The 111,650-nt window shown below is 67.6% G+C and carries 105 protein-coding genes and 1 riboswitch (3 of these 106 running past the window's edge); of the genes, 55 read left to right on the top strand and 50 right to left on the bottom strand.

Annotated elements, in window-relative coordinates:
• From ADE01S_RS10350 to ADE01S_RS10320, 7 genes are all read left to right on the top strand, one after another.
• On the top strand, positions 1-442 hold the final stretch of the coding sequence (locus tag ADE01S_RS10350; protein WP_062681601.1) for an ABC transporter ATP-binding protein. Its footprint begins 569 nt before the window's first position; only the last 442 of its 1,011 coding nucleotides appear in the window; its start codon lies beyond the left edge, outside the window; its stop codon occupies positions 440-442.
• Positions 439-1,458 carry an ABC transporter ATP-binding protein gene (locus ADE01S_RS10345; protein ID WP_082775755.1) on the top strand — a complete coding sequence of 340 codons (1,020 nt, stop codon included), beginning with the start codon at positions 439-441 and terminating at the stop codon, positions 1,456-1,458. The genes ADE01S_RS10350 and ADE01S_RS10345 overlap by 4 nt, the downstream gene beginning before the upstream one ends.
• A 53-nt stretch (positions 1,459-1,511) precedes the next feature.
• Entirely contained in the window at positions 1,512-2,711 is a 1,200-nt protein-coding gene (locus tag ADE01S_RS10340; protein WP_062681600.1) for a M20 aminoacylase family protein, read from the top strand.
• A 315-nt stretch (positions 2,712-3,026) separates the two neighbouring features.
• The gene (locus ADE01S_RS10335; RefSeq protein ID WP_062681599.1) at positions 3,027-3,950 is read left to right on the top strand and encodes a TauD/TfdA dioxygenase family protein; all 924 of its coding nucleotides are present in this window, start codon (positions 3,027-3,029) and stop codon (positions 3,948-3,950) included.
• A gap of 50 nt (positions 3,951-4,000) precedes the next feature.
• Positions 4,001-5,044: an ABC transporter substrate-binding protein gene (locus ADE01S_RS10330; protein ID WP_062681598.1), complete on the top strand. Its 1,044-nt coding sequence runs from the start codon at positions 4,001-4,003 to the stop codon at positions 5,042-5,044.
• A 1-nt stretch (position 5,045) separates the two neighbouring features.
• On the top strand, positions 5,046-5,876 hold the full coding sequence (locus tag ADE01S_RS10325) for an ABC transporter ATP-binding protein (protein ID WP_062681597.1): 831 nt from the start codon (positions 5,046-5,048) through the stop codon (positions 5,874-5,876).
• 9 nt (positions 5,877-5,885) lie between these two features.
• Entirely contained in the window at positions 5,886-6,770 is an 885-nt protein-coding gene (locus ADE01S_RS10320; protein WP_062681596.1) for an ABC transporter permease, read from the top strand.
• Positions 6,771-6,881: 111 nt separating this feature from the next.
• Here ADE01S_RS10320 and ADE01S_RS10315 read toward each other — a convergent pair whose 3' ends face one another.
• The 5 genes from ADE01S_RS10315 to rpmH form a co-directional block, all read right to left on the bottom strand.
• The gene (locus tag ADE01S_RS10315; protein ID WP_062681595.1) at positions 6,882-8,327 is read right to left on the bottom strand and encodes a catalase; all 1,446 of its coding nucleotides are present in this window, start codon (positions 8,325-8,327) and stop codon (positions 6,882-6,884) included.
• 263 nt (positions 8,328-8,590) lie between these two features.
• Positions 8,591-10,270, bottom strand: coding sequence for a membrane protein insertase YidC (yidC, locus tag ADE01S_RS10310; protein WP_062681594.1), 1,680 nt, complete (start codon positions 10,268-10,270; stop codon positions 8,591-8,593).
• A 48-nt stretch (positions 10,271-10,318) separates the two neighbouring features.
• Positions 10,319-10,612 (bottom strand): membrane protein insertion efficiency factor YidD, encoded by a 294-nt coding sequence (yidD, locus tag ADE01S_RS31220; RefSeq protein WP_075873191.1) that lies wholly within the window; start codon positions 10,610-10,612, stop codon positions 10,319-10,321.
• Positions 10,609-10,980 (bottom strand): ribonuclease P protein component, encoded by a 372-nt coding sequence (locus ADE01S_RS10305; protein WP_062681593.1) that lies wholly within the window; start codon positions 10,978-10,980, stop codon positions 10,609-10,611. The genes yidD and ADE01S_RS10305 overlap by 4 nt, the downstream gene beginning before the upstream one ends.
• A gap of 49 nt (positions 10,981-11,029) precedes the next feature.
• Positions 11,030-11,164, bottom strand: coding sequence for a 50S ribosomal protein L34 (rpmH, locus tag ADE01S_RS31215; protein ID WP_006228069.1), 135 nt, complete (start codon positions 11,162-11,164; stop codon positions 11,030-11,032).
• Between the two features lie 428 nt (positions 11,165-11,592).
• Here rpmH and dnaA point away from each other — a divergent pair, with 428 nt between their 5' ends.
• The 7 genes from dnaA (at position 11,593) to ADE01S_RS10270 (ending at position 21,075) form a co-directional block, all read left to right on the top strand.
• Positions 11,593-13,056: a chromosomal replication initiator protein DnaA gene (gene dnaA, locus ADE01S_RS10300; protein ID WP_062681592.1), complete on the top strand. Its 1,464-nt coding sequence runs from the start codon at positions 11,593-11,595 to the stop codon at positions 13,054-13,056.
• A 2-nt stretch (positions 13,057-13,058) separates the two neighbouring features.
• Complete coding sequence (dnaN, locus tag ADE01S_RS10295) at positions 13,059-14,168, top strand: DNA polymerase III subunit beta (protein WP_054455945.1); 1,110 nt, start codon at positions 13,059-13,061, stop codon at positions 14,166-14,168.
• Between the two features lie 97 nt (positions 14,169-14,265).
• On the top strand, positions 14,266-16,713 hold the full coding sequence (gyrB, locus tag ADE01S_RS10290; protein ID WP_062681591.1) for a DNA topoisomerase (ATP-hydrolyzing) subunit B: 2,448 nt from the start codon (positions 14,266-14,268) through the stop codon (positions 16,711-16,713).
• Positions 16,714-16,935: 222 nt separating this feature from the next.
• A complete protein-coding gene (locus tag ADE01S_RS10285; RefSeq protein ID WP_082775754.1) occupies positions 16,936-17,787 on the top strand; it encodes an ABC transporter substrate-binding protein in 852 nt (283 codons plus the stop codon).
• Between the two features lie 21 nt (positions 17,788-17,808).
• Positions 17,809-19,317 carry an amino acid ABC transporter permease/ATP-binding protein gene (locus ADE01S_RS10280; protein WP_062681590.1) on the top strand — a complete coding sequence of 503 codons (1,509 nt, stop codon included), beginning with the start codon at positions 17,809-17,811 and terminating at the stop codon, positions 19,315-19,317.
• Complete coding sequence (locus ADE01S_RS10275) at positions 19,301-20,650, top strand: amidase (protein ID WP_087881324.1); 1,350 nt, start codon at positions 19,301-19,303, stop codon at positions 20,648-20,650. The genes ADE01S_RS10280 and ADE01S_RS10275 overlap by 17 nt, the downstream gene beginning before the upstream one ends.
• A gap of 29 nt (positions 20,651-20,679) precedes the next feature.
• Positions 20,680-21,075 carry an ectoine synthase gene (locus tag ADE01S_RS10270; RefSeq protein WP_062681589.1) on the top strand — a complete coding sequence of 132 codons (396 nt, stop codon included), beginning with the start codon at positions 20,680-20,682 and terminating at the stop codon, positions 21,073-21,075.
• A 44-nt stretch (positions 21,076-21,119) separates the two neighbouring features.
• On the opposite strand, the gene ADE01S_RS10265 is transcribed toward ADE01S_RS10270, so the two are convergent.
• The 3 genes from ADE01S_RS10265 to ADE01S_RS10255 all read right to left on the bottom strand — a co-directional run bounded on the left by ADE01S_RS10265 (position 21,120) and on the right by ADE01S_RS10255 (position 23,814).
• Positions 21,120-21,794, bottom strand: a complete 675-nt coding sequence (locus ADE01S_RS10265; protein WP_062681588.1) for a GntR family transcriptional regulator — start codon at positions 21,792-21,794, stop codon at positions 21,120-21,122.
• A gap of 156 nt (positions 21,795-21,950) precedes the next feature.
• Complete coding sequence (locus ADE01S_RS10260) at positions 21,951-22,796, bottom strand: urea carboxylase-associated family protein (protein ID WP_062681587.1); 846 nt, start codon at positions 22,794-22,796, stop codon at positions 21,951-21,953.
• 94 nt (positions 22,797-22,890) lie between these two features.
• Positions 22,891-23,814 (bottom strand): LysR family transcriptional regulator, encoded by a 924-nt coding sequence (locus ADE01S_RS10255; RefSeq protein WP_062681586.1) that lies wholly within the window; start codon positions 23,812-23,814, stop codon positions 22,891-22,893.
• Positions 23,815-23,977: 163 nt separating this feature from the next.
• On the opposite strand from ADE01S_RS10255, the gene ADE01S_RS10250 reads away from it, so the two are divergent.
• Together ADE01S_RS10250 and ADE01S_RS10245 are read left to right on the top strand one after the other, a co-directional pair.
• Positions 23,978-24,460: a VOC family protein gene (locus tag ADE01S_RS10250; RefSeq protein WP_062681585.1), complete on the top strand. Its 483-nt coding sequence runs from the start codon at positions 23,978-23,980 to the stop codon at positions 24,458-24,460.
• A gap of 18 nt (positions 24,461-24,478) precedes the next feature.
• The gene (locus ADE01S_RS10245; protein WP_062681584.1) at positions 24,479-25,147 is read left to right on the top strand and encodes a flavin reductase family protein; all 669 of its coding nucleotides are present in this window, start codon (positions 24,479-24,481) and stop codon (positions 25,145-25,147) included.
• Between the two features lie 59 nt (positions 25,148-25,206).
• Here ADE01S_RS10245 and ADE01S_RS10240 read toward each other — a convergent pair whose 3' ends face one another.
• Genes ADE01S_RS10240 through ilvD form a run of 3 tightly spaced genes read right to left on the bottom strand, consistent with a single transcriptional unit; the run spans position 25,207 to position 29,696 of the window.
• Positions 25,207-26,577 (bottom strand): FAD-dependent oxidoreductase, encoded by a 1,371-nt coding sequence (locus ADE01S_RS10240; protein ID WP_062681583.1) that lies wholly within the window; start codon positions 26,575-26,577, stop codon positions 25,207-25,209.
• Between the two features lie 49 nt (positions 26,578-26,626).
• Positions 26,627-27,949 (bottom strand): MFS transporter, encoded by a 1,323-nt coding sequence (locus ADE01S_RS10235; protein ID WP_198317986.1) that lies wholly within the window; start codon positions 27,947-27,949, stop codon positions 26,627-26,629.
• A gap of 37 nt (positions 27,950-27,986) precedes the next feature.
• Positions 27,987-29,696, bottom strand: a complete 1,710-nt coding sequence (gene ilvD / locus ADE01S_RS10230; RefSeq protein WP_062681581.1) for a dihydroxy-acid dehydratase — start codon at positions 29,694-29,696, stop codon at positions 27,987-27,989.
• 229 nt (positions 29,697-29,925) lie between these two features.
• Here ilvD and ADE01S_RS10225 point away from each other — a divergent pair, with 229 nt between their 5' ends.
• Positions 29,926-30,633 carry a FadR/GntR family transcriptional regulator gene (locus tag ADE01S_RS10225; protein ID WP_075873192.1) on the top strand — a complete coding sequence of 236 codons (708 nt, stop codon included), beginning with the start codon at positions 29,926-29,928 and terminating at the stop codon, positions 30,631-30,633.
• A gap of 24 nt (positions 30,634-30,657) precedes the next feature.
• On the opposite strand, the gene ADE01S_RS10220 is transcribed toward ADE01S_RS10225, so the two are convergent.
• Complete coding sequence (locus ADE01S_RS10220; RefSeq protein ID WP_082775753.1) at positions 30,658-31,590, bottom strand: LysR substrate-binding domain-containing protein; 933 nt, start codon at positions 31,588-31,590, stop codon at positions 30,658-30,660.
• 171 nt (positions 31,591-31,761) lie between these two features.
• Between ADE01S_RS10220 and ADE01S_RS10215 the strand changes: the two genes are divergently transcribed.
• From ADE01S_RS10215 to ADE01S_RS10190, 6 genes are all read left to right on the top strand, one after another.
• Positions 31,762-32,673, top strand: coding sequence for an amino acid ABC transporter substrate-binding protein (locus ADE01S_RS10215; protein WP_062681579.1), 912 nt, complete (start codon positions 31,762-31,764; stop codon positions 32,671-32,673).
• 96 nt (positions 32,674-32,769) lie between these two features.
• Complete coding sequence (locus ADE01S_RS10210) at positions 32,770-33,522, top strand: amino acid ABC transporter permease (RefSeq protein ID WP_062681578.1); 753 nt, start codon at positions 32,770-32,772, stop codon at positions 33,520-33,522.
• A 4-nt stretch (positions 33,523-33,526) separates the two neighbouring features.
• On the top strand, positions 33,527-34,216 hold the full coding sequence (locus ADE01S_RS10205; protein ID WP_062681577.1) for an amino acid ABC transporter permease: 690 nt from the start codon (positions 33,527-33,529) through the stop codon (positions 34,214-34,216).
• A 66-nt stretch (positions 34,217-34,282) separates the two neighbouring features.
• Positions 34,283-35,017 carry an amino acid ABC transporter ATP-binding protein gene (locus tag ADE01S_RS10200; protein ID WP_062681576.1) on the top strand — a complete coding sequence of 245 codons (735 nt, stop codon included), beginning with the start codon at positions 34,283-34,285 and terminating at the stop codon, positions 35,015-35,017.
• Between the two features lie 5 nt (positions 35,018-35,022).
• Positions 35,023-36,078, top strand: coding sequence for a threonine aldolase family protein (locus ADE01S_RS10195; RefSeq protein WP_062681575.1), 1,056 nt, complete (start codon positions 35,023-35,025; stop codon positions 36,076-36,078).
• A 41-nt stretch (positions 36,079-36,119) separates the two neighbouring features.
• Positions 36,120-37,025, top strand: a complete 906-nt coding sequence (locus tag ADE01S_RS10190; RefSeq protein WP_062681574.1) for an EamA family transporter — start codon at positions 36,120-36,122, stop codon at positions 37,023-37,025.
• Positions 37,026-37,110: 85 nt separating this feature from the next.
• On the opposite strand, the gene ADE01S_RS10185 is transcribed toward ADE01S_RS10190, so the two are convergent.
• Entirely contained in the window at positions 37,111-37,407 is a 297-nt protein-coding gene (locus ADE01S_RS10185; RefSeq protein WP_062681573.1) for an acylphosphatase, read from the bottom strand.
• A 161-nt stretch (positions 37,408-37,568) separates the two neighbouring features.
• On the opposite strand from ADE01S_RS10185, the gene ADE01S_RS10180 reads away from it, so the two are divergent.
• From ADE01S_RS10180 to ADE01S_RS10160, 5 genes are all read left to right on the top strand, one after another.
• On the top strand, positions 37,569-38,465 hold the full coding sequence (locus ADE01S_RS10180; RefSeq protein WP_062681572.1) for a phytanoyl-CoA dioxygenase family protein: 897 nt from the start codon (positions 37,569-37,571) through the stop codon (positions 38,463-38,465).
• A 204-nt stretch (positions 38,466-38,669) separates the two neighbouring features.
• Positions 38,670-39,833 (top strand): alpha-hydroxy acid oxidase, encoded by a 1,164-nt coding sequence (locus ADE01S_RS10175; protein ID WP_062681571.1) that lies wholly within the window; start codon positions 38,670-38,672, stop codon positions 39,831-39,833.
• 97 nt (positions 39,834-39,930) lie between these two features.
• Entirely contained in the window at positions 39,931-41,004 is a 1,074-nt protein-coding gene (locus tag ADE01S_RS10170; protein WP_062681570.1) for an extracellular solute-binding protein, read from the top strand.
• Between the two features lie 67 nt (positions 41,005-41,071).
• Positions 41,072-42,007: a 2-hydroxyacid dehydrogenase gene (locus ADE01S_RS10165; RefSeq protein ID WP_062681569.1), complete on the top strand. Its 936-nt coding sequence runs from the start codon at positions 41,072-41,074 to the stop codon at positions 42,005-42,007.
• Between the two features lie 79 nt (positions 42,008-42,086).
• Positions 42,087-42,920 carry an AraC family transcriptional regulator gene (locus ADE01S_RS10160; RefSeq protein WP_062681568.1) on the top strand — a complete coding sequence of 278 codons (834 nt, stop codon included), beginning with the start codon at positions 42,087-42,089 and terminating at the stop codon, positions 42,918-42,920.
• Between the two features lie 8 nt (positions 42,921-42,928).
• Here ADE01S_RS10160 and ADE01S_RS10155 read toward each other — a convergent pair whose 3' ends face one another.
• Positions 42,929-43,825 carry a LysR family transcriptional regulator gene (locus ADE01S_RS10155; protein ID WP_228468367.1) on the bottom strand — a complete coding sequence of 299 codons (897 nt, stop codon included), beginning with the start codon at positions 43,823-43,825 and terminating at the stop codon, positions 42,929-42,931.
• Between the two features lie 195 nt (positions 43,826-44,020).
• Between ADE01S_RS10155 and ADE01S_RS10150 the strand changes: the two genes are divergently transcribed.
• The 3 genes from ADE01S_RS10150 (at position 44,021) to ADE01S_RS10140 (ending at position 48,870) form a co-directional block, all read left to right on the top strand.
• Positions 44,021-45,001 (top strand): Bug family tripartite tricarboxylate transporter substrate binding protein, encoded by a 981-nt coding sequence (locus tag ADE01S_RS10150; RefSeq protein ID WP_062681567.1) that lies wholly within the window; start codon positions 44,021-44,023, stop codon positions 44,999-45,001.
• An 82-nt stretch (positions 45,002-45,083) separates the two neighbouring features.
• On the top strand, positions 45,084-47,141 hold the full coding sequence (locus tag ADE01S_RS10145) for a hydantoinase/oxoprolinase family protein (protein WP_062681566.1): 2,058 nt from the start codon (positions 45,084-45,086) through the stop codon (positions 47,139-47,141).
• Positions 47,134-48,870 (top strand): hydantoinase B/oxoprolinase family protein, encoded by a 1,737-nt coding sequence (locus ADE01S_RS10140; RefSeq protein ID WP_062681565.1) that lies wholly within the window; start codon positions 47,134-47,136, stop codon positions 48,868-48,870. The genes ADE01S_RS10145 and ADE01S_RS10140 overlap by 8 nt, the downstream gene beginning before the upstream one ends.
• On the opposite strand, the gene ADE01S_RS10135 is transcribed toward ADE01S_RS10140, so the two are convergent.
• Complete coding sequence (locus tag ADE01S_RS10135) at positions 48,857-49,660, bottom strand: GntR family transcriptional regulator (RefSeq protein WP_062681564.1); 804 nt, start codon at positions 49,658-49,660, stop codon at positions 48,857-48,859. The genes ADE01S_RS10140 and ADE01S_RS10135 overlap by 14 nt on opposite strands.
• Positions 49,661-49,900: 240 nt before the next feature.
• Between ADE01S_RS10135 and ADE01S_RS10130 the strand changes: the two genes are divergently transcribed.
• Genes ADE01S_RS10130 through ADE01S_RS10090 form a run of 9 tightly spaced genes read left to right on the top strand, consistent with a single transcriptional unit; the run spans position 49,901 to position 58,145 of the window.
• Positions 49,901-50,929, top strand: a complete 1,029-nt coding sequence (locus tag ADE01S_RS10130) for an ABC transporter substrate-binding protein (RefSeq protein WP_062681563.1) — start codon at positions 49,901-49,903, stop codon at positions 50,927-50,929.
• Between the two features lie 48 nt (positions 50,930-50,977).
• The gene (locus ADE01S_RS10125) at positions 50,978-52,030 is read left to right on the top strand and encodes an ABC transporter ATP-binding protein (protein ID WP_062681562.1); all 1,053 of its coding nucleotides are present in this window, start codon (positions 50,978-50,980) and stop codon (positions 52,028-52,030) included.
• Positions 52,027-52,893 carry an ABC transporter permease gene (locus tag ADE01S_RS10120; RefSeq protein WP_062681561.1) on the top strand — a complete coding sequence of 289 codons (867 nt, stop codon included), beginning with the start codon at positions 52,027-52,029 and terminating at the stop codon, positions 52,891-52,893. Before ADE01S_RS10125 ends, ADE01S_RS10120 begins: the two co-directional genes overlap by 4 nt.
• 1 nt (position 52,894) lies before the next feature.
• Positions 52,895-53,695 carry an ABC transporter permease gene (locus ADE01S_RS10115; protein ID WP_062681560.1) on the top strand — a complete coding sequence of 267 codons (801 nt, stop codon included), beginning with the start codon at positions 52,895-52,897 and terminating at the stop codon, positions 53,693-53,695.
• Positions 53,695-54,852: an NAD(P)/FAD-dependent oxidoreductase gene (locus ADE01S_RS10110; RefSeq protein WP_062681559.1), complete on the top strand. Its 1,158-nt coding sequence runs from the start codon at positions 53,695-53,697 to the stop codon at positions 54,850-54,852. The genes ADE01S_RS10115 and ADE01S_RS10110 overlap by 1 nt, the downstream gene beginning before the upstream one ends.
• A complete protein-coding gene (locus ADE01S_RS10105) occupies positions 54,836-55,144 on the top strand; it encodes a (2Fe-2S)-binding protein (RefSeq protein ID WP_062681558.1) in 309 nt (102 codons plus the stop codon). The genes ADE01S_RS10110 and ADE01S_RS10105 overlap by 17 nt, the downstream gene beginning before the upstream one ends.
• Positions 55,141-56,583, top strand: coding sequence for an FAD/NAD(P)-dependent oxidoreductase (locus tag ADE01S_RS10100; protein WP_062681557.1), 1,443 nt, complete (start codon positions 55,141-55,143; stop codon positions 56,581-56,583). The genes ADE01S_RS10105 and ADE01S_RS10100 overlap by 4 nt, the downstream gene beginning before the upstream one ends.
• A 15-nt stretch (positions 56,584-56,598) precedes the next feature.
• Positions 56,599-57,762, top strand: coding sequence for an NAD(P)/FAD-dependent oxidoreductase (locus ADE01S_RS10095; protein WP_062681556.1), 1,164 nt, complete (start codon positions 56,599-56,601; stop codon positions 57,760-57,762).
• The gene (locus ADE01S_RS10090; RefSeq protein WP_062681555.1) at positions 57,759-58,145 is read left to right on the top strand and encodes a RidA family protein; all 387 of its coding nucleotides are present in this window, start codon (positions 57,759-57,761) and stop codon (positions 58,143-58,145) included. Before ADE01S_RS10095 ends, ADE01S_RS10090 begins: the two co-directional genes overlap by 4 nt.
• Here the strand turns inward: ADE01S_RS10090 and ADE01S_RS10085 are convergent.
• The 5 genes from ADE01S_RS10085 to ADE01S_RS10065 all read right to left on the bottom strand — a co-directional run bounded on the left by ADE01S_RS10085 (position 58,120) and on the right by ADE01S_RS10065 (position 64,196).
• Positions 58,120-59,400: an amidohydrolase family protein gene (locus ADE01S_RS10085; protein ID WP_062681554.1), complete on the bottom strand. Its 1,281-nt coding sequence runs from the start codon at positions 59,398-59,400 to the stop codon at positions 58,120-58,122. The two genes, ADE01S_RS10090 and ADE01S_RS10085, sit on opposite strands and share 26 nt — an antisense overlap.
• Positions 59,401-59,568: 168 nt before the next feature.
• Positions 59,569-60,519 carry an ABC transporter permease gene (locus ADE01S_RS10080; RefSeq protein WP_062681553.1) on the bottom strand — a complete coding sequence of 317 codons (951 nt, stop codon included), beginning with the start codon at positions 60,517-60,519 and terminating at the stop codon, positions 59,569-59,571.
• Between the two features lie 10 nt (positions 60,520-60,529).
• Positions 60,530-61,603, bottom strand: a complete 1,074-nt coding sequence (locus ADE01S_RS10075; protein ID WP_062681552.1) for an ABC transporter permease — start codon at positions 61,601-61,603, stop codon at positions 60,530-60,532.
• 38 nt (positions 61,604-61,641) lie between these two features.
• On the bottom strand, positions 61,642-63,171 hold the full coding sequence (locus ADE01S_RS10070) for an ABC transporter ATP-binding protein (RefSeq protein WP_062681551.1): 1,530 nt from the start codon (positions 63,169-63,171) through the stop codon (positions 61,642-61,644).
• Positions 63,168-64,196: a BMP family protein gene (locus ADE01S_RS10065; RefSeq protein WP_062681550.1), complete on the bottom strand. Its 1,029-nt coding sequence runs from the start codon at positions 64,194-64,196 to the stop codon at positions 63,168-63,170. The genes ADE01S_RS10070 and ADE01S_RS10065 overlap by 4 nt, the downstream gene beginning before the upstream one ends.
• Positions 64,197-64,642: 446 nt before the next feature.
• Here ADE01S_RS10065 and ADE01S_RS10060 point away from each other — a divergent pair, with 446 nt between their 5' ends.
• The 6 genes from ADE01S_RS10060 (at position 64,643) to ADE01S_RS10035 (ending at position 69,134) form a co-directional block, all read left to right on the top strand.
• On the top strand, positions 64,643-65,572 hold the full coding sequence (locus tag ADE01S_RS10060; protein ID WP_062681622.1) for a DedA family protein/thiosulfate sulfurtransferase GlpE: 930 nt from the start codon (positions 64,643-64,645) through the stop codon (positions 65,570-65,572).
• Between the two features lie 51 nt (positions 65,573-65,623).
• The gene (gene panE, locus ADE01S_RS10055; protein ID WP_062681549.1) at positions 65,624-66,550 is read left to right on the top strand and encodes a 2-dehydropantoate 2-reductase; all 927 of its coding nucleotides are present in this window, start codon (positions 65,624-65,626) and stop codon (positions 66,548-66,550) included.
• Positions 66,551-66,806: 256 nt separating this feature from the next.
• Positions 66,807-67,418: an NAD(P)-dependent oxidoreductase gene (locus ADE01S_RS10050; protein ID WP_062681548.1), complete on the top strand. Its 612-nt coding sequence runs from the start codon at positions 66,807-66,809 to the stop codon at positions 67,416-67,418.
• Positions 67,419-67,555: 137 nt separating this feature from the next.
• A complete protein-coding gene (locus ADE01S_RS10045) occupies positions 67,556-68,014 on the top strand; it encodes a nuclear transport factor 2 family protein (RefSeq protein ID WP_082775752.1) in 459 nt (152 codons plus the stop codon).
• Between the two features lie 3 nt (positions 68,015-68,017).
• Positions 68,018-68,587: a flavin reductase family protein gene (locus tag ADE01S_RS10040; RefSeq protein WP_062681546.1), complete on the top strand. Its 570-nt coding sequence runs from the start codon at positions 68,018-68,020 to the stop codon at positions 68,585-68,587.
• A gap of 4 nt (positions 68,588-68,591) precedes the next feature.
• Positions 68,592-69,134, top strand: coding sequence for a nucleoside 2-deoxyribosyltransferase (locus ADE01S_RS10035; protein ID WP_062681545.1), 543 nt, complete (start codon positions 68,592-68,594; stop codon positions 69,132-69,134).
• Here the strand turns inward: ADE01S_RS10035 and ADE01S_RS10030 are convergent.
• The gene (locus ADE01S_RS10030) at positions 69,131-69,802 is read right to left on the bottom strand and encodes a TetR/AcrR family transcriptional regulator (protein WP_062681544.1); all 672 of its coding nucleotides are present in this window, start codon (positions 69,800-69,802) and stop codon (positions 69,131-69,133) included. The genes ADE01S_RS10035 and ADE01S_RS10030 overlap by 4 nt on opposite strands.
• A 152-nt stretch (positions 69,803-69,954) precedes the next feature.
• Between ADE01S_RS10030 and ADE01S_RS10025 the strand changes: the two genes are divergently transcribed.
• Complete coding sequence (locus ADE01S_RS10025; RefSeq protein WP_062681543.1) at positions 69,955-71,154, top strand: arabinose transporter; 1,200 nt, start codon at positions 69,955-69,957, stop codon at positions 71,152-71,154.
• Between the two features lie 43 nt (positions 71,155-71,197).
• Here ADE01S_RS10025 and ribB read toward each other — a convergent pair whose 3' ends face one another.
• Entirely contained in the window at positions 71,198-71,917 is a 720-nt protein-coding gene (gene ribB, locus ADE01S_RS10020) for a 3,4-dihydroxy-2-butanone-4-phosphate synthase (RefSeq protein WP_062681542.1), read from the bottom strand.
• A gap of 114 nt (positions 71,918-72,031) precedes the next feature.
• A riboswitch (FMN riboswitch) is annotated at positions 72,032-72,186 on the bottom strand.
• Between the two features lie 112 nt (positions 72,187-72,298).
• Positions 72,299-72,817 carry an SET domain-containing protein gene (locus tag ADE01S_RS10015; protein WP_062681541.1) on the bottom strand — a complete coding sequence of 173 codons (519 nt, stop codon included), beginning with the start codon at positions 72,815-72,817 and terminating at the stop codon, positions 72,299-72,301.
• A gap of 105 nt (positions 72,818-72,922) precedes the next feature.
• Here ADE01S_RS10015 and ADE01S_RS10010 point away from each other — a divergent pair, with 105 nt between their 5' ends.
• Positions 72,923-73,843: a bestrophin family protein gene (locus ADE01S_RS10010; RefSeq protein WP_062681621.1), complete on the top strand. Its 921-nt coding sequence runs from the start codon at positions 72,923-72,925 to the stop codon at positions 73,841-73,843.
• A 7-nt stretch (positions 73,844-73,850) separates the two neighbouring features.
• On the opposite strand, the gene ADE01S_RS10005 is transcribed toward ADE01S_RS10010, so the two are convergent.
• Entirely contained in the window at positions 73,851-74,321 is a 471-nt protein-coding gene (locus tag ADE01S_RS10005) for an Lrp/AsnC family transcriptional regulator (RefSeq protein WP_062681540.1), read from the bottom strand.
• 93 nt (positions 74,322-74,414) lie between these two features.
• On the opposite strand from ADE01S_RS10005, the gene ilvB reads away from it, so the two are divergent.
• A complete protein-coding gene (ilvB, locus tag ADE01S_RS10000) occupies positions 74,415-76,241 on the top strand; it encodes a biosynthetic-type acetolactate synthase large subunit (RefSeq protein ID WP_087881325.1) in 1,827 nt (608 codons plus the stop codon).
• 183 nt (positions 76,242-76,424) lie between these two features.
• Here the strand turns inward: ilvB and ADE01S_RS09995 are convergent, their stop codons facing one another.
• The 5 genes from ADE01S_RS09995 to ADE01S_RS09975 form a co-directional block, all read right to left on the bottom strand.
• A complete protein-coding gene (locus ADE01S_RS09995) occupies positions 76,425-77,204 on the bottom strand; it encodes an SDR family oxidoreductase (RefSeq protein WP_087881326.1) in 780 nt (259 codons plus the stop codon).
• Between the two features lie 167 nt (positions 77,205-77,371).
• On the bottom strand, positions 77,372-78,229 hold the full coding sequence (locus tag ADE01S_RS09990) for an ABC transporter permease (RefSeq protein WP_062681537.1): 858 nt from the start codon (positions 78,227-78,229) through the stop codon (positions 77,372-77,374).
• 3 nt (positions 78,230-78,232) lie between these two features.
• Positions 78,233-79,003 carry an ABC transporter ATP-binding protein gene (locus ADE01S_RS09985; protein WP_062681536.1) on the bottom strand — a complete coding sequence of 257 codons (771 nt, stop codon included), beginning with the start codon at positions 79,001-79,003 and terminating at the stop codon, positions 78,233-78,235.
• On the bottom strand, positions 79,003-80,061 hold the full coding sequence (locus tag ADE01S_RS09980; RefSeq protein ID WP_062681535.1) for an ABC transporter substrate-binding protein: 1,059 nt from the start codon (positions 80,059-80,061) through the stop codon (positions 79,003-79,005). Before ADE01S_RS09980 ends, ADE01S_RS09985 begins: the two co-directional genes overlap by 1 nt.
• 290 nt (positions 80,062-80,351) lie before the next feature.
• Entirely contained in the window at positions 80,352-82,958 is a 2,607-nt protein-coding gene (locus ADE01S_RS09975) for a DNA topoisomerase III (RefSeq protein ID WP_062681534.1), read from the bottom strand.
• A 62-nt stretch (positions 82,959-83,020) separates the two neighbouring features.
• Here ADE01S_RS09975 and ADE01S_RS09970 point away from each other — a divergent pair, with 62 nt between their 5' ends.
• A complete protein-coding gene (locus ADE01S_RS09970; RefSeq protein WP_062681533.1) occupies positions 83,021-85,645 on the top strand; it encodes a GDYXXLXY domain-containing protein in 2,625 nt (874 codons plus the stop codon).
• Positions 85,646-85,673: 28 nt separating this feature from the next.
• On the opposite strand, the gene gluQRS is transcribed toward ADE01S_RS09970, so the two are convergent.
• The 4 genes from gluQRS to ADE01S_RS09950 form a co-directional block, all read right to left on the bottom strand.
• Entirely contained in the window at positions 85,674-86,549 is an 876-nt protein-coding gene (gene gluQRS / locus ADE01S_RS09965) for a tRNA glutamyl-Q(34) synthetase GluQRS (RefSeq protein ID WP_062681532.1), read from the bottom strand.
• A 66-nt stretch (positions 86,550-86,615) separates the two neighbouring features.
• Positions 86,616-87,074, bottom strand: a complete 459-nt coding sequence (locus tag ADE01S_RS09960; protein WP_062681531.1) for a Smg family protein — start codon at positions 87,072-87,074, stop codon at positions 86,616-86,618.
• Between the two features lie 254 nt (positions 87,075-87,328).
• Positions 87,329-89,353 carry a TRAP transporter permease gene (locus tag ADE01S_RS09955; protein WP_062681530.1) on the bottom strand — a complete coding sequence of 675 codons (2,025 nt, stop codon included), beginning with the start codon at positions 89,351-89,353 and terminating at the stop codon, positions 87,329-87,331.
• A gap of 209 nt (positions 89,354-89,562) precedes the next feature.
• Positions 89,563-90,525 (bottom strand): TAXI family TRAP transporter solute-binding subunit, encoded by a 963-nt coding sequence (locus ADE01S_RS09950; RefSeq protein WP_062681529.1) that lies wholly within the window; start codon positions 90,523-90,525, stop codon positions 89,563-89,565.
• A gap of 256 nt (positions 90,526-90,781) precedes the next feature.
• Here ADE01S_RS09950 and ADE01S_RS09945 point away from each other — a divergent pair, with 256 nt between their 5' ends.
• Positions 90,782-91,921, top strand: a complete 1,140-nt coding sequence (locus ADE01S_RS09945) for a DSD1 family PLP-dependent enzyme (RefSeq protein ID WP_062681528.1) — start codon at positions 90,782-90,784, stop codon at positions 91,919-91,921.
• A 94-nt stretch (positions 91,922-92,015) separates the two neighbouring features.
• Here ADE01S_RS09945 and ADE01S_RS09940 read toward each other — a convergent pair whose 3' ends face one another.
• Entirely contained in the window at positions 92,016-92,144 is a 129-nt protein-coding gene (locus ADE01S_RS09940; RefSeq protein WP_062681527.1) for an entericidin A/B family lipoprotein, read from the bottom strand.
• A 57-nt stretch (positions 92,145-92,201) separates the two neighbouring features.
• Positions 92,202-92,387 carry a CsbD family protein gene (locus ADE01S_RS09935; RefSeq protein ID WP_062681526.1) on the bottom strand — a complete coding sequence of 62 codons (186 nt, stop codon included), beginning with the start codon at positions 92,385-92,387 and terminating at the stop codon, positions 92,202-92,204.
• 278 nt (positions 92,388-92,665) lie between these two features.
• On the opposite strand from ADE01S_RS09935, the gene ADE01S_RS09930 reads away from it, so the two are divergent.
• Positions 92,666-92,938, top strand: a complete 273-nt coding sequence (locus tag ADE01S_RS09930) for a hypothetical protein (RefSeq protein ID WP_062681525.1) — start codon at positions 92,666-92,668, stop codon at positions 92,936-92,938.
• 58 nt (positions 92,939-92,996) lie between these two features.
• Here the strand turns inward: ADE01S_RS09930 and ADE01S_RS09925 are convergent, their stop codons facing one another.
• On the bottom strand, positions 92,997-93,962 hold the full coding sequence (locus ADE01S_RS09925; RefSeq protein ID WP_062681524.1) for a Bug family tripartite tricarboxylate transporter substrate binding protein: 966 nt from the start codon (positions 93,960-93,962) through the stop codon (positions 92,997-92,999).
• A 212-nt stretch (positions 93,963-94,174) separates the two neighbouring features.
• Between ADE01S_RS09925 and ADE01S_RS09920 the strand changes: the two genes are divergently transcribed.
• Entirely contained in the window at positions 94,175-95,368 is a 1,194-nt protein-coding gene (locus ADE01S_RS09920) for an acetylornithine transaminase (protein WP_062681523.1), read from the top strand.
• Between the two features lie 97 nt (positions 95,369-95,465).
• On the opposite strand, the gene ADE01S_RS09915 is transcribed toward ADE01S_RS09920, so the two are convergent.
• From ADE01S_RS09915 to ADE01S_RS09855, 13 genes are all read right to left on the bottom strand, one after another.
• Positions 95,466-97,088 carry an AMP-binding protein gene (locus ADE01S_RS09915; RefSeq protein WP_062681522.1) on the bottom strand — a complete coding sequence of 541 codons (1,623 nt, stop codon included), beginning with the start codon at positions 97,086-97,088 and terminating at the stop codon, positions 95,466-95,468.
• Positions 97,085-98,155, bottom strand: coding sequence for a phosphotransferase (locus ADE01S_RS09910; RefSeq protein ID WP_062681521.1), 1,071 nt, complete (start codon positions 98,153-98,155; stop codon positions 97,085-97,087). Before ADE01S_RS09910 ends, ADE01S_RS09915 begins: the two co-directional genes overlap by 4 nt.
• On the bottom strand, positions 98,152-99,378 hold the full coding sequence (locus ADE01S_RS09905) for an acyl-CoA dehydrogenase family protein (RefSeq protein ID WP_062681520.1): 1,227 nt from the start codon (positions 99,376-99,378) through the stop codon (positions 98,152-98,154). Before ADE01S_RS09905 ends, ADE01S_RS09910 begins: the two co-directional genes overlap by 4 nt.
• A gap of 48 nt (positions 99,379-99,426) precedes the next feature.
• Entirely contained in the window at positions 99,427-100,188 is a 762-nt protein-coding gene (locus tag ADE01S_RS09900; protein ID WP_062681519.1) for an SDR family NAD(P)-dependent oxidoreductase, read from the bottom strand.
• Entirely contained in the window at positions 100,173-100,556 is a 384-nt protein-coding gene (locus ADE01S_RS09895) for an AtuA-related protein (RefSeq protein WP_062681518.1), read from the bottom strand. The genes ADE01S_RS09900 and ADE01S_RS09895 overlap by 16 nt, the downstream gene beginning before the upstream one ends.
• A gap of 9 nt (positions 100,557-100,565) precedes the next feature.
• Positions 100,566-101,924 (bottom strand): acyclic terpene utilization AtuA family protein, encoded by a 1,359-nt coding sequence (locus tag ADE01S_RS09890; protein ID WP_062681517.1) that lies wholly within the window; start codon positions 101,922-101,924, stop codon positions 100,566-100,568.
• A 29-nt stretch (positions 101,925-101,953) separates the two neighbouring features.
• Entirely contained in the window at positions 101,954-102,928 is a 975-nt protein-coding gene (locus ADE01S_RS09885; protein ID WP_062681516.1) for a Bug family tripartite tricarboxylate transporter substrate binding protein, read from the bottom strand.
• A gap of 24 nt (positions 102,929-102,952) precedes the next feature.
• Positions 102,953-105,085 carry an acetate--CoA ligase family protein gene (locus tag ADE01S_RS09880; RefSeq protein WP_062681515.1) on the bottom strand — a complete coding sequence of 711 codons (2,133 nt, stop codon included), beginning with the start codon at positions 105,083-105,085 and terminating at the stop codon, positions 102,953-102,955.
• Positions 105,086-105,108: 23 nt separating this feature from the next.
• Complete coding sequence (locus ADE01S_RS09875; protein WP_062681514.1) at positions 105,109-106,092, bottom strand: tripartite tricarboxylate transporter substrate binding protein; 984 nt, start codon at positions 106,090-106,092, stop codon at positions 105,109-105,111.
• 75 nt (positions 106,093-106,167) lie between these two features.
• Positions 106,168-106,509, bottom strand: coding sequence for a Zn-ribbon domain-containing OB-fold protein (locus ADE01S_RS09870; RefSeq protein WP_062681513.1), 342 nt, complete (start codon positions 106,507-106,509; stop codon positions 106,168-106,170).
• Positions 106,506-107,678 carry a thiolase family protein gene (locus tag ADE01S_RS09865; RefSeq protein WP_062681512.1) on the bottom strand — a complete coding sequence of 391 codons (1,173 nt, stop codon included), beginning with the start codon at positions 107,676-107,678 and terminating at the stop codon, positions 106,506-106,508. Before ADE01S_RS09865 ends, ADE01S_RS09870 begins: the two co-directional genes overlap by 4 nt.
• The gene (locus tag ADE01S_RS09860) at positions 107,671-108,441 is read right to left on the bottom strand and encodes an IclR family transcriptional regulator (RefSeq protein WP_062681511.1); all 771 of its coding nucleotides are present in this window, start codon (positions 108,439-108,441) and stop codon (positions 107,671-107,673) included. The genes ADE01S_RS09865 and ADE01S_RS09860 overlap by 8 nt, the downstream gene beginning before the upstream one ends.
• A 162-nt stretch (positions 108,442-108,603) precedes the next feature.
• Positions 108,604-109,164, bottom strand: coding sequence for an Imm42 family immunity protein (locus ADE01S_RS09855; RefSeq protein WP_131828700.1), 561 nt, complete (start codon positions 109,162-109,164; stop codon positions 108,604-108,606).
• A gap of 339 nt (positions 109,165-109,503) precedes the next feature.
• On the opposite strand from ADE01S_RS09855, the gene ADE01S_RS09850 reads away from it, so the two are divergent.
• Both ADE01S_RS09850 and ADE01S_RS09845 read left to right on the top strand, forming a co-directional pair.
• Positions 109,504-110,439 (top strand): Bug family tripartite tricarboxylate transporter substrate binding protein, encoded by a 936-nt coding sequence (locus tag ADE01S_RS09850; protein WP_242663354.1) that lies wholly within the window; start codon positions 109,504-109,506, stop codon positions 110,437-110,439.
• Between the two features lie 22 nt (positions 110,440-110,461).
• Positions 110,462-111,650, top strand: the 5' portion of a protein-coding gene (locus ADE01S_RS09845; RefSeq protein ID WP_062681509.1) for a M24 family metallopeptidase. 2 nt of this gene lie beyond the right edge of the window; only the first 1,189 of its 1,191 coding nucleotides appear in the window; its start codon is at positions 110,462-110,464; the stop codon is cut by the window's right edge — 1 of its three bases falls inside, at position 111,650.
• Positions 111,645-111,650, bottom strand: the end of a protein-coding gene (locus ADE01S_RS09840; protein ID WP_062681508.1) for a LysR family transcriptional regulator. Its footprint extends 960 nt past the window's final position; 6 of the gene's 966 nt are visible here — the last part of the coding sequence; its start codon lies off the right edge, out of view — the gene reads right to left on this strand; the stop codon is at positions 111,645-111,647. The two genes, ADE01S_RS09845 and ADE01S_RS09840, sit on opposite strands and share 8 nt — an antisense overlap.

Here is a 111,650-nt window from a genome sequence, read left to right as displayed (position 1 = left end):
GGACGAACCGACCACGGCACTGGACGTGACGATCCAGGGGCAGATCCTGTTCGAGGTGCAGAAGCTGTGCCGCGAGACCGGCACCGGCCTCATCTGGATTACGCATGACCTCGCGGTGGTGGCGGGCCTGGCGGACCGCGTGTCGGTCATGTACGCCGGCCGCGTGGTCGAAACCGGCACCACCGAGGCGGTGATCAGCCATCCCATGCATCCCTACACGCATGGCCTGATTGCTTCCATTCCCACGCCGGAGTCCCGCGGCAGGCCGTTGGTGCCGATACCCGGCATGACGCCATCGCTGCTCAACCTGCCGCAAGGCTGTGCGTTCCGGGGGCGCTGCCCGCGCGCGACCGACGCCTGTCTGGCCGAGCCGCAACCGGTGGAAGTCCGCCCGGCGCAATGGGTGCGCTGCTGGCATGCAGGAGGCCCGGACATCAAATGAGCGCTGAGGAACGCGACGCTACCCCCCCTATCCTGTCGCTGCGGCAGGTCGAGCTGCGCTTCGTGCAGCACGTGGACCTGGCCGGCCGCATCGCCAACCTGCTGGGCGCCGGCCTGAAGACGCAGGTCGTGCACGCGGTGGCCGGCGTGGACCTGGACGTGATGCCGGGCGAAGTGATCGGCATCGTGGGCGAATCGGGCTGTGGAAAATCCACGTTGGGCCGCATCGTGTCGGGAATCCTGCCGCCGACGGCGGGCGACGTGCATTACCGCGGCAAGCCCGTGCGGGAGCTGGCCGGGCCGGAGCGCCGCGCCTATGAGCTGGGCGTGCAGATGATCTTCCAGGATCCCTATGCCTCGCTGAATCCGCGCATGCGGGTGCGGGAAATCATCGGCGAGGCGCCGGTGGCGCATGGCCTGGTGCGGTCCCGCGACAAGGCGGAGTACGTCGCCGGGCTGATGCGCCAAGTGGGCCTGGATGCGAGTTTTTCACAGCGTTATCCCCATCAATTCTCGGGCGGGCAGAGGCAACGCATCGGAATTGCGCGGGCCCTGGCGCTCAGGCCTTCGGTCATCGTCTGCGACGAAGCCGTCGCCGCGCTGGACGTGTCGATCCAGGCTCAGGTGCTGAACCTGTTCGAACAATTGCGCGCGGACCTGGACCTGACTTATCTTTTCATCAGCCACAATCTCAGCGTGGTCAGCCACATTTCAGACCGCGTGGCTATCATGTACCTGGGACGCGTGGTGGAACTGGCGCCCACCGATACCGTTTTCCGGCACGCCAATCATCCGTACACCCAGGCCTTGCTGAAAGAGCTGCCGACCCTGCATCCCGGACGGCGCACGTACCAGCCGATCAAGGGCGAGTTGCCTTCGCCGCTGGATCCGCCGACGGGCTGCGCGTTCCATCCGCGTTGTCCCCATGCCATGCCGCGCTGCAAGGCGGAGCGGCCATTGCTGAAGGAAGTCGCCCCGGGGCAGCTCAGCGCCTGCCATTTGAACGATGCGGCCTAGGACCAGGCCAAGAAAAAGCCGCCTATATCCACTCTTACCGTTTATCCACAGCCATGAAAACCATAGACGAAATCGAACGCGCGCACGGCGACCTGACCGCGCTGCGCCGTGACATCCACGCGCATCCCGAGCTGGCGTTCCAGGAAACCCGCACCTCCACGCTGGTGGCCGAGCGCTTGCGCGGCTGGGGGCTGGAAGTCCACACGGGGCTGGGGAAAACCGGCGTGGTGGGCGTGCTGCGCGCAGGCAGCGGCAAGAAGACGATCGGCCTGCGCGCCGACATGGATGCCCTGCCGATGCCGGAGCACAACCGCTTCGCGCACAAATCCACCATCGCAGGGCGCATGCACGGCTGCGGCCATGATGGGCACACGACCATGCTGCTGGGCGCGGCGCAGTACCTGTCCACGCACCCGGATTTCGACGGCACCGTCGTCTTCATCTTCCAGCCGGCCGAGGAAGGCGGCAATGCCGGCGCGCGCGCGATGATGCAGGACGGCCTGTTCGACCGCTTCCCCTGCGACGCGGTGTTCGGCATCCACAACATGCCCGGCATGCCGGTCAACCAGTTCGGATTCCGCGCCGGCCCGACCATGGCCTCCAGCAACCGCTGGGACATCGTCATCAAAGGGGTGGGCGGCCATGCGGCGCAGCCGCACGCGTCGGTGGATCCCATCATCGTGGCGGCCGACATGGTGCATGCCTTGCAGACGGTGATCTCGCGCAGCAAGAACCCGCTGGACCAGGCGGTACTGTCGATTACGCAGATCCACGCGGGCGACGCCTACAACGTGATTCCCGGCGAAGCCGTGCTGCGCGGCACCGTGCGCACGTATTCGGTGGAGGCGCTGGACAAGATCGAGGCCGATATGCGGCGCATCGCCACGACCTTGCCGCAGGTCTACGGCGGCACCGGCGAACTGGACTTCGTGCGGGCCTATCCCCCGCTGGTGAATTGGGAGAAGGAAACCGCGTTTGCCGCCCAGGTCGCCGAAGACGCCTTCGGCGCCGAGCACGTGCTGCGGGATATGCCCCCTTTCATGGGCGCCGAGGACTTTTCCTTCTTCCTGGAAGCCATACCCGGCACCTATCTGTTCCTGGGCAACGGGGATGGCGGACACCGCCTGGAGAGCTATCACGGCATGGGGCCATGCCAGCTCCACAACCCGAACTACGACTTCAACGACGCCCTGCTGCCGGTAGGCGCCACGTACTGGGTAAAACTGGTCCAGGCTTTCATGCCCAAGCCCTGACGCACGCAAGTCATTGATTTCAAAGGCGTGATTCCCACGGGGGACGCGCTTTTTTCATGCCCGTGCCAGGTTATGCACCGCCTATCCACTGGCTTTCCACCGGCTATCCACCGGGATATCCCCTGGCTATCCACCGCTTATCCCTGGCTTGTCACTAGGCTTGCCCCCAGGGTTATCCACAGGCCGGGTACGTCGCTTTATGACGCAAGGGCTTGAACAAACGCCGAATAATTCGTTTGTCCTGGGGTAGCGGGTTTTCATAATGGATCGCTCCAACGTCGGCCTGGCCGGCGGCATACGCGCAAGGAGCGCTCCATGTCCCACACCAACGCGCTGCGCCGGTCCGCGGCGCATGCGGCACCGCGATACGCGGTCGTTCCCGCCCCGCAGGACTTTCTGATCCGTCCCCTGGACGGCGCGATGGGGGCGGAGATCGTCGGCATCGACCTGTCGCGCGAACTCGACGCGGCCGATTTCTCCCGGGTGCACCAGGCGCATCTCGACCATCACCTGCTGGTGTTCCGCGACCAGCGCATCACACCGCAGCAGCATATCGATTTCAGCCGTCGTTTCGGCCGCTTGATGATCCACGTGCTGCACCAGTTCCATCTGCCGGGGCATCCGGAGATCCTCGTCGTGTCCAACATCGTGGAGGATGGCAAGCTGGTGGGATTGGGCGATGCGGGCAAGTACTGGCATTCGGACATCTCGTACAAGGAATTGCCTAGCCTGGGTTCGCTGCTGCACGCGCAGGAGCTGCCGGCGCAAGGCGGCGACACGCTCTTCGCCAATATGCATCGCGCATACGACACGCTGCCCGCCGCGTTGCGCGACGCCATCGACGGCAGGCGCGCCGTGCATTCCTACCTGGCCAAGTACGGGCAGTTGCAGAAGGAAGGCGCCTGGCGTCCCAACCTGAGCGCGCAGCAGGTGGCGCAGGTGCAGGAGGTGGTGCATCCGGTGGTGCGCACGCATCCGGAATCCGGCCGCCGCGCGCTGTTCGTCAGTGAAGGCTTCACGACGCGCATCGAAGGCCTGCCCGAAGACGAAAGCCGCCAGATCCTGGACGAACTGTTCGCCCACAGCGTCCGGCCCGAGCATCTCTATCGCCATCAATGGCAAGCCCGCGATCTGGTGTTCTGGGACAACCGCTCGTTGATCCACCTGGCCGCCGGCACGCCGGACCATCTGCGCCGCAAGCTGTACCGCACCACCATCGAAGGCGACGCGCCGTTTTGACGTTCCGGCCGCCGCATTTCCGCGCAAACCATTTATCCACAGGGTCCGCCATGGGTTTTTCCTCCGCTTTACGTGATCGCTTGATCCAGGCCGCCACCGGCGCGGGCCTGGCGCTGATTCTGGCCGTGCTGGCCCTGGCTTCGCCCACGCCGGCGATGGCCGAAGGCCGCATCCGCATCGCCGAGCAGTACGGCATCGTGTACCTGCTCTTGAACGTGGCGCGCGACCAGCAACTGATCGAAAAGCACGGCAAGGCCGAAGGTGTGGATATCTCGGTCGAGTGGGCCAAGCTGTCCGGCGGCTCGGCGGTGAACGATGCGCTGCTGTCGGGAGCCGTGGATATCGCGGGGGCGGGCGTGGGGCCGCTGCTCACGATCTGGGACCGCACGCGCGGGAAGCAGAACGTGAAGGGCGTGGCCTCGCTGGGCAACTTTCCCTACTACCTGGTCAGCAACAATCCCAACGTGAAGACGATCGCGGACTTCACGGACAAGGACCGCATCGCGGTGCCCGCCGTGGGCGTGTCGGTGCAATCGCGCGTGCTGCAGCTGGCGTCGGCGAAGCTGTGGGGCGATGCGCAGTTCGACAAGCTGGACAAGATCTCCGTCGCGCTGCCGCATCCGGACGCGGCAGCGGCCATCATCGCGGGCGGCACGGAAATCACCGGGCACTTCGGCAATCCTCCCTTCCAGGAACAGGAACTGGCGGAAAATCCCAAGGCACGGATCGTGCTCAATTCCTACGATGTGCTGGGCGGGCCCAGTTCGTCCACGGTGCTGTTCGCCACCGAGAAATTCCGCAAAGAGAATCCCAAGACCTACAAGGCGTTCCAGGCCGCGCTGAAGGAAGCGGCCCAGTTCGCCGCCGCCCATCCCGACCAGGCCGCGGACACCTACCTGCGCGTCACCGGCGCCAAGCTCGACCGCGACTTCCTGATCAAGGTGATCAGGAACCCCGACGTGCAGTTCAAGCTGGAACCGCAGAATACCTACGCGCTGGCCGAGTTCATGCACAAGGTGGGCGCCATCAAGAATGCGCCGGCAAGCTGGCGCGACTACTTCTTCGACGATCCCGTCACGGCGCAAGGCAGCTGAGATGGCAAGGAGCGCCCCAGCCCCTGTGGATAACGTCGGAAAGGCCCCGCCTTTGCTGGCTGTGGATAAGGTGTCGATCGAATACAAGACGCGCGATCGGCGGGTGCGCGCCACGCATCGGGCAAGTTTCGAGGTGCACGAAGCGGAACGTTCCATCCTGCTCGGCGCGTCCGGCTGCGGCAAATCCACGCTGCTCAAGGCGATCGCGGGCTTTATCGAACCCACCGAGGGGCGCATCGAGATCGACGGAAACCCCGTGCGCGGCCCCGGGCCCGACCGCATCGTGGTGTTCCAGGAATTCGACCAGTTGCCGCCGTGGAAGACGCTGCGCCAGAACGTGGCCTTTCCCCTGCTGGCCTCGCGCAAGCTGGGCCGGCGCGAGGCCGACGAACGCGCGATGCACTATCTGGACAAGGTGGGGCTGTCCGCGTTCGCCGACGCCTATCCGCATACGCTGTCCGGCGGCATGAAGCAGCGCGTGGCCATCGCCCGCGCCCTGGCCATGCAGCCGCGCGTGTTGCTGATGGACGAGCCCTTCGCCGCGCTCGACGCGCTGACGCGCCGGCGCATGCAGGAAGAACTGATGGCGCTGTGGGAAGAAGTGCGCTTCACGCTGCTGTTCGTCACGCACTCCATCGAGGAAGCCCTGGTGCTGGGCAGCCGGGTGTTGCTGTTGTCGCCGCACCCAGGACGCGTGCGGGCCGAATTGAACGCGCATGCCTTCGGCCTGCACAGCCAGGGTTCCGCGGCCTTCCAGTCGGCCGCCAGGCGCATCCACGATCTATTGTTCGAGCCGGTCCCGCAAGCGCGCGAGGAACTGGCCGCAGCCTGAGGGAGCACGATGAGCAATGCCCATGCGGGGCCGGTTGCGGTCCCGGTTCGACCCGAGATCGAATACGCGCTGCCGCCCTTGCCCGCGCAGGCGGCGGAAGCGCCCCTGCCCTGGCATGAACGCCTGTGGCAGCACGCCAGCCTGCGCAAGCTGATCATCCTGGCGCTGCTGGCAGGCCTTTGGGAACTGGCGGCGCGCTATACCGACAATGACCTGCTGTTGCCCGGCGCCGTGCAGACGGCGCAGGCTTTCGTCCAGGGCATCGCCAGCGGCGAACTGCCGGCGCGCGCATGGCAATCGCTGCGCGTGCTGGTGCAGGGCTACGCCGCCGGCGTGGCGCTGGCATTCGTGCTGACGACGCTGGCCGTGTCGACGCGCTTCGGGCGCGACCTGCTGTCGACGCTCACCGCCATGTTCAACCCGTTGCCCGCCATCGCGCTGCTGCCGCTCGCGCTGCTGTGGTTCGGCCTGGGCGAAGGCAGCCTGGTGTTCGTGCTGATCCATTCCGTGCTGTGGGCGCTGGCGTTGAACATGTATGCGGGCTTCCTGGGCGTGTCGGAGACCCTGCGCATGGCGGGGCGCAACTACGGCCTCGGGGGCCTGCGCTACGTCCTGCAGATCCTGGTGCCGGCGGCGCTGCCCGCCATCCTGGCCGGGCTGCGGATAGGCTGGGCGTTCGCCTGGCGCACCCTGATCGCGGCGGAGCTGGTGTTCGGCGCCTCCAGCGGCAAGGGCGGCCTGGGCTGGTACATCTTCCAGAACCGCAACGAGTTATACACAGACCGCGTGTTCGCGGGGCTGGCCGCCGTGGTGATCATCGGCCTGCTTGTGGAAAACCTGGGGTTCGATACGGTGGAGCGCCTGACGGTCAGGCGCTGGGGCATGCAGCGTTGACGCCGGAGGCGGCCGCCTAGCGCGGCGCGAGTCGCGGATCGCATCCTGAGGCGTCGCGAACAAAAAAAGGCGGCCCCGTTTCGGGCCGCCCCTTAGGCGCAGGCAGGAGGATTACAGCGTTAGCCCCAGCGCCTTGGCCACGCCGGCCGCGTAGGCCGGATCCGCCTTCCGGAAGTGCTCCAGCTGGCGGCGCTGGATTTCCTCGGGCACGCCCGCCATGTGGCGGCCGATGTTGCCGAACAGCAGCTCCTGCTGGGCCGGCGTCATCAGGCGGAACAAGGCGCCCGGCTGCGAGTAGTAGTCCTCGTCCACCCGATGGTTCCAGCGATCGGCGGCCTGGCCGTCCAGCGCCAGCGGCGGCTCGGCCGCGGACGGGGTTTCCTTCCATTCGCCGAAACTGTTGGGCTCGTAGTTCAGGGTGGCCCCGGCATTGCCGTCGACGCGCCCGGCGCCGTCGCGGTGGTAGCTGTGGAACGGGCAGCGCGGCGCGTTCACCGGGATCTGGTGGTGGTTGATGCCCAGGCGGTAGCGGTGCGTATCGCCATAGGAGAACAAGCGGCCCTGGAGCATCTTGTCCGGCGAGAAACCGATGCCGGGGACCACGTTGGCCGGCGTGAACGCGGCCTGCTCCACTTCGGCGAAGTAGTTTTCCGGGTTCTTGTTCAGCTCCAGCACCCCGACCTCGATCAGGGGGTAGTCGCCGTGCGGCCAGACCTTGGTCAGGTCGAAGGGGTTGATGTGGTAGGTGGCGGCTTCGGCCTCGGGCATGATCTGCACCTTCAGCGTCCACTTCGGGAAGTTGCCCTGTTCGATGTTGTTGAACAGGTCGCGCTGCGAGTTTTCACGGTCGTGCGCGACGATTTGCGCCGCTTCCTCGTCGGTCAGACAGGCGATGCCCTGCTGCGACTTGAAGTGGAATTTCACGTAGAAGCGTTCGCCGTCCTTGTTGATGAAGCTGAACGTGTGCGAGCCGAAGCCGTGCTGCTGGCGCAAGTTCGCCGGGATGCCGCGATCGCTCATCAAGGTGGTGACCTGGTGCAGCGACTCGGGGTTGAGCGACCAGAAGTCCCAGGCGGCGGTGGCGCTGCGCAGGTTGGACTTGGGTTCGCGTTTCTGCGTGTGGATGAAATCCGGGAATTTCAGCGGGTCGCGGATGAAGAAGACGGGCGTGTTGTTGCCCACCAGATCCCAGTTGCCCTCGTCGGTGTAGAACTTGATGGCGAAGCCGCGCACGTCCCGTTCGGTGTCCGCCGCGCCGCGCTCGCCGGCCACGGTGGAGAAACGCAGGAACAGAGGGGTCTGCTTGCCTACCTGGGAAAAAATGCTGGCGCGGGTATAGCGCGAGATGTCATGGGTGACGGTGAAGGTGCCGTAGGCGCCCGAACCCTTCGCGTGCACCACGCGTTCGGGGATGCGTTCACGGTCGAAATGGGCCAGCTTTTCGATCAGCCAGAAGTCCTGCAACAGCGCCGGTCCGCGAGGACCCGCCGTCAGTGTGTTGTTGTTGTCTGCCACGGGCGCGCCTGAGGCGGTGGTCAGATGCTTTTTGTCGTTCATAGCACACTCCCTGTGTCGTTCCTGGAATGCGGGGCCTTCGGGGCCCGCGCCCAATCCTCGATCGCCCGGCATTGCCGGCCAGGCGCATCGCCAAGACATCATAGGTGGCTTGCTTTACATTGTGAAGTTGATTGATCTATAAAACTTGATTAAGAATAACTATCGGATACGTTGGACGCGTCAAGGGCCGGAAGCCGCCGGCGGCAGGGCGCGCGCATAAAAAAACCGGCCCATCGGGGCCGGTTCTTTTTTGCGGCGGGGAATCAGCGATTCGCCGCGGCTTCGGTCTTGCGCTGCATGGCCCGGGTGATGGACCACTGCTGGGCGATCGACAGGGTGTTGTTCACGCACCAGTACAGCACCAGGCCGGCTGGGAAGAAGAACATCATCCCGCCGAAGACCAGCGGCATGATCATCATGACCTTGGCCTGGACGGGGTCCGGGGGCGTCGGGTTCAGTTTGATCTGCAGGAACATGGTGGCCATCATGATGGCGGGCAGAATGAAGAACGGATCGCGGATCGACAGGTCATGCACCCACAGGATCCACGGCGCGCCGCGCATTTCCACGCTGGCCAGCAGCACCCAGTACAGCGAGATGAACACGGGGATCTGCACCACCATCGGCAGGCAGCCGCCCAGCGGGTTGATCTTCTCGGTCCGGTACATCTCCATCATGGCGGCGTTGAGCTTCTGCTTGTCGTCGCCGTACTTTTCCTTCAGGGCCTGCAGGCGCGGGGCAACCTGCTTCATGCGGGCCATGGAGCGGTAGCTGGCGGCGGCCAGGGGATAGAACACGGCCTTGATGAGCACGGTCAGCGCAACAATGGTCCAGCCCCAGTTGCCCAGCAGCGAATGCAGCCACGTCATCAGCTTGAACAGCGGCTTGGCGATGATGGTCAGCCAGCCGTAGTCGACGACCAGTTCCAGGCCCGGGGCGAGCGCCGCCATGGCCTTCTGGTCCTGCGGGCCGACCCACAGGTGCGAGTCGACGCGCGCGGCGGCGGCGGGAGCGACCTCGCCGACGGCTTCGATGCTGCGGGCGGCGTACAGGTTCTTCTGCACTTCCAGCAGCTCGTTGTTGCGCGGCTTGCCCTGCGGGGGCACCCAGGCGGTGGCGAAATAGTGCTGCACCACGGCGATCCAGCCGTTGTCCGCCTGCTTGATGTAGTTGGCCTTCTTCTTCTCGATGTCGCTGAAGGTGATCTTCTGGAACTTGTCCTGTTCCGAGTAGACGGCGAAACCGGTGAACGTGTGATAGAAGCTGGACGTGTCGGCCGGATCGTTGCCGTCGCGCTCAAGCTGCAGGTACAGCGCGGGCGTCACGGGGGCGGCGCCGACGTTGGCCAGGTCGTGGCGCACGTCGATGTCGTAGCGGCCGCGATGCAGGGTGAACGTCTTGGTGACCTTCATGCCGCCCGACTCGCTTTCGAACGCCACCACCAGGTCGTCGCCGGTCATCTGGCGATCCGAGGAGACGAAGCGGAAAGGCGTCTGGTGCGTGGGGAAGCTCTGGCCGTTGGGCGCGCCGACCACGCCGGTCTGCACCACGTAGTTCAGGCCGGCGGAGCGGTCCAGCAGCACCGTGGGCTTGTCCGGCTGGCCGGTCGCCGGGTACTTCAGCAGCTCGGCGCGCACCAGCTGGGCGCCCATCGTGTCGAACGTCAGGCGCAGCACGTCGGTCGTGATGACGATTTCTTCCGAGCGCGCGGCGGCGGGCGCGGCGGCGCCAGGCACGGCGGACGGCGTGGCCGTCACGGGAGCCGGGGAGTTGGGCACCGAGGGCGTCGCGTTGTTCGCGGCGGCCTGCGGTTCACTCGTGCTGGCCGTGGGCGTGGGGCCCCCGAACAGCGACGGCTTGCCGTTATGGATTTGCCAGTTGTTCCATAGGAGCAACAGCGAGAAGGAAAAAATCATCCAGAGGACGGTTCGTCGGATATCCATGGTGCCTACTGAAGTGAATACGGGCCAGCAAAGCCCGCCAGTTTAGCGTCAATCATGCTCGATGCGGTGGCTGTGGGAACAGCACTGGGTGCCATTGGTTCCCTTGGCCGGCGGAACCGGATCCAACCCGCCGGGCGACCACGGGTGGCAGCGCCCGATACGCCGGACCGCGAGCCAGAAGCCGCGCCAGGCGCCGTGGCGTTCGATCGCTTCGATCGCATACGCCGAGCAGGTAGGGGTAAAGCGGCATTGCCTGCCGATCCAGGGACTCAGAAAGAATCTGTAGAACCGGATCGGGGCAATGAGTAATGCAGCCCCCAGCTTTCGGCTACGCCCGCTCATCGCGCGATACGTCCAAAGTGAGCGTCCACTTCGGCCCTGACGCCGCGTTTGAGCGCGGTGAGCGTGGCGGGCGCGACCTTGCTATGCAGACGCACGACGTAATCCTTGGCCGGGAGGTCCAGGCGCCGGTGACGGAACGCTTCGCGGATGACCCGCTTGATGGCGTTGCGCGTGCTGGCGTGGGCGGCGAACCGCTTGGCGATCACCAGGCCCAGGCGGGCACAGGCGTCCTGGCCGGGGGGCAGATCATTGGGAGCGGCGCTCACAATGAAGAACGCCCCTCGGGCAAGACGCCGGCCTTTGAGGGCGGCGGCAAACTCGGAGGGGCGATGCAGCCGCGCCTCCGGGGGAAGCGTGGCGCGCGGCATGGACTGCGGGTCGGGCGTCAGGTCTCCGGGAAAACCGGAAGACAAGGACTTAGACGGCCAGACGCTTGCGGCCCTTGGCGCGGCGGGCGCTCAGGATGGCGCGGCCAGCGCGGGTTTTCATGCGCACGCGAAAGCCATGGGTGCGCTTGCGACGAGTAACGGAAGGTTGGTAGGTACGTTTCATGGACGATCCACAAAAAGAACAAAAGTCAGAAGGGACCTGCCCGGAGGGTTCCTGGTCGCGTATTCAGGTAGCGGGTATCTGGCGGGCATTTTTGCAACAGAGGCAAGAAACGACTCGCAGACGGGGCTCTGACCGGGAAAAACCCAGGCGACCGATAGAAGCTAGAACCGGGCGGTTGCCCTATGACAGTTGCGTGTAGCAGTTGCCATATCGCTGTGCCGATACAGGTGAAAACACCGTTATCAGGCGAGCGCGGCCGAGCTCTCTGTGAAACCTTCTGACAGACAGAATTCGGAAAAGCCCACCATTTCAGCAAGTTTTCCCTGTCTTGTCAAACAGTTAAGCTTGCGGCGCGCGGACACTTATGCCCTACCCTGTGGATAACCCCAGCCCAGGCAAGGTAGAATCGAGGTTTGAATAAGAGCGACATGAAAGAATTCTGGCAGACCTGCGTCAGTCGTCTTGAGCAGGAACTCCCCCCCCAACAAATCAGCGCGTGGATACGACCGCTGGTCCCGCTTGCGTATGACGAGACGCAGGCGGTGCTGCGCGTTGCCGCGCCCAACCGCTTCAAGCTGGATTGGGTGCGCAAGAACTTTTCCCACCAGATCGAAGCGTTGGCCGCGGAGTGGTTCGAGCGTCCGGTGCAGGTCCTGTTCGAGTTGCCTTCGCAGGGAACCGCGCCGCGCATGCCGGTTGCGCCCGTGCGCGCCGCGCAACCCGCGCAAACGTACCCGTCCGGCGGTTCCCCCTCAGGCGGCGCGCCACCGCCCGGACCCGCGGTAGCGCCGGCTCAGCCCGCTGCCGTGCCGGCGACGACGGTGGCCGCGCAAGCGGTGAACGCGGATGCCGCGAACATCGTGTACGAGCGTTCGCGCCTGAACACCGATCTCACGTTCGAGAATTTCGTTACCGGTAAGGCGAACCAGCTGGCGCGCGCCGCCGCGCTGCAGGTGGCCGAGAATCCGGGCACGTCCTACAACCCGCTGTTCCTGTACGGCGGCGTGGGCCTGGGCAAGACCCACCTGATCCACGCCATCGGCAACGCCATGGTGGCGGCGGGCACGGGGGTGCGCGTGCGCTACGTGCATGCCGACCAGTACGTGTCCGACGTGGTCAAGGCCTACCAGCGCAAGGCGTTCGACGATTTCAAGCGTTACTACCACTCGCTCGATCTGCTGCTGATCGACGATATCCAGTTCTTCTCCGGCAAGAACCGGACGCAGGAAGAGTTCTTCTATGCGTTCGAGGCGATGGTGGCCCAGCGCAAGCAGATCATCATCACCAGCGATACCTATCCGAAGGAACTGTCCGGCATCGACAGCCGGCTGATCTCGCGTTTCGATTCCGGCCTGACGGTCGCCATCGAGCCGCCGGAACTGGAGATGCGCGTGGCGATCCTGCTGCGCAAGGCGGAATCCGAAGGCGTGCCCATGCCCGAGGAAGTCGCGTTCTTCATCGCCAAGCATCTGCGCAGCAACGTGCGCGAGCTGGAGGGCGCGCTGCGCAAGGTCCTGGCCTACGCGCGCTTCCACGGCCGCGACGTGCTGACGGTGGATGTCTGCAAGGAAGCCCTGAAGGATCTGCTGTCCGTGTCCAACGGGCAGATCACCGTGGAGAACATCCAGAAAACGGTGGCGGACTTCTACAAGATCAAGGTGGCCGACATGTACTCGAAACGCCGGCCCGCCAATATCGCCTTGCCGCGTCAGGTCGCGATGTACCTGGCGAAGGAGCTGACCCAGAAAAGCCTGCCGGAAATCGGCGATCTGTTCGGTGGCCGTGATCACACCACCGTACTGCATGCCGTACGCAAGATTTCCGACGCCCGCGCCAAGCAAGCGGAGCTCAACCATACCCTGCACGTGTTGGAACAAACTCTAAAAGGATGAACATGCAACTCGTACAAACCACACGCGATGCATTGCTGAAACCGCTGTCGACTGTGGCGGGCATCGTCGAAAGACGCCATACCCTGCCCATCCTGGCGAACATCCTGATGCGCAAGGAAGGCAACAAGGTTGCCTTCATTGCGACCGACCTCGAAGTACAGATCACCACCCATGCCGACTTCGGCGTGGGCCAGGACAACGAGTCCACCACCGTCGCGGCGCGCAAGCTGCTGGACATCCTGAAGGCGCTGCCGGACACGGGCGACGTGCGCCTGGCGCTGGCCAGCAACAAGCTGTCGGTGCAGTCGGCCAAGAGCCGCTTCGCATTGCAGACGCTGGCCGCCAGCGAATTCCCCACCGTGGCCCAGCCCGAGCAGTGGGACGTATCGCTGACCATGCCGCAGCGCACGCTGCGCCACCTGTTCAACATGGTGCACTTCGCCATGGCTCAACAGGACATCCGCTATTACCTGAACGGCATGCTGCTGGTGTTCGAGCCGGGCCGCGTGCGAGCGGTCGCCACCGACGGCCACCGCCTGGCGCACTGCTCCACCGAGGCCGACGGCATCAGCGAACGCCACGAAGTGATCGTGCCGCGCAAGACTGTGCTGGAAATGCAGCGCCTGCTGGAAGACTCCGACGAGCCCGTCTCCATCGACGTGGCGCCGGGCCAGATCCGCTTCCGCTTCGGCGACGTGGAGCTGGTGTCCAAGCTGGTCGAAGGCAAGTTCCCCGATTTCACCCGCGTGATCCCGACCAACTACACGCGCCACTTCCTGGTCGGCCGCGAAGCGCTCCAGGGCAGCCTGCAGCGCGCCGCCATCCTGACCACCGACAAGTTCAAGGGCGTGCGCCTGCAACTGGCGCAGAACCAGATGAAGATCTCGTCCTCTAACGCCGAACAGGAAGAGGCGCAGGAAGAAATCGACATCGATTACGGCCATGAAGCGCTGGACGTCGGCTTCAACGTCGGCTACCTGCTCGACGTGCTGTCGAACGTCAAGGTCGACAACATCCAGTGGTCGGTCATGCCCGATGCCAACGCGTCGGCGCTCATCACCCTGCCCGAAGACGACCAGTTCAAGTACGTCGTCATGCCCATGCGGATTTGATCCGCGCGCCTATCGTGGGTTTGTGCCGCTTGCGGGCCTGAGGGCTCGCGGGCGGTCCGGCCGCCAGGCCGTTCTTTAAAGCGTTATCGATACAGACATGTCAGATCAGCAGAACACCACTCCCGAGAACAGCGGCTACGGCGCTGACTCGATCAAGATGCTCAAGGGGCTGGAGGCCGTGCGCAAGCGCCCCGGCATGTACATCGGCGACACGTCCGACGGTACCGGCTTGCACCACATGGTGTTCGAAGTCGTCGACAATGCCATCGACGAAGCCCTGGCCGGCTATTGCGACGACATCGTCGTCACGATCCACACCGACAATTCGATTTCCGTCACCGACAACGGCCGCGGGATTCCCACCGACATCCACAAGGACGACGAATTCCACCGCAGCGCGGCCGAAATCGTCATGACTGAGCTGCATGCCGGCGGCAAGTTCGACCAGAACTCCTACAAGGTGTCCGGCGGCCTGCACGGCGTGGGCGTGTCTTGCGTGAACGCGCTGTCGGAATGGCTGCGGCTGACCATCCGCCGCAACGGCCAGGTGCACCAGATGGAGTTTCGCCAGGGCGAGCGCGTCGCGCCCCTGGCCGTGACCGGCACGACCGACAAGCGCGGCACCGAAGTGCGCTTCCTGGCCGACCCGATCATCTTCACCAACATCGAGTACCACTACGAGATCCTCTCGAAGCGCCTGCGCGAACTGTCGTTCCTGAACAATGGCGTGAAGATCCGCCTGATCGACCAGCGCCAGGGCAAGGAAGAGAACTTCGCGTTCTCGGGCGGCGTGAAGGGCTTCGTCGAATACATCAACCGCAGCAAGACCGTGCTGCACCCGAACGTGTTCTCGGTGTCTACCGAGTCCTCGGCGGGCGGCGTGCCGGTCGGCGTGGAAGTGGCGATGCAGTGGAACGACAGCTACAGCGAAAGCGTGCTGTGCTTCACCAACAACATCCCGCAGCGCGACGGCGGCTCGCACCTGACCGGCCTGCGCGCGGCGATGACCCGCATCATCAACAAGTACATCACCGACAACGAGCTGGCCAAGAAGGCCAAGGTCGAGACGTCCGGCGACGACATGCGCGAAGGCCTGGCCTGCGTGCTGTCGGTGAAGGTGCCCGAGCCCAAGTTCAGCAGCCAGACCAAGGACAAGCTGGTCTCCAGCGAAGTGCGCCCGGCGGTGGAAGAAGCCGTGGCCCGCACCCTGGAAACCTGGCTGCTGGAACATCCGAACGACGCCAAGGCGCTGTGCGGCAAGATCGTCGAAGCCGCCCGCGCGCGCGAAGCCGCGCGCAAGGCGCGCGAGATGACGCGTCGCAAGAGCGTGCTGGAAGGCGCCGGCCTGCCCGGCAAACTCGCCGACTGCCAGGAGAAGGATCCGGCGCTGTGCGAGCTGTACATCGTCGAGGGCGACTCCGCAGGCGGCTCGGCCAAGCAGGGCCGCGACCGCAAGTTCCAGGCCATCCTGCCGCTGCGCGGCAAGGTGCTGAACGTCGAGAAGGCGCGCTTCGACCGCCTGATCGCCAGCGAACAGATCGCCACGCTGATCACGGCGCTGGGCACCAGCATCGGCCCCGATTTCAACGTGGACAAGCTGCGCTACCACCGCCTCATCATCATGACCGACGCGGACGTGGACGGCGCGCACATCCGCACCCTGCTGCTGACGCTGCTGTACCGCCAGATGCCCGAGCTGGTGCAGCGCGGCTACGTCTACATCGCCCAGCCGCCGCTGTACAAAGTGAAGGTCGGCCGTGAAGAGCGCTACCTGAAGGACGACCAGGAAGAAGCGCAGTTCATGCTGTCGCTGGCGCTGAAGGAAGCCGAGATCATTTCGGGCGGCAACATCATCCGCGGCGACGAGCTGAACGAACTGGCCCGCCAGTACGTGGCCGCCGATGCCGTCATCGCCCGCCTGTCGCGCGTATTCGACACGGCTGCCCTGTCGGCCATGGCCGAAGGCGTGGAGATCAACCTGGAAACGGCCGAATCCACCGCCGACTCCGCCCGCCGCCTGGCCGACGCCATGCGCGACCCGGTCAGTGGCAACGGCGTGGAAGTGGTGGCGCAGTTCGACGAAGCCACCGAGCGTCACCGCCTGTCGGTGCAGCGCATGCACCACGGCAACGTGCGCGTGAGCCTCATCGACGCGGACTTCGTGAACGGCTCGGACTACGCCATCCTGTCCAAGGCCGCGAAGAGTTTCTCCGGCAAGGTGGGCCCGCGCTCGCTGGTCGCCCGCGGCGAAGGCGAAAAGCGCAAGGAACAAACCGTGTCCGACTTCCGCGAAGCCATGCAGTGGCTGCGCAGCGAAGCCGATCGCGGCATTTCCAAGCAGCGCTACAAGGGCCTGGGCGAAATGAACCCGGACCAGCTGTGGGAAACCACGATGGACCCGAAGGTGCGCCGCCTGCTGCGCGTGCAGATCGAGGACGCCATCGCGGCCGACGAAGTCTTCACCACGCTGATGGGCGACGACGTGGAACCGCGCCGCAACTTCATCGAAACGCACGCGCTGTCGGCGGGGAATATCGACGCGTAAGCGCCGTTTCGCCGCCCCTCCGCGCACAAGGCCGGCCCCGTTTTGGGGCCGGCCTTTTTCTTTGCCGCGCCCCAATCCGCTAGGGAAAGTACCCATATCCGCTGCTTCCCCATTGCCGCAGAATCGCAAAAATTGTTCAACAATTCTGGTGCGGGAAATGCCTCCCGGCGTTGCGCAGGTCCAGTCTTGCCGCGGGTTCCAGGGCGTTCAATAGGGGAAATCATGTCCACTACGATTCTGGCGGCATCGCGGCGCGGGGCCGCGCGCGCACTGGCCGCTTTCATGTTGTGCGCAGCCTCTTCGCTGGTCCACGCTGCCTCCACCATCAAGGCCGACAGCCTGACGGTGGGCTCGGATCTCACCTATCCGCCCTATGCCTACCTGGAATCCGGCAAGCCCGCCGGCTTCGACGCGGACTTCTCCCGGTTGCTGGCCTCCAAGCTGTCGCTGAAGCCGGTGTTCGTCGACACGCGCTTTCCCGACCTGATCCTGGGCATGCGCGCGCATCGCTTCGACGCGGTGGCGTCCGCCCTGTACGTGACGCCGGAGCGCACCAAGCTGATCGACTTCATTCCCTACCTCAAGACCGGCGCCTCGCTGGTGGTGCTGTCCGCCAGTTCGTACGCGCCGGCCGGCCCGGAGGCCCTGTGCGGCAAACGGGTGGCCTCGATCAAGGGCGCGTCCTGGACGCCGAAGCTGCAGAAGGTATCGCGCGAGACCTGCCAAGCCAAGGGACAGGGCGAAATCAAGGTGCTGGAGTTCCCGACTTCCCCCGAGGCGATGATGGCGCTGCGCTCGCAAGCGGCCGACGCGATGATCGAGGATGCCGCGGTGGTGCACGGCATGCTGGCGCAGTCGAAGGACGGCCTGAAGGTGAGCTCCACCGCCCTGCTCTATCCCATCGTGATCGGGCTGGGGATCAACAAGGAGTCCAAGGACCTCCAGGGAGCGTTGAACGGCGCGCTGCAGCGCGCCCGCGAGAGCGGCGAATACCAGGCGCTGCTGGCCCGCTACGGACTGGAGGAGCCGACCGCGGCCGAAATCCAGGCCGCCTTGACCGGCCCGGCCCGCTAACGCCGAGACGGAAGCAGCAACATGCATTTCGATTGGGATTACGCCGTCAGCCTGCTGTGGGACACCGACTTCTGGAAGGCGTGCTGGGTGGTGGTGAAGCTGAGCACGGCGACGTGGGTGGTAGGCGTGGCGGCGGGCTTCCTGCTGGCGCTGGGAAAGCAGGCGAAGAATCCCGTCGTGAGCCGGCTGGCGGGGCTGTACATCTGGTTCTTCCGCAGCCTGCCCCTGCTGGTGCTGCTGGTGTTCATCTATAACCTGCCGCAGGTCTTTCCCGCGGCGGGCGCCCTGCTGTCCGACCCGTTCTATGCCGGCCTGACCGCGCTGGTCGTGAGCGAAACCGCCTTCATCGCCGAGATACATCGCGGCGGCATCCTCGGCGTGCCGCGCGGGCAGGTCGAGGCCGGACGCGCGCTGGGCATCCGCTATGCCGGCATCCAGCGGATGATCGTGATCCCGCAGGCGCTGCGCATCGCGCTGCCGGCGCTCAGCAACGAGTTCATCACGATCGCCAAGCTGACGTCGCTGGTATCGGTGATTTCGCTGGCCGAGATCCTGCTGGTGGGGCAGCGGCTGTACACGCAGAACTTCCTGGTCTTCGAGACCATGTTGGCGGTGGCGCTGTACTACGTGCTGATCGTGACGCTGTTCGACAAGCTGCTGGGCTGGCTGGAGTCGCACATGAACATCCTGCGGCGCGCGCCGAAGCCGCTGGCGTTGGACGAACAGGTGCGGCGCGAGCTGCGGGAGGGAGAGTCCCGGCCCGCGCGCACGGCCGTCGACGATGCGCCCGCGCTCGAAGTGAGGCAGGCGCGCAAGTCCTTCGGCGACCATGAGGTGCTCAAGGGCATCGACCTGATCGTGCAGACCGGCGAAGTCATCAGCATCATCGGCCCGTCCGGCTCGGGCAAGACGTCCCTGATACGGACCCTGAACGGCCTGGAAACGCTGGACGGCGGCGAGGTGCTGCTGCATGGCAAGCCGTTCCTGGGATCGCCGGGCGCGGGCGCGCAGAACGGTCCAGGCGAGCGCATCCTCGACATCGGCATGGTGTTCCAGAGCTTCAACCTGTTCCCGCACAAGACGGTGCTGCAGAACGTCATGCTGGCGCCGGCCTACCACCGGCGCGGCAGCGGCGATGCGCCGCGGCGCGAAGCGCTGGTGCTGCTCAACAAGGTCGGCATGCTGGACCACGCGCACAAGTATCCGCACCAGCTCTCAGGCGGCCAGCAGCAGCGGGTGGCGATCGCCCGCGCCCTGGCGATGCGGCCGTCCATCATGCTGTTCGACGAACCCACGTCGGCGCTGGATCCGGAACTGGTGGCCGAGGTGCTGAAGGTGGTCGAAACGCTGGCGCGCGAGGGCATGACGATGTTGATCGTGACGCACGAGATGGGCTTCGCGTTCAAGGTGTCGGACCGGGTGGTGTTCATGGAGGCCGGCCGCGTGCTGCTCGACGCGCCGCCGGCCGAGGTGTTGGGCAGCGCGGATCCGCGCGTGAAGGATTTCCTGAGCCATGTCCATGTCTCCTGACGAGTTCGGCCTGTCGTCGAAGGCGGTATCGGCGTGCCTGGATCGGATCGAAGCGGAACCCGCCGCCGCCGCGCTGGCGCTGCTGGCGCGCCGCGATGAGGGCGCGCTCGCCGAGGCGCGCGCACGCGACGCGTTGCGGCGGTTGGCGCCCGGCAGGGAGCCGCTGGCCGGCATGGTGCTGGGGGTGAAAGCCTGTTTCGACGTGCGCGGATGGACGACGCACGCGGGGTCGCGTGTGCTGGCCGATGCGCCGGCCGCGGCCGAGGATGCGCCGCTAGTGCGCGCTTTGCGGCAAGCGGGCGCCGTGCTGCTGGCGCAGAACAACATGACCGAGTTCGCCTATGGCGCCCTGGGCTTGAACGCCACTTACGGCACGCCCCTGTCTCCCCGCATGGCCGACACGCCGCGCGTGGCCGGCGGATCCACCAGCGGCGGCGCCGTCGCGGTGGCGCTGGGCATGGCGGACCTCGCGCTGGCGTCGGATACCAGCGGCTCCGCGCGCATTCCGGCGGCCTTCTGCGGCGTCGCGGGGTTCAAGCCCTCGCGACGCCGCTATCACGACGCGGGCATGATGTATCTGTCGCCGAGCTTCGACGTGCCGGGCGTCATCGCCACCGATGCCGCGCAATGCCTGCGTGTGGATAAGGCGCTGGTGCCCGGGGAGGCTCGCGCCGCGGCGCCCGCCGCTTGCGGCGCGGCGCCTCTGGCGAGCCGGATTTTCGTGGTGCCTGATCATGTCGAGGACCAGCTGGACGCCGAGGTGCGGCGCGCATTCTCGGCGTGGCTGGAGCGACTGATGGATGCGGGCGCGGTGCTGCGCCGCGTGGCGATGCCCTGCGTGGCACAGGCCGGCGCCGTGGCGCGCGACGGCGGCATCATCGCGGCCGAGGCCTACATGCTGCACGCGACGCGCCTGGCGGCCGACGCGGACCGCTACGACCCGCGCGTGGGGCCACGCATGCTGCTGGGCGCGCAAGTGCCGGCGCATACCTACCTTTCCGCGCAGCGCAGGCTCGCGGAACTGGGCCGGGAATACGACGCGCTGATGGCGGGCGCCGATGCGGTGCTGACGCCCACGGTGCCCATGCTGCCGCCGCCGGTGGCCCTGCTGGAAGACAAGGACAGGTATCTGCGCGAAAACGCCCGGGCATTCAGCCTGGCGGAGTTCGCGAACCGCCTGGACCTGCCCAGCATTTCGCTGCCGGGCGATCCCGCCGACCGCAAGGCGGTGGGTCTGATGGCGACCGGGCTGCGCGGCGGCGACCGGGCCTTGCTGCTTGCCGCCACGCGCATCGAAGAAGCGCTGGGATCGGCGACGCGCCGCCGGAATTGATTTCTCCACTCCCTTGCGGATCTGCATCCATGATAGTTATCCACAGCGACGAATTGACCGACACCGAACGCCACGCCCGGGGACCGGGCTGGGAAAGCAAGCGCATCATCGTCAAGCGCGACGGCATCGGCTACTCCGTGCACGAAACCCGCGTCTTCGAAGGCGCCGAACTGCACCTGCACTACAAGCATCACTACGAAGCGAACTACTGCATGGAAGGCGAGGGAGAAGTCGAGGACGTGGCGACCGGCACGGTGTATCCCATCACGCCGGGCACCCTGTACGCGCTGGACAAGAACGACCAGCACGTGCTGCGCGCCCTGAAGGGGGATCTGCGGCTGGTATGCGTGTTCAATCCGCCCTTGAGCGGGCAGGAAACCCATCGCGAGGACGGCAGCTACGCGGAGCCGGAAGCGCGCGCGTAGGCGCGCAACGAAGGTAGCCGGGCACGCGCCCGGCCGGCCTTATCTTATTTTCCCTGTTGCTTCAGGCGCGTCAGGACGGCCATCAGCGTGCGTTCCGAATCGTCCAGGTAGTCCGTCAGCGCTTGCGCGGCCAGGTCGCGGCGGCCTTCCACGAGCAGGCCGTGGATATGCCGCTCGCGTTCGATCCAGTCCGGCGTCTGGATGCGGCTTTCATCGACTTCGGACGCGAATACCAGGCGCAGCTGCGCGCACAGCGTAAGGAAGAACTCATCGAGCAGCCGGCTGCCCAGTTGCGCGACGATATGCTGGTGAACCTGCAGGCTCAGCGTGCCGACGTTGCGCCATTGTCTTTTCGACAGCGCGCGCTCGGCCGCGTTGATGGCGGTGTGCATCTTGTCGAGCAAGGCCGGCTGCAACGGCAGCCCGCCGGCGATGGCCTGCAGTTCCAGCGCGCGGCGCGCGGCGTAGATCTCGCGCAGGTCCTTGCGCTCCATGCGGCGCACCACCACGCCCTTGTGGCGGATGAACGTGGCCAGCCCTTCGCGGCCGAGTTGGTGCAGGACCTCGCGGATGGTGTTGCGCGAAGCGCCGTAGTCCGCCGCCAGGTCGACCTCGACCAGTTGCGTGCCGGGCGGCAGCTTCCCCTCCATGATGTCATCGCGCAGCTGGTGGCTGATGCGTTCGGCGATCGAGATTCCGCTGTCGCGTTCGGCGGGCATGATGGCAAGGCTCCTGTAGAAAAGCGCCGCGGTTTGGCCACGGCGCTCGTTTATTCCGCTGCGCCGCCCCGAGGTGAAACGGCCCCCTTCGGGGGGGGGGGCTGCAAGCCGAGGGCGCGGCGTGTGGGGGGGCAATTCTCTCGCTTTTTTTCCCTTTTACTTCCACTCGACCTTTTCAGGGTGCAGTCCGTGGACGCCCTTATACGGTGAAACCTCGGGCGGTGTCCAGCCTTGCAGCAGCGCGGGATCCAGCGCATAGACCTCCACGCCCAGCGGACGGCAGACGTCGATGGGATCGCGCGCCTCGGGGCCCCACATGGGCACGGACAGGTCGCCGCCCGGGCAGGTGGAAAGCGCGCACAGCAGGTCCATTTCGGCGAAGAACTCCAGGTAGTCGCCCGGCTTGGCGGGGCAGGCTTTCATGAAGTACTTGTCGTCGTCGTTCAGGCCGGTGACCTGGAACACGTTGAGCACGTCGTGCACGTCGAATTCGGTGAGGCCGTGGGGCGCCACCGCGCGGGTCAGGTTGGAGTGGCAGTGGAAGTGGAAATCCTCGCCGCTGAGCAGCTTGTTCACGTAGGGGTCGCAACGCGTGCCGAGCAGATCGTGGACGCGGCCGCCGTCGCTGTCGATGCCGTAGCCGGCGAGCGTGTCGTCGGTGATGGTGGCCATGGGCCGCAGGTACGGCAGCGTGGACCAGAGGCGGTCGTGCGTGCTGACGTGCGCCTGTTGCAGCTGGCGCGTGCGCGAGGCCCACATACGTTCGCGCGGATTGTGCAGGTTCCACATGTTGAAGTCCGCGACCTGGGGGCCTTCCAGGGTCACGATGCGGAACACGTGGCCGGCGGGGACCTTCCAGGCGAAGCCGCTGCGGATGGGAACGACGTGGGATTCGACGAGCTTGCGTTGCGTCGGGTCGGCGACGAGCGTGCGGTAGAAGTCCCGGTCCACATTCAATACCGAACCCTTGCCTACCTGGTACGCCGCGGGGTAATTCGACATGGTCTGCCTCCTGATCCGATCCTGGATTTCATGCCAGGATTGTTGAACAATCACGAGGCAGTATACAGGAGCCGGGCGGGGCGGAACGCCATTTTTAAAGGGGTTGCGCGGCGGCTTCGGAAGCGCCGCAAACCTGCTTGATCGTTTGGCGCAGCCAGCGGTGCGCGAGGTCGCTGTCCAGGCGCGGCGGCCAGGCCTGCACGACGGTGACCGGGGTCACGGGCACGGGAACCGGGAACGCGCGCAGCTTCAGGCCCAGCCGCTCCACGCCGGGGATGAGATCCCGCGGCATGGACGGCAGGATCAGGTCGGAATCGGCGAGCGCGAAGATGGCGGCATGGAACGTGGGCGTGATGAGCGAGACGTGCCGCGCCAGGCCCAGCGCGGCCAGCGCCGCGTCGATGGGACCCTGCGCGCGGCCGCGCCGCGACACGCTGATATGGTCGTAGGCCGCGAAGCGCCGCGGCGTGATGTCTTCGTCGAAGATGGGATGTCCGGCACGCGCCAGCCCGCAGAAGGTGGTGGTGAACAGGCTCTGCACCTTGATGTCGGCGCCGAACTTCTGCGACGAGCCGATGTAGAGATCGACCTTGCCGTCCAGGGCATCGCCATCGTCTTCGCCCTCCGATACGAAGCGCAGCACGGCGCGCGGCGCATGGCGGCGCAGGTGCTCGCGCAGGCGGCCGCCGTAGCCGCCCACGAAGACGTCGTTGGCGCGCAGCGTGAACACGCGATCGAGGGTGGCCAGGTCGATGTCCTGGCTGAATTCGGTGAACACGGCTTGCGCCTGTTCCACCACGTTCTTCACCCGGGCGTGCAGGTCCAGCGCCCGCGGCGTGGGCGCAAGCCCGCGCCCCGACCGCACCAGGACGGGGTCCCCCACCGCGCGCCGGATGCGGGCCAGGCTGCGGCTCACGGCGGGCGTGCTGAGGTTGAGCCGGCGGGCGGCGCCCGCGACGCTGCCTTCCTGAATCAGCACGTCCAGAGTCAGCAGCAGATTGAGGTCTAGCGATTTCATGCGGCCTAGCATAGCGCGGGGGCGCGGGCGGCCCCGGCCCGGGAGTTGCCTGCCGCGCAATTCTGGATTGCGCCCGGCGGCATTCCCCGGCGCCCGGACGCGGGCCACCATGCAGGCTTCGGCGGCGCGTGGGCGCCTGCCGGACGAGAATCGAGGAGAAAAAATGGCACTGGATGTTCTGGAGCTGCATCATCACGCGGTGCGCATGCCGCTGGACAAAGTCGCGGCCATGGGCGCGTTCTACGGGAACGTGCTGGGGCTGGACACCGACAAGGGGCGCTGGGAGATTCCCGGCATCGCCGGATACTTCCTGGACATGGGCAACGATTGCCAGATCCACCTGCTGGGCAGCGATGGTCCTTCGCCCTATTCGCAGGGCCCGGGCCGAGATCCTGTGGAAAACCACGTGGCGCTGGCCGTGCGCGATATCGCGGAGGCCGAAGCCGAGCTGCGGCGCCTGGGCGTGGAACACTGGAAGCTGGACAACGTGGCGGCGCCCGAACTGATGCAGCTGTTCCTGCGCGACCCGGTGGGCAACCTGATCGAGCTGCACCAGATCGGCCGCTGCCGCTGCAAGCGCAGCGACCGCGCGTTCGCCGACGCCAAGGCCGCCGAGGGGGCCGCGCCCACGCGGGCGCAGGATTGAAGCGGCGGGAGACTGGCCATGTTCATCGACCTGAATGACCTGCAGGGTCCGGCCCGCTACAAGCTGCTGACCGCTGCGGTCGTGCCGCGGCCCATTGCCTGGATCGTGTCGCGCGACGACCAGGGCGCGACGAACGTGGCGCCCTTTTCGTTCTTCAACGTGATGTCCGGCGACCCGCCGCTGATCTGCGTGGGCATCGGCGTGCGCGGCGACGCGCCCAAGGACACGGCGCGCAATATCGCCGAACGCGGCGAATTCACGGTAAGCCTGGTGTCGGCGCCGCTGGCCGCCCGCATGAACGTGACGGCGGTGGACTTTCCGGCCGGCGTGGATGAGTCGCTGGAGGCCGGACTGGTCCTGTCGCCGTCCCGGCGTATCGGCGTGCCGTGGGTGGCGCAGTCGCCGGTGGCATTCGAATGCCGCGTGCATGAACTCATACGCATCGATCGCCGCAGCCTGGTGGTGGCCGGCGTGGTGGCCATGCACGTGCGCGACGACGTGGTGGCCGACCGCGACAATCTGTACCTGGACGGCCCCGCCATGGATCTGCTCGCCCGACTGCACAACCCGGGCTGGTACTGCCGTCCGCAGGCGGCCTTCCAGATGCCCCAGTTGACGCTGGCGCAATGGGAGGCGCTGAAGCTGTCGGGCGAGGCCGACAGCTATCTGGAGCAGGATCTCGCGTGAGCGGGAACGCGCGTGTCCGCGCGCCGCTGGCGGCGGCGAAGAACGGCTCGTGGGCAAAGCTACAGCGCGCTGCCCAATTTCCGCATGGCCGCGCGAACTTCTTCGCCCGGGATGTCCCGGAATTGGCGGTCGGTGTCGAGGGATAGCACCGCGGCGACTGCGGCGGCGCGGCCGTATTCGAAGCACTGGGCGGTGACGCGGGCCGAAGCCAGCGCTTCGTGCTCGGCGCTGAGGCAGCGGCCGGCGACGATGATGTTTTCGCCGCGCTCCGGGACCAGCGCGAGATACGGGACTTCGTAGTAATCGTCCAGCAGCCAGTGGAGCTTCGGCCTTTCGCCCGCATGCAGTTCGATCGGCCACGGCACTTTGCAAATGCCGTCGTCCCGCTTGCGGCAGGACAGCACGTCGTCGTTGGTGAGTGTCTCCACGCCCACGATGCTGCGCGTCTGGCGCACGCCGACCTGCGTGCCGGTATTCATGACATAGCTGGCTTCGCATCCTGGAACGTTCTCCGCCAGGAAGGCGGCGTACTCGCGCACCTGGCGGCGGCCGGCGACTTCGGCTTCGGTAAAGTCTTCCGGATCGATAACGTTGAGCATGCGGCCGTCGCGCGCCGTCAGGCGGGTTGCGTTGACCAGCAGTTCACCCGGCCGGGTGGTCGGGAAGATCCAGATCTTCTTGCGCGGCAGGTCGTAGCGCTTGTCCGCGTCGGCCCGCGTGATGGCGTCGCTCACCTTCGGCGGATTGATGGTGTCCTCGCCCCAATACGCCAGAAAGCGCGGGACATCAACCTGGCCCAGCCTGAAGAACATGGTTGGATTCTGGATCCGGCCGTGATCGCCGAAGACGTAGCGGTAGCCCACGCGCGCGATCACGGCGGCATCGCCGGAGGCATCGATGATGCGTTTGGCCAGCACGACGGAACGTCCCGCCGCCGATTCGATGACCACGCCGGTGCACGCGCCATGCTGCACGATAACGCCGCTTACGCTGGTATGGAACAACGTCTTGGCGCCGCTTTCCTCGACCAAATCGTCGGCGGTTTCGCTCCACATCAACGGATCGTGCGTGACGGTCCAGGTCTTGCCATAGCGTTGCGGTCCCGTGACGCCGTTGCGGCGGGCCAGCGCGGCTCGAAAGCGTTCGGTAAATCCCTGCACGACCTGTTGCGGTGCGGGGTGGAGATCGCTCGCCAGGTACATGCCGCAAATGGTGCCGGACATACCGGCCACCGCCGCGCCGCCGAAGAAGCCGTATCGCTCGATCACCAGGGTGCGCTTGCCGTGCTCGGACGCCGTGGTGGCGGCAGCCACGCCGGCCGCGCCGCCGCCGACGACCAGCACATCCACCTCGGCCAGGACGGGCAGGTCCGGCACGGTGTCGTAGCGGCTTTCCAGGCGCCACGCCGGAAACTCATTGCTGTTGTCCATGCTGTCTCCTTCAAATGCGCGAGCCGCCGGAGCCGGCGGCGATGTCGCGTTAATCGATTTCTTTATGCACCGTTTCGGGTCCGAGCGCGAGGGCGATCAGCGTGAGGATTCCCATGGCTCCCATGTAGACGACAATGGGCCACCAGTGCTGATAATAGGTGTAGAGCGCGGTGGCGATGAAGGGGGCCAGCCCGCCCGCCAGCAAGGATCCCAGTTCGCGCGAGAAGGCGAAGCCCGCGAGGCGGAATTCGGTGTCGAAAAGTTCGGCGTACCACGCCGCCTGCGGAGAGAGCATGGCGGGGTAGGCTATGCCCAGGCCCACGGCGAATCCCAGGGCGACGGCCCAGAAGGCTTGCACGTCCAACAGCATGAAGAACGGCGCAAGCCAGAGCATCGAGAAAATGACGCCGGCCAGGTAGACCTTCTTGCGGCCGACACGATCGGACAGCGCGCCGTAGAAGGGGATGGTGACCAGCTGGATGGCCGACGCGATGATCACGGCCCACAAGGCCATCGACTTTTCCATTTTCAGCGTCGTCACCATGTACGACACGCAGAACACGGGATACAGGTAGGCAAAGCCGTTTTCGCCCATGCGCGAGCCGATGACGATGAAGAAGCTGCGCGGGTGGTGTTTGATGGCCGAGAGCAGGCCGATCTTCTTGAGTTGCTGGGACTGCTGTGCTTTTTCGAAGGCGGGAGGCTCTTCGATGTTGCGGCGGATCAGGTAGCCGACCAGTACGCACGCCGCGCCGAGCAGGAAGGGAATGCGCCACCCCCATGCCATGAATTGCTCTTCGCTGAGTACGTTCAGGAAGAAGAAGAACACGGCGTTGGCCAGCAGGGTCGCCGCGGCAAAGCCCAGAGGCGCCCACGCGCCCGCGGCCCCGCGCTTGCCTTTCTGGGCGTGCTCCACCGAGAGCACGACCGCGCCCGCATATTCTCCGCCGGCGCCGAAACCCTGGAGCAAACGCATGAGGACGAGCAGGATGGGCGCCCAGACGCCGATGCTGTCGTAACCCGGGAGCAGGCCGATGGCCGTGGTGGCGCCGCCCATCAGGAACAGCGTCAATACCAACACGGTCTTTCTGCCGACCTTGTCGCCCAGATAGCCGAGGAAAAGCCCGCCCAGCGGACGCGCGAGAAAGCCGACGGCATAGGTGGCGAAGGCGGCCAAGGTGCCGACCAGAGGATCGCTGTTCGGAAAGAAAACCTTGTTCAGTACGATGGCGGCCGCGGTGCCGTAGATGATGAAGTCATACCATTCCAATACCGTTCCGATGAACGCCGCCAGACCCGCTTTTCTGGACTTCTGTGCCTCTGTCTGTGTGGACATGATGGGCTGTCTCCGTGTGTCGTTGTTCTGATGCATCCTGCGACGGGCGCCCGGGGAACGGGCGCCCCCCGGATCAGGGGATGTGTGCGTGGATCTTGCGCTTGCCCAATACCGCGCCCTGTTCGATGGGCTGCACCAATTGGGCGTATTGAAGAAGATAGGTACTGCTGCCGCCGCCCAGTTCCAGGTCTCGCGGGCGCCATTCCTTCAGGCGGCGCTGGATCTCGGCCTGCGGCACATCCATCTCGATACGGCGGTCGACGAAATCGATGTGGATGGTTTCGCCCTGCCGGACCACGGCCAGCGGGCCGCCGGCGGCGGATTCGGGCATCAACTGGCCAACGATGATGCCCCGGTTCAAGCCGGACAGTTCACCGTCGGTGACCACCGCCACGTGCTCGGCGATGCCGGCCCCATTCAAGGCCGCCACGAAGCTGCATGCGAACACCGTGCCCGGGCCGCCGCTGGGACCCATGTTGCGCAGGACGATCACGTCGCCCTTGTTGATCTTGCCTTCGCCCAGGGCGGCAATGGCTTCATCCTCGCCTTCGTAGATGTTGGCGGGACCGGAGAACTCGGCGCGCTCACCCGGAACGGCGGACAGCTTCACGATGGCGCCGTTGGGCGCCAGATTGCCGCGCAGGATGCCTACGCCGGGCCGATGGCTGACCGGATCGGCCAGTGTCCGGATGATCTTGCCGTCCTTGACGCGCGCGTCGCGGATGTTCTCGCCGACGGTCTGGCGCGTGACGGTCAGGGCGTCGAGGTACAGATGCTCGCTCAGTTGATTCATGACGGCGGGGGTTCCGCCGGCCGCCTCAAGATCTTCCGTGCGGAAGGGGCCGTTGGGACGCACGGCGGTGAGCAGCTTGATGACCTTGCCGTACTCCTCGTACAGCTTGATCACGTCCAGCGGCAGTTCGGCTTCGGTGGCGATGGCCGCGATGTGGCGCACGGTGTTGACGGAGCCGCCGACCGCAAGCACCATCATCACGGCATTGCGTATGGCCTCCTCGGTAATGATCTTTCGCGCCGAGACGCCGTGGCGGGTCAGCTCGACGATCTGGCGTCCCGCCTGTTGCGCGTATTCGTTGAGGCGTCGGCCGCCGGCCCAGATGGGCGAATTGCCCGGCAGGGTCATGCCGATCGCCTCGGCCACGATATGCATGGAATTGGCGGTTCCCAGGCCGGCACAGACGCCGGGCGACTGGATGGCCACGTCCGTCATGTCGGTAAGGTCTTGCAGCGTGATGGTGCGAGTTGCCAGCGCGCCGATCTGTTCGTAGACGTCGTCGATGTCGAAGAACTGGTCCTCGAATTTTTCGTTCGAGCACTTGCCGCCGATCTGGTAGCCGCAGGTGAGCAGCAGCGTCGGCACGTCCAGGCGCGCGGCCGCCATCAGGTGCGCGGGCGTGGTCTTGTCGCACGAGGACAGGCAGATCATGCCGTCCAGCACCGCGCCTTCCATCATGCACTCCACCTCATTGACCATCAGGTCGCGCGTCGGCATGAGATAGCGCGCCTTCTTGCCTGCGCTGGTGACGAAGTCGCTGGGGGCAACCGTGCGCACTTCGAAGGCCAGGCCGCCGGCATCCCGGATCGCCTGCTGAACCAGGGCGCTGATGCCGTCCAGGTGCACGTAGCAGCACGAGAGTTTGTTCGAGGTGTTGATGACCGCGATCTTCGGCTTTTCCATGTCTTCTTCACGGATTCCCATGCTGCGCCACTGGCTGCGCCGCACCGCCCAACGGGTGGAGCCGGGTTCGAAATTGCTTCTGTACATCGCTGCTGTCTCCTGGTTTCGCGGTCCGCGCGCGTCGATCGCGAGCGGCTTGGCGCTGACTAACTGGTATGCTATCCGATTAAAGTGGTAGGACAACTTACCAATTTATCCAAATTTTCCCCAATTGATGGGCGCGGAGATGTGATGTATGGGAAAGTGGACGGACCATTTGGTTGAAGAATGGTAAAGTCCAACGTCTCTCTTTTCGGATGTCCGGCACTGAATCCACATGAGCAAGCCCCGTTTTTCAATGCTCCCCATCAAGCGGACAGACATCTTTCAGGAGGTCTGCCAGCAGCTTGAGAATCTCCTGAACAGCGGCCAGTTCCAGATTGGCGACAAGCTGCCTTCGGAGCGCGAGCTATCGGAGAGTTTTTCGGTCAGTCGTTCTTCGATCCGCCAGGCGCTCAAGGTCCTGGAGGCCGCGGGGCGCATCGAGACGCGGGTCGGCAGCGGCACCTACTTCGTCGAGAAGCAGGCCGTTGCCAGCAGCGGCGACAACCTGAACGCGCTGCTGGCGCTGGGCGTCTCCAAGGAGTTCATGCAGCAGTTGATCGCGGCTCGCACCGCGATCGAGCGGGCGATCTTCGAGGCCTATGCCATCAAGGCCAACAAAAGCGGGATCCGCGCGCTGAAAGAGCTGATCGACGAGAATGCCCTGGACAAGACGGCCAGCGGCGAATTCGAAGAGAACGCCGGCCTGGACATGAGCTTCGAGGCCAAGGTCGCCGAGCTCGCCGGCAACCCCATTCTCTCCGCCATGCAGCGGCAGATCCATCAGCTTTGGATACAGGCCTGGCGCGTGTATGGCTTCGTGCCGGAAAGCCGCCACACCCTGCACCAGGAACACTGCGCGATCATCGAGGCGCTGGCCTCGAAGAACACGCCGCGCGTGATCGACCTGGTGGTCCAGCACGTGGACAAGGAAGTCGAGTAAAGCGGCTTGACGCCGTCGGCGATGTCAGCGCGCCGGCCGGGCCTTCAGATCGCCCATTTCTTCCTGCATGAGCTGGTGGGCGTAGCGCGAGAACACGCTGACCAGGCGGGTGCGCGTGTGGTACGGGGGATAGAGCAAGGCCACCGTGACCGGCACCGCCGGGCTGAAGGGGCGCACCTCCACACCGTTGGCCTCGAATTCCTCGCGGGCGGCCAGCGGGTTGATGAGGGCCACGCCCAGCCCCGCGCCGACGAGCGCGCAGATGGACGAGCCCAGTCCGGCCTCGGCCACGATCTGCCGTTCGACCTTGGCCGTCTTGAAGACGTTGTCGATTTTCTCGCGCAGCGGCGTGCCGCTGGTGAAGGCGACGAACGGTTCGCCGGCGAAGTCGGCGGGCTTGAGCTTCTTCAGCCGGGCCAGCCGGTGCCCCTTGGGCACCACGGCCACGCAGCTCATCGAGAGCACGGGCTCGACCTGGATGCCGGGGGAGTCCCCCGACAGCATCGCCAGGCCCGTGTCGCAGAATCCCGAACTGATCCAGTTGTGCACCGTGCTGGCATTGCCGGAATGGATGGACACCATGACGTCCGGGTATTCGGTCTTGAAGGCGGCGACGATGCGGGCCAGCAGCCCGCCGGCCAGCCGCGGCATGGCGGCCACGCTCAGGCGGCTGGCGCTGAATGAGCGGATGCTGGCCGCCGCGGACTCCAGGCCGGCCAGGCCGATGAAGGTTTTCTCCACTTCCTGAAAGAAGCGCGAGCCATCCTGCGTGGGGGTCAGGCGGCTGCCGTTGCGATCGAACAAGGGGAACTGGGTGATGGCTTCCAATTGCGCGATTAAGCGGCTAACGTGCGGCTGCGAGGTATGCACGCGCCGCGCGGCGGCGGTCATCGAGCCGGTCATCATGACGGCCCGGAAGGCCTCGATGTGTCGCAAGCCCATGCGTGGAATGGCCATGTCAAATCCGTATAGAGGAATACTCGATTGGAACTGGATAAAACCATACTGCTAGTTGATACTTTTCGCCAGCCGCGGGGCTCATCGCGGAGCGCGGCGGTTTCCAGCAGGCCTGAAGCCGCCGATCGTAAATATAAGCACGCGCCGCTCGAACGGCGCCAAGGGAATCAGATGAAAGCACTTGCTGCGATCTCCGTCGCCGCGGCCCTGCTCGGCAGCGCCGCATCCGCCCACGCCGAAGGCCCGAGCCGCCTGGACAAGATCAAGGAAACCGGCGTGATCACGCTGGGCCACCCCGAGACCTCGGTGCCCTTCGCCTACCTCGACGGCAACCAGAAGCCGATCGGCTATACGGTGGAGATCTGCCAGGAAGTCGCCCAGTACGTGAAGGCCGCGCTGAAGCTGCCCAAGCTGGAGGTGCGCTACAACCCGACCACGTCGGCCACGCGCATCCCGCTGCTGGCCAACGGCACGATCGACCTGGAATGCGGCAACACCACCAACAATATCGAGCGCCACAAGCTGGTGTCGTTCGCGCCCACCACCTTCGTGGCCCAGGTGGTGCTGGTGGCGCGCAAGGACGGCGGCGTGGACCCGAACAACCTGGAGTCCTTCCGCGGCAAGTCCATCGCGGCCCAGGCGGGCGGGCAGACCTTCCGCCTGATCTCGCAGCTGAACGCCAAGGGCAACCTGGGCATTACCATGGCGCCCACCAAGGACACGGCCGAAACCATCCTGATGGTGGAATCGGGCCGCGCCGCGGGCTCGGCCAATGACGACGGCATTGCCTACGGCGCGGTGGCGTCGTCGAAGAATCCGGATGCGTTCGTGATCGGCACGAAGGGCCTGGAAATGGCGCCCTACGGCATCATGGAGCCCAAGGACGACCCGGCCTTCAAGAAGGTGGTGGACGACGCCGTGCGGGACCTGATCAAGACGGGCAAGGTGGCCGCGATCTACGACAAGTACTTCAATTCGCCGATCCCGCCCAAGCAGATCAACCTGAAGTACCCGATGAGCGACGCCCTGAAGCGCGCGCTGGCCAATCCCACCGATTCCGGCGACCCCAAGGCATACGAGTAAGCAGGCGGTCCGCGGGAGGCGAGCCTTCCCGCGGCCCCTGCCGGGGCATGGATGCCGCTCGCCGGACGCGGACGGCATCGCCATCGAAGGATAGGCATGAACTACAACTGGAGTTGGGACGTCTTCCTGGAGATGTCGCCGGACGGCGTGCATACGTTCCTGGAGACGATTCTGATCGGCGTGGGCTGGACCCTCGCGCTGGCCTTGACGGCGTGGGTCTTCGCGCTGCTGCTGGGGTCCTGCCTGGGCGTGATGCGCACCGCGCAGTCCCGCCTGATGAACGCGGTCGGCGCGACCTACGTGGAGCTGTTCCGCAACGTGCCGCTGCTGGTGCAGATGTTCCTGTGGTACTTCGTGCTGCCCGAGCTGCTGCCGCATGCCTGGGGCCTGGCGATGAAGCAGATGCCGCAGCCCTGGGGCCAGTTCGTGCCCGCCGTCCTGTGCCTGGGGTTCTATGGTTCGGCGCGCGTGGCCGAGCAGCTGCGCGCGGGCATACAGTCGCTGCCGCGCGGCCAGTTCCAGGCGGGCACCGCGCTGGGCCTGACCGAGGCGCAGGTCTACCGCTACGTGATCCTGCCCGAGGCCTTCCGCATCGTGCTGCCGCCGCTCACCTCGGAGTTCATGGGCACCGTCAAATACTCCTCGGTGGCGCTGACCATCGGCCTGCTTGAGCTGACCGGCCAGGCGCGTTCCATGGCGGAGTTCAGCTTCCATATCTTCGAGGCGTTTTCCGCGGCCACCGTCATCTACCTGATCCTCAACGGCATCGTCGTCCTGGGCATGCGCACGATCGAGCGCCGTTCGGCGGTGCCCGGCCTGATCGGCGCCGCGGGCAAGGGCGGGCGCTAGCATCATGGGCAAATTCGATTTCGACGTCATCGGCAGCGCCCTGCCCTATCTGTTCCAGACGGGCATGACGTTCACCTTGACGCTGACCGCGCTGGCGGCCGTGATGGGGCTGGCGCTGGGCACGATGCTGGCGATGATGCGCCTGTCGCGGTTCAGGATATTGTCGGTGCCGGCGGGCATCTACGTGAACGTGATGCGTTCGATCCCGCTGCTGCTGGTGATCTTCTGGTTCTACTTCCTGATGCCGTACATCGCCGCCTGGATCGTGGGCTCGCCCACGCCGCTGCGGGTGGGCGCGTTCAATTCGGCGGTGATCACCTTCACCCTGTTCGAGGCCGCGTACTTCTGCGAGATCATGCGCGCGGGGATCCAGTCGATCGCGCGCGGCCAGGTGTCGGCCAGCATGGCGCTGGGGCTGACCTCCTGGCAGGGCATGCGCTACGTGGTGCTGCCGCAGGCGTTTCGCAACATGGTGCCGGCGCTGCTTACGCGCGTCATCATCCTGTTCCAGGATACGTCGCTGGTGTACGTGCTGTCGCTGACCGACTTCCTGGGCGCGGCGGCCAAGATCGGCCAGCGCGACGGCCGCCTGGTGGAGCTCTACCTGTTCGTGGCGGTGGTGTACTTCATCATCTGCTTCACCGCGTCCCGCCTGGTCAAGCGGCTGGAAAAGCGCACGCGCGTGCTGCGCTAAACCTCCGCATCCGTCTTCCACAAGTTATCCACAGGTTCAACGATGCAAGATATCCCCAAGCCTCCGATGATCGAGATCAGGCAGGTCAGCAAATGGTACGGCGCCTTCCAGGTGCTGGACGATTGCTCGACCACCGTCGGCCGCGGCGAGGTCGTGGTGGTCTGCGGGCCGTCCGGTTCCGGCAAGTCCACGCTGATCAAGACCGTGAACGCGCTGGAGCCCTTCCAGAAGGGCGACATCGTGGTCAACGGCATTTCGGTGGGCGATCCGCGCACCAACCTGCCCAAGCTGCGCGCCGTGGCCGGCATGGTGTTCCAGCATTTCGAGCTGTTCCCGCACCTGTCCGTGACCGAGAACCTGTGCCTGGGCCAGGTCAAGGTGCTCAAGCGCGGCCAGGACGAGGCGCGCCAGCGCGCGCTGGCGCTGCTGGACCGCGTGGGCCTGTCCGCGCACAAGGACAAGCATCCCGGGGAACTGTCGGGCGGCCAGCAGCAGCGCGTGGCGATCGCGCGCGCCTTGTCGATGGACCCGGTGGTGATGCTGTTCGACGAACCGACGTCGGCCCTGGACCCCGAGATGGTCAATGAGGTGCTGGACGTGATGACCGACCTGGCGGGCGACGGCATGACGATGATGGTGGTCACCCATGAAATGGGATTCGCCCGCCGCGTCGCCGACCGCGTGATCTTCATGGACGGCGGCAAGATCGTGGAGGACTGCGAGAAAGAGCAGTTCTTCGGCAACGTAGAAGAGCGTGCGCCGCGCACGCGCCAGTTCCTTTCCAAAATCCTGCAGCACTGATAGCCATGACCCAGCGTACCCCCGCCACCCGGCGCCCGCCCGTCGACCTGCGCAGCGACACCGTTACCCACCCCACCGAGGCGATGTACGAGCGCATGCGGTCCGCGCCGATCGGCGACGACGGCCTGGACGGCGATCCCACCGTGCGCGAGCTGGAGGCGCACGTGGCCGCCAGCCTGGGCAAGGACGCCGGGCTGTTCGTGCCCAGCTGCACTATGGCCAATCTGTTGGCCGTGCTGGCGCAGACGCAGCGCAACGAACAGGTCGTGCTGGAATCGACGGCTCATATGTACACCTCGGAACGCGGCGCCGCCACCTTCACGGGGCTGTTCTACCTGGGCGTGCCCGGCGCCGAGGGCGCGATGGACCTGGGGCGCCTGGAAGAGGCGCTGCATGCCGGCGGGCACCGGCTGAAGACCTCGCTGGTGGGGATGGAAACCTCGCACAACAACGCGGGCGGCTCGGTCCTGCCCCTGGACCACATGCAGGCGGTCCACGGCATGGCGAACGCGGCCGGCGCGGCGGTCCACCTGGACGGCGCCCGCCTGTTCAACGCCGCCGTGGCGCTGGGCGTGGCGCCGGGAGACATCGCCCGCCATGCCGATACGGTGTCGCTGTGCCTGTCCAAGGGCCTGAGCGCGCCCGTGGGCGCGGTGCTGGCCGGCGCCCGACCGGTCATGGACAAGGCGCGGGGGCTGCGCCGCATGCTGGGCGGCACCCAGCGCCAGTCGGGCATCATGGCGGCGGCCGGCCTGGAAGGCGTGCGGACGATGGGCGGCCGGCTGGCCGAGGACCACGCCCGCGCGCGTCGGCTGAGCGACGGCGTGAACCGCCTGGCGCCGGCCCTGTCCGCGACCGTGCCCCAAACCAATATCGTGCAGGTGGAGACGGCCGGCACCGGCATGGACAATGCGCGGTGGGTCGCGGCGCTGCAGGCGGCCGGCCTGCTGGTCCGCCCCTGGGGCCGCACGCGGCTGCGCTGCGTGACCCACCGCCACATCGGCGACGAGGACATCGACGCGGCCGTGCGGGCTTTCGAAACGGTGCTGAACGCCCGCTGATCTGCTCCGTTCCGGGCATCCGCCCGGTGCGATAATGCCGCATGTCCACGACCCACCTTTCCCGAAAAGACTATCTCTGCGCGCTGGCGGTCGTGGTCATCTGGGGCTCCAACTTCGTCGTCATGAAGGTCGGCATGCGGGGGCTTTCGCCCATGATGCTCGGCGCCCTGCGGTTCGCGCTGGCGGCCTTCCCCCTGATCCTCTTCGTGCGACCGCCCAAGGTGCCCTGGCGCTGGGTCGCCGCCTATGGCCTGGTGCAAGGCCTGGGCCAGTTCGGGCTGCTCTTCACCGCGCTGAAATTTGGCATGCCGGCCGGCATGGCTTCGCTGGTCATCCAGACCCAGGCGTTCTTCACGCTGCTGCTGGCCGCGCCCATGCTGCATGAACGTGCGCAGCGGCATCACTGGATCGGCCTGGGCGTCGCCGCGCTGGGGCTGGCGGTCATCGCCGGCGGCCGCGGCGACGGGCCGGGCCAGATGACGATGCTGGGTTTCGCGCTGACGCTGGGCGCGGCGTTCATGTGGGCGGTGTCCAACATCATCGTGCGCCAGGCCAGCCGCAAGGCGCCCGGCTACGACCCGTTCGCGTTCATCGCCTGGAGCAGCGCCGCGCCGGTGCTGCCCTTCCTGCTGCTGGCCGTGCTCATCGACGGCTGGGAGCCGGTGGTCGGCATGGTGGCCGGCATGGGTTGGGGCGAAGCGCTGTCGGTGCTCTACCTGGCCGGGTTCGCGACATTGCTGGCCTACACCCTGTGGACGCAGTTGCTCACGCGCCACGCCGCGGCCAAGGTCGCGCCGTTTTCGCTGCTGGTGCCGGTGGTGGGCCTGTGGGCCGCCTCCATGGCGTTCGGCGAAAGCCTGCGGCCGCTGCAATGGCTGGGAGCGGCGGGCGTGCTGGCCGGGCTGATCCTCAACCAATTGGGCGGGCGCTGGCTGCGCACCCGCTGAGCCTTACGGCGGATGCTCCTTCCGCCGTTTCCGCCTTTTTTCCGCCTATCGGATTAAGTCTTGCCGGCGCGCGAGGCGGGCGCGCTTACAGCTGCTCGAAGCGGATGTAACGCTTATCCGTGTACTCCCTGCGCGTGGTGACTTCCCGCACGTCGGCGCCGGGCGGGCCTCGCCGCAGCCATTCCAGCATGTGGTCGACCTGGTCGGGCGTGCCCTGCACCAGGGCCTCGACCGTGCCGTCCGGCAAGTTCTGCACCCAGCCCCGCGCGCCCAGCAGATGGGCGCGGCGGACCGTGGCGTGGCGGTAGCCCACGCCCTGCACGACGCCGCTGACGGTGACGTGGACGGTTTCGATGTGAGGGTCGGTTTTGGGGTCTTGCATGCGGTTTCCTTCGGATGATGCGCCGCCCTTGGCGATATGCGTAGGCGGTATTGGCTACGGCGGATGGTCTATAGGCCCGATGGGCATCGAAGCGATACGTTAGAGCTCATGTCAAAACGTGCCAACGGGAACACCCGCTACCAGAGCTTGGAGAAGCCATTATGGAAGAGACCAGTTTGTTGTCGGAAGCAGAGACAGCGCGCTACAGGGAACAAGGGTATCTGGCCCTGAAGGACATCTGCCCGCAAGACGAAGTGGGCTACATCCGCAGGACCCTGATGGATCTGTTCACGAACAAGACCGGCTACAACGAAGGCGCCCAGTACGACTTCGTCAGCCGTGACGATCCGTCCAAGCCCGCCAAGTTTCCCAGTTTGCACGATCCGCGCCATTATGCCCCCGGGCTCCTGAAGACCGCCTATCACGAGCGCACCCTGGAGCTGGCCCGCCAGCTGCTGGGCGAGGATGCCGCTCTCTACGGCGAGCATGCCCTGCTCAAGCCCGGTCCCCACGGCCCCGAGACGCCCTGGCACCAGGACGAGGCGTTCCGCTCGCCGGACTTCATCTACAACGAGCTGAGCATCTGGCTGGCGCTGCAGCCGGCCACGACGGAAAACGGCTGCATGCAGTTCATCCCGGGCTCGAATAAGTGGGACGTGCTGGAGCACCGGTCGCCGGGCGGGGACAAGAGCCTGCATCCGCTGGAATGCTGCGGCGATTTCCCGCGCGAGCAGGCGGTGCCCGAACCGCTGGATCCGGGCGGCATCACCGTGCACGACGCCCGGACCCTGCATTTCACGGGCCCGAACACCTCGCAGGCGCCGCGCCTGGCCTACATCCTGATCTACAACACGCCGCCGGTCTACAAGCCGGGCCGCCGCGAGTTCCCGTGGCTGGAAGGCCGCTGGACCGATAGCCAGACGCGCAAGAAGGAATGGCACAAGCGCGGCGGGCTGGCCGTGGACGTGATGCGCCGCTTGCCGGCCGCGCGGCTGACCAGCCCGCGCTGGGTGGCGTGGGCCACCATCCGGGCCGTCTCGAAGGTCTGGCCGCGATAGGGGGCGCGGGGGCCGGAAGAGCTCCCGCGACAGGGGGGCGACCGAGGCCGGCAAGCGACGCTTGCCGGCCTCGGCGCGTATACTGGGCGGCGCCGCGGGGTTCGTGAGCCCGGCGGCGCCGCCCGGGCCGCCCGCAGCCGGCGGCCCGGGTATCTAAAAATAAAGCGTCGCAGCTGGCGCCCCTCACCACTCCATAGACACTCCATGACCGCTAACCTTTCTACGATCACCTGCATCGAAGATTTGCGCGCCGTCGCGCAGAAACGCGTGCCGCGCATGTTCTACGACTATGCGGATTCCGGCGCCTGGACCGAAGGCACGTATCGCGCCAATGAAAGCGACTTCCAGAAGATCAAGCTGCGCCAGCGCGTGGCGGTGAACATGGAAGGCCGGTCACTGCGCACCACGCTGGTGGGCCAGGATGTGATCATGCCGCTGGCGATTTCGCCCACGGGCCTGACCGGTATGCAGCATGCCGACGGGGAAATCCTGGCGGCCAAGGCGGCGGCGGATTTCGGCGTGCCCTTCACGCTGTCCACCATGAGCATCTGCTCGCTCGAAGACGTGGCGGCGGCGACCCGCCGGCCGTTCTGGTTCCAGCTCTATGTAATGCGCGACCGCGAATTCGTGGGCAACCTCATCGACCGGGCCAAGGCCGCCGGCTGCTCGGCGCTGGTGCTCACGCTGGACCTGCAGATCCTGGGCCAGCGCCACAAGGACATCAAGAACGGCCTGTCGACGCCGCCCAAGCCCACCCTGCGCAACCTCATCAACCTGGCGACCAAGCCGCGCTGGTGCATGGGCATGCTGGGCACCAAGCGCCGCACCTTCGGCAATATCGTCGGGCACGCCAAGGGCGTGAGCGACCTGTCGTCGCTGTCCTCCTGGACGGCCGAGCAGTTCGATCCGCGCCTGAGCTGGGATGACGTCCAGTGGATCAAGCAGCGCTGGGGCGGCAAGCTGATCATCAAGGGCATCCTCGACGTCGAGGACGCGCAGCTGGCCGCCGACAGCGGCGCCGATGCGCTCATCGTCAGCAACCACGGCGGGCGCCAGCTGGACGGCGCCATGTCGTCCATCGCCGCCCTGCCGGCGATCGCCGACGCCGTAGGCTCGAAGATCGAGGTCTGGATGGATGGCGGCATCCGTTCGGGCCAGGACATCCTCAAGGCCGTGGCGCTGGGCGCGCGCGGCACCATGATCGGGCGCGCCTTCCTGTACGGCCTGGGCGCCTACGGCCAGGCCGGCGTGACCCGCGCGCTGGAGATCCTGTACAAGGAAATGGACACGACCATGGCGCTGTGCGGCCGGCGTTCGATCCAGCCCGGCGACCGCAGCATCCTGTTGCCGGGAACCTACCCGACCTGAATCGGCCGGGGCCGATGAGCAAGCCTGGACGTTCGATGCGTGTCCGGGCTTTTTTTTGGTTCTTCGCGCCTGGAGCGGCTCAAACGCTGGAGTCACCATGACGGACAAGAAACAGGGCGCCGCGTGCCGGCGGGCCACGGGGAGGCGGTTGCTGGCGGCGGCGATTGCCGCGCTGCTGTCGACGGGCGCCCTGGCGCAGCAGAAGACGCTGTACGTCGGCATGAACGGCGGCGACATGGAACGGGCGTTCGCGCAGCACGTGTTTCCGGAATTCGAACGCGCCAACGACGTGAAGATCGTCGTCATGCCGGGCACGTCGACCGACGTGCTGGCCCGGGCTCAGGCGCGCAAGGATGCGCCCGAGATGCACCTCATGTTCCTGGACGATGGCGTCATGGCGCGCGCGATCTCCATGGGCCTGTGCGAACCGCTCAACGAGGATCCGGTGCTCAAGGAGCTGTATCCCACCGCGCTGATGAAGGGCCGCATGGCCGCCGGCATCGACGTCGGGATGACGGGCCTGGGCTACAACACCCGCGTATTCGCCGACCGCGGCTGGGCTGCGCCCGCGTCCTGGATGGACCTGGCCGATCCGAAGTACCGGGGCAAGGTCGTGTTCCAGTCGGCCTCGGGCAGCACCTTCGGCCTGCACGCCTTCCTGATGTTCAACCGCATCCAGGGGGGCGACGACCGGAATTTCGAGCCGGGCTTCAGGCAGTGGCCGGCCTCCGTCGGCCCCAACGTGCGGGAATACATTCCCAACTCGGAGCCGCTGGCGAACATGATCCAGTCCGACGAGGCCGCGCTCTTCCCGCTGACGCCGACCGCCATCGCCCGCCTGAAACGGCGCGGCATCCCGGTGGAGTACGCGCATCCCAAGGAAGGCGCGGTGATCCTGATGGTGGGGGAATGCGTCGTCGCCAGGAACAGCGAGCCGGAACTGTCGCAGAAGCTGGCGCTGTACCTGTTGTCGGCCCAGGCCCAGGCCAAGGCGCTGGAGTGGGCGGGGAACTTCCCGTCCAACAAGAACGTGCAGGCGCCCGCCGACAACGCCGAAGCGCTCAAGCGCTTCCAAGGCTATATGGCGAACGCTAAGATCCTGGACTGGGACCAGATCAATGCGGCGCGGCCGGCGTTCAACGCCCGCTGGAACCGCATGATTTCGCGTTGAACCCGACGCGCGCCGCCCCGCCTGTGGATAAACCGCGGGCGCGCGCCGCGCTCTCCTAAGGACCAAGATGCGGCTCATCATCAATTCCGGCGGCCCCCAGGCCATCGACGACTGGCGCTCGAATTTCCAGGCCTGCGCGCCCGGGCTGGAGGTGGTGGGCTGGCACGAACCGGTCGACCCGGCCAGCATCGACTACGCCCTGGTCTGGGAGCCCGATCCCGGCCGGCTGGCCACCTTCCCGAACCTGAAACTGATCATCAGCGCCGGCGCCGGCGTCGACCATATCCTGGCCGACCCGCAGTGGCCGCGCCACGTGCCCATCGCCCGCATGATGACCGATCGCACCCGGACGGAAATGGCCGAATTCGTGCTCACGTCGGCGTTGATGCTGACCCGCGACATCAAGCGGGCTGTGGATAACCAGGCGCGCCGCCACTGGGAGTATTTCGATTCGGTGCGCGTCGCCGCCGACCTGCGCGTGGGCGTCATGGGACTGGGCCTGCTGGGCGTGGCCTCGGCGCAGCTGCTGTCGCGCGTGGGCTTCCAGGTCAGCGGCTGGTCGCGCGGGGCCAGCCGGCTGGAAGGCCTGCCGACCTACGCCGGCCAGGAGCAGTTCGGCGCGTTCCTGGCGGCGACGGACATCCTCGTCTGCCTGCTGCCCGCCACCGACGCCACGCGCGGCATCCTGAACGCCGCGACGCTCGCGGGGCTGCCGCGCGGCGCGTGTCTGATCAACGCGGGGCGCGGCTCGCACATGGTGGAGGCGGATGTCGTCGCGGCCCTGGACAGCGGCCAGTTGAGCCAGGCCGTGCTGGACGTGTTCGACGACGAACCGCTGCCGCCGGAATCCGCGCTGTGGTCGCACCCCGGCATCATCGTCACGCCGCATTGCGCCGCCATTCCGGACCGCAAGGAGCGCGCGCGCCACACGGCCTTCCTGATCGCCGCCAACGAGCGCGGCGATGCCTTGCCCAACGTCTACGACGCGCGGCGCGGCTACTGACGCCAGCGCGTCGCGGCCCGCGAGGAAACCGCAAAATCTGCAAACGGCCCTTCGCTACATTGCCCTCCAAGGAGCTCGCATGAAGCCAGGAACCCTGACCCAATACGCCCGGCGCCTGGATCCCGTCCTGCGCTGGCTGGCAAGCCATCCCGACGCCGATCCCGACCTGTATCTGCTGGCGGACCTGGCTTGCCTGTCGCCCTACCACTTCCATCGGGTCTATCGGGCCATGATGGGGGAAACGGTGAACGCGACGGTGCAGCGCATCCGCATGCATCGCGCGGCGGCGGCGCTGGCGGGGTCGCAGGCTTCATTGCGAGAGGTGGCGCAGCGTGCCGGCTACGAGTCGGACGCGGCGTTCAACCGGGCATTCGGCGCGGCCTTCGGCATTCCGCCGGGGCGCTATCGCGCCGCCCGCTCCCGTCCCTTCGATCCTCAGGAGCTCGGCATGTATCCCATCAGCATCGAGAATTTCCCCGGCGTCATTCTGGCCGCCCTGCCTCACCGCGGCAGCTACCTGGACATCGGGCCCGTGTTCGACCGCGTCTTCATGCTGGCGGGCAGCCGTGGCCTGGCCACGCGCGAGACCTGCGGCTATGGCGTGTATTTCGACGATCCGGAACAGGTGCCCGTCAAGGACCTGCGCTCGCTGGCCGGAGTGTCGATCCCGCCCGACGCGGTGCCGGGCGACGGGCTGGAGCGCTTCGAGATCCCCGAGGGCCGCTGCGCCGTGCTGGCCTATACGGGCCCGTACAGCGAAATGGGCAAGGCCTACAACTGGATGTTCTCGGAATGGCTGCCGGGCAGCGGCATGGTGCCTGCCGACTTCCCGATGTTCGAGCAATACATGAACGATCCGCGCAGCACGCCGCCCGCGCAGCTGCTGACCCGCATCCATCTGCCGCTGAAGTAGGCGCGCATCTAGCCGAGCACGCCGGCCAGGTACTGCCGCAGCCAGGCGTGCGCGGGATCGTCCTGGTAGCGCTCGTGCCAGTAGAGCGACACGGCGATGGGCGGCAGCGTCAGCGGCACCTTCTGCGTGACGATGCGGGCGCTGCCGGCCATGGCGCGGGCGATACTGACGGGCATGGTCGCGATCAGGTCCGACCCCTCCACGATGAACGGGCACACCAGGTAGCTGGACAGCGTGGCCACGATCTTGCGGCTGCGGTTGTGGCCCATGAGGATGCGGTCGATCGCGGTGCTGAAGTAGCGCGTGTGCGCGGCCAGGTCCAGGTGCCCGTAGCTCAGGTAGGCGTCCAGGTTCCAGCGCTTGCGCAGACAGGGATGTCCTTCGCGCACGATGCATACCGCGGGCTCCTGGTACAGGAAGCGCGTGCGCAAGTCCGGCGCGGGATCGGGAAAGTAGCCCGCGATCAATTCCACGTGGTTCGTATCCAGCATGCTCAGGCCGTGCTGCGGCCGCGCGGGCACGATCTGCAACTGGAAATGCGGCGCGTCCACGGCCAGCCGGGGAATCAGCTTGGGCAGCAGGGTGTACTGCACGTAGTCGGTGGCGTAGAACGACAGCGTGCGCGATGAGTGCGCCGGATCGAACGCTTCGCGCGTGCGCGTGGCGCGGTGCCAGCTCTCCAGCAGGGGCTTGAAGTTCTGGTGCAGTTCCAGCGCCCGCAGGGTGGGTTGCCAGGCGCCGCCCTCGCGCACCAGCAAGGGGTCGCCGAACAATTGGCGCAGCCGGTTCATGGCCGCGCTCATCGCGGGCTGGCTGATGTCGAGCAGTTCCGCCGCGCGCGACACGTTGCGGCAGGCCATCAGCGCATCGAAATGCTGAAGCAGGTTCAGGTCCGGATTCTTCACGGGCACGCCCTTATAAATGGCATTTATACAAATATAAACCTGCAGGACTGCTGCCATCGAATCCGCAGGCCTAGCATGGCCTTGTTGTTGCAGCGAACGAGGGCCGGGCGGGGCATTGCCCCAGACGCCGTGCCCAACGCCGGACACGCATGATCCGGCCTTGAGGAAGTTCTATCAACAAGGGGAAACCAAGCCATGAACGAAGGGCTATTACGCAGTTGCTGTCGTATTGCCGCCGGGGCCGCGCTATTCGCGGCGGCCGGCTCGGCCAGCGCCGCCTGGCCGGACAAAGTGATCCGCATCGTGGTGCCGTTCGCCGCGGGCGGGTCTACCGACCTGATCGCGCGCAAGGTGGCGGAAGGACTGGGCCAGCGCCTGTCCGCCAACGTTATCGTGGAGAACCGGCCGGGCGCCGGCGGCACCGTGGGCACGGAATACGTGGCGCGCCAGCCGGCCGACGGCTACACCATCCTGATGGGATCGGTCAGCACGCACGGCAGCGCGCCCTGCGTCTATTCCAAGCTGCCCTACGACGCCGTCAAGGACTTCACGCCGCTGACCGTCGTGGCCACGATTCCCAACGTGATGTCGGTGAACAAGTCGGTGCCCGCCGACAACCTGAAGGACTTCGTGGCCCTCTTGAAAAAGGAGCCGGAGAAATACTCCTTCGCCTCCAATGGCCAGGGCACGTCCAACCACCTTGCCGCGGAGCTGTTCAAGACCACGGCGGGCGTGTCCATCGTGCACGTGCCCTACCGCGGATCCGGCCCGGCCCTGATCGACCTGGTGGGCGGGCAGATCAACATGATGATGGATGTGGTGATGACGTCCTACCCCTACATCAAGGACGGCAAGATCAAGGCGCTGGCGGTGACCTCGCCGCAACGCTCGGCGATGCTGCCGGACGTGCCCACCGTGGCGGAAGCCGGCTATCCCGGCTACGAGGCCATGGTGTGGTTCGGCATGCTGGCGCCCGCCAACATGCCCGAGCCGCTGCGGCAGAAGCTCACCGACGGCCTGGTGCAGACCTTGCACGCGCCCGCCATGAAGACTTACCTGGAGCAGCAGGGCGCGCAGGTGTCCGATGTATCGGGGCCGGCGTTCGGCACCATGATCAAGGACGAAATCAGCAAGTGGTGCAAGGTGGTCAAGCAGGCCGGCATCCAGCTGGACTGATCCCCTCTTTTCCCTCTTTCGCGCATTTTTTTCCGCGAGGCCGGGCCTGGCGGCCCGGCAAGACTTTATCTGGAACGAGAACATGTATCGCATAGGGATAGACGTCGGCGGCACGTTTACCGACTTCACGATGATCGACGAGGACGCCGGCGCGGTGCACTTCCACAAGGTGCCCTCCACGCCGCACGATCCTTCGGAGGCCATCGCCACCGGCATCGGCCAGATGCTCGCGGAGCGCGGCATCTCGCCCGCCCAGGTGTCGCACGTGGGCCATGGCACGACGGTGGCCACCAATCTCATCATCGAGCGCAAGGGCGCGCGGGTCGGGCTGATCACCACGCGGGGGTTTCGCGACGTGCTGGAAATCGGCCGCCAGACGCGCCCGCACCTGTACGACTACGGCGTGGGCAAGCCGCCGGTGGCCGTGCCGCGCGAGTTCCGCGCCGAAGTCGATGAACGCGTGAATGCGGCGGGCGAGGTGCTGACGCCGCTTGCCGAAGACCAGGTGCGGCAGGCGGCGGTCCGGTACGCGCAGGCCGGCATCGAGGCGGTGACCATCTGCTTCCTGCATGCCTACCGCAATCCGGCGCACGAACGCCGCGCGGCGCAGATCGTGGCCGAGGTCATGCCGGATGCCTACATCAGCATGTCGTCCGACGTGCTGCCCGAGTTCCGCGAGTACGAGCGCCTGTCCACCACGGTGCTGAACGCGGCGGTCGGACCGAAGATGGCGCGCTACCTGGAGCGGTTCCTGCAGCGCGTGCGCGACCTGGATATTCGCCACGAGCCGCACACCATCCATTCCAACGGCGGCCTGATGTCGATCGCCACGGTGCGCCAGTATCCCGTGCGCACCTGCCTGTCCGGCCCGGCCGCCGGCGTGGTGGGCGCCGCGGCGGTGGGGCGCGCCATCGGCAGCCCGGACCTCGTGACCTTCGACGTGGGCGGCACCAGCACGGACGTATCGCTGGTGTGCGACGGACGTCCGTTATTCACCTCGCATCGTCACGTCGCGGGCTATCCCGTCAAGACGCCGATGGTGGATATCCACGTGATCGGCGCGGGGGGCGGCAGCATCGCGTGGTTGGACGATGCCGGCGGCCTGAAGGTGGGGCCGCACAGCGCGGGCGCGGTGCCGGGCCCGGTGGGCTACGGGCGCGGCGGCCAGGAGCCAACCATCACCGATGCCGAGATCGCGCTGCAACGGCTCAATCCGGTGGCCCTGCTGAACGGCCGCATGCCGGTGCATGCCGAGGCGGCTCGCCAGGTCATCGAGCAGCGCGTGGCCGAGCCGCTCGGGCTGGGCATGGAGGCGGCGGCCGAAGGCATCCTGCGCATCGCGGCGGCCAACATGAGCCGGGCCATCCGCGCCGTATCGACCGAACGCGGCTACGACCTCTCGCGCTTCGCCTTGTACGCCTACGGCGGCGCGGGGCCGCTGCACGCGGTGGAGGTGGCCGAGGAATGCGGCATTCCCATCGTCATCGTGCCGCAGGAACCCGGAACCATGTGCGCGCGCGGCATCCTGCTCAGCGATATCTCCTTCGACTTCGTGCGCAGCGAAATCTCGCTTGCCAGCAGCGAGGCCTGGGGCGCGATCTCCGCCCTCTTCGAGGAACTGCGCGCGCAGGCGCAGGCCTGGCTGGCCGAAGAGCGGGTGGACCCGGCCCTGCGCGTCTGCCACAGCGCGATCGACGCGCGCTACGAAGGCCAGAACTTCGAAGTGCGGGTCGCGCTGGACGATACCGGGCCCGGCGGCTATGCCGAGTTCGCGCGGCGCTTCGCCGAGGCGCACGAGCGCGAGTACGGCTACGTCGTGGACGACCGCAAGGTACAGATCATCAATTGCCGCATGCAGGCGGTGGGCCAGGTGGTGAAGGCGCCGCTGGCGCCGCGCCACGTGGGCGGCGCGCTGGAGGACGCCAGGCTGGGCGAGCGCAAGACCTATTTCGGCGCCGGCCACGGCTGGCTGGATACGCCGGTGTACGACCGCGACCGCGTGCCCACGGGCGCGCGCTTCACCGGCCCCGCGCTGCTGGAGGAAATGAGCTCCACCACCGTCGTGGGCGTGGGGCACGACGCGAGCGTGGACGAATACGGCAACCTGATCATCCGCCTGCAGGGAGGCACGCATGAATGAATCCAACAATCCCGGCGCCGCGGTGGCGCTGGCGGATCCCATCGGCATGGAGGTGTTCTGCAACCGCCTCCTGTCGATCACCGAGGACATGAACAACACGCTGGTGCGCGCATCGTTCTCGACCAACATCAAGGAACGCAAGGACTGCTCGGTCGCGCTGTTCGACGCGCAAGGCAGGCTGGTCGCGCAGGGCACGCAGATCCCCTTGCACCTGGGTTCGCTGGATGGCGCCATGGGCGCGATCCTGCGCGCCTATCCGCTGGACCAGATCCGCGAGGGCGACGTATTCATCTGCAACGATCCCTACCTGGCCGACGGCAGCCACCTGCCCGATATCAACATCGTCACGCCGGTCTTCTGGGATGGCGTGCTGCGCTTTTTCGCGGCCAATATCGCGCACCATTCCGACGTGGGCGGCGCGGTGCCGGGATCCATCGCCGGCGGCCTGAAGTCCATTTTCGAGGAAGGCATCCGCATACCGGCCTGCCGTATCGCGAAGCACGGCGACACGGACGAGGACATGCTGCGCCTGATCTGCGCCAATACCCGCGATCCGGAAGAGCGCGTGCTGGACCTGCGCGTGCAGATGGCCACCAACCGCCGCGGCGCCGCCGCCGTGCAGGGCCTGATCCGCCAGATGGGGCTGGACGCGGTGCTGCGTTCGGTGGACGACGTGATCGCCTATACGCGCCGCCGCCTGCTCAACCGGATCGCGGAGCTGCAGCAGGGCAGCTACACCTTCCGCAGCGACCTGGACGACGACGGCATGGGCGGAGATCCCGTGCCCATCCAGGTAACGCTGACGGTCGGCCCGGATACGCTGCACTTCGATTTCGAAGGGTCGGGCAAGCAGGCGCGCGGCGCGATGAACCTGCCGTTCAACGCCTTGCGAGCCTGCGTGTACTACGCCGTGAAGGCCCTGCTGGATCCGGACCTCGCGCCTAACGCGGGCCTGTTCGATCCCATTTCGCTGTCGGCGCCGGTGGGCACCATTACCAATCCCGAGCATCCGGCGGCGGTGGGCGCGCGCTCGATCACGGCGCAGAAAGTCGCCGGCGCGATCTTCGGCGCCTTCCGCGGCCTGCTGCCGCCGGAGAAGATCATGGCGTCCAGCAACGATTGCTGCCCGGCAATCGTATTCTCGGGCCGCTGGCGCGAACGCGCCGGCCATTTCGTGTACCTGGAAACGCTGGGCGGCGGCGCGGGGGCGCGGCTGGACACCGACGGCATGGACGCGGTGCACGTGCACATGACCAATACGTCGAACCTGCCGGTGGAGGCGCTGGAAAACGAATACCCGCTGCTGATGGACGAGTACGCGCTGATCCAGGATTCGGGCGGCGTGGGCCGCACGCGCGGCGGCATGGCGATCGCCAAGCAGATCCGCGCGGTGGGGCCGGGCATCGTGTTCTCGGCGCGTTCGGACAGCCACACGGTGGGCGTGGCGGCGGGCGTGGACGGCGGCGGCGATGGACGGCGCGCGCGGCTGATCCGCAATTTCGGCACGCCGCGTGAAGAAGAGCTGTTTTCCAAGACCGCGAATATCGCGCTGGAGCCGGGCGATAGCGTCCGCATCGAAACCCCGGGCGGCGGCGGCTACGGCGCGCCCGCGGCGCGACCGCAGGCGCGCATCGAGCAGGACCTGGCGGACGGCAAGATCAGCGCGCAGGCGGCGCGCGCCGCCTACGGGGATCGCGCCGGCCCGGCGGAGCCCCTCACCCCACGTTGAGCGTCATGGAGTACTTCATCTTGTCGTGGGGAAACGTGGTGATGGTGGCCAGCAGCAGCACGCCGCCATCGCCGTAATAGCGGCGCGTGATGACGAACCCCGGCGTCCTGGGTTCGACCCGGAGTTGCTTCGCCATCGTCGCGCCGATGGGCGTGGCCGAGAACTCCTGGTTGACCTCGGTGATGCGTTCGCCGAAATGGTCTTCGATCAGGCGCAGCAGGGAAATGCGCGATTTGACCTCGACGCGCACGTCGGAGCGCGCGGGATCGGTGTAGATCAGCGTGCAGGCGGCGGGCGTGTCCCGGTCGTCCAGCGTCTTGATGGAGTTGATATGCAACCAGGACAGACCGGCTTCGCAGCCCAGCGTTTCGGCCAGCCGTTTGCCGAGCCTGATGGTGCGCACGTCCTGCACCAGCAGCGCGGCGTTGCGCGCGTACTGCAGCAGGTCGGGGAACTGCGAGATGCGCTGCGTGAAGCGCGTGCGGGCGCTCGCGGCTTCCACCCGCGTTCCCACGCCGGGACGGCGCGACACCATGCCGGCCACCGTCAGCATGCGGATGGCTTCGCGGATGGTGTGGCGGCTGGCGTCGAAGAGGTCGCAGAGTTCGTGCTCGGTGGGCAGCAGCGTCATCACGGGATAGCGGCCCGAGCGGATGTCCTGCGAAAGCGTCTGAAAAATGCTCTTGTAGCGGGGGCCGTCGGAGTCGCCGCCGGGCGCCGGGGATTCCGGCTTGCCGCGGGCTTGCCGCGCTCCGCCGGGAGCGGCTGCGCGCTCGGAGGATCGGGTCATGGGGAAGGCTCCTTGGATGGTCTTAGGGGTTTCTCCGGACAATAACCGATTGACAAGGCCATTCTCTCGGATTCATTATTTGTCCGGACATTCATGTACGGACAAATTGTACGGCGGACATGAAGTCCAGGAACACGGGAAGCGCAATTTTTTTGCATGCCTCGCGGCCTTGCGGCCCTCCCGCGTTCCTGGCGGCATCCGGCAGTTCTTGCAGTTTTCTTCCTATATTCGGGGGTTCTCATGGGCAAGGTACTTGCAGTGCTCGCGGCGGCAACGGTGGCCGTCGGACTCGGCGGCAACGCGGCGGCGCAGAAGCTGGTGGTCGCGGGATATGGCGGTTCGTTCGAAGACATCATGCGCAAGGACATCTTCCCGCCCTTCGCCAAGCAACATGGCGTCGAGCTGGATTACGTGGCTGGCAATTCCACCAACACGGTGGCGCGCCTGCAGGCGCAGAAAAGCAATCAGCAGATCGACGTGGCCATCATCGACGACGGCCCCATGTACCAGGCCATCGCGCTGGGCTTCTGCGAACCCATCAAGGGGCTGCCGGCCGACGATATCTACGGCACGGCCCGCTACAAGGACGACAAGGCGGTCGCCATCGGCATCGTGGCCACCGGCATCATGTACAACAAGAAGGTCTTCGACGAGAAGAAGTGGGCGCCGCCCGCGTCCTGGAAGGACCTGAAGGATCCCAAGTACAAGAAGCAGCTGGTGGTGCCGCCGCTGAACAACACCTACGGGCTGCACGCGCTGGTGGAGTATGCGCGCGAAGGCGGCGGCGGCGAGAAGAAGATCGATCCCGGCTTCGTCACCTTCAAGAACGAGGTCGGCCCCAACGTGCTGGTCTATGAGCCTTCTCCGGGCAAGATGACCGAGCTCTTCTCCAGCGGCCAGGCGGTGATCTCGGTCTGGGGCAGCGGCCGCGCCAAGGCATTCGCCGATACCGGATTCCCGGTGGGCTTCGTGTATCCCCAGGAAGGCGCCTACGCCCTGTTGTCGTCGGTGTGTCCGGTCGCCAAGCCCAATGCCAACCCGGCCGCCCAGGCCTTCGTGCAATACCTGGTCTCTCCCGAGGTGCAGGAGAAGCTGGCGTCGGCCTATGGCTACGGGCCGGTGAACAAGAAGGCCAAGGTCACGGACGATCCCCGCGTGCCGCTGCCTATCGGCAAGCGCGCCGCCGACCTGATCGTGATCGATTGGGACACGGTCAACCAGAACCGGGATGACTGGAACAAGCGCTGGACGCGGGAAATCGAGCGCTGACGCCAGGACGGAAACGGGCGGCGCGGCGCGCCGCCCAGGGGAGCATCCATGACCTACCTAGTTTTGAATCGCCTGAGCAAGCGCTATGGCGACACGGCCGCCGTGCAGGACCTGAGCCTGTCCGTGAACCGCGGCGAATTCATTTCGCTGCTGGGGCCGTCCGGCTGCGGCAAGACGACCACGCTGCAGATGATCGCCGGTTTCGTGGAGCCTTCGGGCGGCAGCATCGTGCTGGACGGCAGGGACGTCAGCAAGGTGCCGGCCAACAAGCGCGGCCTGGGCATGGTGTTCCAGAACTATGCCCTGTTCCCGCACATGACCGCGGCCGAGAACGTGTCTTTCGGGCTGGAAATGCAGCGGGTCAGGAAGGACGAACGCGTGGCGCGGGTGGCCGACGCCCTCAAGCTGGTGGGCCTGGCGCACCTGGCCGACCGCCATCCCGCGCGCATGTCCGGCGGACAGCAGCAGCGCGTGGCGCTGGCGCGGGCGTTGGTCATCCGGCCCAGCGTGCTGCTGCTGGACGAACCGCTGTCCAACCTGGACGCCAAGCTGCGCGAGGAAATGCAGTTGGAATTGCGCAGCATCCAGCGCACGGTGGGCACCACCACCATCCTGGTGACGCACGACCAGTCCGAAGCGCTGGCGCTGTCGGACCGCATCGTGGTGATGAACCAGGGGCGCGTGGAGCAGGTGGCGGAGCCCTTCCAGGCCTATGAAGGGCCGGCCAGCCAGTTCGTGGGCGGCTTCCTGGGCAAGGCCAACGTGTTCACGCCGCAGGCCGAGCAGTACGCCGGCGAAACGCGCGCGCGCATCGGCGAGGCGCACGTCTCGATGGACGGCGCGCCCGTGCCCCAGGGCGCGGTGATCGTGCGCCCCGAGAAGATCCTGTTCTCCGAGCCGGCCGCCTGTGCCCTGCCCGGCCGCATGAAAACCCGCGTGTTCCAGGGTAATCACTGGCTGTGCCAGGTCGAGACCTCGGTGGGCGAAGTAATGGTGATCCGCCAGAACGACGGCGTGCCCGTGCCCGCCGAAGGCGAGACGGTGCACCTGCGCTGGCGCGCCCAGGACATGTGCGTGGTGGCGCCGGGGCGGCCGTCATGAGCGCGCGCGTCAATCCCTGGGTGCTGAGCACGCCGGCGCTGGCGGTGTATGCCACCTTCCTGGTGGTGCCGATGGCGCTGGTGTTCCTGATCAGCTTCTTCGACTTCCAGTTCTACGGCGGCATGCAAGCCACGTTCACGTGGAAGAACTACATCGAAATCTTCTCCGACGGCTACTACTACGAGATCTACGCCCGCACCTTCGGCGTCGCGGCCGTCGTGACGGTGGCCTGTCTGGTGCTGGGCACGGCGGAGGCCTACGTGCTGTCGCGCATGGCCAATCCGTGGAAGGGGCTGTTCCTGATGGTGGTGCTGGGGCCGCTGCTGATCTCGGTCGTGGTGCGCACGCTGGGCTGGGCGCTGTTGTTCGGCTCCACCGGGCTGATCAACAAGGCGCTGATGGGCATCGGGCTCATCTCGGCGCCGGTGGACCTGATGTACAGCAACCTGGGCGTGGCCATCGCGCTCACGCACGTGCTGGTGCCCTTCATGGTGATATCGGTGTGGGCCTCGCTGCAGCGGATCAACCCGTCCACGGAAGCGGCCGCGCTGTCCTTGGGCGCCACGCAGTTCACGGTGATCCGCCGCGTCGTCATCCCCCAAGTCATGCCCGGCATCCTGTCGGGCGCGATCATGGTGTTCGCGATGGCGGCCAGCTCCTTCGCCACGCCGGCCATCATCGGCGGGCGCCGCCTGAAGAACGTGGCCACCGCCGCCTACGACGAGTTCCTGAACACCCTGAACTGGCCGCTGGGCGCGGCGCTGGCGGTGGTGCTGCTGCTGGCGACGGTCGTGGTGCTGCTGTCGGCCAACCGGATCATCGAGCGCAAGTACGGCGCGGTCTTCAACCAGGCGGGAGGCTGACATGCCATTCAAGAACGGTCCGATCGGCCTGCTGTTCCACACGCTGTTCATTCTCTTCATCCTCGCGCCCATCGTCATGGTCTGCGCGGTGGCGTTCACCTCGGAAGGATTCATCTCCCTGCCTTCGGGCGGCCTGTCGCTGCGCTGGTTCCGCGCCATCCTGGACAACCCGCGCTTCGTCGAGGCCTTCTGGTTCAGCCTGGGCCTGGGCACGCTGTCGGCCAGCCTGGCGATTGTGCTGGCCGTGCCCAGCGCGCTGGCGCTGGCCCGCAACCGCTTCCGCGGCCGCGAGGCGCTGGTGGCCTTCTTCCTTTCGCCGCTGATGATTCCGCACGTGGTGCTGGGCCTGGCCTTCCTGAAGTTCTTCACGACGGTGGATCTGGCGGGCACATACGTGGGCCTGGTGGTGGCGCACGTGATCCTGATCATGCCCTACGCGCTGCGCCTGGTGCTGGCATCGGCCACGGGCATCGATCCGGCGCTGGAGCGCGCCGCGCAATCGCTGGGCGCGTCCAACTGGACCGCGTTCCGTCGAGTGGTGCTGCCGTTGTTGTTGCCCGGCGTGGTCAGCGGCTGGGTGATCGCGTTCATCACCAGCTTCGATGAGCTCACCATGTCCATCTTCATCGCATCGCCGTCCACGACCACGCTGCCGGTGCGGATCTTCCTGCATATCGAAGACACGATCGATCCGCTGGTGACTGCTGTGTCGGCCGTGCTGATCTACGTGACGATCATCGCCATATTCATCCTGGACCGCGTGGTCGGCCTGGAAAAGCTGTTTGTAGGAAAGGGACGCTAATGACGGACGAGAAACAACTGGCGCCGCGCGCGCCCGCGCATCGCGGGATCTACGACGCGGCGGTGATCGGCGGCGGACTGGTCGGGTCGGCCATCGCCTATGGCTTGCGGCGCGAGCTGGACCACGTGGCCGTGCTGGACGAAGGCGACGTGGCCTACCGGGCCTCGCGCGGCAACTTCGGGCTGGTCTGGGTGCAGAGCAAAGGCATGGGGTTGCCGCGCTACGGCGTCTGGACCATGATCTCGGCCACGGGGTGGTCGCGCCTGGCCGCGGCGCTGCTCGACGAGACCGGCGTGGACGTGCACCTGGAGCAGCGCGGCGGTCTGCATGCGCTGTTGAGCGAGGCCGAAGTGGAGGCCCGGGTCAAATTCATGCAGACCCTGCTGGCGCAGCCGGGCATGTCGCAATACGAATGGAAGCTGCTCGACCGGGCGGAGGTCGCCGACCTGGTGCCGGGCATCGGCCCCGACGTGCGCGGCGCGACCTGGACGCCGGTGGACGGCATCGCCAATCCACTCAAGCTGCTGCGCGCGCTGCACACGAGTTTTGCACAGCGGGTTGTGGATTACCTGCCGCGCCGTCCGGCGCAGCGCGTCCGCCAACGCGACGGCGTGTTCGAGATCGACACGCCGGCCGGCACGGTGCGCGCGCGCAAGATCGTGCTGGCCTCGGGGCTGTCGAACAAGGAGCTGGGCGCGCAGGTGGGCCTGGACGTGCCGGTGCGCCCGCAGCGCGGCCAGATCGTGGTGCTGGAACGCACGCGCCGCATGCTCGAAACGCCGTTGTCCACGCTGCGCCAGACCGACGAAGGCACCTGGCTGATCGGCGATTCGCAGGAAGAGGCGGGCTACGCGGACAACCAGGTGGGCCTGCCCATCCTGGGCACGCTGGCCGACCGCGCCGTGCGCACCCTGCCCGCGCTGCGCGAGGTGCGGGTGGTGCGCAGCTGGGCGGCGCTGCGCGTGATGTCCAAGGACGGCTTTCCCATCTATCAGCAATCCGAAACGTGCCCGGGGGCCTTCGTCGCCACCTGTCATAGCGGCGTGACGCTGGCCGCCGCGCACGCGCTCAATCTGGCGCCCATGATCGCCGCCGGCTCGCTGGCCGACGACATGGCGCCCTTCTCGACCCGGAGGTTCCATGTTCAAGAGGCTTGACGAGGCGCAACGCCAGGCGCAGGGCGCGCCGGTGCGCGTAACGGTCAACGGGGCCGAGCTGTTGTGCCGCCAGGGCGACAGCGTGGCCGCGGCGCTGTTCGCCGGCGGCGTGCAGGCGTGCCGCGACACGGCGGTCAACGAAGTGCCGCGGGGGCCCTATTGCATGATGGGCGTGTGCTACGACTGCCTGGTCACCATCGACGGCCAGGCGAACCAGCAGGGCTGCATGACGGCCGTGCGCGAAGGCATGAAGATCGAGCGCCAGCTGGGCGCGCGCAAGGTGCAGGCATGATCGATACGACGCAATGCGATTTGCTGGTGGTGGGCGCGGGCCCGGCAGGATTGGCGGCAGCGACGCTGGCCGCGAAGCTGGGCGTGGATACCGTGCTGCTGGACGAACAGCCGGCGCCGGGCGGCCAGATCTATCGGGCCATCACGACCACGCCCGTGACCGACCGCGCCATCCTGGGCGAAGATTACTGGCATGGCGCCTCGCTGGTGGGGCCCTTCCAGCAGTCCGGCGCGCGCTACGTGCCGGGCGCCACGGTGTGGGCGGTGGCCGAGCGCACCGCGCCCCAACCGGAAAACGGCTTCGAGGTGGCCTACTCGGTGGCGGGCGAGGCGCGCATCGTGCATGCGCGCCGGCTGCTGCTGGCCACGGGCGCACAGGAACGCCCCTTTCCCATTCCCGGCTGGACGCTGCCCGGCGTCATCACGGCCGGCGCCGCGCAGATTCTGCTGAAGTCGGCGGGCGTGGTGCCCGCCGACCGCACGGTGCTGGCGGGCAGCGGCCCGCTGCTGTACCTGGTGGCCTGGCAGTACCTGAACGCTGGGGTGAAGATCGACGCCCTGCTCGAAACCACGCCGCCGGGACGCATGAGCCAGGCGCTGCCCAAGGTCTGGGGCTTCCTGCGTTCGCCGTACCTGGGCAAGGGCCTGAAGCTGCTGCGCGCGGTCAAGGCTGCGGTGCCCATCACGCGCGGCGTGACGGCGCTGGAGGCATTGGGCGACGGCAAACTGCAAAGCGTGCGCTATACGGCGGATGGCGTCAGCAAAACGTTGCCCGCGGACCAGCTGATGCTGCACCAGGGCGTGGTGCCCAACGTGAACCTGTCGCGCGCCGTGGGCGCGGAGCACCGCTGGAACGACGCGCTGGACTGTTGGGAGCCGCAGGTCGACGAGTGGGGCCTGACCTCGGTCGAGGGCATCGGCATGGCGGGCGACGGCGCGGGCATCGCCGGCGCGCTGGCGGCAGAGCATCGCGGCCGGCTGGCCGCCTTGCAGGCCGCCCACCTGCTGGGCCGCATCGATGCCGCCAAGCGCGATGGCGAGGCTGCTGCGCCGCGCGCGGCGTTGGCGCGGGCCGTTCGCGGCCGCGAGTTTTTCGACGCGCTCTACAAGACGCCCGACGCGTTCCGGCGCCCCACCGGCGACACTATCGTCTGTCGTTGCGAGGAAGTCACCGCGGCGCAGGTGCGCGACACCGTCAAGCTGGGATGCAGCGGACCCAACCAGATGAAGGCGTTCCTGCGCTGCGGCATGGGACCCTGCCAGGGCCGGTTCTGCGGGCTGACCGTGTCGGAGATCATCGCCGAGGAGCGCGGCGTGCCGACGCAGGAGGTGGGCTATTACCGCCTGCGGTTCCCGACCAAGCCGCTGACGCTGGGCGAACTCGCCTCGCTGCCGCAGACGGACGATTCGAGGCAGGCCGTCGTCCGGCTGAAAAAGTAAACCGAAGGAGTAGACATGACCGGTGCCACGCGGTCGGCGGAAGTCATCATCATCGGCGGCGGGCTGCACGGCAGCTCGGCGGCGCTGCATCTGGCGCGCGCGGGCATGCAGCCGCTGGTGATCGAGAAGAACTACGTGGGCCGGCACGCCTCCGGCGTGAACGCGGGCGGCGTGCGCACCCTGTCGAGGCACCTGGCCGAGGTGCCGCTGGCGCTGGCCTCGCGCGAGCTCTGGTATCGCATCGGCGAGCTGGTGGACGATGATTGCGGCTTCGAGCAGCACGGCCAGGTGCGCGTGGCGGAGAACGCCGAGGACGCGGCCCTGCTGCGCGCCCGCCTGCAAACCATGACGGACCATGGCTATACCCACGAGCAGTGGATAAGTCCCGAGGATCTGCGGGCGCTGATTCCGGCGCTGGCGCCCACGGTGCAAGGCGGGCTGATCGCGCGCGAGGATGCCGCCGCGGATCCCTACCGCACGACGCTGGCTTTCCGCATGAAGGCGGCCAGCCTGGGGGCCCGCTTCCTGGAAGGCGTGCGCGTGAATGCGGTGGCGCGCCGCGACGGCCAATGGCGCGTGGAGACGGACGCGGGCGTGTACACCGCGCCGCGGGTGCTGAACTGCGCCGGCGCCTGGGCCGACCGCATCGCCGCGGCCTGGGGCGAGCCGGTGCCGTTGACCGCCATCAGCCCCATGATGCTGGTGACCCTGCGCATGGACCATTTCCTCGATCCGGTGGTGCTGGGCACGGGCCGCGCCCTGTCGTTCAAGCAGCGCGCCAACGGAACCGTCCTGATCGGCGGCGGGCGGCGCGCCTGGGTGGACCGCGACGCGGAATGGACCGAACTGGATTTCCGCTCGCTGGCCGAAGGCGCGCGCACGGTCTGCGACCTGTTCCCGCACATGCGCGACGCGGTCGTGAACCGAGGCTGGGCGGGCATCGAGGCGGCCATGCCGGACGAGATACCCGTGATCGGCCGCAGCAGCCGCCACGAGACCGCCTTCCATGCCTTTGGATTCTCGGCCCACGGCTTCGAGCTGGGGCCCATCGTCGGCCGCATCATGGCCGACCTGATCACCACCGGCGCGACGGACCTGCCGATCGCGCCATTCCGGATTGAACGTTTCACGGACGCCGCGCCGGCGTCCGATCCATCCCTGAAGGAGCAAAAAGAATGACTGATATCGTGCGCAAGGATTCCAACCAGCGCCTCAGCCGCATCGTCATCCACGGCGATACGGTGTACGTGGCGGGCGTGACCTCGGCGGCGGAGGGAGGCATCGCCGCGCAGACCCGCGACGCGCTGGCCAAGATAGACGGCTATCTGGCGCAGGCGGGCACGGACAAATCGCGCCTGCTTTCGGTGCAGATCTGGCTCAAGGACATCGACCGCGACTTCGCCGGCATGAATGCCGTGTGGGCCGAGTGGGCGCTGCCCCAGGCGATGCCCACCCGCGCCACCTGCGAGGCCAAGCTGGCCGCGCCGGAGCTGCTGGTGGAAATCATCGTGACGGCGGCGCGCCGGCCGGCGTTCGTCAGCGGGCCGGTGTCTGAAAGCTGACCTGGCCGGGGCGTCCGGGCAGGTTCAGGGTGGCGGTGGCGGGCGGCGTGGTCGCGATCACGTTGCCGCCGCGCATCACCATCAGGCGGGTGGCGCGCAGGCGCAGCGCCTCGACGGGATCGCGCGCTTGCAGCAGCACCAGGTCGGCGCGCTTGCCGACGGCCAGCCCGGTTTCGTCCAGGCCCAGGATCAGCGCGGGCGTGGCGGTCACCGCCGCGAAACAGGCGCGCATGGCGTCCTGGCCCGTCATCTGGGCGACGTGCAGGCCCATGTGCGCCACTTCCAGCATGTCGCCCGAACCCAGGCTGTACCACGGGTCCATCACGCAATCGTGGCCGAAGGCCACCGGCACGCCGGCGGCCAGCAGTTCCGGCACGCGCGTCATGCCGCGGCGCTTCGGATACGTATCGTGGCGGCCCTGCAGCGTGATGTTGATCAGCGGGTTGGCGATCGCCGCCACGCCGGCTTCGCGCATCAGCGGGATCAGCTTGGAGACGTAGTAGTTGTCCATGGAATGCATGGACGTCAGGTGCGACCCCGTCACGCGTCCGTGCAGGCCCAGGCGTTGCGTGTGGTAGGCCAGCGTCTCGATGTGGCGCGATAGCGGATCGTCGCTTTCGTCGCAGTGCATATCCACGCGCAGGCCGCGTTCGGCGGCCAGTTCGCACAGGATGCGCACGGATTCGGCCCCGTCCTGCATGGTGCGTTCGAAATGGGGAATGCCGCCCACCACGTCCACGCCCATGTCCAGCGCCCGCTTCAGGTTGTCCAGCGCGCCCGGCGCGCGTAACACGCCATCCTGAGGGAAGGCCACCAGTTGCAGGTCCAGATAGGGTTTGACCTTTTCGCGCACGTGCAGCAGCGCTTCCACGGCCAGCAGGCGCGGATCGCACACGTCGACGTGCGAGCGGATGGCCAGCAGGCCGCGGGCCACCGCCCAGTCGCAATACGCCAGCGCGCGCTCGACCAGCGCCTCCTGGGTCAGCAAGGGCTTGAGCTCGCCCCACAGCGCAATGCCTTCCAGCAGCGTGCCCGACTGGTTCACCCGGGGCAGGCCGAAGGACAGCGTGGAATCCATGTGGAAGTGCGCGTCCACGAAGGGCGGCGACACCAGTTGGCCGCCCGCGTCCACCGTCTGCGCGGCCTCGGCCTTCAGCGCCGGCTCCAACGCCACGATGCGGCCATTGGCGATGCCGATGTCGATGTTCTGGCGGCCGTCCGGCAGCGAACAGTTTCTAAGGATCAGGTCGAGCATGGAATTCCTTGCTGGAAGTTTCTGTTGTTCATCGTACTGCGCCCTTCCCTCGCCGCCTCAAGCCGGCGTCGCCCCATCCGGGTCGCACGGAGCCGGCTTTGCCGGTCCGTAGCGACGCCCCCTTGAGGGGGAAGCGCGCAGCGCTTCGGGGGTGGGCCATCCCCCCCTCTACCTTTCACCCTTGCGGTACGGCTTCATCAAAGCCTGCGGGTAGGCGGCGCGGCGCGCCATCACCACCAGGGCGAGAATGGAAAGGATGTACGGCAGCATCAGGTAGACCTGGTAGGGCAGTTCCGGCAGCCCGGGCAAGGCCGCGCCGCCCTGCTGCATGCGCAGTTGCAGCGCGTCGAAGAAGGCGAAGATCAGCGCGCCCAGCAGGGCCTTGCCGGGACGCCACGACGCGAATACCACCAGCGCCACGCAGACCCAGCCGCGGCCGTTGACCATGTTGAAGAAGAAGGCGTTGAACGCCGCCAGCGTCAGGAAGCTGCCGGCCACGCCCATCAGCGCCGAGCCGGCCACGATGGCGCCCATGCGCAGGCGCGTCACCGACAGGCCCTGGCCTTCGGCGGCGGCCGGGTTCTCGCCCACCATGCGGATCGCCAGCCCGACCGGCGTGCGGTTCAGCACCCAGGCAAGCACCGGCACGGCGGCCAGGGCAATCAGCGTCATGGGCGTCTGCCCCGCCAGCACCGGCCCGATGAGCGGAATGCCGGCGAGGAACTTCATTTCGGCGAACGGCACGATGGTGGGCGGCGTGTTCACGCTGGGGAAGGTGACGCGGTAGGCGAAGTAGCTGAGGCTGGTGGCCAGCAGGGTCACGCCCAGGCCGGACACGTGCTGCGACAGCCCCAGCGGCACGGTCAGCACCGCGTGCAGCAGGCCGAACAGGGCTCCCGCCAGGCCGGCGGCCAGCACGCCCACATAGAGCGGCGCGCCCAGGTACACCACCAGCCAGCCCGTGAAGGCGCCGGCCACCATGATGCCCTCGATGCCCAGGTTCAGCACGCCGGCCCGCTCGCACAGCAGCACGCCGACCGTGCCCAGTATCAGCGGCGTGGCCAGGCGCAGCACGGCGACCCAGAAGGCCGAGGAACTCATCAGATCCATCCATTCCATGGCGCGCTCCTCAGGCCTGGTTGCGGCGCAGGCGGTACTGCGCGAATAGCGTCGCGACCAGCATGGCGAGCAACGAAGTGGCGACGATGACGTCGGCGATGTAGTTCGGGACGGCGATGGCGCGGCTCATGCTGTCCGCGCCGACCAGCATGCCGGCCACGAAGAGGCTGGCCAGGATCACGCCCAGCGGGTGCAGCCCGGCCAGCATGGCCACCACCACGCCCGTGTAGCCGTAGCCCGGCGACATGTCCAGGGTGACGTAGCCGGTCCGGCCCGCCACCTCGATCGCGCCCGCCAGGCCGGCCAGCGCGCCGGAAAGCATGGCGGTGCCCAGCATGACGCGGTTCACGGGGAGCCCCAGGAAGCGCGAGGCGTGGGCGTTGGCGCCCACGGCGCGCATCTGGAAGCCGAACACCGTGTAGCGGTTCAGCAGCCACAGGCCCAGCGCCAGGCCGGCGGCCCACAGCAGTCCGGTATGGGCGCGCGTGCGTTCGATCAGCTTGCCCAGTTCCAGGTCGCCGTTGAGCGCCACGGATTGCGGCCAGCCCATGGCCATGGGATCTTTCATCGGGCCGTCCAGCATCATGGAGACGAACAGCAGCACGATGAAGTTGCCCAGCAGCGTCGTGACCACCTCGTCCACGCCCAGGCGCGTCTTCAGCAGCGCGGGGATGAGCAGCAGCAAGGCGCCGGCGAGCGCGGCCGCGAGCATCATGCCGGCGAACAGCGCGGGCACCGGCAGGTCGAAGCCCGTGCCGTCGTGCAGCCCGCCCACCGCGACAGCGGCCAGCGCGCCCAGGTACAGCTGGCCTTCGGCCCCGATGTTGTAGAAGCGGGCGCGGAACGCCACGGCGCAGGCCAGGCCCGTCAGCATCAGCGGCGTGGCGCGCGTGAGCGTTTCGGACAGGGCGAAGCGCGAGCCGAACGCGCCTTCGAACAGCAGTGCGTAGGTGCGGCCCACGGGCGCGCCGGCCCAGGCCACCAGCAAGGCGCAGACCGCCAGCGTGAAGAGGATGGCCGCGATGGGGGCCAAGGCCAGCGCCTTGCGGCTGGGCTCGGGGCGGCGTTCCAGGATCAGTTTCATGCGAAAGATGCTCAATAGAGGAAGACGCTGACGGACCGTCAGGCGCGAGTGCCCGTCATGGCCAGGCCCACCGTGGCGGGCGTCCAGTCGGCCACCGGTTTGACGGCGACCAGCTTGCCGCCGCACAGCACGGCGATGCGGTCGGCCAGCGCGAAGATCTCTTCCAGGTCTTCGGACACCAGCAGCACGCCGGCACCGCGCTTGCGGGCCACCAGCAACTGCTCGCGCACATAGGCGACCGCGCCGATATCCAGGCCCCAGGTGGGCTGGTCCGCCACGATGAAACGCGGCTCGCGGGCCAGCGTGCGGCCCAGGATCAGCTTCTGCATATTGCCGCCGGACAGGCTGCGCGTGCGCACGTCCAGCGAGGCGGCGCGCACGTCGAACTGCCGGGCGAGCTCGGCGGCGTAGGCCTTGCCCGCGCGCGCCCGGATCAGGCCGTAGCGCGCGAAGCGCTTGTCCTTCAGGTCTTCGACGATGGCGTTTTCCCATAGCGGGCTGTCGCCGATCATGCCTTCGCCGTGGCGGTCTTCCGGGATGCGACCGACGCGGGCGGCCGTCCAGCCGGCCGGCGTGGTGGGCGCCGCCGCGTGTTCGGGCCCCAGCCGGATCGTGCCGTCGGACGGCTGGCGCAGCCCGGTCAGCACCGAGACCAGCGCCTGCTGGCCGTTGCCGGCCACGCCCGCGATGGCGACGATTTCATGCTTGTGCACCACCAGGTCCAGGCTGTCCAGGCGCAGCGCGCCGTCGCGGCCGTCGCGCACGCTGACCTGCGACAGCGTCACCACGGGGGCGGCCTGCTCGGCCGCCGCCACCGCTTCCGCGTGCGGCATGACCACCTTGCGGCCCACCATCAGTTCCGCGAGCTCCGCGGGGCTGGTGCCGGCGGTATCGCGCTCGGCCACCAGCCTGCCCTGGCGCAGCACGGCCACGCGGCGCGACACGGCCATCACTTCGTCCAGCTTGTGGGAAATGAAGATCACGGCCAGGCCTTCGTCGACGAAGCCGCGCAGCGTGGCGAACAGGTCCTGCACCTCTTGCGGGGTGAGCACGGCCGTGGGTTCGTCCAGGATCAGCACGCGGGCGCCGCGGTACAGCGCCTTCAGGATCTCGACGCGCTGTTTCTCGCCGACGGAGAGCGTGCCTACCCGGGCGTCCGGATCGACGCCCAGGCCGAAGCGCTGCCCCAGCTCCACCAGGCGCTTGCGCGCCTTGCCGCGTCCGGAGGCCAGTTTCCACAGCGGCTCCGTGCCGACCATGATGTTGTCCAGCACGGTCAGGTTGTCCGCCAGCGTGAAATGCTGGTGCACCATGCCCACGCCGGCCGCCAGCGCGGCATCGGGCCGGCCGGCGGGCAGGGGCTTGCCGAAGACCTCGATGCCTCCGGCGTCGGCCACGTAGTGGCCGAACAGGATGGACACCAGGGTCGATTTGCCGGCGCCGTTCTCGCCCAGCAAGGCCAACACTTCGCCCTGGGCGAGCGTGAGCGAAATGTCGTCGTTGGCCGTGAGGCTGCCGAAGCGTTTGGTGATCCCCGTCAGTCGCAGGGCGAGAGGCGCTGGTTTCATCGTGCCGAGGACTTGGGTTCTTTGTCGTTGACCTTCACGGTGAAGCTGCCGTCCAGGATGGCTTTCTGCCTGGCTTCCACCTTGGCGATCAGGTCGGCGGGGATCTTGGTCGCGAACGTGCCCAGCGGCGCCAGCGACGAACCCTTGTGCTTCATCAGCGAATACTGGCCGTAGTTGTCGGCCTTGAAGGTGCCGGCCTTGACCTGCTTGAGCGCCTCGTCGATGGTCGGCTCCATGCTCCACAGGGCCGAGGCCACCACGGTCTCGGGGTACTGGGGCTGCGTGTCGATCACGTTGCCGATGGCCAGCTTGCCGCGTTCCTTGGCGGCGTCCGACACGCCGAAGCGCTCGGCGTAGAGCACGTCCGCGCCCTTGTCGATCATGGCGAAGGCGGCTTCCTTGGCCTTCGGGGGATCGAACCAGGAGCCGATGAAGGTCACGGTGAACTCGGCCTGCGGGTTCACTTCCTTGGCGCCGTCGATGAAGGCCTGCATCAGGCGGTTCACTTCGGGGATGGGGTAGCCGCCCACCAGGCCGATCTTGCCGGTCTTGCTGACGCCGGCGGCGATCATGCCGGTCAGGTAGGCGGGTTCCTGGATGTAGTTGTCGAACACCGAGAAGTTGGGCTGCTGGGGCTTGCCCGAAGATCCCATCAGGAAGGCGGTCTGCGGATAGTCCTTGGCCACCTTGCGGGCGGCGGCTTCCACCGCGAAGGCTTCGCCCACCACCAGCTTGTTGCCCTGCTCCGCGTACTGGCGCATCACGCGCTCGTAGTCGGCGTTGGTGACGTTTTCCGAGAACGTGTAGTCGATCTCGCCGCGATCGCGGGCGGCCGTCAGCGCCTTGTGGATGCGGGATACCCATTGCTGCTCGACCGGCACCGTATAGATGGCGGCGACCTTGGTCTTGGCGGGCGCCTGGGCGTGGGCGGCGCCGGAGAACAGCAGCGCGCCGGCGGCGGCGGCGGCCAGCTTGAGCAGGCCGCGGCGGGCGAGGCCGCCGGACAGGGGGAACAGGGCTTTCATGCGGGTGACTCCTACGCGGGGAGGGAAAGGGATCGGGGGTGTTGCGGGTTGCGGGCGCGCGCGCCAATGCGGTCCGGCGCGAAATGGCGGCCGCCGGCGGGCATGCCGGGGCGAGCGGTCGGAGGCGAGGACGTGGGATCGGTCATTGGACGGGAGCGCCAGGTGGCGCGTCCCATCCGAAGGGGCGGGTTCGCGGCCAGTCCGAGCGAAGCAAGTTGTATGCCATGGGGCATTCCCGCGACAAGTCGGGGAAACCTGATGGCCGGGCAGGATTATAGGCACCCTGGCGGGGAAGCGCGGCACCGGCATGGTGCGCGCCGTTTCAAGGGGTGGACGGGGCCCGCGCCTGGAACGGGCCGTTGCGGCGCGCAAGGGCCTGCGGCGCGCGTCTACGAGCCTAAAATCGGGGAATGAGCCGCGCGCGGCGCGGCAAGCTGGAATGCCCCATGCAAGATATTCAATTGCTGCTCGAACAGTACGGCGGGTGGCTGGTGTTCGCCAACGTGCTGGTCGAGCAGGCCGGTTTGCCGGTGCCCGCCTACCCCATGCTGATCGCCGCCGGCGCCCTGGGCGGCGCGGGCGGCTGGGCCGTGCCCTGGCTGGCGGCCACGGCCGCCTGCCTGCTGGCCGACACCCTCTGGTACGTGGCCGGGCGGCGCTACGGCTCGCGCCTGCTGGGCGTGATCTGCAAGATGTCGCTGTCGCAGGATTCCTGCATCCGGCAGACGCAGCGCCTGTACCTGCGCATCGGCGTGCGGGCGCTGCTGGTCTGCAAGTTCCTGCCGGGCGCGGGGGCCCTGTCCACCGTCATGGCGGGGCTGACGGGCACCGCCTACCGTCGCTTCCTGCTGTATGACCTGGCGGGCTCCCTCATCTGGGTCGGCTCGGCCCTGCTGCTGGGCGGCCTGTTCCACAACGTCGTCAACGACGTCCTGGAGATCCTCGGCACGTACGGCGCGATGGGCCTGGGCGTGCTGGCGGCGGTGCTGGCGCTGTACATCCTGGCGCGCTTCCTGCGCCGCAGGATCCTGCTGCGCAGCCTGCGCGTCATTCCCCGCCTGTCGGTGGACGAGCTGATGCAATGGCGCCAGGACGGCCGCAGCGCGCTGGTCTTCGACGTGCGGCCCGAGGCGCTGCGCGACGAACAACGCATCCCGGGCGCGATCGCCGTGGACCTGAAGGCCCCCCTGCCCGAGCTGGACGCCAAGGCGCTGGATTCCGACATCGTCGTCTACTGCGCCTGCCCCAACGAGGTATCGGCCGCGCTGCTGGCCTCGCGGCTGCGGGCGGCCGGCTATCCCAATACCTGGGCCCTGCGCGGCGGATACGAGGCCTGGGCCGAGCGCAAGCCGCCCGCGCCCGGGCAAGGCGCATAATTCCGGCATCGGCCCGCGACCTTGGCGGGCGGCCACGACAAGGAGAGAGACATGCGGTTGTTGTTCTTGGGCGCCGGCGGCACCGGCGGATATTTCGGCGGGCGCGCCGCCCAGGCGGGCGCGGACGTGACCTTCCTGGTGCGCGAGCCGCGCGCCGCGCGGATCCGCGAGCACGGCCTGCGCATCCAGAGCCCGCTGGGCGACGCCACGCTGCATCCCAAGCTGGTCACGCAGCAGACCCTGCAGGGCAGCTACGACGTGGTGGTGCTCAGCTGCAAGGCCTATGACCTGGCCAGCGCCATCGAGGCCATCCGCCCCGCGGTCGGGCCCGACACGGCCGTGCTGCCCATCATGAACGGCGTGCTGCAGTACGACCTGCTGGACCGCGAGTTCGAACCCCACCGCGTGCTCGGCGGCCTGTGCCAGATCAACGCCACGCTCGGCCCCGACGGCGAGATCGTGCACCTCGGCAAGCATGCCAGCATCGTCTTCGGCGAACGCGCGGGCCCGGCCCGCAGCGCGCGCTGCGAGGCGCTGGAGCAGGCGCTGGCCGGGGGCGAGTATTCCAGCCGCCTGAGCGGCGAGATCTACCAGGACATCTGGGAAAAATACGTGTTCCTGACCACGCTGGCGGCCGCGACCTGCATGATGCGCGGCTCCGTGGGGCAGATCGCCTCCACCGACGACGGCCTGGACATCCTGCGCACGCTGCTGCAGGAATCGCAGGCGGTGGCCGCCGCGTCCGGCCACGCGGTCCGCCCGGAGGCCGACGCATCGGCGCGCAAGATCCTCACCGATCCTTCCCAACCCATGACCGCCTCGATGTTCCGCGACCTGCGCCAAGGCCTGCCGGTCGAGGCCGACCACATCGTGGGCGACATGCTGCACCGGGCCCGCAGCCTGGGGGTGGATGCCACGTACCTGCGCGCCGCCTACACCCACCTGCAGGTCTACCAGGCGCAGCGCGCCGCCGGCTGAAGCGCCTTGCGGCCCCTGTTCAAGCGGGGCCGCCGGGAGCACACTGGCAGAGCGGTCCGGGCCGGTCGACCCGCGCCGCCAGCCGGGGCCGGTCGGTTCGGATTTCCCAGCATTGATGCATAAATTGCAAAAAACTCATCCGCTTTTATGGGTTTTTTGATCGGATTCGACCGAATAGTATGGCTTTGCCTGAGCTGGACACGCAGCGCCGCGGGTGCGGCGCCCGACCCGGCTTCCCCTTCCAAGGAGCAAGACCATGAAAGTTGCATTGATCGGAATTACCGGCCGCGTCGGTTCGCGCGTGGCGGACGAATTGCTCAAGCGCGGCCACCAGGTCACGGGTATCGCCCGCAACCTGTCCGACGTGAATCCCCAGCCCGGCCTGACCATCAAGCAGGGCGACGCCACGGATCCGGAGGCCCTGACCTCCATCCTGTCGGGCCATGATGCCGTCATCAGCGCGTCGCGCTTCGTTTCCTCCGACGCCAAGCCGCTGCTGCATGCCGTCAAGGACGCCGGCGTGCCCCGCCTGCTGGTGGTGGGGGGCGCGGGCAGCCTGATGGTCGCGCCTGGCAAGATGCTGATCGATACGCCCGAGTTCCCGGACGCCTACAAGCCCGAGGCCCGCGCGGGCGTGGTGTTCCTGGACGCGCTGCGCCAGGAAAAGGTGCTGAACTGGACCTTCCTGTCGCCTTCCGCGCTGTTCGAGCCGGGCGAGCGCACCGGCAAGTTCCGAGTGGGGGACGACACCCTGCTGGCCGACGAGGAAGGCAAGAGCTGGATCTCGATGGAAGACTACGCCATCGCCCTGGTCGACGAACTGGAGACGCCCAAGCATTCCCGCCGCCGTTACACGGTCGGATATTGACCCCGCCGCAAGGGGGGGAGGAAAAAAGGGGCCCGGTCGGGCCCCTTTTGCCATTGGGGGAAAGGCCGCGGTATCCACGTTTTTATTTGTAAACTGGCACACCGCGCCAACCGGCGTCACGACCTGAGTTGCCCTGTATGCGTATGAAGTTGAAATCGTTGGCCCTCTGTATGCTGGTCGCCGCCGCCACCGTTGCGATCGCGCCGGCGCGCGCGGCCGGGCCCCAGTCCAACAAGGACATCGTGGTGGCGTTCTTCCGCATGATGTTCCAGGAGCGCAACATCGACGAGGCGGTGCGCCGGTACGTCGGCCCGGGCTACACGCAGCACAATCCGTACATGCAGGACGGGATCGAGCCCATGGTGGACTTCTTCCCCGCTTATTTCGAACAGCATCCGCAATCCATCGTCGAGATCAAGCGGGTGATCGCCGAGGGCGACCTGGTGATGATCCACAACCAGTGGCGCGATTCGCCGGAAGACCGCGGCCAGGCGGTGGTGGACATCTTCCGGGTGGAAAACGGCAAGATCGTCGAGCACTGGGACGTGAGCCAGGAGATCCCGGAGAATCCCGCCAACAAGAACGGCATGTTCTAGGCCATGTCCCGCATCGAGCCCGTCGACCTGCCGCGCGCCTATCTGCTGCTGAACCACGGCCCCACCGTGCTGGTGACCAGCGCGCACGGCGAGGCTCGCAACGTCATGGCGGCCGCCTGGGCCATGCCCCTGGATTTCAGCCCGCCCAAGATGCTGGTCGTGGTGGACAAGAATACGTACACGCGCGAACTGATCGAAGCGTCGGGCGAATTCGCGCTGTGCGTCCCTACGCGCGCGCAAGCCGCCGCCACGCTGCGGGTGGGGTCGCATTCCGGGCGCGACGAAGACAAGTTCCAGGCCAGCGGCCTGACGACGTTCCCGGCCAGCAAGATCGGCGCGCCGCTGATCGGCGATTGCCTGGGCTGGCTGGAATGCCGCGTCGTGCCGGAGCCGCACAACCAGCAGGCCTACGACCTTTTCATCGGCGAAGTGGTGGCCGCGTGGGCCGCGCCGGAAGTGTTTTCCGGCAACCGCTGGCATTTCCCCGACGACGAGCGCCGCTCGGTGCATTACGTGGCGGGCGGATCCTTCTTCGCCACCGGCGAAGCCTTCAACGTTTCCGAACCGGAGTAGCCTCGTGCCCAGCGTGTACCTTGCCGGTTTCGACGTGTTCCTGCCCGACGCCGAGGCCCAGGGCGAGCGCCTGAAGGCGCTGTGCGCCGCCCATGGTTTCGAGGGCCTGTTCCCGCTGGACAACCGGGCGCCCCGCGAGCTGTCCGGCGCGGCGCTGGCGCAATGGATCTACCGCGAGAACGTCGCCCTGATCCGCCGCGCCGACATGGTGATGGCGAACCTGAACCCCTTCCGGGGCGCCGAACCCGATTCCGGCACGGCCTTCGAGGTCGGCTATGCCATCGCTTGCGGCAAGCCGGTGTGGGGCCATACCCGCCAGGCCGGGTCGCTGATCGACCAGGTGGCCGTGGGCGCCGCGGCCGACGACGGCGCCTCGCGCATGGTGGATGCGGAGGGCTACACCGTCGAAGACTTCGGCCTGAGCCTGAACCTGATGCTGGCGTGCAGCGCCCGCATCGTGCAGGGCGACCCGGCCGACTGCCTGGCCCGCATGGCCGAATCGCTCCCGGGCGCGTCGACGCCGGAAGACGCCTCGCGCGAACTCTAGCGGCTCGCCGCCTTCTTCGCCGCCGTCTTGCGCGGCGCGGGCCGGGCCGCCGCCGCGGGCGTGCCCAGATATCCCATCACGGCATCCACCACCGCCTGTTCGAGCTGCTGCGGCGAAAAGCCCGCGGGCGGCTCCAGCGCGGCCGCGTGCACCAGCGATTCCATGATGCGCAGCACGACGTAGGTTGCCAGGTCGCGGTTCTGCTGCGCGATCTCGTCGCGATGGAATTCCAGCAGATGGCGCATGCGGCGATGGATGTCCTGGTCGGCGCGGCTGTGCTCGTGCGGCAGGTCGAAGAGCGGGAATTCCCGTTCCAGCACGCGGTGCAGCGCGGGCTCCAGCAGGTGCGCATGCAGCATGGCCTGGACGATGGCCGCGACCCGTTCGCGCAGCGTGGCGGCGGGGTTGCTGTCCAGCACCTGGTCGATCACGTCCAGCATCTGGTTGTCATGGCGGTCGTGCAGCGCCGCGATCAGCGCGTTCTTGTTGGGGAAGTACTGATACAGCGAGCCGACGCTGACGCCGGCGGTTTCCGCGATCAGGTTGGTATTGGTGCCGGCATAGCCGTGCGTGGCCAAAACGCGAGCCGTGGCTTGCAGAATCGTCTCGACGGTGTGCTGGGACCTGAGCTGGCGCGGCGATTTCCGGGGCTGTGGGATGGCTGTCATGGCTTGGATGAAAGGCGAGTATCGAACATGAGCAATGGCTCATAAAATTTCCGTCAGGCGATCCCGCAAGACCGCCCTGCTTGGGCGGATTATGCCATCGCCGGTTCTCGCGCGATGGCGGCGGGACGCAATCACCTGTTCAAGGAATATCCATGTCGAATTCATCTGCGGCCGGGGCCCTGCCCGCGGCCCACGGACCCGCGCGTTCCGTTTTCGCGCAAATCCTGCCGCTGGCCCTGGCGGTATTCGTCGGCTTTTTCATGGTGGGCCTGCCCATGCCGGTGCTGCCGCTGTACGTGGACAGCGCGCTGGCGCTGGGCGCGCTCGCGGTGGGCGTGGTGGCGGGGCTGCAATTCGCCGCCGCCCTGTTGTCGCGGCCTTACGCGGGCTCGCTGGCGGATCGCCGCGGCGCCAAGCAGGCGGTGGCGGCCGGCTTCCTGCTGGGTTCGGTGGCGGGTCTGTGCTATTTGCTGGCCGACGGCCTGGCGGCACGTCCACAGGCGGCCTTCATGGCGCTGCTGGCCGGCCGTGCCGTGATGGGATGCGCCGAGAGCCTCATCGTCACCGGCGTGTTGAGCTGGGGCGTGGGTCGCGCGGGGCCGCAGAACGCGGGCCGCGTGATGGCCTGGGTGGGCGTGGCCATCTACGCCGCCTACGCGCTGGGCGCGCCGGCGGGCATGCGGCTGTACGGCGCCGCCGGCTTTGCCGGCATAGCCTGGGCCACGGTGCTCATTCCGCTGGCGGCGCTGGGGTTCGTGTCGCCCTTGCGCGGCGTGCCCGCCGCGGGCGGAACGCGCACGCCCTTCTACAAGGTGCTGGGGCTGGTGCTGCTGCCGGGCCTGGGCCTGGCGCTGTGCAGCGTCGGTTTCGGCGTGATCACGGCCTTCGTGAGCCTGCTGTACGCGCAGCGGGGCTGGGACGGCGCGGCCTGGATGTTCACCGCCTTCGGCGGCGGCTTCATCCTGGCGCGGGTGTTTTTCGCCGGCCTGCCGGACAGGCTGGGCGGCGCGCGCGTGGCGCTGGTCTGCGTGATGATCGAGGCGGTGGGCCAGTGGCTGATCTGGTCGGCCGTGTCGCCCGCATGGGCCTATGCCGGCGCCCTGCTGACGGGCGCGGGGTATTCGCTGGCCTTTCCGGCCTTCGGGGTGGAGGCGGTGCGCCGCGTGCCGGCCGCGAGCCGCGGCGCGGCCATGGGGGCATACGTCGCCTTCCTGGACATCGCCCTGGGCCTGAGTAGCCCGGCGGCCGGCTGGCTGGCCGGCGCGCACGGCTACGGCGCGGTGTACGCGATGGGAGGGGGGTGCGCCCTGGCGGCGATGCTCGTCGCGATGGCGCTCAGAAACCGCGCGTGACGACGCTTGCGGCGCCTGCGTGGCGGAGGCGCCGCCGGAGGGATCAGGCCGTCGCGGCCATTTCCAGGACTTCGTCGTCGATGGCTTCCGCCCGGCCGTCCTTCAGCTGCTGCAGGTGGTCGGCCAGTTCGGCGATGGTGAGCGCCACCAGCCCGTGCTGGGCGGCGTAGCGTTCGAGCGCGGCGCCGCGCATCATCGTGCCGTCGGCATTCATCAGTTCGCACAGCACGCCGGCCGGGCGCAGCCCCGCCAGCACCGCCAGGTCCACGGAGCCTTCCGTATGGCCGCGGCGCGTCAGCACGCCGCCTGGCTGGGCGCGCAGCGGGAACACGTGTCCCGGGCTGACGATGTCTTCGCTTTGCGCGGCCGGGGAGATGGCGGCGCGGATCGTAGTGACGCGATCCACGGCCGACACGCCGGTGCTCACGCCTTCGCGGGCCTCGATGGAGACGGTGAAGGCGGTGGCGTAGCGGCTCTGGTTGCGCTGGACCATGGGCGGCAGCCCGAGGCGGTCCAGGGTTTCGCCGGGCAGGCACAGGCAGACGATGCCGCTGCCGTCGCGGATCAGCTGGGCCATGACGGGCACCGTCAGCTTATCGGCGGCGACGATCAGGTCGGCCTCGTTTTCGCGGTCGAAGTCGTCCATGAGGATGACGGGCCGGCCCAGGCGCAGATGATGCAGGGCGCGCTGCAGGCGGGCGGCGAAAGGCTGCGAAGCCAGGCTGGGGATGGGGGACTGCGGGGTAAGGGCAACGTTGGACATTGGAAACGCTCTCGCAAGTTGAAAAGGGGCGAAAAACGTTCCAGGGCTACACGATAGCCGAGCGCAATGCCGTCATCCGGACGCGGGCGCGCCAGGACGAGCGGGGTTGTGCCGGCACATCTTCTCTCATCCGGACTATGACCGTCGGCCCTGGCATCTCACCAGATCTGCTGACCCCGGCATCCGTAGAGGACGCCGGGCGCTCGCGGGCTCGCCACATTGCGTGGCATACCGCCGGTGGGGAGTTTCACCCCGCCCTGAAGACGTACTGCATGTCGTGTTAACGACTCGATGATTGTACGCCTGTCCGGCGGCCGGGGCCGAATACGCCCGCTGGGCCTGGGGTCTTGGCCTTTCCCGGGGGGACGGACCCCCATGCGCTCAGGACTCGGCGTCGGCGGCTTCGGGCTGGGCGGCTTTCTTCTTTTTCTCGGGCAGGGCCAGCATCGTGCCGCGGCACGGCGGCGTGCCGCAAAGGCAGCGGTAGCCTTCCTTGAGCTTCTTGGTGATGCGGCCGTCCAGCACCAGGCCGTAGTCGTAGAAGAGTTCGGTGCCGCGCGGGATGTCCTGCAGCGCGACGATGTAGACGCGCTTGCCGTGCTTGCCTTCCTGGGCTTCGCAGTTGGGCTGGCAGGAGTGGTTGATCCAGCGGGCGTCATTGCCTTCGTCGCCGCCGTCGATCACCCGGCCGGAGCTGAGCGAGAAGAAAAAGGTGTGGAAGGGATCGTCGGGATTGGTGGGGTGGCGGCGGTCCGCCTCCTTGGCGCTGATGCGCTTGCCACCGTATTCGATGATGCGCGTGCCCGCGGGGATCTTGCGCGCGGCGAAGACGCCATTGCCGTGCAACTTGGAGCGGCGGACGACGTGCCAGGGCTTGATCGGGGTAGCTTCAGTGGTCATTGGCGGGCGGCGGTGGCGGTGAGACGAAACAGAATTATATCGGCGCCTATTTGACAGCTTGATAGGCGTATAGTGTGCGCCGCCCTTCCCTTCCCGGTTAGCACCATGATCGTCCGTCCGCGTCCTTCCGCGCTGGCTCTGTTCTTTGTCTTGCGCGGCTCCATCATTCCCCGGATCCTCAGCCGCATTCTGGTCATCACGGCGTTGTCCTGCCTCGTGGTGTGGATGTACCACCAGGAATGGTTCTCGCCCGCCCATCTGTCGGCGGTGCCGTTCTCGCTGTTCGGCCTGGCCTTGTCCGTGTTCATGGGCTTTCGCAACAACGTCTGCTACGACCGCTGGTGGGAAGCGCGCAAGCAATGGGGCGACCTGATCGTGCAGGCGCGCAGCCTGGCGCGCGAAAGCGCGGTGCTGCTGGCGGCCAGCACCGCCAACCCGGTGCAGGAACGCATCGTGCGGCGCTGTATCGGCTTCGGTTATGCGCTGGCGGCCCGGCTGCGGCAGGAAGACATGACGGCCGCCGCGCGCCCCTGGGTGCAGCAGGACGAGGCCGAAACGCTGGCCGGCTGCCGCAACGTGCCCGATGCCTTGCTCATGGCCATCAACCGCGACCTGGCCGCCTGCCTGCGGCGCGGCGAACTGACCGACATCCTGTACCAGGCGCTGACCCAGCGCGTGGCCGCCTGCGCTGCCATCCAGGCGGCCTGCGAGCGGATCAAGTTCACGCCTTCGCCCTTCGCGTACTCGTTGCTGCTGCATCGCACGGCCTGGCTGTTCTGCCTGCTGCTGCCCTTCGGCCTGGTGGGCACGCTGGAATACATGATGCCGGCGGCCGTCACCATCGTCGCCTACACCTTCTTCGGGCTGGACGCGGTGGGCGACGAACTGGAAGACCCGTTCGGCTCCGACGAGAACGACCTGCCGCTGTCGGCGCTGGCCCGCGTGATCGAGATCGACCTGCTGGAAGGCCTGGGCGTGCGGCCGCTGCCGGAGCCAGCCGTGCCGGTGGATTTCGTCCTGCGCTGACGCGCGCTCATTCCGCCGGACCCGTCAGCGGCAATTTGGTTTCCTTCAGCCGGCGCAGCACGAAGCAGGATTTGCTGTGCCGGATGCCCGGGATGCGGTAGAGCTGTTCCCGCAGCAGCCGCTCGTAGTCGCGGGTGTCGCGCACGGCGATGCGGATGTAATAGTCGTAGTCGCCCGACACCAGAAAGGCCTCCAGCACCTCCGGAATCTGCGCCAGCGCCCGGCCGAACTCGTACAGGGTTTCCTCGCTGTGGCTCTCCAGCGTGACGTGCACGATCACCGTGTCCATGAAACCCAGGCTGGCCGGGTCGATGTCCACGGTATAGCCGCGGATCACCCCGGCGCTTTCCATGCGCTTGATGCGGTTCCAGCACGGCGTGGACGACAGGCCCACGGCCGCGCCGATGTCGTTCAGGCTGGCGCGCGCGTTGTCTTGCAGCACCTTCAAAATGGCGAGATCGAACTTGTCCAGGTTCATTTTCTTTGATTCCCTAATATCAAAGATAAATTTACTCCGTCTATCGGTTTTCCGTGGAAAAGAAGATAAATATTCTCCCGATCTACGAATAAGATAGATAGCATGAACGATCGCCTGCACCCCACCGCCGCCGCCGCGCTTGCCGCCACTGATCGCCCCGCTCACAACGGGGCGAAAATTCTGCTCGATACGCTGATTGCCCACGGCGTGGATACCGTCTTCGGCTATCCCGGGGGCGCGGTGTTGCCGCTGTACGACGCGCTCTACGCCGAGCCGCGCCTGCGCCATGTGCTGGTGCGCCACGAACAGGCGGCCGTGCACGCCGCCGAGGGCTATGCCCGCAGCACCGGCCGCACGGGCGTGGTTTTCGTTACATCCGGCCCCGGCATGGCCAACACCACCTCCGGCCTGCTGGACGCCATGTGCGATTCGATCCCGGTGCTGTGCATCAGCGGCCAGGTCGCCACGGCCGCCATCGGCACCGATGCCTTCCAGGAGTGCGATGCCATCGGCATCTCGCGCTCGGTGACCAAGTGGAACACGCAGATCCGCGCGGTGGACGACGTGGCCGGCGTGGTGGGCCGCGCCTTCGAACTGACCCGTCACGGCCGCCCGGGCCCGGTGCTGGTGGACTTCCCCAAGGACGTGCAGCTGGCCACCCTGCGGGACGCGGACGACGGCATCCCGGCCGCGCCTTCGCAACAGAAGCTGGCGGCGCTGCGCGCGCGGCGCCAGGCCAGCAAGCTGGCGCCCAAGCTGCCGCAGTCGGCCGTGCGCCGCGCCGCCGCGCTGATCGCCCAGGCCAAGCGGCCCATCTTCTATGGCGGCGGCGGGCTGGTGAACGCCGGCCCCGAAGCCTGCGCGGCCTTCACGGACCTGGTGCGCCATGCCGGCGCGCCCTGCACCCTGACCCTGATGGGCCTGGGCGCCTTCCCGGCCTCCAGCCCGCAATTCGTCGGCATGCTGGGCATGCACGGCACGGTCGAGGCCAACCTGGCCATGCACAACGCCGACCTGGTGGTCTGCATCGGCGCCCGCTTCGACGACCGCATCACCGGCAAGCTGTCGGAATTCTGCCCGCATGCCCGCAAGATCCATATCGACATCGACCCCGCCTCGATCAACAAGGTGGTGCGAGTGGACGTGGCGCTGGTGGGCGACTGCCTGCCGCTGGTGACCGCGCTGCGCGCGGAGCTGGGCGACCAGCCCCTGGAGGCCGCCCGGCTGGCGCCTTGGTGGGCGCGCATCGACGCCTGGCGCGCCCAGGATTGCCTGGGCTACACGCCCGCGGCCGACGCCATCCTGCCCCAGCACCTGATGTCGCGCCTGAACGCGGTCCTGGCGGACCGTGACGCCATCGTCTCCACCGACGTGGGCCAGCACCAGATGTGGGCCGCGCAATACCTGCGCTTCGACAAGCCCAATCGCTGGCTGACCTCGGGCGGCGCCGGCACCATGGGCTACGGCGTGCCCGCCGCCATCGGCGCGCAGGTCGGCCATCCCGACAAAACGGTGGTCTGCGTCAGCGGCGACGCCTCGGTGCTGATGAACATCCAGGAACTGTCCACCGCCATGCAGCACCAGACGCCCGTGAAGGTCGTGCTCTGCAACAACGGCTACATGGGCATGGTGCGCCAGTGGCAGGAACTGATCCACGGCGGCCGCTACAGCCACAGCTACAACGCCTCGCTGCCGGACTTCGTGGCGTTGGCGAAAGCGTTCGGCTGGGGCGCCGCCCGAGTGGACGACCCCGCCAAGCTGGATGCGGCGCTGGCCGAGTGCCTGGCGCACGACGGCCCTTACTTCCTGGACGTGGCGGTGGCCGCGCAGGAGAACTGCTTCCCGATGATGCCCGCGGGGCATGGGCATCAGAAGATGATGCTGGCGGAGGGAGTGTGGTATCAGGATGAGACGACTTAAAGGGGGCGGTGGCCGCATGGGTTGCGCGCGATCGCGGGCGGCTTTCTCGGGGGGATATTCTCGCGCTTCACCCATCCTACAACGCGTAGGATGGGTGAAGCGCGAGACGCGCCGACCACGCAAACTACCCGCGATCGCGCGCAACCCATGCGGTCATGGACAACCCATGCCCCCCCAACACCCTCAAAACTGAATCGACAACCCCCCATCCACCACCAGCACGTGACCGTTCACATATGACGCCGCCGGCGAAGCCAGAAACACGGCTGCGCCCGCGATTTCTTCCGGCTCGCCCCAGCGCCCCATGGGATTGCGCGCAGCGATGCGCGGACCCACCGCCGGGTCCGCCACCATGGCGGCATTGGTTTCGGTGGCGAACGTGCCGGGCGCGATCGCGTTGCTGGTGATGCCATGGCCGCCGAATTCCGCCGCCAATGCGCGCACCATGCCCGTCAAACCCTGCTTGGCCGCGGGATAGACCGCGTCGCCCGAGCGCGCCAGCTCGCCCACCACCGAGGTGATCGCGATCAGGCGTCCGCCGCCCTGGCGCACCATGCGTTCGGCGGCGAATTTGGCCAGCAGCATGCCGGCGACCAGGTCGGTGTCGATCAACTCGCGGATCTCGGCGGGGCTCGTGTCGCGCAAGGTCTTGCGGTTGCGCGCGCCCACGTTATTCACCAGGATGTCCAGCCGGCCGTGTTCGGCATCGACTCGGCCGAACGCGGCCTGCATGGCCGCGTCGTCGCTGACGTCGAAAGGCAACGCATGCGCGTCCAGGCCGTCGTGCTTCAACGTGTCGGCCGCGGCTTGCGCGGCGGCGGCGTTGCGGCCGTTGATCAGCACCCGGGCCCCGCAGCCGGCCAGCGCCCGCGCGATGCAGAAACCTAGCCCGCGCGCCGACCCGGTCACCAGCGCGACCTGCCCGCCCAGTTCGAAATTGCGCAGATACGGCAGCGTGTTCATGTCAGTCATCCATAGCCAGCAAGCAGTATTGTTTCCTTGAGCCGCAAAGGAAACCAGGTGGTTGCCTTGCGGCAGACCCGCCCCGACCAGGGCCGCGCGGATCCGGCTCCGCCGGTCCGCGGCGGCGCCCCCTTGAGGGGGGAGCGCGCAGCGCTTCGGGGGTGGGCCTACCCTTCGCGGAACTCCGGCGCCCAATGCAGCAAGCGGCGCTCCAGCCAGGTCACGCAATAGACCAGCGCGATGCCCACGACCGACAGCAGCGTTACCGCCGCGAACATGTCGGTGGCGTTCAGCGTCGCCAGCGCCGTGATCATCAGGTAGCCCATGCCCGTGGTGGAGCCGACGAATTCCGCCAGCACCACGCCGATCAGCGCGAAACTGATGGCGTTGGGCAGCGCCGCGAAGGTCCAGGCGGCGGCGGTCGGGATCCGCACTCGCCACAGGATCTGGCGCGGCGAGCCGCCCAGCGTGCGGCAGAAGTCCACCAGTTCGCGCTCCACGCTGCGGCCGCCCTTGTAGGTGTTGAAGAACACCAGGAAGAACACCACGAACCAGGACGTGACCACCTTGGATGCCAGCCCCAGGCCGAAGAACATGGTGATGAGCGGCACGAAGGCGATGCGCGGCATCGAGTTGAACGCCACGATGAACGGGTTGAACACGTCGGCCAGGAAGCGGCTGCGGCTAAGCGTCATGCCCACGATGAAACCGCTGCCCACCCCGACCAACAGCCCGACCATGGTGGCCTGCAAGGTCAGCCACAGGTGCGGCCAGACCGAGCGGGGGCCGGGCTGCAGCCATTCCCACAGGCGCACCGCCACGCGCGAGGGCTGGCTGATGAAGAAGGGGTCGAACAGCGTGTTCTGGGCGAACCACGGGATGCGCGTCAGGATTTCCCAGGAGCCCAGGATGAAGGCGAGGATCAGCACCTGCCACAGCGTGATGCGCAGCCGGCGCGCCAGGCCGGCGCGGCGGTCCAGCCGCAGCTGGTCCTGCAGGGAGTCGGAGGTATCGGTCGGGATCATGATTCAGGCGGCGGCGCGGAACTGCTGTCCCAAAACGCTCCAGAGGCTTTGCACGTGGGTCACGAACTGCGGGGTTTCGCGCAGCGTGAAGACGTCGCGCGGATGCGGGATGGCGATGCGCTCGTCCAGCAGCACGCGGCTGGGCGGGCCGGACAGCACGACCACGCGGTCGGACAGCAGGATGGCCTCGTCCAGGTCGTGGGTGACCATGACGATGGTCTGGCCCAGCTTGCGCCAGATTTCGATCAGCTCGCGATGCAGGTGCGTCTTGGTGTGCGTGTCCAGGGCCCCGAAGGGCTCGTCCAGCAAGAGGATGCGGGGCTCTACCGCCAGGCTCATCAGCAGCGCCACGCGCCGCCGCATGCCGCCGGACAGCTGGTGCGGAAAGGCGTCGGCGAAGGCGCTGAGATGGCCCAGCTCCAGCAGCTCGGCCACGCGGCGCTCGATCTTGTCGGCCGACACGCCCTGGAATTTCAGCCCCAGGGCGACGTTCTTCCTCACGCTGAACCAGGGCAGCAGCGTGTCCTTCTGGAAGATGTAGCCCAGCGCGGGCGGCACCTGCCCGTCCACGACGCGGCCATCCACGCGGATGGTGCCCGTGGTCGGGCGCAGGAAGCCCGCGATCATGTTCAGCAGCGTGCTCTTGCCGCAGCCCGATGGGCCCACGATGGAAACGAATTCGCCCTCCGGGATCGTCAGGCTGACTTCGCCCACGGCGTGGGTGGTGGCCTGGCGCGTCTGGTACGCCTTGCCGACTTTGTCCAGCGTGATCATCAGAGGCCCCGGGCGCGGCGCACGAAGCTCATGTTCACGCAACGGTCGTAGGGCACCGTCTTGATCTCGTCGTTGGAGAACTGGCGGCCGTCGCCCATGATGGCCGTCATGCGGTCGTAGGCCTCCTGGGTGATGAGGTTGTCCTTCAGGAACACGGTTTCCTTGTACACGCCCAGCGTCTTCTCGATCGCTTCGCGCGGGAACGCGTTCAGGTAGTCGTCGTAGATGGCGTCGGTGACGGCCGCGGCGCTGTTGGCGCTGATGAAGTCCTGCGCGCGGACCAGCCCGGTGACGAAGGCCTGCACCACCTCGGGACGTTTCTGGATGGTGTCCTGCAGGGTCAGGGCCGCGATGCCCGGCACGTCGCCGCCCATGAACTCGTTCCACGAGCTTTCGGTCGTGGCGTCGAAGATGGGCACGCCCCAGCCTTCCTGGCGGGCCTGCTCCATCATGGACATGGTGGCCATGCTGGCGGACACCGAACCGGTCTTGAGCGCGCCCAGCATGGTGGCCAGATCGCCCAGGGGGCGGATGTCGACCTTGTCGGCCACGCCGGCCTTCTGCATCAGGTACAGCGCCATCAGCCAGGTGCTGGACTGCGGCTGGGTGGCGCCCACGCGCTTGCCCGCCAGGTCCTTCAGGGACTTGATCTTGCCGCTCTCGAAATCCTCGCGGCGCACGATGACGTTGGCGTAGGTGAGCTTGCGGTCGAAGCCGAACACCAGGGTGGCGGGCTTGCCGGCCAGGGTCAGCGCGGGCGCGGCGGTGGCGGCGGTGGCGCCGAACACGATCTGGCCCGCGGCCAGCAACTGGTTGGTGCGCGGGCCGCTCTGCGAATTCAGGTATTCGACGTCCAGCCCGCCCTCGCCGAAATAGCCCTTTTTCAACGCGACGTAGCCGGCGGCGAAGAACGGATCGATGCTGCCCTGGCCGTAGGCCACGCGGCCGAGCTTGGGCTGCGCGAACGCGACGCGGCCATTGACGAGGCCGATGCCGGCCAGCGCTCCGGCTGCGGCCAGCACGCGGCGGCGGTTGGTGAAATCAGGGCTAGCGCTCATGTCATCCTCGATTTTGGTCTGGTTGCTGCGGTTTGGCGTAGACAATACCCCAGCCTCCGGCGTCCAACAATGGAAAACGCCCGGTTGCCCGGGCGTTGTTTCGGTTTCGTAGGATGGGTGGAGCGCGAGAGTTCTTAAGCCAGAAAACCGCCCTCCATCGCGCGCAACCCATGCGGCTATGGGCAGACGATGCCCGGCATGGACCAAAAAACCAGTCTGCCCACGGCCGCATGGGTTGCGCGCGTTGAGCACCGAGGTTCTTGCCTAGGAACTCTCGCGCTCCACCCATCCTACGCGGTCTTTTTCGGCGCCGCCTTCTTGACTGCTTTCTTTGCCGCGGCCTTCTTGGCCGGCGCCTTCTTCGCGGCGGTCTTGGCGGCCGTCTTGGTGGCGGTCTTCGTCGCCGTCTTCGTGGCCGTCTTGGCCGGGGCGCGGCCGGGCTTCTCGGGACGCGGCTCGAACTCGAAGCCGACCTTGCCGTCCGGCTGGCGGACGAGGAAGGCCTTGAACTTGCGGTTCGTGCGGCTGGAGACGAAGCCGTCGAGCAGATCGGTGCGGCCGTTCGTCAGCAGCTTCTCCATCTGTTCACGCGAGATCTCCTGCTGCAGGATGACCTTGCCGGAACGGAAGTCGCAGCTCTTTTCGGGGCCGACGGACTTCTCGCAGACATAGCTCATGCCATGCTCGAAGACGCGCGACTGGCACTTGGGGCAGGGGCCCACCGGCGTGTGGCCGGAGAAGTCCACCGCTTCGCCGTCGTCTTCGTCGTTCTGGCCGAAGTCGAATTCCAGCTTGTACTCATCGCTGATGCGCAGGATGGCCGCGAAGGGGCGGCCCATCTTGCTGATGAAGCCCTGCAGCGGACCGATCTCGCGCTTGGCCAGCAGCTCTTCCACTTCGGGCAGCTCGAAAGTGCGACCGCCCGGGTGCTTGCCGATGGAGAAGTCGCAGCTGGTGCAGGCGTAGCGGCGGTAGTTTTCCTTCACGACGCTGCCGCACTTGGGGCACGGCGTCTGCAGCGTGGCGTAGTCGCCGGGCACCGTGTCGCGCTCGTATTCCTTGGCGCGCTTGACGATGACCTGCGTCATCTGCGCGATTTCGCGCATGAAGGCCTCGCGGCCCAGTCCGCCCTGCTCGATCTGCTTGAGCTTGTGCTCCCATTCGCCGGTGAGTTCGGGCGAGGTCAGTTCGGTCACGTCCAGGCCGGACAGCAGCGTCATCAGCTGGCGCGCCTTGGCCGTGGGCACCAGGTCGCGGCCCTCGCGGCGCAGATAGCTCTCGTTGAGCAGGCCTTCGATGATGGCGGCGCGCGTGGCCGGCGTGCCCAGGCCGCGTTCGGACATGGCCTCGCGCAGTTCCTCGTCGTCGACCAGCTTGCCCGCGCCTTCCATGGCCGACAGCAGCGTGCCTTCGTTGAAGCGGGCGGGCGGCTTGGTGGTCAGGCCCACGGCTTCCACGTCCTCGGTGCGCACGGTCTCGCCGTCGGCCACCGGCACCAGGTTGGCGTCCTCGCCCTGGGCTTCCTTGCCGTAGACGGTGAGCCAGCCCGGATTGACCAGCACCTTGCCGTCGGTGCGGAAGCGGTGGCCCTGCACTTCGGTCATGCGCGTGGTGACGCGGTATTCCGCGGCGGGGAAGAACACCGCCAGGAAGCGCTTGAGCACCAGGTCGTACAGCTTGCCCTCGGCCTCGCTGAGGTCGTGCGGGATCTGCAGCGTCGGGATGATGGCAAAGTGATCCGACACCTTCTTGTTGTCGAAGATGCGGCGGTTCGGCTTCACCCATTGCTTGCCGACGACGGTTTCCGCGTGGCGCGACAGGCCGCCCACGGCGTTGGAGCCGCCCTTGGCCAGCGCCCGCATGGTTTCCTGCACGGTGGCGATGTAGTCCTCGGGCAGGTAGCGGGAGTCGGTACGCGGGTAGGTCAGCGCCTTGTGGCGTTCGTACAGGGTCTGGGCCAGCGCCAGCGTGGTCTTGGCCGAAAAGCCGAAGCGGCCGTTGGCCTCGCGCTGGAGCGACGTCAGGTCGTACAGGGCCGGCGACATCTGGGTCGACGGCTTGGATTCCTCGGTGACGTGGCCGGGCTGGTCGCGGCAGGCGGCCACCACGCTCTGCGCGGCGGCTTGCGACCACAGGCGCGATTCGCGCTTTTCGGGGTCGCGCTCGTCTTTCTTGAAGTCGGGGTCGATCCAGCGGCCTTCGTACAGGCCGGCGGCGGCCACGAACTGCGCGCGCACTTCCCAGTAGTCGCGCGGCACGAAGCGCCGGATGCGCTCCTCGCGCTCGGCCACGATGGCCAGCGTGGGGGTCTGCACCCGGCCCACCGGCGTCTTGAAGAAGCCGCCATCCTTGCTGTTGAAGGCCGTCATTGCGCGGGTGCCGTTGATGCCCACCAGCCAGTCGGCCTCGGCGCGCGAGCGGGCGGCGGCCTCCAGCGGCTTCAACTGGACGTCGTCGCGCAGGTTGGCGAAGGCTTCGCGGATGGCGGCCTGGGTCATCGATTGCAGCCACAGGCGCTGGATCGGCTTCTTCACGCCCGCGTACTGAATGATGTAGCGGAAGATCAGTTCGCCTTCGCGTCCCGCGTCACAGGCGTTGATGATGGCGTCCACGTCCTTGCGCTTGGCCAGGCGGACCAGCAGCTTCAGGCGTTCCGCGGATTTCTTGTCGGTGGGGCCCAGCTCGAACTCCGGCGGGATCACGGGCAGGTGCGTGAAGCTCCATTTCCCCTTGACCGGATCGTTGGGCGCGACCAAGCTGAGCAAGTGGCCTATGCTCGATGCGAGGACGTAACGTTCGCTTTCAAAATAGTCGCCCTCGCGCGCGAAGCCTCCCAAGGCGCGTGATATATCAAGGGCCACCGAGGGCTTCTCGGCAATAATCAGCGTTTTATTCATGTGTATCCAGTGGCGGTAGACCCGCCTTAGTAGCGCGGATAATAAGATCGGAGATTCGCGAGATGCAAGTCGGCACTGAAAGGCAGGCGGGATCCGAACTGCACGCTTGGCGTCAATTCCTGGCGCGGAGCACCCTCTGGCTGGGCGTTTTGCTGCTCGGCAGCGCGGCGGTTTGCTGGGTCGCCGCGAACTGGCAGGACATGACCAAGGTACAGCGCTTCGCCGGCATCCAGGCGCTTCTGGCGGTCTGCGTGCTGGCCGCCGCCTGGGCCGGGCTGCGCCTGCGCGCCACGCCGGGCGTGCGCCGCAGCATCCCCGGCGCCCTGCTGGCGCTGGCCGGCATCCTGCTTGGCGCCCTGCTCGCGCTATTGGGCCAAACTTACCAGACCGGGGCCGATACCTGGGAACTGTTCGCCTGGTGGGCGGCGCTGCTGCTGCCCTGGGCGCTGGCGGCGGGCAGCCAGGCCGTCTGGCTGCTCTGGGTGCTGGTGCTGAACGTGGCCATGGCCCTGTGGCTGGGCGAACGCGCTTTCGACTGGTGGCTGGTCTTCGGCGGCCCCGGGGCCGCCAGCCTGATCGTGGCGGCCCTGAACCTCGTGCTGCTGCTGGCCTGGGAAATGGCCGCGCGCCGCTGGCGGGCCAGCACCCTCTTCGGGCCGCGCATCCTGGCCGCCCTGACCATCAGCGTGCTGGTGGTGTCCCTCATGTTCGGCGACTACATCCTGCGCGGCCTGGGCACGGCCAACGGCATCGCCTGGCTGGCCGTCACGCTGGGCCTGGGCTTCTATTATCAGCGGGGCCGCCGCGACCTGGTCATCCTGGCGATGCTGGCCGGCGGCGTGATCTGCGTGTCGCTGCGGGTGGTGGGCGAATGGCTGCTGCGGCTCGAACCCGGCGTCTGGGCCGCCCTGCCGCTGGCCGCGCTGCTGATGGCGGAAGCGGTCTGGGCCGCCCGCTGGCTGCGCCGGCTGGGCGCGGAACCCGCGGCGCCGTTGGCCGCGGCCGATGCCGAGCCGGCCGCGGCGTCGGCGGGCAATTCGGTCGATCCGGCCGAGGCCGGCGCGCCGGTCGCGCAGTTGGCGCCCGCCGCAACGCAGACGGATCCGCCCTGGTACGTGCAATGCCTGCTGGGCCTGAGCGCCTGGCTGGCCACCCTGTTGCTGCTGGTATTCGTGGCGTTCTCCGGGCTGATCACCACCGAGGAAGGCGCGCTGGTGGCCGGCCTGGTGCTGTGCGCGGCGGGCGTGGCGGTCCTGCGCAGCGACGCCGGCCCTTTCTGGCGCCAGTGCGGCACGGCCATGGCCTTCACCGGCCAGATCCTGATCATCTACGGCCTGTCCAGCTCCACCTCGTTCACCAACGCCTGCCTGTTCGTGCTGCTGATGGCCGCGGCCGTCTATGCCCTGGGGCCGGACGCGATCCTGCGCTTCCTGAGCGGCCTGCTCATCGCCCTGGCGGCCGCCGGCCTGATCTGGCGCGGCGTGGCGCCGGAACTGATGCGCGACGACCTGCTGGACGCCTGGCTGGACTTCGACGTGGCCGCGGCCACCTTCGTCTGGCTGCCCATCGCGGTGACGGGCGCCTGGGCCACGGCAGTCCTGCTCACCCTCGGCCGGCGGCTGGGCGGCAAGCGGGCCCACGCCCTGCAGCCGTTGGCCTGGGCCTTCCTGCTGTCGGTCCAGGGCATGGTGTGGCTGGCCAGCGGCATCTCGGCCCAGCAATTGCCGGCGATGTGGCAGCTCAATCCCCGCACCGCGGTGCTGGTGACGGCCGGCGCCCTGCTGCCGGCGGCCGCGGCCCTGGCCGTGCTCTGGCCGCGGCGGCGCGTGCTGACCGCGGGCGTGACCTGGGGCGTGCCCCTGGCGCTGCTGGTCCTGGCCCTGTTCTGGCTGCCCAGCCCGGGCGTGGGCTTCTCCCTGGCGTGGCTGTTGCTGGGCTTCGGGCTCAACCAGCCGCGCCTGGTCATTTTCGGCGTGCTCAGCCTGCTGGCCTACCTGGGCGTCTATTACTACCAGCTCGACGTGCCGCTGCTGCAGAAGGCGCTGTGGCTGGGCGGTGCCGCGGTGCTGCTCTTCGTCCTGCGCGTCCTGGTGTGGCTGGTGCCGCGGCTGATGCGCACCCAGGCACCGTCCGTGCGCGGGCCGCTGCCGCGGGTGTCGGGCCCGCTGCGCTGGCGCACGCTGGCCATCCTGGGCGGCCTGGCGCTGGTGCTGGCGGTCGCCAACGGCGGGATCTGGCAGCGCGAGAAGCTGCTGGCCTCGGGCAAGGTGGTCATCCTGGAACTGGCGCCGGTGGATCCCCGCTCCCTCATGCAGGGCGACTACATGGCGCTGAACTTCGCCGCCAGCCGCGAAGTCACGCGGCTGCGCCTGGGCGGCGAGAACCGCCGCGACGACGACTCCATCCTGGGCTACGAGCCGGACGGCTACGTCATGCTGGCGCGCGACGCGCGCGGCGTCGCGCAGCCGCTGCGCATCCAGCCCGACGTGCATCCCCACACCGAGGCGGAAGTGCCGCTGCGCTACCGCGTGCGCAACAACGGGGTGCGCATCGTGACCAATGCGTATTTCTTCCCCGAAGGGCAGGCGGAGCGCTATCAGGTCGCCCGGTACGGCGAGCTGCGCGTGGCCGACGATGGCGAGGCGCTGCTGGTGCGGATGCTGGGAGAAGACCTGCAGCCGCTGTAGGCGTGCGTTGGAACCAGGCAAAAAAGCGCTAAGGGAAGCGCCGCGCCCAGCGCGCGGTGGCTTCGCGCAGGAAGGCGTCGCGGTCCGGCGCCTCGAAGGGGGCGAAGCCGAGCGCCCGCCAGGCGGCCTGCAGCGCTGCGAGCGGCTCGCCGGTATCGATGGGCGGGGCGCCGTTCTGCTTGGACAGTTTGAGCCCACTGCCCGCATCCAGGATCAGCGGCACGTGCAGGTAGCGCACCGGGGGCAGGCCCAGCAGGCGGCCCAGCACGATCTGGCGCGCCGTTGAACTGAGCAGGTCCGCGCCGCGCACCACGTCCGTGACGCCCTGCGCCGCATCGTCCACCACCACGGCCAATTGATAGGCCCACAGGCCGTCCGCGCGCCGCAGGGCTATGTCGCCCACGGCCTGCGCCACATCCTGCTCCTGGGGGCCCAGCCAGCGGTCTTCGAAGTGTTCCACGCCTTCTGGCATGCGCACGCGCCAGGCGCGCGCCTGGCGGCCCTCCGGCAGGCCGTGGCGGCAAGTTCCGGGATAGGGGCGCTCGCCGTCGGCGCCCGGGGCGGTCTGGCCGCGCAGCGCGGAGTCGGCGATTTCACGGCGGGTGCAGCCGCAACCATAGATCAGGCCGCGCGCGGCCAGGCCGTCGAAGGCGGCCTGGTAAGCGTCGCCGCGCCGGGACTGCCACATGATCTCGCCGTCCCAGGACAGGCCGAGCGCCTCCAGCTGCGCCATGATGCGGTCGGCCGCGCCGGGCACGGTGCGCGGGGTGTCCACGTCTTCGATGCGCAGGCGCCAGCGGCCGTCATGGGCGCGAGCGTCCAGCCAGCTCGCCAGGGCGGCGACCAGCGAGCCCGCATGCAGCGGACCGCTGGGGCTGGGAGCGAAACGGCCTATGTAGTTCACAGGGCAAAGCCCGCGCGGTGACGCGCGGGCATGGGCAAAAGGGAATGGGTGGGCGAGGCGCCGCGCTCAGTGCAGGCGGCGCACGCCTTCGTCGTCCAGCAGCTCTTCCAGGACCAGATTGTCGATCTCGGCTTCCTGGCTCCAGAGAACCATGAGGGCGATGATCTTGATCTTGGACAGCGGCACGGGCGATTCCGTTGCGGCCAGGCCCCGGTCGATGACGATTTCGCGCAGGGGCGCGGGCAGCACGCCGGCCGATTCCAGGAAGGCGATGAAGCCGATGGATTCGGTGCCGAGTTGCTGGTACTCGTTATCGGTGTAGATCCGGGTGCCGGTGGTGGGCGCCTGGGCGAGATCGACGCACCGTTCGGTGGTCTCGGCCAGGCCGTAGAGCCACCCGAGCGCATCGTCGATGTCTTCGTGCTCGAACCCGGCGGCGGCAAGCCGCTTGGCCAGCACGTCGGCCGCAGGACAGGCTTGCGGCGTGTAGTAATTCTCGTACAGATAAACCAGGATATCGAACATATGGCGCAGTGTTGTGCCTGTTTGCACAGTCGGCCCGCATATCGGCAGACCAGCAAACATGAATTTTACTTTACGCTGATTTATAGGGGCGGGCAACCGACCGGACGGGGGAATGTTGTATGTCGTCACCCTGGGGCAACAATGGCGCCTTCTTCCGCCAAATGCTGCCAAAATGCATGATTCAAGCAAAAAAAGGGGCGGGCCTCGCGGATCCGCCCCTTTTTTTCTCGCGCCGGCCGTTGCGGCCCCGCGCGTCAGGCGGTTTTGGGGGCGTTCTCCAGCTTCAGCTGCGCCAGCTGGCGCATGAACACCGGGATGCAGATCGCCAGCCCGATCAACCCGCTGGCCAGCCCGGGCAGGATCGTGAGCAGCGCGCCGATGGTGCAGAGCCAGCGCTCCCAGCTCTTCATGCCCACCAGCATGTAACGGGAGAACGCGGCCGACAGCAGCACTAGGCCGACCATGCAGCCGAACAGCGTCACGAAGAAGTCGTACCAGGTAAAGCCCTGGACCGAGATCAGCAGCGACGGCGAGAACACGAACACGAATGGCACGATGAGCTTGGTGATGCCCAGCCTGAACGCGGTGTTGCCCGTTTTGAATGGATCGCTGCCCGCCATCCCCGCCGCGGCATAGGCCGCCAGCGCCACGGGTGGGGTAATGTCCGCCAGGATGCCGAAATAGAAGACGAAGAAGTGCGCCGCGATGGGCTGCACCCCCAGCTGCACCAGCGTGGGCGCGGCCACCGCCACCATGATCAGGTAGTTCGCCGTGGTGGGAATGCCGCAGCCCATCAGGATGCAGACGATGCCGGTCATGATCAGCGCCGCCACCAGGGTCAGCGTCTGCATGTTGGCAATCGTCTCCGGAATGACCGTTGCCGCGCCGCCGGCGATTGCCTGCGCCGCCGAGATCACGATGTACGAGATCTTGAAGCCCACGCCGGTCAGCGTGACCACGCCGATCACGATGCCCACCGTGCCCGCCGCCGCGCCCACGGCCAGCGCGTACTTGGCGCCGGTTTCGAAGGCTTCGTACAGATCGCGCCAGCGCAGCCGCTGGAAGGGATTCAGCAGGCCCACCACGATGCAGCCCGAGATCCCGGCGAAGGCCGCCAGGTACGGCGTACGGCCGCTGGCCAGCACGCCGATCAGCAGCACCAGCGGGATCAGGGTCGGCCAGCGCATCTTGAACGACTGCTTCAGCTTGGGCATTTCCTCTTCGGTCAGGCCGCGCAGGCCTTCGCGCTTGGCCTCGAAGTGCACCTGCATGAACATGCCGAAGAAGTACAGGAAGGCCGGGAAAATCCCCGCGATGGCGATCTGCTGGTACGGGATGCCCAGGAATTCGATCATCAGGAAGGCCGCCGCGCCCATGATGGGCGGCGTGATCTGCCCGCCCGTGCTGCTGGCGGCTTCCACGCCCGCGGCGAAGTGCCGGGGATAGCCGATGCGGATCATGGCCGGGATGGTCAGCGACCCCACCGTTACCGCGTTGGCCACCGAGGAACCCGACAGCATGCCGAACATGGCCGAGCCGAACACCGACACCTTGGCCGGGCCGCCGGCGTAGCGCCCGGCCACGGTGGAGGCGACGTCCAGGAACAACTGGCCCAGCCCGATGCGCGTGGCCAGCACGCCGAACAGCACGAAGTGGAAAACGTAAGTGGCCACCACGCCCACCGCCACGCCGTATACGCCCTGGCTGGTCAGGTACATGTGGTTGACGACTTGGGACCAGGTGTTGCCGGCGTGCTGGAGCAGCCCCGGGAAATACGGGCCGAACATGGCGTAGGCCATGAATACCAGCGCGATGATCGGCAGCGGCCAACCCATGGCGCGCCTGGTGGCTTCCAGCAGGCCGATCAGCAGGATGGAACCCATGAACACGTCGATCGGCAGCGGATTGCCGACGCGAAACGCCAGGTCCTCGAAAATGTAGGGGATGTACAGCACGGACAGGGCCAGCGCGATGGCGATGATCCAGTCGTACAGCGGGATGCCGCCCGGCGCGTACCAGGTGGACTTGGGTTCGCGGGTGTAGTGCGCCTTCGAAAAGCCGAACACCAGGAAGATGAGGCTAAGCACGAACGCCAGGTGCACGCCGCGGTGCGTGGCTTCGCGCAGCAGGCCGAAACCCGCCGTGTAGTAGTGGAAGATCGAGAGCGTCACCAGCAGGCCGGAGACGATCCAGGTGGCCGTCTTGTCCAGCGGCCGGAAGCGGATTTCCGAATCGTACTTTTCCGCCAGCTGCTGGGTTTTTTCGTGGTCTATTTCCATCGCCGTGATTCTCAGGATGATTCAGCAAGCAGGGCCGCTCATGGCGGCCCCACTCAAGCGCGGCGCAGCGCACCGCAGATAGGCAAACTTCGTTTCCCAAGCAGCAAACTCGCCGCACGCCGCCGCCCCATCGGGGCCGCGTGGGTCCGGCTCCGCCGGCCCACTGCGGCGCCCCCCGGGGGGAAGCGCCGAAGGCGCTCGGGGGGGGCCTACTTCAGCAGGCCGATTTCCTTGTAGAACTTCTCGGCGCCCGGGTGGAACGGAATACCCGCGCCCTTGATCGCGTTGTCGCGCGTGATGAGCTTGCCCTTGGCGTGGCCGTTGTCCAGCGTCTTGCGCGTGGCGTCGCTGTACAGCGCCTTGGTGACGTCGTACACCACCTGTTCCGGCAGCTTGGCCGACGTGACCATCTGCGCGTTGACCGAGATGGTCTTCACTTCGCCCACGTTCTGGTAGGTGTTCGCGGCGATGGTGTCGGGCGTGAAGAACTCCTGCTTGGCGCGCAGCGCGTCGATCTCGGGGCCGACCAGCGGCACGATCTCGATGCCGGCGCCGCTGGACGCCAGTTCCGCGATGGCGCCGGCGGGGGCGCCACCCACGAAGAAGAACGCGTCCAGCCCGCCGTCCTTGAGCTTGTCGCCCGCCTGGTTGGGCTTGAGGTATTCGGCCTTGATGTCCTTGTCGGTCATGCCGTAGGCGCCCAGGATCAGGCGCACGTCGACCAGCGTGCCCGAGCCCGGCTCGTCCATGGACACGCGCTTGCCCTTCAGGTCGGCCACGCTCTTGATGCCGGACCCCTTGCGCGCCACCAGGTGGATGCTTTCCGGGTACAGCGTGGAGATCAGGCGCAGGTCCTGCGCCTTGGGCTTGCCTTCGAAGGTGCCGGTGCCACTATAGGCCCAGTAGGCCACGTCCGACTGCGTGAATCCCGCCTCGAACGAACCGCCGAGGATACCGTTGATGTTGGCCACCGACCCGTTGGAGGCGACCGCCGTGGCGATCAGCTTGCCGGGTTGCGATACCGCGTTGGCGATGATGCCGCCGATGGGATAGTAGGTGCCGGCGGTTCCGCCCGTGCCGATGCGGAAGAATTGCTGCGCTTGCGCGGAGCCGACGGCGCCGACCGCGGCGACGGCCAAGGTCAGGGTGGTGATCCAGTGCTTCAGTTTCATGCGGGCTTCTCCGTTGCTTGCTGCCGTTTTGGATGTAATTGGTTTTTGCCGCCGGGTCTTGTGCCCGGCGGCAAAAACGCGCCTCCCCTCGGGGGCTTTCTTTATGATGAAATTCTGTCATGCCGACTTCCTGTAGCCAATGCTTACCGGGCTATCGTTTACCAGGGGGTCGCATCCCTTTAGGTTATGACCGGTCCATGTTTGGTTATGGCGCGGTTACCTCCCACGCGGTGCAATCACGACGGAGCGTCCCCCGATGTCCCAGGAAGTCATACGCGGCATAGCGCTGCCCCCGGCGGCCCAGCCGGGCGATCCCTTGTCCCGGATCGACACGCCCAGCCTGGTGCTGGACCTGCCGGCCTTCGAGGCGAATCTGCGCGCCATGCAGGCCTGGGCCGACCGGCACGAGGTGGCCCTGCGGCCCCACGCCAAGGCGCACAAGTGCCCGGAAATCGCCTTGCGCCAGCTGGCCCTGGGCGCGCGCGGCATCTGCTGCCAGAAGGTCAGCGAAGCCCTGCCCTTCGTGGCCGCCGGCATCCGCGACATCCACATCAGCAACGAAGTGGTCGGCCCGGCCAAGCTGGCGCTGCTGGGCCAACTGGCGCGCGCCGCCAAGATCAGCGTGTGCGTGGACAACGCCGAAAACCTGGCGCAGCTGTCGGCCGCCATGACCCGGGCCGGCGCCGAGATCGACGTGCTGGTCGAGGTGGACGTGGGCCAGGGCCGCTGCGGCGTGTCCGACGACGCCACCGTGCTGGCGCTGGCGCAGCAGGCCCGCGCCCTGCCCGGCCTGAATTTCGCGGGGCTGCAGGCCTACCACGGCTCGGTGCAGCACTACCGCACGCGCGAAGAGCGCGCCGCCGTCTGCCGGCAGGCCGCGCGCATCGCCGCGTCCTATGCGCAGCTGCTGCGCGAGAGCGGCATCGCCTGCGACACCATCACCGGCGGCGGCACGGGCAGCGTGGAATTCGACGCGGCCAGCGGCGTCTACACCGAGCTGCAGGCCGGTTCCTACGCCTTCATGGACGGCGACTACGGCGCCAACGAATGGAACGGCCCGCTGAAGTTCCAGAACAGCCTCTTCGTGCTGTCCACCGTCATGAGCACGCCCGCCCCTGGGCGTGTCATCCTGGACGCGGGCCTGAAGTCCACCACGGCCGAATGCGGCCCGCCCGCGGTCTACGGCGAGCCGGGGCTCACCTACGCGGCCATCAACGATGAACACGGCGTGGTGCGCGTGGAACCCGGCGCGCAGGCGCCCGCCCTGGGCGCCGTGCTGCGCCTGGTGCCTTCGCACGTCGACCCCACCTTCAACCTGCACGACGGCCTGGTGGTGGTGAAGGACGGCGTGGTGCAGGACGTCTGGGAAATCGCGGCGCGCGGCTTCTCGCGTTGAAGCGCGCTGCGGCATTCCCGTTTTCTGCCGCCAGAATGCAAAAAGCGCCGGCGCGGGATCAGCGCGCCGGCTTCACACGCAGGCTTTAGTGGGCTTACTGGGCTTTTTCCTGGATCTTCTCCCCGCCACGCTCAATGTCCTTGCCGGCACCTTCCATCGTATGGCAGCCCGCCGTGACGGCGGCGGCGGCCAGCACCAGCGCAAGCCAGATTCGATGCGTCATGTTCTTCTCCTTTAGGCGTTCATTGGACATAGCGGGCCATGCCGACGGCAGCCGCGCTTATTTTTTGTCCAGCAAGTCCCGTGCCTGGTCCTTGGCCTCGCCCACATTGCGTTGCACTTTGCCCACCGTCTTCTCCGCCTTGCCTTTCACTTCCGTTTCGCGGTTGCCGGTCACCTTGCCGGCGGTTTCCTTGATCGCGCCTTTGACTTCCTTGGCGGCGCCTTTGATGCGGTCCTTGTCCATGTCGTCGCTCCTTGCGTTGCATGGCCGCGCGCCGGGCAGGTCGCCAGGACGGCGGCCCCGGCCGCGGACGAATCCACTATAGGAATGGCGCCGCGCGGGCGTAAGAAGCGAGCGCACCAGATCCGGGGGTGCTTTTTACCTATTTTCCTGAAATGGGCACGCGCGCCGGCGGCGCGGCCGGCGGATAGGAAAAAAACACTAGATGGGCTCGTCCTGCGTGATCTGGGCAGGGAGGCGGGCCGGGCCTATCGTGGGCTTGCACTCTTCAGGAGACCGCCATGAACGCGCACCAGCAGCCCCCCGATCCCGATCCCTCGACCCCGCCCATCGGCGATCCCTCTCGCCCGCCGGGCGAACATCCCGGCGACGCGCCGGACAAGCAGGCGCCCGGCCAGCAGCCGACGCCCCGACCCGGCCAGGACGATCCCGATCCCGGCCGCCGGCCGCCCGATGTGCCCGGGCGGCCGGGCCAACCGGACCAGCCGGGCCGGCCAGGCCAACCCGGCGGGCCGGGAGAGCCCGACGATCCGGCCTTGACCCAGCCGCACTGAGCGCGGCAGCCGCGGCCGATGGGCGATCCCGGCGGGCGCCGGGATCGCGGCGCGGCGGTCAGTCGACCTGCGCGCCCGACTGCTTCACCGCCTTGCCCCACTTTTCCACTTCGCCGGCGATGAACGTGCCGGTGGCCTGCGGCGTCAGCGGCATCGGCTCGGCGCCGCGGTCGCGGAAGAACTTCTGCATTTCCGGCGCATTCAGCACCTGGCCGATCTGCTGGCTCAGGTAGCCCGTCACCTCGGACGGCGTCCCCTGCGGCGCCAGCACCGCGGCCCAGCCGATGGCCTCGAACCCCGGATAACCCGACTCCGCCACCGTCGGCACGTCGGGCAACTGCGGCAGGCGCTTGGCCGTCGTCACCGCCAGCGCCACCGCCTTCTTGCTCTGCACGTGCGGCAGGCCCGCCGTCACCGAATCCACCATCAGCGGAACCTGGTGCCCCAGGAAATCCGCCTGCGCCGGGCCGCTGCCCTTGTACGGGATGTGGCGGATGTCGATGTCGGCGGCGGCCTTGAACATCTCGGCCGACAAGTGCTGCGTGCCGCCGATGCCCGCGCTGGCGTAGGCCAGTTCGCCCGGATTGGCGCGCGCCTGGTCCACCAGCTGTTTCAGCGACGTAATGCCCGAGGCCGGCGTGGCCAGGAACATCAGCGGCACCGAAAACACGCCCGACACCGGCGCGAAATCCTTGGTCAGGCTGTAGTTGATGGTCTTGTACAGCGTCTGGTTGACCGCGGCGGCAGAGCCCGCGATCACCAGCGTGTAGCCGTCCGGCGCGGCGCGCATCGCCTGCTCCATGCCGATATTGCTGCCGGCGCCGGCGCGGTTCTCCACCACGATGGGCTGTTTCACGACCGCGCCCAGCTTTTCCGCCAGGGCGCGCGCGAAGATGTCGGTGGCCTGCCCGGGCGGGAAAGGCACGATCAAACGGATGGGGCGCTCAGGGTACGCCGCCTGGGCGGTAGCGGCCGCCGCCGTCAGCGCCAGGCCGGCGGCCAGACTGGAAAGAATACGTTTCATGATTGGTCAGTAAAAAGCGACAAAGGTCTGCGGGCGGGGGGTGCGCCTGTTGCATAAAATAGAGCGCCCCGCGCTGGCAGCCCTTTTGAGGCGGCCGTGGGGCGGATCGGCAGGGGTTCGTCACGATAGCATTCCCCCGCCGATGCTAAATTCGCCTTTTAGCGTTTCCCACTCTTTTTCAACCCCTGTTCTCTCATTCCGCAGGAACCGCCATGGAATTCAGCCAGTTCAACGTCAACACCCTCATGGAGATCACCTCCCGCCCGGACCTCGTGTTCGTGCGAGGCCAGGGATCCTGGCTGGAGGATCACGCGGGCAAGCGATACCTGGACTTCGTCCAGGGCTGGGCCGTCAACACCCTGGGCCACTGCGCCCCGGAAATGCAGAAGGCACTGCTGGACCAGTCCAAGCTGCTGATGAACCCCTCGCCGGCGTTCTACAACCTGCCGTCCATCGAACTCGCCCAGCGCCTGACCGGCGCCTCGGTCTTCGACCGCGTCTTCTTCGCCAATAGCGGCGGCGAAGCCAACGAAGGGGCCATCAAGCTGGCGCGCAAATGGGGCCAGGTCAACAAGAAGGGCGCGCACAAGATCATCACCATGAACCACGGCTTCCACGGCCGCACGCTGGCGACCATGTCCGCGTCGGGCAAGCCGGGCTGGGACAAGATGTTCGCCCCGCAGGTCGAAGGCTTCCCCAAGGCCGAAATCAACGACCTGGAATCCGTGCGCAAGCTGATCGACGACCAGACCGTCGCCATCATGCTCGAACCCGTCCAGGGCGAAGCCGGCGTCATCCCGGCCAGCAAGGAGTTCATGCAGGGCCTGCGCAAGCTGGCCGACGAACACAAGCTGCTCTTCATCGTCGACGAAGTCCAGACCGGCATGGGCCGCACGGGCACCATGTTCGCCTACCAGCAATCCGACGTGGTGCCGGACATCATGACGCTGGCCAAGGGCATCGGCGGCGGCGTGCCGCTGGCCGCGCTCCTGGCGCGCCAGGAAGTCTGCGTGTTCTCGCACGGCGACCAGGGCGGCACGTACAACGGCAATCCGCTGATGGCCGCCGTGGGCGTGGCGGTGTTCGACGCGCTGGCCGCGCCGGGCTTCATGGAGTCGGTCAACGCCCGCGCCAAGCAGCTGTCCGAAGGCCTGCTGGCCCTGTCGGCCAAGTACGGCATGAAGGGCGAGCGCGGCATGGGCCTGCTGCGCGCGCTGGTCATGGACCGCGACGACGGCCCCGCCATCGTCGAATCCGCGCGCAACCTGGCGCCCAACGGCCTGCTGCTGAACGCGCCGCGCGGCAACCTGCTGCGCTTCATGCCGGCCTTGAACGTGACGGCTGAAGAAATCGACACGATGCTGACGCAGCTGGATGGGTTGATTGCGCAGGCGCGCAAGGGTTGATCCGCGTTTCGCGGTAGCAGACAGCAAGGGCCGCTTATGCGGCCCTTATGTTGTCTTGCGGGGAGATGGGGTTGAGGCGGTTACGCTGCGAGCTGTCCTACAACCCCCTGGCCCGCTCGCGCAGCAGGAACTTCTGGATCTTGCCGGTGGCGGTCTTGGGCAGCGGTCCGAACACGATGGTGCGCGGCACCTTGAACCGCGCCAGGTGTTGGCGGCAGTGCGCCAGGATGCCCTCGGTATCGGCGCGGGCGCCGTCCTTCAGCGCCACGAAGGCGCAGGGCGTTTCGCCCCAGGTCGCGTCCGGGCGCGCGACCACCGCGGCTTCGAGCACGTCGGGATGCCGGTACAGCACGCCTTCGATTTCGACGGTGGAGATGTTCTCGCCGCCGGAAATGATGATGTCCTTGGCGCGATCCTTGATCTCGATATAGCCGTCGGCGTGCACCACGCCCAGGTCGCCGGAATGGAACCAGCCGCCGGCAAACGCCTCGGCGGTGGCGGCGGGGTCGTGCAGATAGCCCTTCATGAGCGTGTTGCCCCGCAGCGCGATTTCGCCCAGGGTGGCGCCGTCGGCGGGCACCGGGCGGCCCTCGGCGTCCAGCACCTGCACGGCTTCCACATTCAGCTTGCGCACGCCGATCCGGGCCTTGCGGGCGGCGCGCTGCGCCAGCGGCAGGGCATCCCATTCTTCGTGCCAGGCGCAGCTGATGGATGGCCCATAGGTTTCGGTGAGTCCGTACAGATGCGTGACGCCGATGCCCAGCTCCTCCATGGCTTCGATGATGGCCGCGGGGGGTGCGGCGCCGCCAGTCATGGCCTGCACCGGATGCGCGGCGCGCCGGCGCACGGCAACCGGCGCGTTGACCAGCATCGTCAGCACCACCGGCGCGGCGCAAAAAAAACCCACGCGGTGACGCTCGATGGCGTCGAAGACGGCGGCGGGCTCCACCCGCCGCAGGCACACGCTGGTGCCGGCCAGCGCCGCGAGCGTCCAGGGAAAGCACCAGCCATTGCAATGGAACATGGGCAGCGTCCACAAATACACCGCATGCGGCGGCATGCCGCAGGACAACACATTGCCCATGGCATTGAGATACGCGCCGCGATGGTGATACAGCACGCCCTTGGGGTTGCCGGTGGTGCCCGAGGTGTAATTGAGGCAGATGTCCTGCCATTCATCGGCGGGCGGTTCCCAGTCCGCATCGGCGGGCTGGGCCGCCAGCCAGCCCTCATACTCGGCCTCGCCCAGCGTGCCGTGCTCGCCGGCGAACTCTCGATCCTCGATGCGCACCGCGCGCGGCGGCGCGTCGAGCAGGGCCAGCACTTCACGAACCTGTTCGCTGTACTCGCTGTCGAATAGCAGCACCGTCGCCCCGCCGTGCGACAGGATGAAGGCCAGCGTGGCCGCATCCAGCCGCGTGTTGAGCGCATTGAGCACCGCGCCCGCCATCGGCACGCCGAAGTGCGCCTCGTACAGCGCCGGCGTATTCGGCGCCAGCACCGCCACCACGTCGCCGCGCCCGACGCCCCAGGCCCGCAACGCCGACGCCATGCGTCGGCAGCGATCCCGGGTGGCGCTCCAACTCTGGCTGAACGTGGCGCCATGCACGAGCGCCGGGCGCGCCGGGAACACGCAGGCGGCCCAGTCCAGGAAACCCAGCGGCGACAGCGGCACGTGGTTGGCCGCGTTGCGCGGCAGTTCGTCGGTGTCGGCGATCATTGCGGTTCCTCCTGGTTGGCCGCCTTGCGGCGGGTTTCCCGGCTTGCCGCCTGCCAGCCCAGTTCCGCCAGTGGCGCCACTCGCGCGCCCATTTCCAGCGCGTCCTCGGCGGCGGCGTTGCCGGCCCGGGCACGCGCGTACACGCCTTGCAGAATCGCGGCGATGCGGAAAAAGCTGTAGGCCAGATAGAAATCCCAGTTGGGCGGCGGCGCGATGCCGCGTTCGCGGCAGTAGACGGCCACGAACGCGTCTTCGTCGGGAATGCCCCGCGCGGCCAGGTCCAGGCCCGCGATGCCGCGCCACAGCGCGGGCGGAATGCGCCAGCACATGCAGTGATAGGCCAGGTCCGCCAGCGGATGGCCCAGCGTGGACAATTCCCAATCCAGCAGCGCGATCGCCCGCGGCTCGGAGGGGTGGAACACCAGGTTGTCGATGCGGTAATCGCCATGCACCAGCCGGGTCTGGCCGTCGTCTTCGGGAAGATGGCGCGGCAGCCAATCGATGAGCGCGTCCATGGCGGCGATGGCCTCGGTCTGCGTGTCGCGGTACTGGCGGGTCCAACGGCCCACTTGCCGCGCGAAGTAATCGCCGCTGCGGCCGTAGTCCGACAGCCCCGCCTCGGCCGGGTTCACGGCGTGCAGCGCCGCCAGCACGCGGCCCGCTTCGGCGTAGAGCGCGCCGCGCTCGGCCGCCTCCATGCCGGGCAGCGCCGGGTCCATGAAGACGCGCCCATCCGCAAAACTCATCAGGTAGAACGGCGTTCCCACGATGGCGCGATCGGCGCAGTAGTGCAGCATGCGCGGCACCGGCACGGCGCTGTGCGCCAGCGCGGACATCACGCGGTATTCGCGATCCACCGCGTGGGCCGAGGGCAGCAATTCGCCCGGCGGCTGCTTGCGCAGCACGCGCCGGCCCGTGGCGTCTTCAAGCAGGTAAGTGGGATTGGATTGCCCGCCGGACAGGGGCCGCAGCGTGAGCGTGGCGGGGTCCGCCAGGCCCAGGCCGCCCAGATAGGCCGCCAGCGCGGGCAACCACGGCGGCGGGGTAACGGGGGCGGCGCGAGTCATACCAGCGCCTTGCGCGGGGCGTCCGCTTCATCCCAGCGCCAGTAGCCGTCGCCCTCGTCCATCAGATAGCGCGCCAGCACCATCTTGTGCACCTCGGAAGCGCCGTCCACCAAGCGCGCCTGCCGCGCATAGCGGTAGATCCATTCCAGGGGGGTGTCCTTGGAGTAGCCGCGCGCGCCGTTCAACTGAAGCGCCGTATCGACCACCTTTTGCAGGGTTTCGGACACCACGATCTTGGCCATGGAGATCTCTTTGCGCGCGTAGTCGCCCTGGTCCAGCCGGACGGCGGCGCGCATGGTCAGCAGGCGGCCGATCTCGATCTGCATGGCGGCCTCGCCCAGCAGCCACTGCACGCCTTCGCGCTCGGCCAGCTTCTGGCCGAAGCTGCTGCGCTGGCCCACGTAGTCCACCGCCACCGCCATGGCGCGCCGCGACAGCCCCAGCCAGCGCATGCAGTGCGTCAGCCGCGCGGGCCCCAGGCGGATCTGCGTGAGCTTGAGGCCGTCGCCCACCTCCATCAGCCGGTTCTCCTCGGGGATCTCCAGGCCGTCGAACACCAGTTCGCAGTGCCCGCCATGCTCTTCGGGCCCCATGATGGGAATGCGGCGCTCGATGCGCCAGCCCGGCTGGTCCGCGTGGAACAGGAACGCGCTCAGGCCCTTGCGCGAGTCCTCCGAGGTGCGGGCGATGAGTATGAAATGCCGCGCCACGCCCGCGCCGGTGATGAACCACTTGCGCCCGTTCACCACCCACTTGCCGTTCTTGAGCGTGGCGGTGGTGCGCATCATGGAGGGATCCGAGCCGCTGCCGGGGTGCGGCTCGGTCATGACGAATGCCGAACGCACCTTGCCGTCGATGATGGGCTGCAGCCAGCGCGCCTTCTGGTCCGGCCGGGCCACTTGGGCCAGCACGCGCATGTTGCCGTCGTCGGGTGCGGCCGCGTTGAAACACACTGGCCCGAAAATGGAGCGGTTCATTTCTTCGTAGCAGGCGGCCAGTCCCGCCATGGGCAGGCCCTGGCCGCCGAGTTCGCGCGGCATCTGCAAGGCCCACAGGCCGGCTTCGCGCACCCGCGCGCGCATGCGTTCCAGCGCGGCTTCGGCGATGTTCTCGTGATCGTCGTAGTTGGCCCGGTCGGCTTCTAGCGGGATCAGTTCGCGGTCGACGAAATCGCGCACGCGGCGGCGGTAGTCTTCCAGTTCGGGCGGTAGCGAGAAATCCATGCGGCGTCTCCTTGCCGGGGCGCGGCCCCGGATATACGGGGTTGCGGGTTATAGCGAACTGGCCAGGTGGCCGCCATCCACGTCGATGACCGAACCGGTCATGAACGCCGAGGCGTCCGACGCCAGCAACAGCAGCGGGCCGTCCAGGTCCTGGGGCTGGCCGAGCCGGCGTTGCGGCACGCGCTTGATCAGCGCTTCGCCGGCGGGCGAGGCGAAGAATTCACGGTTGAGGTCGGTGGCGATGTAGCCGGGGGCGAGCGCGTTCACGCGGATGCCGTGGCGCGCCCATTCCAGGGCGAGCGCCCGGGTCAGGTGCAGCAGGCCGGCCTTGGCGGCCGCGTAGGGCGCCACGTGCGAGGCCACGCGCTGGCCCAGGATGGACGCGATGTTGACGATGGCGCCCGACGTGCCGTGCGCGATGAAATGCCGCGCGGCCGCCTGGGCCACCCGCCAGGCGCCGTTGAGATTCACGTCCACCAGCCCGGTCCAATCGTCTTCGGTAAGCTCCAGCGCCGGCCGCGACACCGCGATGCCGGCATTGTTGATGACCACGCTCACCGGCCCCAGCGCCTCGGCCGCGGCGTCGAACGCCGCCTGCACGCTGGCCGGCTGCGTGACGTCCATGCCGATCGCGCAGGCCTGTCCGCCCGCCGCGCGGATGGCGGCCGCGGCTTCCTCGCCCAGCGCCGTTCGGCGTCCGCATAGCGCCACTCGGGCGCCCGCGCCCGACAGCACCCCGGCAAAGTGGCGCCCCAGCCCGCTGTACGCGCCGGTGACCAGCACGGTGCGGGATTTCAGGTCTTCGAACATCCGCTACCCTCCTTGGTGGGTTGGGGACCTCGCAGCAAAGGCGCCAGATCGTCCGGCACCTCCAGCTCCAACCGTAGCACGGCGCTGGCCAGGGCCTTGCCGTAATTGTCGATAGCCAGACTACGCGACACGCCGCCGCCCAGCGCGCCGTCGAGCACGAAGTTCAGCACGCCCAGGCCATCCACCTCGTAGCGCCGGATGTCGCCGCGCACGGCCTGCTCGTTGTAGATGGCGCGCATGGCTTCTACCGTGAGCGCGCGCTTGATGTGGGGATAGAACTGCGGCTCGTAGGCAATGACCGCGATATTCGAGGTATTGCCTTTGTCGCCGCTGCGCGTGTGTGCCACGCTACGCAACGTAACCCGCATGACGTCTCCTTAAACGAACTCCACGCGGCACGCCACGCGCTCGCGCGGCACCAGCGTGGACCACAGGCCGATGACTTCGCGCGTGCGGTCCTGGTGCGGCACGCGCTTGCCGGTGGACGCCAGCCCGCAGACGGCCATGCCGTCCACCTCGCGGCCGATCTTCTCGGCCTGCGCGCGGCTGGCGCAGCGCGCCGCGATGCGCACCGCCACTTCGGCCGGCTCCTCGCGCAGGGCGGCCGAGGCCGCGCCGTGCACGGCGTTCACGCCGATGAAATCGATGCGCAGGTCCTCGGCCTGCAGGCCTGCGGTGCGCAGGCGCTCCCGCAGGATGGTCTCGGCCAGCCGCGCCTTTTCCAGGCAGCCCGGGCCGGCGAAGAAAAACATGTCTTCGCCGATGTGGCCTTCGGTGCAGCCGATGGACACCTTGAGCGTAGGGGTGCGCGCATGCCCGGAAATGCCGCTCACGCGCACGCGGTCCTGGGCGACCTGTTCCAGCCGCGCCGTGGTGAAGTCCACCACCACGTCCGGCGTGATGTAGCGCGCCGGGTCGTGGACTTCGTAGAACATCTGCTCTTTCACAGTGCGCAGGTCGATGCTGCCGCCCGTGCCCGCCACCTTGCCGATTTCCGCCGTGCCGTCGGCGTCCACATCGGCATAGGGGAACGCCAGGTTCCAGGGCTCGGGCACGTCCTTGTAGCCGGGGTCGCCGAAGTAGCCGCCCGTGACCTGCGCGCCGCATTCCAGCAAATGGCCGATGCCGCTGCCCTGCCCCAGCCGGGTCCAGTCGTCTTCGCGCCAGCCGTAGCGGTGCATCATGGGCGCGAGGAAGAGCGAAGGATCGGCCACGCGTCCGGTGATGACGATGTCCGCGCCCTGCTCCAGGGCCTGCACGATGGCGGCCGCGCCCGCATAGGGCTCGGCCGAGATCAACGTGTCGCGCACCGTCGACACCGGCGCGCCGGTCTCCAGGATGCGCAGATCGCTGGCGGCAATTTCCGCGCTCAGGTCCGTGGCCGTCACGGCGGCCACGCGGGCGTCGGCCCAGCCCGCCTGCGCGCACAGCTCCGCCACGCGGCGGGCGGCGGCCCGCGGGTTGATCCAGCCCTGGTTGGACACGATGCGGGTGCCGTTCGCCTTGCAATGCGGCAGCACCGCGCGCATGCGCTCATCCAGCCAGGTGTCGTAGCCCGGGAAGGCCGGATCGCGCCGTTTGCGCACCTGCGCGGCGGACACGGTGGCCTCGGCCATGGTCTCGAAACACAGAAAATCCAGCGCGCTACGCTCCGCGTTCCAACGCGCCGGGTCGATGCGGTCGCCCCACCAGCCCGAACCCGAGCCGATGCGCAGCCTGCCTGCTTTGTCGTTCATGTCTGCCTCCTTGTTCGGGATGCGCCGCCTCATTGGGGCCGGATGCCCGCATCCTGGATGACTTGCCGCCACTTGGCGGTGTCGGCGCGGATGGTCTCGGCGTATTGCGCCGGCGTGCCCGCCACCGGAATCGCGCCCAGTTCCTCGACCTGCCGGCGCGTGCCCGGCTCGGCCAGCGCCGCGGCCACCGCGTCCCGCAGCTTGCCGACGACTTCGGACGGCGTGCCGGCCGGCGCCAGCAGGCCGAACCAGGAATTCACCTCATAGCCCGGCAGCCCGGCCTCGGCCACCGTGGGCACGTCCGGCAGCATGGGCACGCGCTGCGTGGTCGTCACCGCCAGCGCCTGCACCGCGCCGGCCTTGATCTGGCCCATGGCCGACGGCAGGTTGTCGTACATAAGCTGCACCTGCCCGCCCAGCAGATCCGTCATGGCGGGCGCCGAGCCCTTGTATGGAACGTGGCGGATGTCCACCTTGGCCAGCCGGTTGAACAGCTCGCCAGACAGATGCGGGGAGCCGCCCAGGCTGGTGGACGCGAAGTTCAGCGAACCCGGCGCGCGCCGCGCCTGTTCGATGAGCTGCGCGACCGACGCAATGCCCAGTTTGGGGTTGACCAGCAGCACGTTGGGCGAATTGGCCACCAGCGTCACGGGCGCGAAGCCGCTGGCCGAGTCATAGGGCATTTGCGCGTAGATGAACTGGTTGGTGGCCTGCGTGCCCAGCGTGCCCATCAGTAGCGTGTAGCCGTCGGGCTGCGCGCGGGCGACTGCCGCCGCGCCGATGCCGCCGCCCGCGCCGGGCCGGTTCTCCACCACCAGGCTCTGGCCCAGCCTCGCGCCGGCTTCGCGCGCCACCAACCGAGCCAGCAAGTCCGTCGTGCCACCCGGTGGAAACGGCACCACCAGCGTGATGGGCCGCGCCGGCCAGGCCGATGCGGCTTGGGCAGTGGCGGACAGGGCCAGCGCGGCGCCCAGTATCAGGGTCTTGTATCCAGGGTTTTTCATGAATGTCTCCGTTGGTTCCGCCATTCAGGCCGCGCGCCGCGCCGCCTCGCTGACTCCATCCGACAACTCCACCAGCGCGTCCAGCGCCACGGCGCCTTCGCCCTGCGCGCCCACCAGCACCGGATTGATGTCGATGGAGGCCACGTGTCCCGCAGCCGCCAGCGCGTAGCGGCCCAGGCGCGCCGCCTGCTCCGCCACGGCCTGCATATCGGCCGCGGGCTCGCCGCGCACACCCGCCAGCAGCCTGCCGATGCGCAGGCTGCGCAGCGCCGCCAGTGCTTCCTCGGCCGCGAAGGGCGGCATCAGTAGCGCCACGTCGCCCAGCGCTTCCACGTACTTGCCGCCCGCGCCCACCATCACCACCGGACCGAACACCGGGTCGTTGCGCACGCCCAGCGCCAGCTCGTGCAGGCCGCGCTGCATGCGCGCCACGATCCAGCTCGCGTCGTCCACGCCCAGCCTGGCCAGTGTCTGCGCCTGGCGCGCAAGGGCCTCGCGCAACGCCGCCTCGTCATTGATGCCCAGCGCCACCAATCCGTGTTCCGACTTGTGCGGCAATCGCGCCGAGCACGCCTTGAGCGCCACCGGCGCGCCCATTCGGTGCCAGGCTGCCACGGCCGCATCGGCATTCGCACAGAGCGCGTGCTCGCCCACGGCGATGCCCTGCGCGGCCAGCAAGGCCAGGCTGGCGGCTTCGGACAGGAACCCGGGCCGCGCATCGGCCGGCGCCTCCACAGGCGCCACCGACGCTTCCACGGGCGCGCGTTCGCGCAGCCTGTGCAGCCGCCACAGCGCCGCCAGGGCCTCCACCGCCTGCTGCTCGTCCGCATACACCGGCACGCCATGCGCCCGGAACGCGCTGGCGACCGGGTCCTGCCAGGCCACCACGGCCACCGGCTTGGCCGCTGCCTGCGCAAAGCGCGCGGTGTCGGCCGCAAACCGCGCCACGTCGTAGCCGCGGCCCGCCACCGGGATGTCGATCAGGAACATATCGGCCGCGGGGTCTTGCGCGATGGGGGGCAGCACCTCGCCGAACAGCCCGTTGTTCGAGAGCAGCGCGGCGGTGATGTCCACCGGATTCCCGGTGGTGGCAAAGCCGGGCAGGCGCTGCCCCAGGATTTCCTGCGTGGCCTGGCCCAGCGGCGCGATCTGCAGGCCGCGCTCCACCGCCGCGTCGACCGCCAGCACGCAGCTCGCGCCCGAATTGCTGACCACCACCATGCGCGGTCCTTGCGGCAGCGGGCCGCGCAGCGCCAGTTCGGCGTAGCGAACCAGTTCCTGCGGGTCTCGGGCCCGCAGAATGGCGTGGTGCGCAAAGAAGGCATCCACCGTGCGGTCTTCATTGGCCAGCGCGCCCGTGTGCGACGCCGCCGCGCGGGCGCCCGCCTCGGAGCGGCCCGCCTTCACCGCAATCAGCGGCACGTTGCGCGCGCGGGCCAGCGCCGCGGCCTCCGCCAGCGCGCCGGCATCGCGCAGCGACTCCAGGTACAGCAGCACGATGCGCACCTCGGGGTCGCGCAGCACCGCGCAGGCCAGCTCGGCGACCGTGACGTCGGCCTCGTTGCCCGTGGCGTGCACATGCCTCACGCCCACGCCGCGCTGGCGCAACAGGCCGTAGACCATCGCGCACATGCCGCCGCTCTGGCTGATGACGGCAACCGGCCCGTCCTGCGGCGCCACCTCCAGGAACATGGTCGAGAAACTTGCGATTGCGCCGTTGCCGAAATTGGCCAGGCCCTGCGAATTGGGCCCCACGATGCGCATGCCGGCCGCGCGCGCCCGCGCCGTCATGGCGTCTTGCGTCCGGCGGCCCGCCTCGCCGGTTTCCGAGAACCCCGCCGAAATCACGATGGCGGCCGACACCCCCAGCGCCGCGCAGCGGTCCACTGCCTGCACGGCTTGCTCGCCCGCCACCGCCACGATGGCCAGGTCCGGCGGCGCGGGCAAGGCGTCCAGGTCGGGCCATGCCCGTTCTCCCTGCACTTCGGCGCGTTGCGGATTGATGGGATACAAGGTGCCCGCATAGCCGTGGCGGCGCATGTAATGAATGGGCCGCCCGCCGATCTTGTCGGGGTTGTCGGACGCGCCCACGATCGCAATCGATGCCGGGGCCAGCAGCCGGTCCAGCGCGGCCGCGTCGCGGTTGTCGGAAACCATGAATGCTCCTTTCCGTGTGACCTTCAATTGATGGTGGCGCCCGAGGCGCGAACCACGTCGGCCCATTTCCGTACTTCGTCGCCGAGGAAGCGGCGCGTGTCCTCCGGCGTCATCCAATCCGCCGCGAATCCCTGGGCCGCGAACTTCTGCTGCACGTCCGGCCGGCCCAGCACCTTCTGCACGGCGTCGCTCAGCGTCTGCACCACCGCCGGCGGCGTGCCTACCGGCGCCAACAGGCCGTTCCAGGCCGTGGCCTCATAGTTCTTCAGGCCCGCTTCCGCCACGGTGGGCAGGTCCGGCGCGGCCGCCGAGCGCTGCGCGCCGGTCACCGCCAGCGCCTGGAGCTTGCCGGCCTTCACATACGGCATGGACGACAGCATGGTGTCGAACATCAGGTCGGCCTGGCCGCCCATCACATCGGTCAGCGCGGGCGCGCTGCCCCGATACGGCACATGCACCATGCGAGTGCCCGCCAGCGTATTGAAGAGCTCCGCCGACAGATGGGTGGACTGCCCGTTGCCCGATGACGCAAACGTCAATTGCCCCGCGCGCTGCTTGGCCAGCGCGATGAGCTCGCTCACGCTGTGCGCCGGCAGGTCCGGCCGCGTCACGATGACCAGCGGCCCCTTCGTCAGCAGCGACACCGGCGCGAAACTCTTCTGGGTGTCGTAGCCGAGGTTCTTGAACAGCGACATGTTGATGGCGTGCGCCGTGGTGGCCAGCAGCAGCGTGTAGCCGTCTGGCGCGCTCTTGGCCACCATGTCGGCGCCGATATTGCCGCCCGCGCCCGAGCGGTTATCGACGATCACGGTCTGGCCCAGCGCATCGCCCAGGCCTTGCGCCACCACGCGCGCCACGATGTCTGTCGGGCCGCCGGGCGGATAGGGCACTACCAGGGTCACGGGCTTCGTCGGCCAGGCCGGCGCGGCCGCAGCCAGGCCCGGCGCCGCGCAGGCGGCCAGGGTAAAGGCGGCCAGCGCCGCGCGCCATCCGGGATTTGCAGGCATGAGTGTCTCCTCCGTCCTCAGCGGGACGTTTTTTTTCAGTGGGTTGGAAAGGGAGCTACGCTTGCCGGCTGTGCGTCACGGCGGCCGGCGCGCCTCGAAGCAAAGCAGGGTGTTGCCACCATGCTCGAAATCGCGGGCGCATACCGCCTGCCCGATCGCCACGCCGGGCGCGGCATGGCCCATCAGCACCGCGCCCTCGCGCAGCCGCACCAGCGCCAGCACGTAGGGCGCCAGCGCGCGCCACGACGCATCCGGCGCGCGGTGCACCGTGCTGTGCGCAAGCACCTCGCCTTCGCCGGTCGCGCGCGCCCATTGCAGGTTCGTGCCGCCGCAGGCCGCGCAGGCATACGGACGCAGCGCCCACCACGCGCCGCAATCCGCGCAGCGCCGCAAGTCCAGGGGATGCCGTTCGTTCATGCCGCGTCCTCCGCCTGCAACACCAGGCTGACGTGCGCGGACAGCACGCCGCCGTCGGCGTGCACGAGCGCCCGCCTGCGCGGCGCAATCTGGCGCTCGCCCGCCAGGCCCGCAAGCTGCATCCAGGCCTCGGCCACGTGCGCCAGCCCGCCGGCCACGCCCGAATGCCCGAACGACAACAGCCCGCCGTGCGTGTTCAGCGGCAGCGGCCCCGCCGCGTCGAAATCCCCGCGTCGCACCCGTGCCGCCGCGCCGCCGCGCGGCGCCAAGCCCAGTTCTTCCAGCAGCATCGCCAGCGTGATCGTGAAGGAATCGTAAATGGCCAGATAATCGACATCCCCGACCTCCATCCCCGCCTGCGCCAGCGCCCGTCCGGCCGCGCGCGAGGCGCCCGTGTCCATCACGTCGCGCATGGCCGACAAATGCTGATGGCGGTGCGCCTGGCCCGCGCCGGTAATCCGGACCGGCCCTTCGTCCGCGCTCACCACTAGCGCTACCGCGCCATCGGAAATCGGGCAGCAGTCCAGCAGATGCAACGGCGTGGCTATCGGCTTGGAATCCAGCACCGCCTGCACGCTGATCGGCTCGCGCAACTGCGCCAGCGGATGCCCGCCCGCATGCCGCCGCATCAGCACCGCCAGCTCCGCCAGATCCTCCCGCCGCGTGCCGGTGGCATGCATATAGGCCGACGCCAGCAGCGCGTAATACGCCGGCACCGACGCCCCATTGGGCACTTCGACGTCCGCCTCTCCTACCTGCGCCAGCGTCTGGATGGACGCATCCACCGCCTGCCCGGTCAGGCGGTTCTCGCCCGCCACCACCAGCACCCGGCGGCACGTGCCCGCGCGCACCAGCTCGCGCGCCAGCATCACCATGCCCGCCCCGGTCGCGCCGCCCATCTGCATTCCATGCGCATAGTGCGGGTCCAACCCCAGCTTCTCGCTCAGCAGGCTCGCCAGCATCAAATGCGGAAACGTCGTCGCATAGCCGCACAGCACGCCGTCTATCGCGCCGCGCCGGCGGGCCAGCCCGGCGCGCGCCAGCGCCCCTTCGGCGGCCTCCGCCATCAGGTCCAGCGCGCTACGCCCCTCATGCCGGCCAAAGCGCGTCACCGCCGCGCCCTGCACATAGGCATGCGCCAGGATCGGGTTATCGGCGGGCTCACGCATGGGGCATCCACGCCCGCTCGATCGCGCGCGCCTCCTCGGACAGGGCCTGCGCCAGCTCCTGCTCGCGCGGCTCGATACGTTCATTCAACGCGGCCACGCTCAGCGCTCCGATCGCGCGGCCGCTCGGGCCCCGCACCGCCACGCCCAGCCCGCCCATTCTTTCCACCACCACGTCCAGCAGCATCGCGTGGCCCAACGTGCGCGCCCGCTGCGCCGCCTCATCCAGGGCATCGGCCGGAAACCGCGGATACCGCGCCGCCAGCCGCTCGCGCACCCGCGGCAGTACCGTCCGCGCCTCGTCCCCATCCAGCGCCGACAGCAACGCCAGGCTCCCCGCGCCCACCCCCAGCGGCCGGCGGCTGCCCACCTCCAGATAATTCGCGCGTATCGGGTAATCGCCGAAGCACAGGTCCACGCACACCGACTCCCAGCCCACCGGCATCGACAGAATCACCGTGTCCCCAAACTGCCGCGCCAGCCGGATCAGCGCCGGCCGCGCCAGCCCGCGCAAATCCAGGCCGTCCACCATGGCGTGGTGCATGGCGTAGACCTGCGGGCCGAGCATGTAATGCTTGCTTTCAGGGTCTCGCTCCACGAAACCCTCAGATTCCAGATCCTTCAGGATGCGCAGCGCCGTGGAGATATCCAGGCCCGCATGCTGGGCGATGTCCGTCAACCGGTGGATGCGCCGGTCCGACAGGCTGGCCAGCACGCGGCAGGCCTTTTTCGTAGCGGAAACGACGGAGGAATCCTGGGTGGGCATCGGGCGGAAAGGGGAAAAAAGGGAACACGCAGACAAGATAAGAAAGCCGCGTGCAACGGGTAAAGTTGCAGCGCAACAAAGTTTTGTCTGGTGAAAGTCGATGCGATTCGCCAGGCGCGCGTGGGCTCGGGTCGGATGAGCCGCGCCGCGCCGCTGTCTTGCTCACTCGACGGTAGGTTCGCCGAGGCGTTCGCTCTCTTGCTCGAACCATGCGGTGAACCCGTCTATGGCTTGGGTAACGTCTACAAGGGAGGCTTCAAGCGCCAGGCCTCGTGCCGGCGGCAGAGATCGGTTCAGGATGCGCACCCTGCCTGCCGGGGTGTAGACGATGAAGGATTTTCCGCCTTGATCGAACTGTTCTCCCCAATTGGTCAGAAAGTCGAACGGCTCATATCGCGCAGAATCCCTTTGCACTTCTTCGAGCGAGCGCTCGTCCGCCAGCGGGATGTCGCCTTGGTAGCCATATAGCGCGCCGTCCAGCAGGTTCCAAAGTTCCTGATCGCTCAAGCCTTCAAATTCATCCAGCCAGAGGGATGAAAGCCTGTCGCGGAGGGCGTGGAAACCCATGTAGCTGGTGTACAGCCCGCAAAACGGATCCTCGAAATCGCCGATCTCGCAACCCTCGCACCAGATACGCATCCGGCCCCAAACTTGAGAGGGAGGTTGCAGGTGAGGTTCCGGCATTGCTTCTATCGCGAAGGTGTCGATTTTTCCGAATAGCATGGTCTTGTCAGAGGGGGGTAGAAGGCGGAGTCATTGCGGCCGTACCGCATCGAGCCCCGGGCACCTGCTCCACAGGCATCGATGGATGTGTCCACTTTTACGAATGCCTGGAAGAGGCCGGGTTTGTAAATGTAGTCTGACTGGACATTTTCTATCATGCCAAAATGCTAATGGAAACCTCAGGTTTATTCATTGGGCGGACATGCCCGATCTCCCCATAATCCTCTCGCAGGCTTCAAAAGCCGCCGTCCAGTCGCGACGCAGTTGATGATTCATGGGGATGACATGTTGGGGACAATACCGGGACGCGCCCGCTGCGCAGTAGCAGGGATCGCGCTCTTGCTTTTCGCAGGCGTCAGCGCAGACGCCGCCGCCGACTATCCGGACAAGCCCATCAAGCTGGTCGTGCCGCAGGCCGCCGGCGGCGGCACGGATGTGATCGGCCGCTTGTGGGCGGACTACCTGGCACGGCAGCTCAAGACGCCGGTGGTCGTTGAGAACCGGCCGGGCGCCAACGGCATCCTGGCATCCAGCTACGTCGCCAAGCAGCCGGCCGACGGGTACACGGTGCTGGTCAGCGGGGTGTCGTACCTGGCCTTCAACCCGCATATGTACAAGAACATGCCGTATGAGCCGGCGCGGGATTTCGACGGCGTCAGCCTCTTGGTGAATACGCCCTTCTTGCTGGTCGCCGGTACGCAGACGGGAATCCGGTCGTTGGACGAACTGGTCGCCCGCGCCAAGGCCGAGCCCGAGTCGCTGAATTTCGCATCGGCGGGCAAGGGCAATTCCACCCATCTGGTCGTGGAGATGCTGGCGCAGAGGACGGGCATGAAACTCATGCATGTCCCGTACAACGGCGCGGCCGCCGGGTTGACCAGCGTGATGGCCAACCAGACCCAGGTGATGGCCGACGTGCTGAACACGGGCGCCGTGCAGGCCAACGCGGGCAAGGTGGTGCCGTTGGCCGTGGTGGGCAACAAGCGCGCGGCAAGCGTGCCGGACGTGCCCACGCTGGCCGAACTGGGCTTCAAGGATTTTCCGATGCCGGGCTGGTATGCGCTGGTGGCGCCCAAGGGCACGCCGCCGCAGGCCATTGCGCGCCTCAACGCCGAGACCCGGCGCTTCTTCGACGATCCCGCGGTCAAGGCGCGCTTGCAGGAGCTTCAGCTTGAGCCCCTGCCCTCGTCACCCGAGACCGTGGCCGAATGGACCGCGCGCGATAGCGCCACCTGGGGCCCGCTGATTCGCCAGCTGGGCTTGAGCAACGACTGAACACCACGACAAAGGACACACCATGCCCAAACTCACCCAGGCTGTCTGGCAATACCGGTTCGACAAGATGACGTCCATGATGGACGAGCTGGCGGTCGATGCCGTCATCTTCACGTCGGCGGACTTCTTCCAGTTCGCCACCAATTTCCACACCGACGTGTTGCCCTGGGAACGGCCGATCTTTGCCGTCGTGCCCCGCAACGGCACGCCCTTCCTGGTGATGAACGAGCTGTCCACGCATCACATGCAGTTCTCGCAGGAACAGGGCAAGGTCTGGATCACCGACATCAGCTACTACGCCGAGCATCCGCGCGTGCAGAACCGGCTGCCGTTGATTACCCAATTGCCCGAGGTGCTGGCGGCCAGGTTGAAGGCGGCAGGCCTGGCGCGGTCGCGCATCGCTGTTGAAGGCGGCAGCCCGGTGCTGGCGCAGTTGGCGCGCTTCCTGCCCGACGTCGTCCTGCGCAACGCCACACCCGAGTGCCGCGCCCTGCGTTGGCAGAAGCATGACGAAGAGCTTGCCGTGATGGCGGCCGCCGCGTCCATCTCCGATTGGATTCAGGACCGCTACCGCGAGAACATCCGGCCCGGCCGGCTGGTGCAGGAACTGGACTTCGCCATGGCGTCGCTGTTCGTGCAGGAGGCCGCCGAGCGCTTTCCGGGCGAGCACTTCGAGGTGATCCGCTGCTGGACCCTGAGCGGCCCCGCGTCAGCCTCGCCGCATGGCGATGGCGCGTCATGCGGCGCGCGGATCCAGGAAGGCGACGTGCTGGTGAACATCGTCATTCCGCGCTTGAACGGCCTGACGATCGAGAACGAGCGCACCTGGTTCTGCGGCACGCCCTCGGCCGAGCAGGCGCGGCTGTGGTCCGCGGCCAAGGCGGCCAACGAGGCGGCCATCGCCGCCGCGCGCACGGGCAACCCCGTCTGCGCGATCGACGCGGCCGCGCAGGCCGAGATCGAGAAGGCCGGGTACGCGGACTTCATCCGCCATCGCACCGGGCATGCCGTGGGCATCATTCACCACGAGTACCCGGAAGACATGGCCTTCAACCAACGCCCCTTGCTGGACAACGAGGTGTATTCGGCCGAGCCGGGCATCTACGCCTACGGTATCGGCGGCTTCCGTCTGGACGACACGGTCGTGGTCGGGAGCACGCCACGCGTGCTGACCCACACGCCCAAGACGCTGGAGTACGCCACCGTCAAGT

The organism is Achromobacter denitrificans NBRC 15125 (genome assembly GCF_001571365.1).
Taxonomy (GTDB): Bacteria; Pseudomonadota; Gammaproteobacteria; order Burkholderiales; family Burkholderiaceae_B; genus Achromobacter; species Achromobacter denitrificans.
Note: the sequence above shows the minus strand (reverse complement) of the source record. Positions and strands in the feature narration are given on the sequence as shown.

Excerpts from the sequence above, each read along its gene's own strand:
- ADE01S_RS10345 (WP_082775755.1), top strand. The coding sequence starts at position 439 with ATGAGCGCTGAGGAACGCGACGCTACCCCCCCTATCCTGTCGCTGCGG.
- ADE01S_RS10340 (WP_062681600.1), top strand. The coding sequence starts at position 1,512 with ATGAAAACCATAGACGAAATCGAACGCGCGCACGGCGACCTGACCGCG.
- ADE01S_RS10335 (WP_062681599.1), top strand. The coding sequence starts at position 3,027 with ATGTCCCACACCAACGCGCTGCGCCGGTCCGCGGCGCATGCGGCACCG.
- ADE01S_RS10330 (WP_062681598.1), top strand. The coding sequence starts at position 4,001 with ATGGGTTTTTCCTCCGCTTTACGTGATCGCTTGATCCAGGCCGCCACC.
- ADE01S_RS10325 (WP_062681597.1), top strand. The coding sequence starts at position 5,046 with ATGGCAAGGAGCGCCCCAGCCCCTGTGGATAACGTCGGAAAGGCCCCG.
- ADE01S_RS10320 (WP_062681596.1), top strand. The coding sequence starts at position 5,886 with ATGAGCAATGCCCATGCGGGGCCGGTTGCGGTCCCGGTTCGACCCGAG.
- ADE01S_RS10315 (WP_062681595.1), bottom strand. The coding sequence starts at position 8,327 with ATGAACGACAAAAAGCATCTGACCACCGCCTCAGGCGCGCCCGTGGCA.
- yidC (WP_062681594.1), bottom strand. The coding sequence starts at position 10,270 with ATGGATATCCGACGAACCGTCCTCTGGATGATTTTTTCCTTCTCGCTG.
- yidD (WP_075873191.1), bottom strand. The coding sequence starts at position 10,612 with ATGAGCGGGCGTAGCCGAAAGCTGGGGGCTGCATTACTCATTGCCCCG.
- ADE01S_RS10305 (WP_062681593.1), bottom strand. The coding sequence starts at position 10,980 with ATGCCGCGCGCCACGCTTCCCCCGGAGGCGCGGCTGCATCGCCCCTCC.
- rpmH (WP_006228069.1), bottom strand. The coding sequence starts at position 11,164 with ATGAAACGTACCTACCAACCTTCCGTTACTCGTCGCAAGCGCACCCAT.
- dnaA (WP_062681592.1), top strand. The coding sequence starts at position 11,593 with ATGAAAGAATTCTGGCAGACCTGCGTCAGTCGTCTTGAGCAGGAACTC.
- dnaN (WP_054455945.1), top strand. The coding sequence starts at position 13,059 with ATGCAACTCGTACAAACCACACGCGATGCATTGCTGAAACCGCTGTCG.
- gyrB (WP_062681591.1), top strand. The coding sequence starts at position 14,266 with ATGTCAGATCAGCAGAACACCACTCCCGAGAACAGCGGCTACGGCGCT.
- ADE01S_RS10285 (WP_082775754.1), top strand. The coding sequence starts at position 16,936 with ATGTCCACTACGATTCTGGCGGCATCGCGGCGCGGGGCCGCGCGCGCA.
- ADE01S_RS10280 (WP_062681590.1), top strand. The coding sequence starts at position 17,809 with ATGCATTTCGATTGGGATTACGCCGTCAGCCTGCTGTGGGACACCGAC.
- ADE01S_RS10275 (WP_087881324.1), top strand. The coding sequence starts at position 19,301 with ATGTCCATGTCTCCTGACGAGTTCGGCCTGTCGTCGAAGGCGGTATCG.
- ADE01S_RS10270 (WP_062681589.1), top strand. The coding sequence starts at position 20,680 with ATGATAGTTATCCACAGCGACGAATTGACCGACACCGAACGCCACGCC.
- ADE01S_RS10265 (WP_062681588.1), bottom strand. The coding sequence starts at position 21,794 with ATGCCCGCCGAACGCGACAGCGGAATCTCGATCGCCGAACGCATCAGC.
- ADE01S_RS10260 (WP_062681587.1), bottom strand. The coding sequence starts at position 22,796 with ATGTCGAATTACCCCGCGGCGTACCAGGTAGGCAAGGGTTCGGTATTG.
- ADE01S_RS10255 (WP_062681586.1), bottom strand. The coding sequence starts at position 23,814 with ATGAAATCGCTAGACCTCAATCTGCTGCTGACTCTGGACGTGCTGATT.
- ADE01S_RS10250 (WP_062681585.1), top strand. The coding sequence starts at position 23,978 with ATGGCACTGGATGTTCTGGAGCTGCATCATCACGCGGTGCGCATGCCG.
- ADE01S_RS10245 (WP_062681584.1), top strand. The coding sequence starts at position 24,479 with ATGTTCATCGACCTGAATGACCTGCAGGGTCCGGCCCGCTACAAGCTG.
- ADE01S_RS10240 (WP_062681583.1), bottom strand. The coding sequence starts at position 26,577 with ATGGACAACAGCAATGAGTTTCCGGCGTGGCGCCTGGAAAGCCGCTAC.
- ADE01S_RS10235 (WP_198317986.1), bottom strand. The coding sequence starts at position 27,949 with ATGCATCAGAACAACGACACACGGAGACAGCCCATCATGTCCACACAG.
- ilvD (WP_062681581.1), bottom strand. The coding sequence starts at position 29,696 with ATGTACAGAAGCAATTTCGAACCCGGCTCCACCCGTTGGGCGGTGCGG.
- ADE01S_RS10225 (WP_075873192.1), top strand. The coding sequence starts at position 29,926 with ATGAGCAAGCCCCGTTTTTCAATGCTCCCCATCAAGCGGACAGACATC.
- ADE01S_RS10220 (WP_082775753.1), bottom strand. The coding sequence starts at position 31,590 with ATGGCCATTCCACGCATGGGCTTGCGACACATCGAGGCCTTCCGGGCC.
- ADE01S_RS10215 (WP_062681579.1), top strand. The coding sequence starts at position 31,762 with ATGAAAGCACTTGCTGCGATCTCCGTCGCCGCGGCCCTGCTCGGCAGC.
- ADE01S_RS10210 (WP_062681578.1), top strand. The coding sequence starts at position 32,770 with ATGAACTACAACTGGAGTTGGGACGTCTTCCTGGAGATGTCGCCGGAC.
- ADE01S_RS10205 (WP_062681577.1), top strand. The coding sequence starts at position 33,527 with ATGGGCAAATTCGATTTCGACGTCATCGGCAGCGCCCTGCCCTATCTG.
- ADE01S_RS10200 (WP_062681576.1), top strand. The coding sequence starts at position 34,283 with ATGATCGAGATCAGGCAGGTCAGCAAATGGTACGGCGCCTTCCAGGTG.
- ADE01S_RS10195 (WP_062681575.1), top strand. The coding sequence starts at position 35,023 with ATGACCCAGCGTACCCCCGCCACCCGGCGCCCGCCCGTCGACCTGCGC.
- ADE01S_RS10190 (WP_062681574.1), top strand. The coding sequence starts at position 36,120 with ATGTCCACGACCCACCTTTCCCGAAAAGACTATCTCTGCGCGCTGGCG.
- ADE01S_RS10185 (WP_062681573.1), bottom strand. The coding sequence starts at position 37,407 with ATGCAAGACCCCAAAACCGACCCTCACATCGAAACCGTCCACGTCACC.
- ADE01S_RS10180 (WP_062681572.1), top strand. The coding sequence starts at position 37,569 with ATGGAAGAGACCAGTTTGTTGTCGGAAGCAGAGACAGCGCGCTACAGG.
- ADE01S_RS10175 (WP_062681571.1), top strand. The coding sequence starts at position 38,670 with ATGACCGCTAACCTTTCTACGATCACCTGCATCGAAGATTTGCGCGCC.
- ADE01S_RS10170 (WP_062681570.1), top strand. The coding sequence starts at position 39,931 with ATGACGGACAAGAAACAGGGCGCCGCGTGCCGGCGGGCCACGGGGAGG.
- ADE01S_RS10165 (WP_062681569.1), top strand. The coding sequence starts at position 41,072 with ATGCGGCTCATCATCAATTCCGGCGGCCCCCAGGCCATCGACGACTGG.
- ADE01S_RS10160 (WP_062681568.1), top strand. The coding sequence starts at position 42,087 with ATGAAGCCAGGAACCCTGACCCAATACGCCCGGCGCCTGGATCCCGTC.
- ADE01S_RS10150 (WP_062681567.1), top strand. The coding sequence starts at position 44,021 with ATGAACGAAGGGCTATTACGCAGTTGCTGTCGTATTGCCGCCGGGGCC.
- ADE01S_RS10145 (WP_062681566.1), top strand. The coding sequence starts at position 45,084 with ATGTATCGCATAGGGATAGACGTCGGCGGCACGTTTACCGACTTCACG.
- ADE01S_RS10140 (WP_062681565.1), top strand. The coding sequence starts at position 47,134 with ATGAATGAATCCAACAATCCCGGCGCCGCGGTGGCGCTGGCGGATCCC.
- ADE01S_RS10135 (WP_062681564.1), bottom strand. The coding sequence starts at position 49,660 with ATGACCCGATCCTCCGAGCGCGCAGCCGCTCCCGGCGGAGCGCGGCAA.
- ADE01S_RS10130 (WP_062681563.1), top strand. The coding sequence starts at position 49,901 with ATGGGCAAGGTACTTGCAGTGCTCGCGGCGGCAACGGTGGCCGTCGGA.
- ADE01S_RS10125 (WP_062681562.1), top strand. The coding sequence starts at position 50,978 with ATGACCTACCTAGTTTTGAATCGCCTGAGCAAGCGCTATGGCGACACG.
- ADE01S_RS10120 (WP_062681561.1), top strand. The coding sequence starts at position 52,027 with ATGAGCGCGCGCGTCAATCCCTGGGTGCTGAGCACGCCGGCGCTGGCG.
- ADE01S_RS10115 (WP_062681560.1), top strand. The coding sequence starts at position 52,895 with ATGCCATTCAAGAACGGTCCGATCGGCCTGCTGTTCCACACGCTGTTC.
- ADE01S_RS10110 (WP_062681559.1), top strand. The coding sequence starts at position 53,695 with ATGACGGACGAGAAACAACTGGCGCCGCGCGCGCCCGCGCATCGCGGG.
- ADE01S_RS10105 (WP_062681558.1), top strand. The coding sequence starts at position 54,836 with ATGTTCAAGAGGCTTGACGAGGCGCAACGCCAGGCGCAGGGCGCGCCG.
- ADE01S_RS10100 (WP_062681557.1), top strand. The coding sequence starts at position 55,141 with ATGATCGATACGACGCAATGCGATTTGCTGGTGGTGGGCGCGGGCCCG.
- ADE01S_RS10095 (WP_062681556.1), top strand. The coding sequence starts at position 56,599 with ATGACCGGTGCCACGCGGTCGGCGGAAGTCATCATCATCGGCGGCGGG.
- ADE01S_RS10090 (WP_062681555.1), top strand. The coding sequence starts at position 57,759 with ATGACTGATATCGTGCGCAAGGATTCCAACCAGCGCCTCAGCCGCATC.
- ADE01S_RS10085 (WP_062681554.1), bottom strand. The coding sequence starts at position 59,400 with ATGCTCGACCTGATCCTTAGAAACTGTTCGCTGCCGGACGGCCGCCAG.
- ADE01S_RS10080 (WP_062681553.1), bottom strand. The coding sequence starts at position 60,519 with ATGGAATGGATGGATCTGATGAGTTCCTCGGCCTTCTGGGTCGCCGTG.
- ADE01S_RS10075 (WP_062681552.1), bottom strand. The coding sequence starts at position 61,603 with ATGAAACTGATCCTGGAACGCCGCCCCGAGCCCAGCCGCAAGGCGCTG.
- ADE01S_RS10070 (WP_062681551.1), bottom strand. The coding sequence starts at position 63,171 with ATGAAACCAGCGCCTCTCGCCCTGCGACTGACGGGGATCACCAAACGC.
- ADE01S_RS10065 (WP_062681550.1), bottom strand. The coding sequence starts at position 64,196 with ATGAAAGCCCTGTTCCCCCTGTCCGGCGGCCTCGCCCGCCGCGGCCTG.
- ADE01S_RS10060 (WP_062681622.1), top strand. The coding sequence starts at position 64,643 with ATGCAAGATATTCAATTGCTGCTCGAACAGTACGGCGGGTGGCTGGTG.
- panE (WP_062681549.1), top strand. The coding sequence starts at position 65,624 with ATGCGGTTGTTGTTCTTGGGCGCCGGCGGCACCGGCGGATATTTCGGC.
- ADE01S_RS10050 (WP_062681548.1), top strand. The coding sequence starts at position 66,807 with ATGAAAGTTGCATTGATCGGAATTACCGGCCGCGTCGGTTCGCGCGTG.
- ADE01S_RS10045 (WP_082775752.1), top strand. The coding sequence starts at position 67,556 with ATGCGTATGAAGTTGAAATCGTTGGCCCTCTGTATGCTGGTCGCCGCC.
- ADE01S_RS10040 (WP_062681546.1), top strand. The coding sequence starts at position 68,018 with ATGTCCCGCATCGAGCCCGTCGACCTGCCGCGCGCCTATCTGCTGCTG.
- ADE01S_RS10030 (WP_062681544.1), bottom strand. The coding sequence starts at position 69,802 with ATGACAGCCATCCCACAGCCCCGGAAATCGCCGCGCCAGCTCAGGTCC.
- ADE01S_RS10025 (WP_062681543.1), top strand. The coding sequence starts at position 69,955 with ATGTCGAATTCATCTGCGGCCGGGGCCCTGCCCGCGGCCCACGGACCC.
- ribB (WP_062681542.1), bottom strand. The coding sequence starts at position 71,917 with ATGTCCAACGTTGCCCTTACCCCGCAGTCCCCCATCCCCAGCCTGGCT.
- ADE01S_RS10015 (WP_062681541.1), bottom strand. The coding sequence starts at position 72,817 with ATGACCACTGAAGCTACCCCGATCAAGCCCTGGCACGTCGTCCGCCGC.
- ADE01S_RS10010 (WP_062681621.1), top strand. The coding sequence starts at position 72,923 with ATGATCGTCCGTCCGCGTCCTTCCGCGCTGGCTCTGTTCTTTGTCTTG.
- ADE01S_RS10005 (WP_062681540.1), bottom strand. The coding sequence starts at position 74,321 with ATGAACCTGGACAAGTTCGATCTCGCCATTTTGAAGGTGCTGCAAGAC.
- ADE01S_RS09995 (WP_087881326.1), bottom strand. The coding sequence starts at position 77,204 with ATGAACACGCTGCCGTATCTGCGCAATTTCGAACTGGGCGGGCAGGTC.
- ADE01S_RS09990 (WP_062681537.1), bottom strand. The coding sequence starts at position 78,229 with ATGATCCCGACCGATACCTCCGACTCCCTGCAGGACCAGCTGCGGCTG.
- ADE01S_RS09985 (WP_062681536.1), bottom strand. The coding sequence starts at position 79,003 with ATGATCACGCTGGACAAAGTCGGCAAGGCGTACCAGACGCGCCAGGCC.
- ADE01S_RS09980 (WP_062681535.1), bottom strand. The coding sequence starts at position 80,061 with ATGAGCGCTAGCCCTGATTTCACCAACCGCCGCCGCGTGCTGGCCGCA.
- ADE01S_RS09975 (WP_062681534.1), bottom strand. The coding sequence starts at position 82,958 with ATGAATAAAACGCTGATTATTGCCGAGAAGCCCTCGGTGGCCCTTGAT.
- ADE01S_RS09970 (WP_062681533.1), top strand. The coding sequence starts at position 83,021 with ATGCAAGTCGGCACTGAAAGGCAGGCGGGATCCGAACTGCACGCTTGG.
- ADE01S_RS09960 (WP_062681531.1), bottom strand. The coding sequence starts at position 87,074 with ATGTTCGATATCCTGGTTTATCTGTACGAGAATTACTACACGCCGCAA.
- ADE01S_RS09955 (WP_062681530.1), bottom strand. The coding sequence starts at position 89,353 with ATGGAAATAGACCACGAAAAAACCCAGCAGCTGGCGGAAAAGTACGAT.
- ADE01S_RS09950 (WP_062681529.1), bottom strand. The coding sequence starts at position 90,525 with ATGAAACTGAAGCACTGGATCACCACCCTGACCTTGGCCGTCGCCGCG.
- ADE01S_RS09945 (WP_062681528.1), top strand. The coding sequence starts at position 90,782 with ATGTCCCAGGAAGTCATACGCGGCATAGCGCTGCCCCCGGCGGCCCAG.
- ADE01S_RS09940 (WP_062681527.1), bottom strand. The coding sequence starts at position 92,144 with ATGACGCATCGAATCTGGCTTGCGCTGGTGCTGGCCGCCGCCGCCGTC.
- ADE01S_RS09935 (WP_062681526.1), bottom strand. The coding sequence starts at position 92,387 with ATGGACAAGGACCGCATCAAAGGCGCCGCCAAGGAAGTCAAAGGCGCG.
- ADE01S_RS09930 (WP_062681525.1), top strand. The coding sequence starts at position 92,666 with ATGAACGCGCACCAGCAGCCCCCCGATCCCGATCCCTCGACCCCGCCC.
- ADE01S_RS09925 (WP_062681524.1), bottom strand. The coding sequence starts at position 93,962 with ATGAAACGTATTCTTTCCAGTCTGGCCGCCGGCCTGGCGCTGACGGCG.
- ADE01S_RS09920 (WP_062681523.1), top strand. The coding sequence starts at position 94,175 with ATGGAATTCAGCCAGTTCAACGTCAACACCCTCATGGAGATCACCTCC.
- ADE01S_RS09915 (WP_062681522.1), bottom strand. The coding sequence starts at position 97,088 with ATGATCGCCGACACCGACGAACTGCCGCGCAACGCGGCCAACCACGTG.
- ADE01S_RS09910 (WP_062681521.1), bottom strand. The coding sequence starts at position 98,155 with ATGACTCGCGCCGCCCCCGTTACCCCGCCGCCGTGGTTGCCCGCGCTG.
- ADE01S_RS09905 (WP_062681520.1), bottom strand. The coding sequence starts at position 99,378 with ATGGATTTCTCGCTACCGCCCGAACTGGAAGACTACCGCCGCCGCGTG.
- ADE01S_RS09900 (WP_062681519.1), bottom strand. The coding sequence starts at position 100,188 with ATGTTCGAAGACCTGAAATCCCGCACCGTGCTGGTCACCGGCGCGTAC.
- ADE01S_RS09895 (WP_062681518.1), bottom strand. The coding sequence starts at position 100,556 with ATGCGGGTTACGTTGCGTAGCGTGGCACACACGCGCAGCGGCGACAAA.
- ADE01S_RS09890 (WP_062681517.1), bottom strand. The coding sequence starts at position 101,924 with ATGAACGACAAAGCAGGCAGGCTGCGCATCGGCTCGGGTTCGGGCTGG.
- ADE01S_RS09885 (WP_062681516.1), bottom strand. The coding sequence starts at position 102,928 with ATGAAAAACCCTGGATACAAGACCCTGATACTGGGCGCCGCGCTGGCC.
- ADE01S_RS09880 (WP_062681515.1), bottom strand. The coding sequence starts at position 105,085 with ATGGTTTCCGACAACCGCGACGCGGCCGCGCTGGACCGGCTGCTGGCC.
- ADE01S_RS09875 (WP_062681514.1), bottom strand. The coding sequence starts at position 106,092 with ATGCCTGCAAATCCCGGATGGCGCGCGGCGCTGGCCGCCTTTACCCTG.
- ADE01S_RS09870 (WP_062681513.1), bottom strand. The coding sequence starts at position 106,509 with ATGAACGAACGGCATCCCCTGGACTTGCGGCGCTGCGCGGATTGCGGC.
- ADE01S_RS09865 (WP_062681512.1), bottom strand. The coding sequence starts at position 107,678 with ATGCGTGAGCCCGCCGATAACCCGATCCTGGCGCATGCCTATGTGCAG.
- ADE01S_RS09860 (WP_062681511.1), bottom strand. The coding sequence starts at position 108,441 with ATGCCCACCCAGGATTCCTCCGTCGTTTCCGCTACGAAAAAGGCCTGC.
- ADE01S_RS09855 (WP_131828700.1), bottom strand. The coding sequence starts at position 109,164 with ATGCTATTCGGAAAAATCGACACCTTCGCGATAGAAGCAATGCCGGAA.